This window comes from Streptomyces sp. NPDC054796 (assembly GCF_053611545.1).
The window spans coordinates 134,079-230,245 of the sequence record NZ_JBSHAO010000008.1; the positions used below are offsets into that span (position 1 = coordinate 134,079).

75 protein-coding genes and 1 tRNA gene (1 of these 76 only partly in view) are annotated in these 96,167 nt (G+C 72.3%); 49 read left to right on the forward strand and 27 right to left on the reverse strand.

Translation table 11 applies throughout. The features are described from left to right. From ACWGJ2_RS09540 to ACWGJ2_RS09555, 4 genes are all read right to left on the reverse strand, one after another. Positions 1-695 carry the 5' portion of an NAD(P)H-dependent flavin oxidoreductase gene (locus tag ACWGJ2_RS09540; RefSeq protein ID WP_453345433.1) on the reverse strand. The gene continues 481 nt to the left of window position 1, outside the view, so 695 of the gene's 1,176 nt are visible here — the first part of the coding sequence; the start codon lies at positions 693-695; the stop codon falls past the left edge of the window. Then, the gene (locus ACWGJ2_RS09545) at positions 692-1,462 is read right to left on the reverse strand and encodes a CoA-transferase subunit beta (protein ID WP_453345512.1); all 771 of its coding nucleotides are present in this window, start codon (positions 1,460-1,462) and stop codon (positions 692-694) included. The genes ACWGJ2_RS09540 and ACWGJ2_RS09545 overlap by 4 nt, the downstream gene beginning before the upstream one ends. 89 nt (positions 1,463-1,551) lie before the next feature. Beyond that, positions 1,552-2,508, reverse strand: coding sequence for a CoA transferase subunit A (locus ACWGJ2_RS09550; RefSeq protein ID WP_453345434.1), 957 nt, complete (start codon positions 2,506-2,508; stop codon positions 1,552-1,554). A 4-nt stretch (positions 2,509-2,512) separates the two neighbouring features. After that, a complete protein-coding gene (locus ACWGJ2_RS09555) occupies positions 2,513-3,313 on the reverse strand; it encodes an enoyl-CoA hydratase family protein (protein ID WP_453345435.1) in 801 nt (266 codons plus the stop codon). 108 nt (positions 3,314-3,421) lie between these two features. Here ACWGJ2_RS09555 and ACWGJ2_RS09560 point away from each other — a divergent pair, with 108 nt between their 5' ends. The 3 genes from ACWGJ2_RS09560 (at position 3,422) to ACWGJ2_RS09570 (ending at position 5,968) form a co-directional block, all read left to right on the forward strand. After that, the gene (locus ACWGJ2_RS09560) at positions 3,422-4,234 is read left to right on the forward strand and encodes an SDR family oxidoreductase (protein ID WP_453345436.1); all 813 of its coding nucleotides are present in this window, start codon (positions 3,422-3,424) and stop codon (positions 4,232-4,234) included. Between the two features lie 27 nt (positions 4,235-4,261). Next, positions 4,262-5,212, forward strand: coding sequence for an SDR family oxidoreductase (locus ACWGJ2_RS09565; protein ID WP_453345437.1), 951 nt, complete (start codon positions 4,262-4,264; stop codon positions 5,210-5,212). A 204-nt stretch (positions 5,213-5,416) separates the two neighbouring features. Further along, positions 5,417-5,968 (forward strand): Uma2 family endonuclease, encoded by a 552-nt coding sequence (locus ACWGJ2_RS09570; RefSeq protein WP_453345513.1) that lies wholly within the window; start codon positions 5,417-5,419, stop codon positions 5,966-5,968. A 36-nt stretch (positions 5,969-6,004) separates the two neighbouring features. Here ACWGJ2_RS09570 and ACWGJ2_RS09575 read toward each other — a convergent pair whose 3' ends face one another. The 3 genes from ACWGJ2_RS09575 to ACWGJ2_RS09585 all read right to left on the reverse strand — a co-directional run bounded on the left by ACWGJ2_RS09575 (position 6,005) and on the right by ACWGJ2_RS09585 (position 8,760). After that, positions 6,005-7,180: an acetyl-CoA C-acetyltransferase gene (locus ACWGJ2_RS09575; RefSeq protein ID WP_453345438.1), complete on the reverse strand. Its 1,176-nt coding sequence runs from the start codon at positions 7,178-7,180 to the stop codon at positions 6,005-6,007. A gap of 57 nt (positions 7,181-7,237) precedes the next feature. Further along, positions 7,238-7,861, reverse strand: coding sequence for a TetR/AcrR family transcriptional regulator (locus tag ACWGJ2_RS09580; protein WP_453345439.1), 624 nt, complete (start codon positions 7,859-7,861; stop codon positions 7,238-7,240). 77 nt (positions 7,862-7,938) lie between these two features. Further along, positions 7,939-8,760, reverse strand: a complete 822-nt coding sequence (locus tag ACWGJ2_RS09585) for an SDR family oxidoreductase (protein ID WP_453345440.1) — start codon at positions 8,758-8,760, stop codon at positions 7,939-7,941. A gap of 137 nt (positions 8,761-8,897) precedes the next feature. Here ACWGJ2_RS09585 and ACWGJ2_RS09590 point away from each other — a divergent pair, with 137 nt between their 5' ends. Next, entirely contained in the window at positions 8,898-10,133 is a 1,236-nt protein-coding gene (locus ACWGJ2_RS09590) for an acyl-CoA dehydrogenase family protein (protein ID WP_453345441.1), read from the forward strand. Between the two features lie 6 nt (positions 10,134-10,139). Further along, positions 10,140-11,228, forward strand: coding sequence for an acyl-CoA dehydrogenase family protein (locus ACWGJ2_RS09595; protein ID WP_453345442.1), 1,089 nt, complete (start codon positions 10,140-10,142; stop codon positions 11,226-11,228). Positions 11,229-12,471: 1,243 nt separating this feature from the next. Here ACWGJ2_RS09595 and ACWGJ2_RS09600 read toward each other — a convergent pair. From ACWGJ2_RS09600 to ACWGJ2_RS09610, 3 genes are all read right to left on the reverse strand, one after another. Continuing rightward, the gene (locus tag ACWGJ2_RS09600; protein WP_453345443.1) at positions 12,472-13,524 is read right to left on the reverse strand and encodes a PadR family transcriptional regulator; all 1,053 of its coding nucleotides are present in this window, start codon (positions 13,522-13,524) and stop codon (positions 12,472-12,474) included. Position 13,525: 1 nt separating this feature from the next. Next, entirely contained in the window at positions 13,526-14,446 is a 921-nt protein-coding gene (locus ACWGJ2_RS09605; RefSeq protein WP_453345444.1) for a DUF4097 family beta strand repeat-containing protein, read from the reverse strand. Between the two features lie 106 nt (positions 14,447-14,552). Further along, positions 14,553-14,738, reverse strand: a complete 186-nt coding sequence (locus tag ACWGJ2_RS09610; protein ID WP_453345445.1) for a DUF6104 family protein — start codon at positions 14,736-14,738, stop codon at positions 14,553-14,555. A gap of 228 nt (positions 14,739-14,966) precedes the next feature. On the opposite strand from ACWGJ2_RS09610, the gene ACWGJ2_RS09615 reads away from it, so the two are divergent. From ACWGJ2_RS09615 to fxsT (ACWGJ2_RS09660), 10 genes are all read left to right on the forward strand, one after another. After that, positions 14,967-15,425 carry a CU044_2847 family protein gene (locus ACWGJ2_RS09615; RefSeq protein WP_453345446.1) on the forward strand — a complete coding sequence of 153 codons (459 nt, stop codon included), beginning with the start codon at positions 14,967-14,969 and terminating at the stop codon, positions 15,423-15,425. Next, positions 15,422-17,479: a VMAP-C domain-containing protein gene (locus tag ACWGJ2_RS09620; protein ID WP_453345447.1), complete on the forward strand. Its 2,058-nt coding sequence runs from the start codon at positions 15,422-15,424 to the stop codon at positions 17,477-17,479. The genes ACWGJ2_RS09615 and ACWGJ2_RS09620 overlap by 4 nt, the downstream gene beginning before the upstream one ends. A gap of 148 nt (positions 17,480-17,627) precedes the next feature. Then, positions 17,628-18,740 carry an AAA family ATPase gene (locus ACWGJ2_RS09625; protein WP_453345448.1) on the forward strand — a complete coding sequence of 371 codons (1,113 nt, stop codon included), beginning with the start codon at positions 17,628-17,630 and terminating at the stop codon, positions 18,738-18,740. A gap of 30 nt (positions 18,741-18,770) precedes the next feature. Next, a complete protein-coding gene (fxsT, locus tag ACWGJ2_RS09630) occupies positions 18,771-23,702 on the forward strand; it encodes an FxSxx-COOH system tetratricopeptide repeat protein (protein ID WP_453345449.1) in 4,932 nt (1,643 codons plus the stop codon). A gap of 252 nt (positions 23,703-23,954) precedes the next feature. Continuing rightward, positions 23,955-26,108: a VMAP-C domain-containing protein gene (locus tag ACWGJ2_RS09635; protein ID WP_453345450.1), complete on the forward strand. Its 2,154-nt coding sequence runs from the start codon at positions 23,955-23,957 to the stop codon at positions 26,106-26,108. Positions 26,109-26,147: 39 nt separating this feature from the next. Further along, positions 26,148-27,182, forward strand: a complete 1,035-nt coding sequence (locus tag ACWGJ2_RS09640; RefSeq protein ID WP_453345451.1) for an AAA family ATPase — start codon at positions 26,148-26,150, stop codon at positions 27,180-27,182. 6 nt (positions 27,183-27,188) lie between these two features. After that, positions 27,189-30,386, forward strand: a complete 3,198-nt coding sequence (locus tag ACWGJ2_RS09645; protein ID WP_453345452.1) for an SAV_2336 N-terminal domain-related protein — start codon at positions 27,189-27,191, stop codon at positions 30,384-30,386. A gap of 146 nt (positions 30,387-30,532) precedes the next feature. After that, positions 30,533-30,745: a hypothetical protein gene (locus ACWGJ2_RS09650; protein WP_453345453.1), complete on the forward strand. Its 213-nt coding sequence runs from the start codon at positions 30,533-30,535 to the stop codon at positions 30,743-30,745. A 300-nt stretch (positions 30,746-31,045) separates the two neighbouring features. Next, the gene (locus ACWGJ2_RS09655; RefSeq protein ID WP_453345454.1) at positions 31,046-32,434 is read left to right on the forward strand and encodes an aKG-HExxH-type peptide beta-hydroxylase; all 1,389 of its coding nucleotides are present in this window, start codon (positions 31,046-31,048) and stop codon (positions 32,432-32,434) included. Positions 32,435-32,502: 68 nt separating this feature from the next. Further along, positions 32,503-35,520, forward strand: a complete 3,018-nt coding sequence (gene fxsT, locus ACWGJ2_RS09660) for an FxSxx-COOH system tetratricopeptide repeat protein (RefSeq protein WP_453345455.1) — start codon at positions 32,503-32,505, stop codon at positions 35,518-35,520. 176 nt (positions 35,521-35,696) lie between these two features. On the opposite strand, the gene ACWGJ2_RS09665 is transcribed toward fxsT (ACWGJ2_RS09660), so the two are convergent. The 4 genes from ACWGJ2_RS09665 to ACWGJ2_RS09680 form a co-directional block, all read right to left on the reverse strand. Continuing rightward, positions 35,697-39,551: a multifunctional oxoglutarate decarboxylase/oxoglutarate dehydrogenase thiamine pyrophosphate-binding subunit/dihydrolipoyllysine-residue succinyltransferase subunit gene (locus tag ACWGJ2_RS09665; RefSeq protein WP_453345456.1), complete on the reverse strand. Its 3,855-nt coding sequence runs from the start codon at positions 39,549-39,551 to the stop codon at positions 35,697-35,699. Between the two features lie 283 nt (positions 39,552-39,834). After that, entirely contained in the window at positions 39,835-41,031 is a 1,197-nt protein-coding gene (locus ACWGJ2_RS09670; RefSeq protein ID WP_453345457.1) for an ATP-binding protein, read from the reverse strand. A 26-nt stretch (positions 41,032-41,057) separates the two neighbouring features. Then, the gene (locus tag ACWGJ2_RS09675; RefSeq protein WP_453345458.1) at positions 41,058-41,837 is read right to left on the reverse strand and encodes a response regulator transcription factor; all 780 of its coding nucleotides are present in this window, start codon (positions 41,835-41,837) and stop codon (positions 41,058-41,060) included. Between the two features lie 89 nt (positions 41,838-41,926). Then, positions 41,927-42,637, reverse strand: coding sequence for a spermidine synthase (locus ACWGJ2_RS09680; protein ID WP_453345459.1), 711 nt, complete (start codon positions 42,635-42,637; stop codon positions 41,927-41,929). 233 nt (positions 42,638-42,870) lie between these two features. Between ACWGJ2_RS09680 and lon the strand changes: the two genes are divergently transcribed. Continuing rightward, positions 42,871-45,282 carry an endopeptidase La gene (gene lon, locus ACWGJ2_RS09685; RefSeq protein WP_453345460.1) on the forward strand — a complete coding sequence of 804 codons (2,412 nt, stop codon included), beginning with the start codon at positions 42,871-42,873 and terminating at the stop codon, positions 45,280-45,282. 156 nt (positions 45,283-45,438) lie between these two features. On the opposite strand, the gene ACWGJ2_RS09690 is transcribed toward lon, so the two are convergent. Then, positions 45,439-46,287, reverse strand: a complete 849-nt coding sequence (locus ACWGJ2_RS09690; protein ID WP_453345461.1) for a lysozyme — start codon at positions 46,285-46,287, stop codon at positions 45,439-45,441. A gap of 260 nt (positions 46,288-46,547) precedes the next feature. On the opposite strand from ACWGJ2_RS09690, the gene ACWGJ2_RS09695 reads away from it, so the two are divergent. Then, positions 46,548-47,051 (forward strand): MarR family winged helix-turn-helix transcriptional regulator, encoded by a 504-nt coding sequence (locus ACWGJ2_RS09695; RefSeq protein WP_453345514.1) that lies wholly within the window; start codon positions 46,548-46,550, stop codon positions 47,049-47,051. A 76-nt stretch (positions 47,052-47,127) separates the two neighbouring features. Here the strand turns inward: ACWGJ2_RS09695 and ACWGJ2_RS09700 are convergent, their stop codons facing one another. After that, complete coding sequence (locus ACWGJ2_RS09700; protein ID WP_453345462.1) at positions 47,128-47,967, reverse strand: protein phosphatase 2C domain-containing protein; 840 nt, start codon at positions 47,965-47,967, stop codon at positions 47,128-47,130. Positions 47,968-48,379: 412 nt separating this feature from the next. Here ACWGJ2_RS09700 and ACWGJ2_RS09705 point away from each other — a divergent pair, with 412 nt between their 5' ends. The 5 genes from ACWGJ2_RS09705 (at position 48,380) to ACWGJ2_RS09725 (ending at position 54,213) form a co-directional block, all read left to right on the forward strand. Then, the gene (locus ACWGJ2_RS09705; protein WP_453345463.1) at positions 48,380-51,268 is read left to right on the forward strand and encodes a nitrate- and nitrite sensing domain-containing protein; all 2,889 of its coding nucleotides are present in this window, start codon (positions 48,380-48,382) and stop codon (positions 51,266-51,268) included. After that, positions 51,265-51,858 (forward strand): roadblock/LC7 domain-containing protein, encoded by a 594-nt coding sequence (locus ACWGJ2_RS09710; RefSeq protein WP_453345464.1) that lies wholly within the window; start codon positions 51,265-51,267, stop codon positions 51,856-51,858. The genes ACWGJ2_RS09705 and ACWGJ2_RS09710 overlap by 4 nt, the downstream gene beginning before the upstream one ends. Beyond that, positions 51,855-52,280, forward strand: a complete 426-nt coding sequence (locus ACWGJ2_RS09715) for a DUF742 domain-containing protein (RefSeq protein WP_453345465.1) — start codon at positions 51,855-51,857, stop codon at positions 52,278-52,280. Before ACWGJ2_RS09710 ends, ACWGJ2_RS09715 begins: the two co-directional genes overlap by 4 nt. Before the next feature lie 19 nt (positions 52,281-52,299). Further along, positions 52,300-52,893: a GTP-binding protein gene (locus tag ACWGJ2_RS09720; protein WP_453345466.1), complete on the forward strand. Its 594-nt coding sequence runs from the start codon at positions 52,300-52,302 to the stop codon at positions 52,891-52,893. A gap of 63 nt (positions 52,894-52,956) precedes the next feature. Beyond that, positions 52,957-54,213: a styrene monooxygenase/indole monooxygenase family protein gene (locus tag ACWGJ2_RS09725; protein WP_453345467.1), complete on the forward strand. Its 1,257-nt coding sequence runs from the start codon at positions 52,957-52,959 to the stop codon at positions 54,211-54,213. A 101-nt stretch (positions 54,214-54,314) separates the two neighbouring features. Here ACWGJ2_RS09725 and ACWGJ2_RS09730 read toward each other — a convergent pair whose 3' ends face one another. The 7 genes from ACWGJ2_RS09730 to ACWGJ2_RS09760 form a co-directional block, all read right to left on the reverse strand. Beyond that, positions 54,315-55,460 carry a C40 family peptidase gene (locus ACWGJ2_RS09730; RefSeq protein WP_453345468.1) on the reverse strand — a complete coding sequence of 382 codons (1,146 nt, stop codon included), beginning with the start codon at positions 55,458-55,460 and terminating at the stop codon, positions 54,315-54,317. Positions 55,461-55,731: 271 nt separating this feature from the next. Then, positions 55,732-56,622 carry a protein kinase domain-containing protein gene (locus ACWGJ2_RS09735; protein WP_453345469.1) on the reverse strand — a complete coding sequence of 297 codons (891 nt, stop codon included), beginning with the start codon at positions 56,620-56,622 and terminating at the stop codon, positions 55,732-55,734. Between the two features lie 35 nt (positions 56,623-56,657). Next, on the reverse strand, positions 56,658-57,860 hold the full coding sequence (locus tag ACWGJ2_RS09740; RefSeq protein WP_453345470.1) for a chitinase: 1,203 nt from the start codon (positions 57,858-57,860) through the stop codon (positions 56,658-56,660). 200 nt (positions 57,861-58,060) lie between these two features. Beyond that, positions 58,061-58,360 (reverse strand): hypothetical protein, encoded by a 300-nt coding sequence (locus ACWGJ2_RS09745; protein WP_453345471.1) that lies wholly within the window; start codon positions 58,358-58,360, stop codon positions 58,061-58,063. A 14-nt stretch (positions 58,361-58,374) separates the two neighbouring features. Next, positions 58,375-58,851 (reverse strand): redox-sensitive transcriptional activator SoxR, encoded by a 477-nt coding sequence (gene soxR, locus ACWGJ2_RS09750; RefSeq protein ID WP_453345472.1) that lies wholly within the window; start codon positions 58,849-58,851, stop codon positions 58,375-58,377. Positions 58,852-58,899: 48 nt separating this feature from the next. Continuing rightward, the gene (locus ACWGJ2_RS09755) at positions 58,900-59,652 is read right to left on the reverse strand and encodes a TetR/AcrR family transcriptional regulator (RefSeq protein ID WP_453345473.1); all 753 of its coding nucleotides are present in this window, start codon (positions 59,650-59,652) and stop codon (positions 58,900-58,902) included. A 153-nt stretch (positions 59,653-59,805) separates the two neighbouring features. Next, positions 59,806-60,771 (reverse strand): AurF N-oxygenase family protein, encoded by a 966-nt coding sequence (locus ACWGJ2_RS09760; RefSeq protein WP_453345474.1) that lies wholly within the window; start codon positions 60,769-60,771, stop codon positions 59,806-59,808. Positions 60,772-60,949: 178 nt separating this feature from the next. Between ACWGJ2_RS09760 and ACWGJ2_RS09765 the strand changes: the two genes are divergently transcribed. Next, entirely contained in the window at positions 60,950-62,062 is a 1,113-nt protein-coding gene (locus ACWGJ2_RS09765; protein ID WP_453345475.1) for a ferritin-like domain-containing protein, read from the forward strand. A 34-nt stretch (positions 62,063-62,096) separates the two neighbouring features. Here the strand turns inward: ACWGJ2_RS09765 and ACWGJ2_RS09770 are convergent, their stop codons facing one another. Continuing rightward, positions 62,097-63,293: a Gfo/Idh/MocA family protein gene (locus ACWGJ2_RS09770; protein ID WP_453345476.1), complete on the reverse strand. Its 1,197-nt coding sequence runs from the start codon at positions 63,291-63,293 to the stop codon at positions 62,097-62,099. A 226-nt stretch (positions 63,294-63,519) separates the two neighbouring features. On the opposite strand from ACWGJ2_RS09770, the gene ACWGJ2_RS09775 reads away from it, so the two are divergent. Next, positions 63,520-63,735, forward strand: a complete 216-nt coding sequence (locus ACWGJ2_RS09775; protein WP_453345477.1) for a hypothetical protein — start codon at positions 63,520-63,522, stop codon at positions 63,733-63,735. Positions 63,736-63,887: 152 nt separating this feature from the next. Further along, positions 63,888-64,415, forward strand: a complete 528-nt coding sequence (locus ACWGJ2_RS09780) for a cupin domain-containing protein (RefSeq protein WP_453345478.1) — start codon at positions 63,888-63,890, stop codon at positions 64,413-64,415. 46 nt (positions 64,416-64,461) lie between these two features. Here ACWGJ2_RS09780 and ACWGJ2_RS09785 read toward each other — a convergent pair whose 3' ends face one another. Then, entirely contained in the window at positions 64,462-67,392 is a 2,931-nt protein-coding gene (locus ACWGJ2_RS09785) for a tetratricopeptide repeat protein (protein WP_453345479.1), read from the reverse strand. 760 nt (positions 67,393-68,152) lie between these two features. Between ACWGJ2_RS09785 and ACWGJ2_RS09790 the strand changes: the two genes are divergently transcribed. After that, a complete protein-coding gene (locus ACWGJ2_RS09790) occupies positions 68,153-68,731 on the forward strand; it encodes a transglycosylase SLT domain-containing protein (RefSeq protein WP_453345480.1) in 579 nt (192 codons plus the stop codon). Positions 68,732-68,795: 64 nt separating this feature from the next. After that, positions 68,796-69,968, forward strand: coding sequence for an LCP family protein (locus tag ACWGJ2_RS09795; protein WP_453345481.1), 1,173 nt, complete (start codon positions 68,796-68,798; stop codon positions 69,966-69,968). A 45-nt stretch (positions 69,969-70,013) separates the two neighbouring features. On the opposite strand, the gene ACWGJ2_RS09800 is transcribed toward ACWGJ2_RS09795, so the two are convergent. Beyond that, positions 70,014-71,465, reverse strand: a complete 1,452-nt coding sequence (locus tag ACWGJ2_RS09800) for a CBS domain-containing protein (RefSeq protein ID WP_453345482.1) — start codon at positions 71,463-71,465, stop codon at positions 70,014-70,016. Between the two features lie 256 nt (positions 71,466-71,721). Beyond that, a tRNA-Arg gene (locus tag ACWGJ2_RS09805) sits at positions 71,722-71,793 on the reverse strand. Between the two features lie 246 nt (positions 71,794-72,039). On the opposite strand from ACWGJ2_RS09805, the gene ACWGJ2_RS09810 reads away from it, so the two are divergent. The 22 genes from ACWGJ2_RS09810 (at position 72,040) to atpD (ending at position 96,043) form a co-directional block, all read left to right on the forward strand. After that, positions 72,040-72,540 (forward strand): response regulator, encoded by a 501-nt coding sequence (locus ACWGJ2_RS09810; RefSeq protein ID WP_453345515.1) that lies wholly within the window; start codon positions 72,040-72,042, stop codon positions 72,538-72,540. An 89-nt stretch (positions 72,541-72,629) separates the two neighbouring features. After that, entirely contained in the window at positions 72,630-73,529 is a 900-nt protein-coding gene (locus ACWGJ2_RS09815) for a DALR anticodon-binding domain-containing protein (RefSeq protein ID WP_453345483.1), read from the forward strand. Between the two features lie 17 nt (positions 73,530-73,546). Next, positions 73,547-74,965 carry a diaminopimelate decarboxylase gene (gene lysA, locus ACWGJ2_RS09820; RefSeq protein ID WP_453345484.1) on the forward strand — a complete coding sequence of 473 codons (1,419 nt, stop codon included), beginning with the start codon at positions 73,547-73,549 and terminating at the stop codon, positions 74,963-74,965. Between the two features lie 93 nt (positions 74,966-75,058). Continuing rightward, positions 75,059-76,351: a homoserine dehydrogenase gene (locus ACWGJ2_RS09825; protein ID WP_453345485.1), complete on the forward strand. Its 1,293-nt coding sequence runs from the start codon at positions 75,059-75,061 to the stop codon at positions 76,349-76,351. Between the two features lie 16 nt (positions 76,352-76,367). Next, complete coding sequence (gene thrC / locus ACWGJ2_RS09830) at positions 76,368-77,516, forward strand: threonine synthase (protein WP_453345486.1); 1,149 nt, start codon at positions 76,368-76,370, stop codon at positions 77,514-77,516. A 372-nt stretch (positions 77,517-77,888) separates the two neighbouring features. Then, positions 77,889-78,884 carry a homoserine kinase gene (thrB, locus tag ACWGJ2_RS09835; protein ID WP_453345487.1) on the forward strand — a complete coding sequence of 332 codons (996 nt, stop codon included), beginning with the start codon at positions 77,889-77,891 and terminating at the stop codon, positions 78,882-78,884. Positions 78,885-79,291: 407 nt separating this feature from the next. Beyond that, a complete protein-coding gene (gene rho, locus ACWGJ2_RS09840; RefSeq protein ID WP_453345488.1) occupies positions 79,292-81,334 on the forward strand; it encodes a transcription termination factor Rho in 2,043 nt (680 codons plus the stop codon). Between the two features lie 475 nt (positions 81,335-81,809). Further along, the gene (locus ACWGJ2_RS09845) at positions 81,810-82,937 is read left to right on the forward strand and encodes an LCP family protein (protein WP_453345489.1); all 1,128 of its coding nucleotides are present in this window, start codon (positions 81,810-81,812) and stop codon (positions 82,935-82,937) included. 249 nt (positions 82,938-83,186) lie between these two features. Beyond that, positions 83,187-83,414: a 50S ribosomal protein L31 gene (rpmE, locus tag ACWGJ2_RS09850; protein WP_453345490.1), complete on the forward strand. Its 228-nt coding sequence runs from the start codon at positions 83,187-83,189 to the stop codon at positions 83,412-83,414. A gap of 137 nt (positions 83,415-83,551) precedes the next feature. After that, entirely contained in the window at positions 83,552-84,631 is a 1,080-nt protein-coding gene (gene prfA, locus ACWGJ2_RS09855) for a peptide chain release factor 1 (RefSeq protein WP_453345491.1), read from the forward strand. A 28-nt stretch (positions 84,632-84,659) separates the two neighbouring features. Continuing rightward, positions 84,660-85,505, forward strand: a complete 846-nt coding sequence (prmC, locus tag ACWGJ2_RS09860) for a peptide chain release factor N(5)-glutamine methyltransferase (RefSeq protein WP_453345492.1) — start codon at positions 84,660-84,662, stop codon at positions 85,503-85,505. A gap of 149 nt (positions 85,506-85,654) precedes the next feature. Next, positions 85,655-86,302: an L-threonylcarbamoyladenylate synthase gene (locus ACWGJ2_RS09865; protein ID WP_453345493.1), complete on the forward strand. Its 648-nt coding sequence runs from the start codon at positions 85,655-85,657 to the stop codon at positions 86,300-86,302. After that, the gene (locus ACWGJ2_RS09870) at positions 86,299-86,955 is read left to right on the forward strand and encodes an arsenate reductase/protein-tyrosine-phosphatase family protein (RefSeq protein WP_453345494.1); all 657 of its coding nucleotides are present in this window, start codon (positions 86,299-86,301) and stop codon (positions 86,953-86,955) included. Before ACWGJ2_RS09865 ends, ACWGJ2_RS09870 begins: the two co-directional genes overlap by 4 nt. Positions 86,956-87,051: 96 nt before the next feature. After that, positions 87,052-88,467, forward strand: coding sequence for an MraY family glycosyltransferase (locus tag ACWGJ2_RS09875; protein ID WP_453345495.1), 1,416 nt, complete (start codon positions 87,052-87,054; stop codon positions 88,465-88,467). A 236-nt stretch (positions 88,468-88,703) separates the two neighbouring features. Continuing rightward, entirely contained in the window at positions 88,704-89,156 is a 453-nt protein-coding gene (locus ACWGJ2_RS09880; RefSeq protein ID WP_453345496.1) for a hypothetical protein, read from the forward strand. Between the two features lie 228 nt (positions 89,157-89,384). Then, positions 89,385-90,212, forward strand: coding sequence for a F0F1 ATP synthase subunit A (atpB, locus tag ACWGJ2_RS09885; RefSeq protein ID WP_453345497.1), 828 nt, complete (start codon positions 89,385-89,387; stop codon positions 90,210-90,212). Positions 90,213-90,295: 83 nt separating this feature from the next. Next, positions 90,296-90,547 (forward strand): ATP synthase F0 subunit C, encoded by a 252-nt coding sequence (gene atpE / locus ACWGJ2_RS09890; RefSeq protein WP_453345498.1) that lies wholly within the window; start codon positions 90,296-90,298, stop codon positions 90,545-90,547. Between the two features lie 42 nt (positions 90,548-90,589). Next, complete coding sequence (locus tag ACWGJ2_RS09895) at positions 90,590-91,144, forward strand: F0F1 ATP synthase subunit B (RefSeq protein ID WP_453345499.1); 555 nt, start codon at positions 90,590-90,592, stop codon at positions 91,142-91,144. Further along, a complete protein-coding gene (locus tag ACWGJ2_RS09900) occupies positions 91,141-91,956 on the forward strand; it encodes a F0F1 ATP synthase subunit delta (RefSeq protein WP_453345500.1) in 816 nt (271 codons plus the stop codon). The genes ACWGJ2_RS09895 and ACWGJ2_RS09900 overlap by 4 nt, the downstream gene beginning before the upstream one ends. Before the next feature lie 111 nt (positions 91,957-92,067). Next, positions 92,068-93,639, forward strand: a complete 1,572-nt coding sequence (atpA, locus tag ACWGJ2_RS09905; protein WP_453345501.1) for a F0F1 ATP synthase subunit alpha — start codon at positions 92,068-92,070, stop codon at positions 93,637-93,639. A 3-nt stretch (positions 93,640-93,642) separates the two neighbouring features. Then, entirely contained in the window at positions 93,643-94,584 is a 942-nt protein-coding gene (locus tag ACWGJ2_RS09910; RefSeq protein ID WP_453345502.1) for a F0F1 ATP synthase subunit gamma, read from the forward strand. Positions 94,585-94,588: 4 nt separating this feature from the next. Then, a complete protein-coding gene (gene atpD / locus ACWGJ2_RS09915; RefSeq protein WP_453345503.1) occupies positions 94,589-96,043 on the forward strand; it encodes a F0F1 ATP synthase subunit beta in 1,455 nt (484 codons plus the stop codon). Positions 96,044-96,167 lie beyond the last annotated feature (124 nt).

Genomic DNA, 96,167 nt, shown 5'->3' on the forward strand with positions numbered 1-96,167 from the left:
TAGCGCCGCTTGACGGCGTCGGGCACCGTCGACTCCGCCGTCAGCAGGAAGCGGGTGCCCATGGCCGTGCCGGCCGCGCCGTAGGAGAGCGCCGCGGCGAGTCCGCGCCCGTCGAAGAAGCCGCCCGCGCCGATGACGGGTATGCCGACGGCGTCCACGACCTGGGGGAGCAGCACGGTCGTGGCGACCTGCCCGGTGTGGCCGCCGCCCTCGCCGCCCTGCACCAGCACGGCGTCCGCGCCCCACGACTCGACCTTGCGCGCGTGCCGCACCGCGCCGACGGACGGGATGACCACGACACCGGCCTCCTTGAGCCGGGCGATCAGCTCGGGCGAGGGCGCGAGCGCGAAGGAGGCGACGCGTACGCCCTCGTCGATGAGCAGCCGTACGCGGTCTGCGGCGTCCGAGGCGTCGGCGCGCAGGTTGACGCCGAAGGACGCCCCGTCCGTGCGCGCGCGTACCTCCGTGATCGCGTCGCGGAGCTGGGGGAGCGTCATGGTGGCGGAGGCGAGGATGCCGAGGGCGCCCGCGTCGGCCGTCGCCGAGACGAGCCGGGGGCCCGCGACCCAGCCCATGCCGGTCTGGACGAGGGGGTGGCGCACGCCGGTCAGTTCGGTGAGCGGCGTACGGAGCGGGCCCGCGCCCGGCGTGGGCGGTGACGGAGGCGTGGGCGGTGACGGGGGCGGGGGCGTCATGGGGAGACCTCGCGCTCGCGTGCGGCGTGCGGGTCGATCACCTCGCGGATCAGGCGCAGCTCCTCGGGCGTGGGGTCACGGGTGTACGGCACCTCGCCCGCCCGCGGACCGCCGGAGCCGGGTTCGGGGAGGGCGAGGCCGAAGCCCGTGCGCTCCCGTACCTCCTCCACCGTCACCCCCGGGTGGACGCTCACCAGCCGCATCCGGTGGTCCGGCGTCGCGAAGTCGAGCACGGCCAGGTCCGTGACCACCCGGCGCAGCTCGTGAAAGCGGGTGGCGGAGGGACCCGCCTCGGCCGCGCGGTCGTAGCCGACCCCGCTGACGACGTCCACGCGCGGGACGAGGACGCGGGGGGAGTGGCGCGGTATCCAGTACGAGACCGGGTTGTTGAGGGTGTTGACCGGGGCGCCGCGTGCGCCGAGGAGCTGGCGCCTGGGGCGGTGCGGGTCGCCGATGGCGGAGATGTTCTGGTTGCCGTACTGGTCGAGCTGGCTCGCGCCCATCATCACGTGCCGCTTCCCGCCCGCGGTGAGCGTGAGGTGCTTGCGGTACGGCAGCCAGCCCTCGACGGTGTCCGGGGCCGAGTCCGGGCCGTGGTCCTGGGCCGTCGAGTCCGGGCCCTCGCGGGTCAATAGGGCCTCGCCGTCCGTCAGCAGCAGCTCAGGCGCGAACGTACGGCGGGCCAGCCGCGCCGCGATGCGGGGGACGGTGCCCATGGGGGCCGCCAGGATCTCGCCGTCGCCGCGCCACGCCTCGGCGCAGGCGATGACGCAGTGCTCGGCGCGGGTGACCCCGGGGACAGCGCTGTCCGGGGCCGACGTGTGCGGGTCCGACGTGTGCGGTGTCGCGGTCCTCTTCACTTGCGCTCCCCCTGGTGTGCGGTCTCGTGTGCGGCGCGGCCTTGCTCCGCCGCGAAGGCGTCGACCGCGTGCCGGTACTCCGTCTCGTCGCCCGAGAGGAAGCGCTCCGTGAACTCCCGCCACGCCTCCGGGTCCGCCGCCGCCTTCGCGTAGGCGCGCTGGAACGCCTCGTCGCGGCCGTAGTCGGGCGCGCACCCCGTGAAGTGGGCGCCGCCGGGTGCCCGTACGACCCCGGACACGTTCTGGCGCTGGAGCAGCAGCGTCTGGGGCGGGCCTTCGAGGCGGTCCGTGATCTCCTCGCAGGAGACGTAGGTGTGGGTGGCCGCCTCCGAGTACAGGTCGTCGAAGTACGGGTCAGGGCCCAGGTACTGGCCGTTCCCGCGCGGGTCGGCGCGGTTGACGTGCACCAGGGCCACGTCCATCGTCAGCGCGGGCGCCGCCAGCAGCTCCTCGCCGTCCTCGTACGGCGAGGTGACGGTGCGCAGCCGGGGGCTCCGGCGCAGCAGGTCGGCGCCGAGGCCCGCGCGTACGGGCAGGAAGGGCAGCCGCTGCGCCGCGGCCGTCAGCCCCGACAGGAACATCGCCTCGTCCCACTCCTCGAAGTCGAGGGCGCCCGACTCGCGCGCCGCTCGGAAGTGGGGTTCGAGGGGCACCGAGTCGAGGGTGACGAACGGTGCGACGAGCCTGCGCAGCCGTCCGGCGGCGGCCAGCAGCCCGACGTCGGGGCCGCCGCAGCTCACCAGCGTGAGGTCCTTCGCGCCGCCGCGCAGCAGGGCCCGTACCAGCGCCATCGGCTTGCGGCGCGAGCCCCAGCCGCCGATGCCGACGGTCATGCCGGACTCGACGCGGGCCGCGACCTCGTCGGCGGTGAGGACCTTGTCGGCAGGGCGGCCGGGGCGGCTGCCGGAACCGTCCGCTCCGGTGCCTGTGTGCGTGTGGTGGCCGGTGGTCATCGCGTCACTTCCCCTCGTGGGAGTGGGAGTTTCGGGACTCGCGGGACTCGCGGGGCTCGCGGGAGACGAAGGCGTCGCGGTGCGCGTCGGAGACGCCTTCGAGGTTGGCCTCGAAGGTGAAGCCCTGCTCGAAGCGGTAGCTGCGGCGCACGTCCACGGGGTCGATGCCGTTGAGGGCCTCCTTCGCGAGGCGCAGGAGATAGCCGTCCTTGGCGGCGATCGCGTCCGCCAGCTCCAGCGCCGCCGCCAGCAGCCGCTCCCGGTCGGGCGCGACGGCCCACACCGAGCCGTACCGCTCCAGCTCGCGCGCCCCGACGGTGCGCCCCGTGTAGTACAGCGCCCGCATCAGATGGCCGGGGACGAGCCGCGACAGATGCGTCGCCGCGCCGAGCGCACCCCGGTCCAGCTCGGGCAGCCCGAAGGTGGCGTCCTCGGTGGCGACGACGGCGTCCGCGTTGCCCACCAGGCCGATGCCGCCGCCCAGGCAGTGCCCGTGCACGGCGGCGATGACGGGCACCGCGCACTCGTAGACGGCGGCGAACGCCTCGTAGCAGCCGCGGTTGGCGCCGATGAGCGCCGCGTGGCCCCGCGTGCGCTGCATCTCCTTGATGTCGACGCCCGCGTTGAAGCCCCGCCCGGTGGCGGTGAGGACGACGGCGCGGTGGCGCGCGTCGCGGCCCGCGGCGCGCAGCGCGTCGGCCAGCTCGTACCAGCCGCTGACGGGCAGCGCGTTGACGGGTGGGAAGTCGACGGTGACGACGGCGACCCCGTCGTGCCCTTCCGGGCGGGAGGTGGAGACACCCATGGCTGGATCAGCTACCTTTCCACCTAACGTTTGTTTGGCGGACCATAGCAGCGGCCCCCTCACCGGGGAAGCGGACAGCTCGGCGGACGGCGGGAAGGGAGCCGGAGGATGACGGTCGCGCTCGTCACGGGCGGCACACGAGGGGTCGGCGCGGGCATCGCGCGGGCGCTCCTGCGCTCCGGCGCGGATGTCGTGGTGTGCGGACGCAGGGCGCCGGACAGCGCGGTCAGCGTGCGGGCCGGGCAGGATTCCGGCGACGGGGAGGGTTCCAGTTCCGGCGACGCCGAGGGCGTCCGCAGCGCGCGCTACCTCCCCCTCGACGTACGCGATCCCGCCGCCGCCGAGGAACTGTGCGCCCGTATCGCCCGCGAGCACGGATCGCTCGACGTCCTCGTCAACAACGCGGGCGGCACGCCCTTCCGCTACGCCGCCGAGGGAGCGGCGGCCCAGCACGCGCGGGTCATCGAGCTGAACCTCCTCGCGCCGCTCCACCTCTCCCGCGCCGCGCACGCCGTGATGCGCGCCCAGGAGGGCGGCGGCTCGATCGTGATGGTGGGCAGCGTCAGCGGCACCCGCCCCTCACCGGGCACGGCGGCCTACGGAGCGGCCAAGGCGGGCCTCGACAACCTCGCGCGTTCGCTGGCCGTGGAGTGGGCCGGTGACGGCGTACGGGTCAACACCCTCGTCCTCGGCATGGTCCGCACCGAGCTGACGCATCTGCACTACGGGGACGAGGACGGCGTCGACGCGGTCGCGCGCACCGTGCCGCTGGGGCGGCTCGCTGACCCGGAGGAGGTCGGCGACGCCTGCGTCTTCCTGTCCTCGCCCAGCGCCCGCTACATCACCGGCGCGTCCCTCGCCGTGCACGGGGGAGGGGAGCGGCCCGCGTTCCTCGACGCCGCGAACGTCAACAGGCCCTGACCGCGCGACCGATGCGAAGGAGAGCCCATGTCCGCCACACCGTCAGAATCCCCCGTCCCCGGCGGCCCCCGTATCGCCGAGGGACGGGTCGTCGTCGTCACCGGGGCTGGCCGCGGGCTCGGCAGGGCGCACGCGCTGGCCTTCGCGCGCGCGGGCGCCCGCGTCGTCGTCAACGACCTCGGCGTCGGCCTCGACGGCTCGGCCGAAGCGGACGACGCCCCCGCAGCCCTGGTCGCCGAGGAGATATGCGCGCTGGGCGGCGAGGCGGCCGTCTCGACGGACGACATCGCCACGAGCGAGGGCGCCGCACACCTCGTCCGCACGGCCCTCGACCGCTTCGGGCGCCTGGACACCCTCGTCAACAACGCGGGATTCCTGCGCGACCGCATGCTCGTCAACCTTGACGAGGACGACTGGGACGCGGTCATCCGCGTCCATCTCAAGGGGCACTTCCTGCCGATGAAGCACGCGGCGGCCCACTGGCGTGCGGAGGCGAAGGCGGGCCGCGTCCCCGAGGCACGCGTCGTCAACACCAGCTCGGGCGCCGGGCTCGCGGGCAGCGTGGGGCAGGGCAACTACAGCGCGGCCAAGGCGGGCATCGCGGCGCTCACGCTGGTCGCGGCGGAGGAGTTCGCGCCGTACGGGGTGCAGGTCAACGCGCTCGCCCCGGCCGCCAGGACCCGGATGACCGAGCGCACCTTCGCCGAGGGCATGGCGGCCCCCGACGACGGCTTCGACGCCATGGACCCGTCGAACGTCTCGCCCCTCGTCGTCTACCTCGGCTCCGCCGCCTCGCACGGCATCACGGGCCGCGTCTTCGAGGCCGAGGCGGGCCGGGTCACCCTCATGGACGGCTGGCGCCGCGCGGCCCAGGCGGACAAGGGCGCCCGCTGGGACCCGGCGGAACTGGACACGGCGGTACGCGGCCTCGTCGCGAAGTCGCCGGAGCCCGAGCGGGTGTACGGGGCGCGGGGGTGACGCGGGGTGCGCGTCGCCGTGGGCTGCTAGCACGGGCGGCGGGGCGCTGAGCTGCGGAAAGGTTTCCTGACACACGTTCGAGGGAGTCGTACGCCGATACGACCGCACCCGCCCCGCTAGCCTGGAAGCGTCGCTCCGTGACGAAGGAGGTCCACCGTGGCACTGTCAGCCCCCGAGTGTGGCGAGCGTGAGTCCGACGCGGTCATCGACGGCAGCAAGGTGCCGTCGGTGGAGGACGCCTTCGAAGCGTTTGACGCGGCAGCACCGGATGGGTGGCGCGTGGAACTGGTCGAAGGGGAGATTCACGTGGTGCCACCCGCCAATGGCGAGCATGAAGAAATCGTTTCCGAGGTCACGGGGCAGGTGCGTGACCATCACAAGGAGTTCGGCCGGTACACGGGGCTCGGGCTGCTCATCCCCGGCGCTTCTCCGACCGGCAAGATCATCCCAGATCTGGTCGTCGCCCCCAAGGGCTGTTTCAGCGACGCGCAGGAGTTCCACGATCCGTCGCCGGTGCTGCTCGTGGGTGAGGTGACGTCCCGCTCCACGGGGGACATCGACCGTGGGCCCAAGTTGCGCGGGTACGCGCGCGCCGGTATCCCCGTCTATCTCCTGATCGACCGCGAGGCCGACGAGGTGGTCGTGCACAGTGAGCCGAAGGGTGAGGAGTACACGCGGCGGGTCCAGGCGAAGTTCTCCAAGAAGATCGCGCTTCCCGAGCCCCTCGGCTTCGAGCTGGACACCGCCGAGTTCTGAGCCCCGGCCAGGAGCGAGGGGCGAGGGGCGAGGGCGCTACAGCCGCTCGATGATGGTGACGTTCGCCTGGCCGCCGCCCTCGCACATGGTCTGGAGGCCGTAACGGCCGCCGGTGCGCTCCAGTTCGTGCAGCAGCGTCGTCAGCAGCTTCGTCCCCGTGGCGCCCAGGGGATGCCCGAGCGCGATGGCGCCGCCGTTCACATTGACCTTGTCCGGGTCGCAGCCCGTCTCGTGGAGCCAGGCCAGCACGACGGAAGCGAACGCCTCGTTGATCTCGACCAGATCGATGTCGTCCATCGTCATCCCGGCCTTCCTCAGCGCGTGCGCGGTCGCCGGGATCGGCGCCGAGAGCATCCGCAGCGGATCCTCGCCGCGCACGGACAGCTGGTGGACGCGGGCACGCGGGGTGAGCCCGTGGACGCGGACGGCCTCCTCGGAGGCCAGCAGCACGGCCGAGGCCGCGTCGGATATCTGCGATGACACGGCCGCGGTCAGCCGCCCGCCCTCGACCAGGGTGCTGAGCCCCGCCATCTTCTCCGCGCTCGTGTCACGGCGCGGCCCCTCGTCCGTCGCGTGGTCCCCGTAGGGCACCGTCTCCCGCGCGAAACGTCCCCCGTCGATCGCCTCCACGGCGCGGCGGTGCGAGCGCAGCGCCCACCGCTCCATGTCCTCGCGCGAGATGTCCCACTGCCGCGCGATCATCTCCGCGCCGTTGAACTGGTCGACGGGCGCGTCCCCGTAGCGGGCCCGCCAGCCCCGTGAGCCGTGGAACGGGCCCTCCGTGAGGCCCAGGGGTACGGCCGCCTCGCGCGAGGCGTAGGCGATCGGGACCTGCGACATGTTCTGCACGCCGCCCGCGACCACCAGCTCGGCCGTGCCCGACAGGACCGCCTGCGCGGCGAAGTGCACCGCCTGCTGCGACGAACCGCACTGCCGGTCCACGGTGACCCCGGGGACGGACTCGGGCAGCCCGGCCGCCAGCCAGCTCGTCCGCGCGATGTCGCCCGCCTGCGGGCCCACCGTGTCCAGGCAGCCGAAGACGACGTCCTCGACGGCCTCCGGATCGGCGCCCGAGCGTTCCATCAGCGTGCCGAGCACATGCGCGCCCAAGTCCGCCGGGTGGACGCCCGACAGGGCGCCGCCCCGCTTGCCGACGGGGGTGCGCACCGCCTCGACCACGTACGCCTCGCCTGCTCCGCCGCCGCGCGCCATCGCGCTCACACTCCTCGGGTCTCGGGTCAGTGGGTGCCCATGTGGATGCTGCGCTGTTCAGGTGCCTTCGCCGGTGTCGGCGGCGATGCCGTCGAGCACCATCGACGTGTACTGCGCGGCGATCTGCGCCGCGCTCTTGCGCCCGCCGGGCCGGTACCAGACCGCGGCGACCCAGACGGTGTCCCGCACGAAGCGGTACGCGAGCGGAACGTCGAGGTCGGCGCGGAAGCCGCCCTCCTCGACGCCGCGCTCCAGCGTCCGCGTCCACAGCTTCTGGAAGCGCTGCTGCGAGTCGGAGAGATACGCGAACCGCGGCAGCGCCGACAGCCGCCGCGCCTCCTTCTGGTAGAGCGCGACGGCCGGGCGGTGCCTGTCCATCTGACGGAAGGACTCCGCGACAAGTCCCTCGAACGTGGCACGCGGCGCGAGCCCGGCGTCCTCGACGCGTTCGTAGCCCTCCCACAGCTCGGTGAGGAAGGAGCTGAGGATCTCGTCCGCCATCGACTCCTTGGAGTCGAAGTGGTAGTAGAGGCTCCCGGCGAGCATCCCGGCGCGGTCCGCGATGGTGCGGACGGTGGTCGCGTCGTAGCCCTGCTCGGCGAACACCTCGGCGGCCGTGGCCAGCAGTTCGGAGCGCCGGGGGCGGGCGGCGTTCGCGGCGGGAGTCTTCTTCGTCGGCATGGGTCCATTGTCCTCGGGGTGTCCTCGGGGGCAGCGCGGTACCTGGCGGGCCCGCCCAGCACGGCGCGGCGCGTGCGTCAGGCCCGCTGGCTGCTGACCGCCACGGTCTCGCCCGTCATGTACGAGGCGTAGTCGCCCGCGAGGAAGACGATCACGTTGGCCACCTCCCACGGCTCCGCGTACCTCCCGAACGCCTCCTTGGCGGTCAGCTCCGCCAGCAGCTCCGGGGTGGTCACCTTCACCAGATGCGGGTGCATGGCCAGGCTGGGGGAGACGGCGTTGACGCGGACGCCGTACTCGGCGGCCTCCGCCGCGGCGCAGCGCGTCAGCGCCATCACGCCCGCTTTCGCTGCGGCGTAGTGCGCCTGCCCGCGCTGCGCGCGCCAGCCCACGACCGAGGCGTTGTTGACGATCACGCCCCGCCGCGGCCCCGGCTGTTCCCGCATGACGCGCAGGGCGGCGCGGGTGCAGCGGAACGTGCCGTTCAGGGTGACGTCCAGGACCCTGCTCCACTGGTCGTCGGTCATGTCGACGAGGTCGGCAGTGCCGCCGAGCCCGGCGTTGTTGACGAGGACGTCGAGCCGCCCGTAGCGCCGCACGCACAGGTCCAGCAGCGCCGTCACCTCCTCCTCACGGGTGACGTCGCAGCGCAGCGCGCTGACGCGCCCGTCGCCGAACTCCCCGGCCAGCGACTCCTCGGTCTCGCGCAGTCGCCGCTCGTGGGTGTCGCCGACGACGACCGCCTCGGCGCCCTCCTCCAGGACGCGCCGCGCCGTGGCCCCGCCGATGCCGCTGCCCGCCGCCGCGGTGACGACGACGGTGCGGCCTGTGAGCAGGCCGTGCGCCGGTACGTAGGAGGGGGCCCGCGCGCCGCTCCGGGGCTCCGGGGTGTCCGTCATGTGTGCCGCTCCCCTCGCTTCGCGCGTCGGGCGTCGCGCGTCGGGCGTGCGTCTCTGGACGTCGGCCTCTCGACGGGCCGCTGGCGGCCACGTTAATCTACCAAACACTTGTTAGGGAAGGAGGCGAGCACCCCGTCATGGATCTCGACTTCACCGAGGCCGAGGACGCCTTCAGGGCCGAGGCCCGCGCCTGGCTGGCGGCGCACGTGCCCCGTACGCCCCTGCACTCGCTGGAGACCGAGGAGGGCTTCGCAGCGCACCGGGAGTGGGAGCGGGAGCTGCACGAGGGCGGCTGGTCGGTGGTCGGCTGGCCCCGCGCGTACGGCGGCAGGGACGCGTCGCTCACCGAATGGCTGATCTTCGAGGAGGAGTACTACGCGGCGGGCGCGCCGGGCCGCGTCAGCCAGAACGGCATCAGCCTGCTGGCCCCCACCCTCTTCGCGCACGGCACGCCGGGCCAGCTGGCCCGTCTGCTGCCGCCCATGGCCTCGGGCGAGACGGTCTGGGCGCAGGCGTGGTCGGAGCCGGAGGCCGGTTCCGACCTGGCGTCGCTGCGCTCCACAGCCGAACGCACCACGGGCGGCTGGCTGCTGAGCGGCCAGAAGACGTGGTCCTCGCGCGCCGCGTTCGCCGACCGCGCCTTCGGCCTCTTCCGCACGGACCCCGAGCAGTCCCGCCACCGCGGCCTGACCTATCTGATGTTCCCGCTCTCCGCGCCCGGCGTCACCGTACGCCCCATCGGCCGCCTCGACGGGCGGCCCGCCTTCGCCGAGCTGTTCCTCGACCAGGTCTTCGTGCCCGACGAGGACGTCATCGGCGAAGCAGGGCAGGGCTGGCGCGCCGCGATGTCCACGGCGGGCAACGAGCGCGGGGTGACGCTGCGCTCGCCCGGCCGGTTCACGGCGTCGGCCTCGCGCCTGGCCGCGCTCTGGCACCGCGCCGGCGACCCGCGCGACACCGCGACGCGCGACCGCGTGGCCGACGCCTGGATACGGGCCCGTGCCTACCAGCTCGCGGGGTACGCGGCGGTGTCGCGCCCGGAGGCGGGAGCGGAGGCGGCGGCGCGCGCGGGCGCGGCGGCCTCCATGAACAAGGTCTTCTGGTCCGAGCTGGACATCGCCCTGCACGAGACCGCGCTCGACCTCCTGGGTCCGGAGGGGGAGTTCGCGGCGGAGGAGCCGGGGCGCGGGCCGCAGGGCGGGCCGGAGGGCGACGGCGCGTGGACGGACGACTGGACGCGGACGGACGACTGGACGCGCGGCTGGATGGACGGCTGGGTGTTCGCGCTCGCCGGTCCCGTCTACGCCGGTACGAACGAGATCCAGCGCGACATCATCGCCGAGCGCCTGCTCGGCCTGCCGAAGGGGCGCTGAGCGGCCATGGACTTCCACCCCGACGAGGACCACCGCGCCTACGTGTCGACGCTGCGCCGCCTCCTCGCGGACGCCGCACCGCTGAAGGCGGCCCGCGCCTGGGCGGCGGGCGACCCGGAACCGGGCCGCCGCCTCTGGCGCTCCCTGGCCGACACGGGCCTCGTGGCCCTCGCAGTCCCCGCCGCCCGCGAGGGCCTGGGCCACCGCCCGCCCGAACTCGCCTCCGCCTTCTTCGAACTGGGCCGCGCGGGCGTTCCGGGCCCCGTCGTGGAGACGGTCGCCGTGGCCGCCGCGCTGGGTGCCGCCGGCGACGCGGGGGACGGCGCCCTGGCCGCCGCGCCCTGGCTGGGGCCCGCCATGGCCGGGGACGCGCTGCTCACGGTCGCCGACCCGGCGGGCCCGTACGCACTCGACGCACACCTCGCCGATGCGGCGTTCGTCCTGGAACGGGCACCCGGCGACGACGAGGGGGGCACCGGGCCGGTGTTCGCGGGTGCGCCCCACGTCCTGCGCCTCGCGGCACCCGAGGGCGCACCCCGCGACTCCATCGACCCGGTACGCCGCCTGACGCGCTGCGTCCCCGCCCCCGGCGGCACCGTGGCCGCCGACACCGTACGGCTCCGCTCCCTCGCGACCCTGCTGACCGCAGCGCAGGCGCTGGGCGCGGGGCGCGCGCTGCTGGACGGCAGCGTGGAGCACGCCGCGCGCCGCACGCAGTTCGGGCGCCCCATCGGGTCCTTCCAGGCGGTCAAGCACATGCTGGCCACGGTCGCCGTGGAGCTGGAGTTCGCCGGGCCGCTGCTGTACGGGGCCGCCGTCGCCCTCGCCCGCGGCGACACGGGGTCCCCGGACCTGCCCGCAGCCAAGGCGGCCTGCTCCGACGCGGCGTACGGCGCGGCCCGTACGGCGCTCCAGGTCCACGGGGCCCTCGGCTACACCGACGAGTACGACCTGACGCTCCACCTCCGCAAGGCCCGCGCCCTGCGCGGCGCGTGGGGCACACCGGCCGCTTGCCGCGCGGCGGTCCTGGGCGGGGGCGGAGGTGGGGGTGGGGGTGGGGGTGGGGGCGCGGGCACAGCCCGTGAGCCGCTGTAGCGGTCAGCCCGTTGGGGTGCGGGTCCCCTTCGCGGGGTGCGGAAGGGAACGGGGGGGTTGCCGGTTCGTCGGGGGTGTTGCGCGGGACGGTTGGCCGGTGTGGTGGGTGCCGTAGGGTCCCGCGCTGATTTTTGCGCCGTGGCACGGGGCGCTGCGCTGGGCTGGGCGCCGTGTTCGGGTGCGGGCCGGTGGCTACGGCGCGGCGTATGGACCGGTACGACGCGGCTGGCGCCGCGTGGTTCTTGGCTTGTGCCGGTGGCCGTGTGGGGTTGCTGTGTGGTGGGGGTCGGTGCCGCGGTGGGGTGTCTCCTCGGCGTGAAGGTCTCGTTTACGGCTTTCCGCCGGTGACTTTCTCGACCTGCGGGGACACCCCACCACGTCCCCTCCCGCTCGGTGGCCAACTCTCGGCCGGTGGCCCCTCCCGTTGTTCCCATGCTGTGGACGACATCCTCGCCAGCACCGTGCGCCCGACTCCGGCTCCGCGCCGGAGGGGCTCCGCCCCTGCCACGGTGCCCCACTGTTGCGGGCCCGCCCCCGTGCCGCACCCGCTGGGCTCAGCCCAGCTACCCCTGTTGTGGGCAAGCGTCCCGCTCGGCGAGGGGGCACCTCCCAGCGGTAGCTGGGGGAGGGTGGGCACAACCCGTGCCACCGGCCCGCAGCACGCGTACGAAACCCCAGGGGGCAATCGGGTAGGCGCCCCCTGCACCGGGGGTGTTGCGCGGGACGGGTTGCCCCGTGGAGTGGGGACCGCAGGTCCCGCGCCGGGGGTGGGCATTGGCGCACCCGGAGTGGAGGTGGGCCACCGGCGGGACGGGGACGCGGTGGGGTGTCCCCGCAGGTCGAGACGAACGACGGCGGAAAGTCGAAAACGAAAGCTTCACGCCGAGGAGACACCCCACCGCGGCACCGGACACCCCCCACCCACGCACCCCACACGGCCACCGTCGGGCACCAAGAATCACGCGGCGCCAGCCGCGTACTACCGGTCCATAGGCCGCGCCGTAGCCACCGGCCCGCACCCGGAAACGGCGCCCAGCCCAGCGCAGGGGGCCCCGCCCAGGCGTGCCACGGCGCAAAAATCAGCGCGGGACCCTACAGCGCGCACCACACCGGCCAACCGTCCCGCGCAACACCCCCGTGAAGGGCCTACCCCCCGTTTCCTTCCGCCCCCCGCGAAGGGGACCCGTCCCGCGCAACACCCCCGTGAAGGGGCAATCCTGCGCGCCACGGGGCGGAGGTCGAGTTAGGGGGTCCCGTCACCTGGACCGGGGCCGTCGCTGCCCTCCGAATCGCGAAGCAGCACGCCGATGTGCGCCGCAGCCGTGGACAGATGGCGCCGTGCCTCACGCAGTTGCTCCGGTGTGACGCCGTGGTCGCGGGCCGCGTCGCGGACCTCGTCGCGGAAGCGGTCGAGGAGGCGTTCGAGCGTGCGGGACGGGCTCTCGCCGGACGCGTCGTCCTCCTCGGCCCAGGTGTCGTGCCCCTGCCACCCCTCGGCGGGACCCGCGCCCTCCGCCCCCGGCGCCGGATCCGGCTTGATGTACGGCGGCCAGGCCGTCGAGTACCCGGTGATACGGCCCAGGTTGCCCATCTCGCGCGCGAGCTGGGACATGCCCTCGCGCACCGCGCCGGGCCAGTCCCCCGCGCGGGCCCGCGACTGCACTTGGTCCTGCACCTGGCGGGCGATGCGACGGACCTCCTCCGCCGCCTCCGCGCGCGCCTCGGCCTCCTTGGCCTGACGCTGGGCCTGCTGCGTCTCGCGCTTGGCCTTGCGCGCCTGCTCCTTCCACTCCTCCTTGGCGCGCCGCATCTCCTCCTTCGCCTGTCGCCAGCCCTCCTTGTCGCCCCAGCCCTCCCAGGGCGCTCCCGCGCCGCCCGCGCCTGCACCCATACCCGCGCCCCCGGAAGCGCGGGCGTGCCGCGCCTGCTCGCGCATCTCGCGGCGCAGATCGCGGGCCGAACCGCTGACGTCCTCGCGGATGTCGGCGGCGAGTGCGGCCAGCGACTCGCGGATCTCGACCTCCAGCTCGGCCAGTTCCCCCTGCCGGTCGGCGAGTTCGGCGCGGCCCGCGTCGGTGATCGAGTAAACCTTTCTGCCGCCCTCGGTGGTGTGGTTCACCAGGCCCTCGGCCTCCAGTTTCGCCAGCCGGGGATAGACGGTTCCGGCGGAGGGCGCGTACAGCCCCTGGAAGCGCTCCTCCAGGAGACGGATCACCTCGTAACCGTGCCGGGGTGCCTCGTCGAGCAGCTTGAGGAGGTAGAGGCGGAGCCTGCCGTGGGCGAAGACGGGGGCCATGTCACACGTCCTTGGTGAGGGTGGGGGAGACGTCGTCGGCGGGGCCGGGACCGGGACCGGAGCCGGTTCCAGGGTCGGTTTCGGGATCCGCCTGGGCGGGGCGGCGGAGGAGGGCGATGGAGCCGGAGATGGTGGTGGCCTTGAGCCTGCCGCTGCCGTCGCCGAGGACGCCGGTCACCCGCTTGGCGCCCCACTGGCCGTCGACCCGCAGCTCGTCGAAGGCGTTGGAGAGGACGCCGCTGGTGGTGTTGGCCTCCACCGTGGCGTCGACGGGGCGCCGGGGCAGCCGCAGGGCCACGTCCCCGGAGACCGTGGTGAGCCTGATGTCCGTGGGCTCGTCCGGCCGCCCCGGCTCGGGCGCGAGGTCGAGGACCATGTCACCGCTGACGGAGTCGGCGTTGAGCGAGGTCCCGCCGCCGTCGATGACGGTGAGGTCCCCGGAGACGGAGTTGAAGCGGAGCGTGCCGCTGAGCGACTGCGCCTCGACGTTGCCCGAGACGGTGTCGGCGCGCACCGGACCCGACAGACCGACCAGGGTGGTCTCGCCCGATACTCCTCGCACGTCCGTGTTCCCTTCCATTCCCGAGACGACGGCGCAGGCCCCCACGGCGCCGACGCTCAGCCGCGCGCCCGCGGGCACGGAGACGGAGATGACGGCCCGGCGGTGCCAGCCCTTGCGGTCCAGCCACTTGAGGAAGCCCTTCCACGGCAGATCCTCGTACGCGACGCTCAGCGTGCCGCCCGTCCGCTCGACCACCAGCGGCGGCCCCTTCACCTCCGCGATCTCGATCCGGGCGCCTGGCCCGGTGGTGCCGACGACGTTCACGGTGCCGTTCACGACCCGTACGTGCAGCTCGTCGACGGGCGCGTCGAAATCGAGGGTCTGCGGCGTGGAGATCTGCCACGAGCGATCGGCGGGCACGACGGCCTCCCCCTGAGTAGGCATGGACACACGACGACATATCGCGTCTCTCACTCGACACGATATGTCGCGTTGCCCGCCTCGGCAAGGGGCGCCGCCGAGCCTTCTACTCCTCGTCCTCGTCCTCGTCGTCCAGCCGTGCCAGCCATGTCGCGAGGCGCTCGACCGGGACCTCGAAGTCCGGGTTCAGATCGACGAAGGTCCGCAGTTGCTCGGCCAGCCACTCGAAGGTGACCTCCTGCTCGCCGCGCCGCTTCTCCAGCTCCTCGATGCCGCGGTCGGTGAAGTACACGGGTGCTCCTGGAATGCCCGGGGATGGTTCCGCTCCAGGGTATGCGGGGCGGGGGCACCCGTTCCGCTCCGTCCCCCGGCGGGGGTCGCGGCCCCCGCTCGAAGGGGTCGATCACTGTCACCCCGCGCAGTAGCCTGGACGCCCGTCAACGCGGCCAGGGAACGGCCCCGTTGGCGTGAACGGGGCCGGACGCACAGGCGCGGGGCGCACAGGGAGACGGGGGACGCGATGGATCGCGAGATCAAGGAGATCCTGCTGCCGGACGGCACGACGGTGCTCGCCCGCGTCAGCGTGCTCGAACCCGACGAGATCCCGCCGAGCGCCGACGAGGACGAGTTCGCGTACGACGACGTCGGCGCCCTGGACACTCTCACCTCGCGCATCGACGCGCTCAACGACGTCATCACGGGCGTCGGCTCCGCCGTGCTCGACGCGGCACGCGCCGCGTCCCCGGACGAGGTCACCGCGACCTTCGGCGTCGAGCTGGTGGCCAAGCCGGGCAAGGCCGTCGCGATGCTGGCCGACGGCGAGGCGAAGGCGTCGGTCTCGGTCACCCTCACCTGGCGCCCGGGCCGCGACGGCCGTCGCGACGACGACGGCCGCGACAGCCGTGGCAACGACGACGGCCGCGGCAACGACGACGGTCGCGGCGACGGTGACCGCCGCGGCGCCGGTTCGGCGGGATGACCGGCGCCCGACTGGAGGCGCTGGCCCGCAGGGCGACCGTGCGGATCGGCCCCGAGGACGCGGACGGCACGCTGTGGGGCAGCGGCTTCTTCGTCGCCCCCGGCTGGGTGCTGACCTGCCTCCACGTGGTGCGCGAACGGCTCGGCCCGGACGGCGGCCTCCCCTTCGCCGTGCACGGCGCGGGCGGGCTGAGGGTGGGCGCCCGGCTCGGGTACCGCCTGCCCGCCTCCCAGGACGAGGACCAGGACCTCGCGCTCGTACGGCTGCTGGACGACGTGCCCCACCCCTGTGTCTGGCTGACCGACCGTGGCGACAAGCCCGCCCGCGTCGCCGCCTACGGCTGGCGCGTCCCCAAGGAGAGCCAGCCGCCCCAGGAGTGGAGCGGCAACTGCGCGATCACCGGCTCCGACGGCCCGTACGGCATGATGCTCGGCCCCGAGACCGAGATCCCGCACGGGGCCTCAGGCGGCCCGGTGGTCGACCGCGACCACGGCTCCGTCGTCGGTGTCGTCAAGGCCCGGCGGCGCGGCAGGGACGGCGGCCTGGCCATCGCGACGACGGCGCTGCGCGGCTTCGAGACGGCCGAGGCCGTGGGCGGCGAGAACGGGCTGGGCCCCGCCCCGTACGAGCGGCTGATCCGCGCGCACGACGAGTGGCACGACGGCTGCGGCGGCCCCATGGCCTGGACCCCCGTGCAGCCGGAGCACGGCCGCTGGCGTCCGTCGGACCGTGCGCGGGCGCTCGCCCTGCTCGCCGCGCTGCCCCGGCCCGGCGATCCCGCCACCGTGGGCGACGTGCTGCGGACCGTGCTCGGCGAGGAGCAGCCGTGGCTCGGCGTCGCGCCGCGCACCTGGCGGGACGGGCACGGGCGGCTCTACGAGAGCGACGAGACCGGCGACGAGATGTCCTTCCTCCACTACCTGCTGCTCGCGGCCCGCACCTGCCGCGCCGAGGAACCGGAGGAGGCGGCGGGGCCGGTGGAGCGGCTGGAGTGCTGGGCCCGCGACCGCGCGGCGGAACTGGTGCCGCACCACCGGGCGCTACTGGAGAACGTGCTCGCCCGGCCGGGGGTACGGGGGGTACGGGGAGCGCGCGAGGAGCCGGGGGCGCCGGTGCCGGACCCGGGCCCGTACGCGGTCCCGGCCGGTGGCCCGTCGCGGCGCGGTCGTGGCGGTGCGGCCCTCGAAGCGGCCACCGTGTCCGAGCGCGCTGCCGGGCCCGGCGACGAGGGGCCGGTCGTCGCGGTGGAGCTGGAACCGGCCCACTACCCCGGAGGCGGACGCTTCTACTGGCGCGTCTGGGTGTGGACCGAAGGGCCGGAGAGCGTGCGCTCCTGGGCGGAGGGCGAATCGGGTGAGGGCACGCCACTCCACGAGCTGCCGTACCGGCTGAGCGAGCCGCTGCGCACCGCGTTCGGGCGCCTGGACACCGGCCGTCGGCGCGCCCGCCTCGAAGTCGTCCTCCCCGTGGAGCACTTCGACATCGACGTCCACCTCTGGCGCGCCCAACTGGTCGTGCGCAGTATGCGACCGCACCCGGCCGAGCGTCCCTTCGGCGTCCACCGGCAGGTCGTCCTCCGCGATCTCGCCAGGCGTGGCGCCGCGCCCGGCGGAACGCCCGACGCGGCGTGGGAGGCCCGCTGGGAGGCGGTGACGGAGCGGTGTCCGCAGGCGCTGCCCGTCCGCGCCGAGGGCGATGTCGCCTTCGGCGCGGCCGAGGCCGACGCGGTGCCCGTACTGTGCCGTCCGGCCTCGGAGAGCGTCGTCCCGCTCAGGGAGGCGATCAGGGCCGGGCACGGCCTCGCGCTGTGGAACCGCACGGCGCGGCACACGTACGGCTGCGACGGCGAGTGCGAACGGCTCCACGAGGCCACAGCGAAGCTCCTGCGGCAGTCGGGCGGGGCCGGGGCGCTGCCCGAGGAACTGCGCGTGCTGCGGGAGCGGGTCAACGGAGAGGACGCGGACGCCTACTGGGCCGAGCATCTGGCGCTGCTCTTCGACGATCCGGGCCGCCCCGTGCCGGGGCCCCCGGCGACCGTCGTGGACTGTCCATGACCGGGGCAGCCCCGTCGGCCACGACGCACACCGGCCGCCTTGAGGGCCACCGCCCCGATGGCCACCGGCCCGGGACGACCGACTGACGGCCGACACGACCGACTGACGTTCGACGCGACCGATCGACGAGACGACAGAGGAGGGCGCCGTGACCACGGCCGACCCCGACTGGCTGCTCTACCGGGGCACCGGCGAGCCGCACGACGGCATCGACGCGCTGCCGCCCCCGCCGCCCTGGCGCGATTTCGACGGCGGCCCGCCGCTCGGCGACGTACCGCCCCTGGGCACCGAGTCCCTCCGCCGCCTCGGCACCAGAGGCACGTACGGCGCACGGGGCCCCGGCGGACTGGCCTGGCGCCCCCAGGAGCTGGAGCTGATCAACGCCGCGCTCTACCTCCGGCGGCCCCTGCTGGTCACCGGCGACCCCGGCTCGGGCAAGTCGACGCTGGCCCACGCCGTCGCCCACGAACTAGGGCTGGGCCGGGTGCTGCGCTGGCCCATCGTCAGCCGGACCACGCTGCGCGACGGGCTCTACACGTACGACGCCATCGCCCGGCTCCAGGACATGCAACTGGCCCGGCGGGCGGGGCCGCTCGGCGAGCCGGGCGAGCCGGGGGAGCCGGGTGAGCCGTCCGGTACGGCGGAACCGCAGGCCGGGGACATCGGCCGCTATCTGCGGCTGGGACCGCTCGGCACCGCGCTGCTGCCGTACGAGCGCCCGCGCGTCCTCCTCGTCGACGAGCTGGACAAGAGCGACATCGACCTCCCCAACGACCTGCTGAACGCGCTGGAGGAGGGCGAGTTCGCCGTCCCCGAGCTGGAGCGGGTGTCCGGGGCGCGGGAGACGGTCGAGGTGCTCACCGACGACGGCCGCCGGGCACCGCTCGTGGAGGGCAGGGTGCGCTGCCGCGCCTTCCCCTTCGTGGTGATGACCAGCAACGGCGAGCGCGACTTCCCGCCCCCGCTGCTGCGCCGCTGCCTCCACCTGGACCTGCCTTCGCCGCGCAACGACCCGCACGGCGCCGACCGCCTCGGCACCATGGTGCGCGCCCACTTCGGGGACGAGGACCCCGAGCGCAACGACGCGCTCATCCGGCACTTCCTCCAGAGCAGCCCCGGCTCCCTGCGCGCCGCTGACCAGTTGCTGAACGCGATCTACCTGACCCAGCACGCGGGTCTCGACAGCGCCGCCGACCGGGACCGGCTGGCCGAGCTGCTGATGCGGCCACTGGACCAGACCGAGCCGGGCCCGCACGGATGACGGGCCCGCACGGATGAGGGGTCCGCGCCGATGACGTCCCCGCCCCTGCCCCCGTCCCCGGACCGGTCTTCGGCGCCGTCCGACCCGCTCATGGAGCTGGTCGGACGGCTGCGCGACGCGGGCGGCGACCCCACGCCCCGCGAGCTGGCCGAGTCGCTGTGGCTGGCGCGCTGGGTGGGTACGGGGGGCGGCGGCGCGGGCGGCGAGGACCCGGACCGAGGCGGGCACGTACCGGCGGGGCCGCCGCCCGACCCGCCCAGCGCCTTGCCCGAACCCCCGCCGCCGGGCACCGGGACGCCCCTTCCCGAGCGGCTGCCGCTGCACCCCGCGCACCACCCCGGCGCCGGACAGGGCGTCCCGGCCGGGGGGCGGGCGCCCTTCCCGGTGCGGGCCCCCGGGGCCACCGCGCTCCCCGACCCCCTGCCGATGCAGCGTGCGCTGCGCCCGCTGCGCCGCTACCGCCCGCCCGTCCACATGGCGCTCCAGCAGCTCGACGAGCAGGCCACGGCGGAGCGCGCGGCACTGAGCGGGCTGCTGCTGCCCGTGCTCCAGGACAGCGGACGCCGCGAGGCGCGGCTGCAACTGCTGATGGACGTCTCCACCTCGACGGCCGTGTGGACGGCGACCCTCGCCGACCTGCGGAGACTCTGCGAGGGGACCGGCGTCTTCCGCGAAGTGCTGGTGCACTACGTGCACATGGACGACAGCGGCGCGGCCACCGTGAGCCGCGACTGGGACCCCGGCCGACGGCCGCGCGCCCCGGAGCTGCTGCGCGACCCCACGGGGCGGCAGCTCACCCTCGTGCTCAGCGACTGCGCGGGGCCCCTGTGGCGTACGGGCCGGATGCAGCGGCTGCTGCACCGCTGGTCCAGGACCTCGCCCGTCGCCATCGTCCAGCCGCTTCCGCAGCGCATGTGGGGGCGCACCCACCTGCCCGCCTCGGCAGGACTGCTGCGGCGGCGCGAAGGACTGGGCGGCAGGCTGGAGTTCCGGCAGTCGGACGGGGGCGTCGGCGCGGGCCCAGGCGGGGCGCACGGTCCGGGAACGGGAATGCGGGTCCCGGTACCCGTACTCGCCCCCACCCCGGCCGCGCTGGAGACCTGGGCGCGGCTGATGTCGGGCACCACCGGGGTCTCCCTGCCCGCCGCAGCGGGCTGGGTACGCTCCGACCACCCCTCGGCCGGGCCGCGTCCCGCACCGGGCGAGGCGGACCCCGGCCGGCTCGTGCGCACCTTCCGGCAGACGGCCTCCAGGCCCGCGCTCGAACTGGCCGTCGCACTCTCGGCCGTGCCGCTGACCCTTCCGGTGATGCGCATGGTCCAGCGCGCGACCCAGCCGCGCAGCGGTCCCTCGGTCCTGGCCGAGGTGGTGCTGAGCGGACTGCTGCGCCGGGGGGAGTCCGAAGGCTGGTACGAGTTCGCTCCCGGCGTGCGCGAGGCACTGCTCCGGGTGCTGCCCAAGGGGGACGCGCTGATGGTGCTGCGCCTCTGCTCCGCCTACGTGGAACAGCACTTCGGCCGTGGCACACGCAACTTCCCCGCGCTCGCCCTCGCCCGGCTCGCGGAAGGCGAGGGCGCGCCGGAGCTGTCCGGGGGCGCCGAGAACGACGCGTTCCCCGCGCTGCCCGAGCCCTTCGCGGAGATCCCGGCCCAGGTCGTACGCCGCTACGCGCCCCGCGCCCCGCTCGCACCCGCTCCGCTGGAGGTGCCGACGGGGTTCGTCGGCGGGCTGGAGATCGACTTCGACGCTGAATCCCAGGCCCAGACCGAGGCCCAGACCGAGGCCGAGTTCGAGGCCGTCGCCGCCGCAGAGCCGCGTCCCGGCCTCGTGGAGCGGGCGAGGCGGAGACTGCTCGGCCGGGCACCGCGCCGCGAGCCGGAGCCCGCACCGGAGCCCGCACCTGAGCCGGAACCGGAGCTGGAACCGGAGCCCGCACCTGAATCGGAGCCCGCACCTGCGCCGGAGCCCGCACCTGAGTCGGAACCGGGGCCGGGGCCGAGCTGGTCAACGTTCTTCGTCGTGCACGTGGTCGTGGCCTTTCCTGGTTACCACCAGTCCTGGGCCGCCTGGATCGCCCACACACTGGAGCGCCACGGTCACCAAGTGACCCTCCAACGCTGGGACCCGCCCAGGGAAGTGCCGCTGGAGGACGCGCTCGGTGACCTCCTGCTGGCCACGGGACGGGTGCTGCTCGTCCTCAGCGACCGGTTCTTCCAGCTCGGCCCGCGACGCGAGGACGAGTGGAACCACGTGCTGCGTGGCCTCGTCGCCCCGCACGCCGACCGCTTCGCCGCCGTCAGCGTCACCGACCGCCCCCTCCCCGCCGCGGCCGCGGTCCTCCTGCCGGTGAGCCTCTGGGGCGTCGGAAAGGAGGAAGCGGAACGCAGGCTGCTGGCCCGGCTCGACCTGGAGGCGACCGCTGGGGAACACCCGCGGGAGCTTGTCGTCGCGCGCTATCCGAACGACCCGCCCGCCGTATGGGGCGAGGTTCCGCGCCGCAACACCCGCTTCACCGGGCGCGACGAGCTGCTCAACCGTGTGCACCACACCCTGATGGACGCCGAGCCGGGAGCTTCCGTCTGCGCCCTCGTCGGGATGGCCGGTATCGGCAAGACGCAGGTGGCCGTCGAGTACGCGCACCGCTACGGCTCCGACTACGACGTCGTCTGGTGGATCGACGCCGGCCGGCGCGGCACCCTGCGCGAACACCTCGCGGAACTGGCGGTGGCGCTGGACCTGGACACGGGCCCCGAGATCGGCGAGCGCGTCCGCGCGGTACGGGAAGCGCTGCGCACGGGCGAGCCCTACCGGCGCTGGCTGCTCGTACTCGACGGCTGGGAGGAACCGGAGGACGCGGACGGGCTGCTGCCGCAGGGCGGGCCCGGACAGGTGCTGATCACCTCACGCAACCGCGCGTGGCGGACCTCGGCCGATGTCGTCGAGGTGCCCGCCTTCGACCGTGCCGACTCCACCGGCTACCTGCTGCGCCGGGCCCCGCACCTGAGCGCCGACGAAGCGGAGGAGGTCGCCGCCGAGCTGGAGGATCTGCCCCTCGCCCTGACTCAGGCCGCCGCGATACTGGCCGAGTCCCGCATGGAGGCCGCCGAGTACCTGCGCAGGCTGCGCGACGGCACGTCGGACCCGGAGGGCAGCGAGCCCACACTCGCGGCATGGTCGCTGTTGCTCAACCGGCTACGGGACAGCGAGCCCGCCTCCCACGAACTCCTCCGGCTGTGTGCCGCGTTCGCGCCGGGCCGCATCCCCATCGGCCTCGTGCGCGCGCTCCCGGCCGCCGAACTGCCGGAGAACCTGCGCTGGATCACTGATCCGGCCCACTGGGAGGGCGCGGTGGACACCCTCGTCACCTACTCCATACTCACCATGGAGCGCCCCGGCGGCTTCCCCGGCAGGCCGGACGCGCAGCAGGAGACCGTCCGCATGCACCACGTGGTGCACAGCATGATCGGACGGCTGACCGGCGACGAGGACGGCGCGGCCTACCGTGCCGTCGTGCTTCGCGCGCTCACGGAAGCCGATCCGGGCGAGCCCGAGGACACCCGGCAGTGGCCCCTCTACGCCGCGCTCCTGCCCCATCTCGGCCCCTCCGGGGCGATAAGCGGCACCGACACCCGCGTACGCGACCTGATCCTGAACTGTCTGCGCTACTGCGCCTCCAGCGGCGCGTTCCAGGAGGGGGCTGAGCTGGCCGCGCGGGTGCGCCAGGAGTGGGCGGCGGCCACGGCCCCGGACGACGGGCCGATGCTCGACCTGACCGTCGCGCAAGGTGACCTCCTGCGCGCCCTGGGCCGCTTCCGCGAGGCGTACGACCTCGACGTCGCCGCACTTGAACAGCCGAGGGCAGTCGGGACCGGCCACCTCGTGCGGCTGACCCTGACTAGCCGCTACCTCACCGACCTGAACCTTCGCGGAAGATACGCGCAGGCCCACGCGGAGCAGACCGCACTTGTGGAAGAGACGCTCCGTAGGCTCGACCCCGAGCACCCGTTCGCGATGGAGGCCCGGCACGGGCTCGGCAGCGGCCTGCGTCTGCTGGGCCGCTATGGGGAGGCGTACCGGAGCGACATGGAGACCCTTCACGCCCGGCAGGAGACTCTCGGCTCACACCACCCCGCCACCCTGGAATCCGCCCACGCCTGCGCACGGGACCAGCTCCTCATGGGCTTCCCCCACGAGGCGGAGGAGCGCCAGCAGATCGCCCTGCGGCTGCACGAGAGCGCGCTAGGGCCTGAGCACCCGATGACCCTGTCCGCGCGGCACACGCTCCTCCGGTGCCGCCGCCACTCCGGATCGGGGGCCGCCCACTCCGGGGGCCTCGGCCCGCGACTGGCCCCCCTGCTCGCCGAGCACCAGGGCCGCTACGGCCCCCGCGCCGTAACGACACTGGCCGTGATGACCGACTACGGCAACCACCTGCGCGAGCGCGGCGATCTAGCCCTGGCCCGCGATCTGGTCACCGAGGCGGAGAACGGCTACCGCGAACTGCTGGGCACAGCGCACCCGGTCGCCACCGGCATGCTGACGAACCTGGGCCTGACCCTCCGGGCCGAGGGCGACGAGGGCGGGGCGCTGAACATGTTCGAGCAGGCCCTCGTGGGGCTGCGGACACTGCTCGGCGACGACCACCCGTGGACACTGGGCTGCGCCCTGAACGCGGCGGCAGGGCGCAACTTCACCGGGCGTCTGGAGGAGGCGTGCGAGCTGTCCAGGGACACGCTGCGGCGCTCCCGTCAGATGCTCGGCCCCGACCACCCGCTGACCCTCTCCTGCGGGATCGCCCTCGCCGCCGACCTGCGGGCCCTGGGGGAGGAGGAAGAGGCGGCCGGGACCGAGGAGAACACCCTCCGGCTCCTGACCCACTCCCTCGGCGCCGGACACCCCCATACCGTCGCAGCGCGCCAACGGGAGCGCCCGTACTGGAACTTCGAGCCCTTCCTCCAGTGACCCCGCCAAGGCCACGGCCAAGGCCACAGCTCTGTCACCGCAGCCCCCGCCCCCTCCCGTCTGTCGGAGCAGGGGACTAGCCTTCACCCCCACACGCCTCACTCGGGGGAGGACCGGGGGGAACGGGGGTCGCATGGTGGGTCGCATGGTCACACTCCGCTCAGTACGCCGAGCCCGCGCACGGGCCGGGGCACGGTCGTATCCGTCCCGTGATCCACAGGCCGCCGTGCCGCCGTGCGCCTCGCGTGTCACGTGAGCGCCCTCGAAGAGCTCGTCCGGCGCGGTGTCGTGCGCATCGGCAGGGCCGGTGACGGGTATGACGGACGAAGCGCCGCGTTCTGGGGCAGCGGTTTCTTCGTCGCCCCCGAATGGGTGCTGACGTGCGCGCATGTCGTGGCCAAGGGGGCGGGTGCCGTGTGGAGGGGCGAGCGCGTCATCGGTGTCACCACGGCGGACGGCGTGACCCACACCGGCGAGCTGGCCTTCGGCCTGCCCGCACCGGCCGACCCCGAGGGCCCGCCGGCGCACTGGCCGCTGCCCGATGTCGCGCTCATCCGCGTCCCCGGCGCCACGGACCCCGACTGCCTGTGGCTCAGCGACCGCTCCTCCCTCACCCCCGCCGAGATCGGCCTCTACGGCTGGACGTCCGCACCCGGCGGCGGGCAGGTCTATCTCGGCGGCACCGGCATGGCCAGCGGCGGCAGCGGCGGCCCCCTCGTGCTGCGCGGCGGCTTCCTGCCGCCCGGCTGCTCGGGCGGCCCCGTCGTGGACCTCGCGCGCGGCGCGGTCATCGGCCTCAGCAAGGGGCAGGCCAAGGCGCAGGGCGGCTCCGGGCTCGCCGTCCCCGCCACCTCGCTGAGGGCACTGTGCGACGAGGGCCCGCGCGCCGCGCGCCTCTGGCACGAGGTGCTGCGCGCCCACGACCGGCACCATCTGCGCCGCTATCTCGCCCTCGGTGCGAGCTGGCCCCGTACACAGGTACAGGCCCCCGCCGAGCTGCGCCCCTACGGATTCACGCCCGACCGCCGCACGCAGCTCTACGGGCTGCTGGGCGCCCTCGCGCCGCCCGGCAGCGCGGGCCAGGTGCTGGAGATGGTCAACGACGTGCGGCGCCTCGTGCTCCAGGCCTCCTACGCGATGGACACCCACGCCCCGCGCGGCTGGCGCGAGGGCGCCGGGCTGCTCTACGCGCCGCACGACGGCCAGTCGGCGGGGAACGGCGGTCCCGAGGGCACCTCGGACCTGGAGCTGGAGGCCGTCGTCCTGTACGCGGCGAAGGTCTGCGCGGCGCTCTCGACCACCCCCGGCACCTCGGGCGCGGGCTCCGCGCCCCACAACCCGGGCCTCCCCGGCGCCCCCGGAGCCACCGCGCTCGCGGCCCTCGTGGAGCCCGAGCCCCTCGAAGGCACACCGGAGGCCGCGCACGCCGCGCACAGGGCCCTGCGCGACTGGGTCCTGGGGACCGCCGTCACGCTCCAGAACGAGGTCGTACGCGCCCAGGTCCCCGGCATCCTCGACGGAGCCCGCGCCGCACGCGCGGCCCACGCGGACGTCCTCATCGAGATCGACCCGGACGTCTACGGAACCCACGCCTGGCGCGTCAAGCTCCTCCAGGAGGACGGCCAGATCACCCCCGTACGCCACAACGAGACCGGCGTCCCCCGCGAGGAACTGGAGCGCGACATCCGCGCCGCGCTGGCCACAGCGCTGGACGAGGGGGACGTCGGCGAGCACCTGGCCGCCGTGGACTTCATGGTGCCGCGCGGGCTGTTCGACGAGCCCCTGGACGAGTGGCGGGCGCGCCCGCCCGACCCCGGCGAGCCCTTCAACCCGCACACCCTGCCCCTGGGCCGCCGCCGCCTCGTCGTCCTGCGCGACGGGCTGCGCTGGCGCCAGGGCCTCACCCCGGAGTGGCGCTCCCGCTGGCACGGCGCCGCCGAAGGGCCCCTGGAGGCCGTGCCGCTGCGCGGCGAGGTGCTGCGCGACGGACACGAGGCGGCCCTCCCCGAGAGCGACAGCGCGGTCTACGGCCGCCTGTCAGCCGTGCCGCCGGGCGCCGTGCCCGTCCACTGCTCCCGTACGTCAGGGGGCCGCGGCGCCGGGGCCATGACCGCGGCGCTCACCGCGGGACACGCCGTGGCGCTGTGGCGGCGCTGCGACGAGACGCACACCGACTGCGCCGAGTTCCACGACAGGGCCGCGGCGCTCCTCGCCGAGGCGGGCACGGCGCACCGGCTCCCCGAACGCATCAGGACCCTGCGCAACCTCAACGCCGATCCCGCCGTACCCGACCCCGATTCGGCCTGGGCACGGGACATCGTCCTCATCTACGATCCGCCGCATGGGCCACCGCTCCCCGACGGACCGCTGCGCGCGCCGCGGCTGCGCCCTGGACGGCCGTCATGACACCTAAGATGCCGGTCCAACAGCCATGAGGAGTCCACAGTGAGCGATTGGCGCATCTACCGGGGAGCGGGCCTCCCGCACGACGGCGTGCGGCGGTTACCCGACCCGCCCCCCTGGCGGGACTTCACCCTCCCGTCGGGCGACGAGACGAGCGGGCCCGGCGCCGAGGACGGCGAAGGCGGCGACGCGGCCAGGCGCCTGGGCGTGCGCAGAGCGCTGGTCGAGAACCTGCACCCGCGCCCCGAGGAAGTCGAGGCCGTCAACGCGGCCCTGTACCTCCGCCGCCCCCTCCTGGTCACCGGAAACCCCGGAACGGGCAAGTCCACGCTGGCCCACGCCGTCGCCTACGAGCTGGGGCTCGGCCGGGTGCTGCGCTGGCCCATCGTCAGCCGCACCACCCTCCAGGACGGCCTCTACCACTACGACGCCATCGGCAGGCTTCAGGACGTCCAGCTCGACCGCGCCATCGAGGGGGAGCGCGTCGAACGGCCCCCCGTCGGCTCGTACATCCGGCTGGGCCCCCTGGGCACCGCACTGCTGCCCGCGGAGGAGGACGGGCTGCCCCGTGTCCTCCTCGTGGACGAGCTGGACAAGAGCGACATCGACCTCCCCAACGACCTCCTGAACGTCCTGGAGGAGGGCGAGTTCACCATCAGGGAGCTGGAGCGCAGCGCCGACCGCGAGCCGGTCACCGAGGTGCTCACGGACGACGGCAGGAAGGTCCCCGTCACCGGCGGCAGGGTGCGCTGCACGACGTTCCCCTTCATCGTCCTCACCTCCAACGGGGAGCGCGACTTCCCGGCGGCCCTGCTGCGCCGCTGCATCCAACTGGAGCTGAAGCCGCCCGGCGAGAAGCAGCTCGCCGCGATGGTCACAGCGCATCTGGGCGAGGAGGCGCTGGCGGAGGGCGAGGAGTTCGTGGAGCGGTTCCTCCAGCGTGAACCGGGCCAGGTGATAGCGACCGACCAACTGCTCAACGCCCTGTTCCTGACGCAGCGCGCTCCCGGGGCCGAGCGGGTCACCCGCAACCGCCTCGCCGAGATGCTGCTGCGTCCGCTGGACCGCCCGAGGTGATGGCCTATGTCGACGCCGCCTGACAGGCGGCTCACAGGCCGGCTCGCCGAGCTGATCACCCGGCTGCGGGAAGCGGGCTGGGACCCGACGGCCGAGGAGGTCGCCGAGGCGATCTGGCTCGCCCGCTGGACCGGCGAGGCCCCCGAGGAGGCCGAGCCGGTGCTCGCGGAGCTTCCGTACACCACGGGCGAGCCGCGCCGACAGGGCAGCCGGGAGCAGGCGCCCTCGCATGCCGCCGCGCGCGGGGACCGCACGCTCACGCAGGACGAACGCGCCTCCCCCGTCTCGCTGTACGCGCCCGGCAGGCACGGCGGCGGGCCCCCGCGCGCCTTCCCCGTCCGGGCACCGGCCGCGGGGACGCTCTCGGGCCTGCTCGGGCTCCAGCGCGCCCTGCGCCCCCTCCTCGGCTACCGCCCGCCGCTCCCGCCCGTGCCGGGCCCGCTCGACGAGGACGCGACGGCGGACCTGAGCGCGCGCGGCGCCTCCGTGCACCCCGTCTTCGGCCCCGTGGTGCGGCGCGAGGCCGAGGTGCTGCTGCTGATGGACGCCTCGCCCACCACGTCCGTGTGGCAGCTCACCTTCGACTCACTGCGCCAGACCTGCGAGCAGCTCGGCGCCTTCCGCGACGTACAGGCGCTGTACCTGCACCGCGCCGCCGACGGCACCCCGCTCATCGGCACCGGACCCGAGCGCGGCACGGCGCGGCTGCGCCCCGCCGACAGGTACCGCGACACCACGGGCCGCCGCCTCACCCTCCTCGTCAGCGACTGCGTGGGCCCGCTCTGGCAGGACGGCGCGGCCCAGCGGCTGCTGCACCGCTGGTCGGGCTGCTCCCCGCTGGCCGTCGTCCAGCCGCTGCCGCCCCGGCTGTGGCCGCGCACCGCGCTCCCGGCCGAACCCGGCCTCCTGGTGCGCGACGGCGGCGACGGCGGCAAGGTCACCTTCGAGCCCGACGGCTACGGCCCGCCGCCCGCGCACGACGCGCTGCCCGTGCCCGTGCTGCTGCCCACCGCGGCGGCGCTCGGCAACTGGGCGAAGCTGCTGGGCGGCAGCGGACGGCGCACCGTGCGCGGCGCGGCCGCCTGGGTGCGTCCCCGCCACCGCGCCATGCCGCCCCCGCCGGACGCCTCGGGCGCCCCCGGGGACCCGCGCGAGCTGCTGGGCGCCTTCCGCGCCAGCGCGTCGCCAGGCGCCCTCCATCTGGCCGTCCACCTCGCGGCGGTGCCCCTGGTGCTGCCCGTCATCCAGCTCGTCCAGGAGGCGATGCTGCCCGACACGGGGCCCATGGAACTGGCCGAGGTGCTGCTCAGCGGGCTGCTGGAGCGGCTGCCCGACATTGAGGGAGCTGCCGGGCCGCGCTACGCGTTCGTCCCGGGCGTGCAGGAACTCCTCCTCCAGTCCCTGGACCAGGGCGCTGCCGTGCTGGTGCTCAAGTACCTCTCGGAGTACGTGGCCCGGCACTTCGGCCGGGGCACCCGCAACTTCCCCGCGCTCGCCGTGGCCCGCCTCTCGGGCCGCGCGGGCGACCCGCTGCCGCCGGTCGCCGGAGCCGCGGCCGGGCGCGAGCCAGGACGGGCCGCCGACGGTACCGAGGACGAACTGTTCGCGGAGATCCCGGCCCGCGTCGTGCGCTGGTACCGGCCGGAGCGGGCCGCGCCCGGCGGCCTGGCCGAGGCGGAGCGGCTGCTGCGCCAGTGGTGGTCACAGGGCGACCCCCAACTGCTCCACCAGGCACGCGCGTACGCGGAGGCGGCGCTGGCCGCCGCCGAGAGCGGCGCTGCGGGCGGCGCCCGCGACACCCCGGACGACGACGGCTCTGCGGGCCCCGTGGACCCCGTACGGGCCAGGCTCGTCCTCGGGCAGGTGCTGCACGCCCTCGCCGAGACCGGGGAGGCGCGCCGCAGCCCAGGGAGCGCCAGGGGGCTCCTCCACGACGCGGCGGCCCTGCTCGGCGGGGGCGGCGGGGAGAGCGGGGACGGCGCGGACAGCGTGGCGAGCCGGTTCGAACTGGCCGCCGTCCAGCACGACCTGTGGGAGGCCGAGCGCGACCCCGCCCACCTCCTCGAAGCGGAACGCACCCTGCGCGCGATGGGCGGCTCCACCGCGTGGGCCGCCACTTCGGGCCCCGGCGATCCGAACACTGTCCAGGACAGCCTGCCGCTGCCCGCCGAGACCGAGCGGACCAGACGGCTGCGCCTGGGCCGCGTCCTGCTCGCCCTCGCCCGCTCCGGCACGGGCAACGGCCACCGCGCCGACGAGGCGGCGGCCGAACTCCGCGCGGCGGCCGGGCTGCTGGCCGCCACGGGCGCCGACGAACGCGAGCGCTGCGCCGCGCTCCTGGACCTGACGGACGCGCTGCGGCTGACCGGCACAGGAACCGACGAGGTGCTGGCCATCCTCGACGACGCCGAGGCGGCGGCAGGGGAGAGCGTGCCGCTGCGGCTCCAGTGCGTACGGGAGCGGGCACGCGTGCACCGCGAGGCCCGCGCCTGGCGGGAGGCGGACGAGGCGTACGCGCGGGCCGAGTCCCTCACCGAGCGCGACAGCGTGCGGCGCTGCGCCCTGCTCACCGAGTGGGGCGAGATGCTGCTGACGGAGGCCGCCGACGCGGCACGCGCCGAGGGCGTGCTGCGCGAGGCGCTGACCGGCGCCCCGGCGAGCGGCCCGCTCCTGGCCCGTATCCAGCTCCTGCTGGGCGATGTCCTGGTGGACAAGTTCGACCGCGAGGGCTTCCTGCCGGACCTCTACGAAGGCTGCCATCTGCTGGAGCAGGCCGCGCGCAAGGCGGAGGACCCCGGGCCGCGAGCGCGTGCCTGGCTGCGGCTCGGCCTCGCCCGGCGCCACTTCCCGCCGGTCGATCCCCAGCACGGGCGCGCCGAGGAGGCGTTCAACCGGGCGCTGTCCGAGGCACGCTCTGCGGACGGGCCCGAGGACGAGCCGGGGCCCACGTCCGCGCCCGAGGCCGGTTCCGGTTCCGTTTCCTGGGAGGACGGGACCGGCGCCGCCGGGCCCGACCCGTACGTCACCGCCAGGGCCCGCTTCGGACGCGGCGCCCTCCACGAGACCAGGGGCCGCCCCGGCGCTGCCCTCGCCGACTACCGCGCGGCCAGAGCCGAGTGGCGCCGCCTGCGCGGGCTCGGGCTCGGCCTCCCCGAGGACGAGGTGCGCGCCACGGACGCGCGCATCGCAGCCCTGGGAGGATGACGGGACGGCACAGGGGCACAGGCGGCGCGTCGGCCGAATCACCGAGGCTCGGCGGCCGAACGGGTTTCCGTATCCAGGGCGTCGGGAAGGAAACTTCATCCGCGGTGACAAGCCTCCGGCGCGGGGCGTCAGGGAGGAGAAAGAGCGTGGTGCAGCAGAGCGACACCGCGACCGCCGAGCGGGTCCGGGAGACCGCCGGGGTACCCGCGCTGCCCGATCTCACAGGCGTTGACCTGCGCACCCTGCGTGCCATGGACGACCCGGTCCTCACCGAGGCGGTCGCCCACGTGCTCCGTCGCCCGGCGCAGCTCGCCGAGATCTGGTGCGACGGGAGCGACGGCACGTTCCACGGCGGCTGACGGGGGCGACTAGGGGGTGTCGTCAATGTAGCGTCGTCCGGCCGCCAGGCCGGGGGCCGCGGCGTCTGGCGCGTGCGGTCGCAAGGCGGAGGGAGGAAAGCGCAGCGGGCTGCGCTGACGACTGACAACGTCGCGTGCGTGCGTGCCAGGCGTCGCGGCCCAGACGGGACATTGAGGACACCTCCTAGGGGCGTCTGACAGCCTCCAGGGGCGGTATTCGGCCACATCTGTGGCTTGGGAGGGGGAGCGGTGCGTACTGCTGCGAACACGTTTGCCGTGGACTCCGGGACCCTGGCGCGCATGTCCCGCACCCGGCCGGGCCCCGACGACCTCGCGCTGCTGCACGCGGGGCTGCACAGCCACCGACTGGTGCTGCTGAAGTCGCTGCTCGACCGCGCCGGGCGCGCCGGGCTCGGCGACTGCGCGCGCGAACGGCTCGCGCAGCACTGGGAACTGCTGGAACGCGCCGAGAGCCGTCGCCCCGCCGAGGTCAGGGAGGCGCTGGCCTACCCCGCCGTCGGCGACTGGCTGGCGCACGCGTTGAACACCGATGTCGCGGACCCGACGCACGGGACGCCAGTGCCCCAGGGGGAGGCCGGTCCTTACGGGAACACCGTGACGCCCGCGCCTCTTGAGGCACCCGCGTCCCCCGGAGCCCCGGACACCCCCGCCTCCGCCTCCGCCGCGTCCCGCGAGCCCTTCGAACAGGCCCTCCTCCGCTTCGGGGCCGTCGCCGTAGCCGTCGCCCTCCACGCCCGTACCGGATTCCGGATCACCCTGCCCACCGACGAAGGACGCCTCGTCCTCCCCGGTATCGGCACGTACGAGGCCCACGCGCCGCGCGTACGCCTCGTCGCCGGGCCGCGCAGCCTGCGCCTCACCCCCGAGGGCCGCCGCAGCGGGCTGCTGCTGACGCGCCCGTACAGCAGGGCGGCGGGCGTCGGCTGGCGCGGCCTCAGCACCCTGCCGGGCAGCAGGGCCAGGCTGGACGACTCAGGCCCTTACCGCCTCAGGGGCCGAGGCGGCCCCGTGCCGCGCGGCGGAGCCCGCGCACGAGGCGGTGAGGGCGCGCGCGGCACCCCGGCCGGGCCCTGGCTGACGCGCTGGTGCTCCGCGCTGGCCCTGCTGGAGTCGGCCGACCCGGCGCGGGCCGCCGAAGTCGCCTCGCTGACCCGCGCGCTGGTGCCGCTGGACCCGTCGCCAGGCGGGGTCTCCAGCGCCACCCTGCGCGCCGCGCCCTGGGCTGTGCTCACCGGACTGCCGGACAGCGCCCCGGACATGGCCGAGGTGCTCGTCCACGAACTCCAGCACAGCAAACTCGCCGTCCTCGGGGACCTCGCACCGCTCCACCACGCCGGTGAGGAGGCGGTGTACCGCGTCGCCTGGCGCCTCGACCCGCGGCCCTTCAGCGGCGTGCTCCAGGGCACCTACGCCCATCTCGCGCTCGCCGACCTGTGGGACAGGATCGCCGAGCGCCCCGGCGCGACCCCCGCGGCCCGCGCCGCCGCCCGGAGCCGCCGCGAGGAGTACCGCGAGCAGGTGGCCGAAGCGCTGCCGATCCTCCTGGAGTCCGGCCAACTGACGTGCACGGGCCGTGAGTTCGCGATAGGGATGGAGCGTCATCTGCTGAGCCTGGGGCAGCGCGGCGTACCACTTCGCCGCCGTCAACGGTATGTCACACATGGGTGACTTTCGGTAATATCGCCAACGCGTCATCACCGGATGCCGCGGGGGTACACAACGAGGGAGACGCGCGCATGGTCGCTCAGCGGCGGCAGGGCGAGGGCGGTGCACGGGAGCAGGGGCCGGCGGCACATGTCGTGGTGGCCTTTCCCGGCTATCACCGGCCCTGGGCCACCTGGATCGCCCACACACTGGAGCGCCACGGTCACCGGGTGACGCTCCAGCGCTGGGACCCGTCCAGGGAACAGCGGCTGGAGGACGCGCTCGGCGATCTCCAGCTCGCCACGGGACGGGTGCTGCTCGTCCTCAGCGACTGGTTCTTCCAGCTCGGCCCCCGCCGTGAGGGCGAGTGGAACGACGTGCTGCGCGGCTACGTCGCGAACAACGCCGAGCGGTTCGCCGCCGTCAACCTCACCAACCGCTCCCTGCTGCCCGCCACCGCCGTCCTGGAACCGGTCGATCTGTGGGGCGTCGGCGAGGCCGAGGCCGAGCGCAGGCTGCTGACCAGGCTCGATCTGCCCATGGCGGCCTCCAGGCAGGTCCCTGACGGCGCGGGCTCCCGCTATCCGAACGACCCGCCCGCCGTATGGGGCGAGGTCCCGCGCCGCAACCCCCGCTTCACCGGGCGCGACGAACTGCTCAACCGCATGCAGCAGACCCTCATGGACGCGGCCCGCGGCGCCTCGGCGTGCACCCTCGTCGGGATGTCGGGCATCGGCAAGACCCAGCTCGCCGCCGAGTACGCGCACCGCTTCAGCTCCGACTACGACGTGGTCTGGTGGGTCAACTCGGACCAGCGCGGCACCCAGCGCGAGCGCTTCGGCGAACTGGCACCCCAGCTCGGCCTCCGCTCCGGCTCCGAGCCTGGCGAGCGCATCCGCGTGGTGCGCGAGGCACTGCGCAGGGGCGAGCCCTACGGGCGCTGGCTCGTCATCTTCGACGGCTGGGAGGACGTCGAGGAGGCCACCAAGGTGCTGCCGAGGGGCGGCTCGGGACATGTGCTGATCACCTCCCGCAACCGCGCCTGGGGCTCTTCGACGGATGTGGTCGAGGTGCCAAGCTTTGACCGGGCCGAGTCCACGGGGTATCTGATGCGCCGCGCCCCGCACCTGAGCGCCCAGGACGCGGACGAGGTCGCCGTCGAGTTCCAGGACGTGCCGCTCCAGCTCGCCCACGCCGCCGCCTGGCTGGGCGAGTCCCACATGGACGCCGCCGAGTATCTGCGCAAGGTGCGCGAGGGCGAGATCGTCCCCCTCGACGAGGAGTCGGGGACCGAAGGCTATCCGCAGCCGACGCTCGCCTCCTGGTCGATGATGCTCAACAAGCTGCGCCAGTCCGAGCCCCGCACGGTGGAACTCCTCCTGCTGTGCACGTCCTTCGCGCCGGGCCGCATCCCCATCGGGCTCGCCCGCGGGCTCTCGGCCACGGAGCTGCCCGAGAATCTGCGCTGGATCACCTCCGACCTGCCCGACTGGGCGCGTGCGCTGGACTCCCTCGTCAACTACTCCGTGGTCACCAGGGAGGCCCGCAGCGGCTCCGTCGGCGAACCGGGCCCGCAGCAGGAGTCCGTCCACATGCACCGCCTGGTGCACAGCATCGTCGGCCAGCTCACCGGGCGCGAGGACAGGAGCGTCTACCGCCGCGTCGTGCGCAGGCTGCTCGCCGAGGCCGACCCCGGCGACCCGATGGACAGCAGGCAGTGGCCCCGCTACGCCGAACTCATGCCCCACCTGGGCCCGTCCGGTGCGCTGAGCAGCACCGACGGGCGCGTGCAGTCCCTCGTGCTGCACTGCCTGCGCTACTGCTTCTCCAGCGGCGAGTTCCGGGCCGGGGCCGAACTGGCCGAGCAGGTGCGCGACAGCTGGTCGCGCATCATGGAACCGCAGGCACAGCCCATGCTCGACCTCGCGGCCCAGCAGGGCTCCATCCTCCGCTCCAGCGGGCGCTTCCGCGAGGCGTACGAACTGGACCGCTCCGTCCTGGAACGGCTGCGCGCCTCCAGCGACGGGCGCGACATCGCCCTGATGCTCGCCACCAACTGCCTCGCCTCCGACCAGCGCTATCTGGGGCAGTACGCGGAGGCGCTCCAGGTGCAGCGCGAGGTCGTCACCACGGCGCACCGGCTGCTCGGCCCCGAGGAGTGGACCACCCTCAACGCGCAGCACAACCTGGGCGTGGGGCTGCGCCTCCTCGGCCGCTACAGCGAGGCGTACGAGATCGACCTCGACACCCTCCGCAGGCGCGAGGAGGTCCTGCGCGCCCGCCACTCGGCCACCCTCAACTCCGGCACGGCCTGCGCCCGCGACCTCCGCCTCATGGGCCGCTACCAGGAGGCGCTGGCCCGCCAGGAGCTGGGCATGCGGCTGCACGTCCAGGTGCTGGGCGAACAGCACCCGCAGACGCTCTGGGCCCGCCACAACCTCGCCCTGTGCCTGCGCCGCGCCGCCAGCACCCCGCAGGACATCGGCGGCATGCTGGCCGCCCTGCTGGAGCAGCACGAGCAGGCGCACGGCCGCGGCCACTTCACCACGCTGGCCCTGCTGACCGACTTCGGCAACTACCTGCGGGAGCACGGCGATCTCTCCCAGGCCCGCGATCTGATCACCGAGGCGGAGAACGGCTACCGCGCACTGCTCGGCCAGGCCCACCCGGTGCCCACGGGCATGCAGTCCAACACGGGCCTCGTCCTCCAGGCCGAGGGCGACAGGGACGGGGCGCTGAACATGTTCGAGCAGGCCCTCGTGGGCCTGCGCACCCTCCTCGGGGACGACCACCCGTGGACGCTGGGCTGCGCCCTGAACACGGCGGGCGGGCGCAACTTCACCGGGCGTCTGGAGGAGGCGTGCGAGCTGTCCAGGGACACGCTGCGGCGCTCCCGTCAGATGCTCGGCTCCGACCACCCGCTGACGCTCTCCTGCGAGATCGCCCTCGCCGGTGACCTGCGGGCGCTGCGCGAGCGGGACGAGGCGGGCAAGGTCGAGGAGGACGCGCTCCAGCGCCTGACCCGCTCCCTGGGCGCCCAGCACACCCATACACTCTCGGCCCGCCAGCGGGTGCGGCCCTACTGGGACTTCGAGCCCTACCTGGGCTGACGGCAGGGCGGCGGCCCCTCGCGACGCGACGAAGGGGCCGCGACCCGTACGGCAACCCGTACACGCAACCCGTACACGCAACCCGTACGACAAAGGGCCCGGCCCCGCGCCTCACGCGCGGGACCGGGCCCCTGTCGTGCCCACCAGGTCATGACCGCGGGGTCACGACCACCGGATCAGAGGTCGAAGACCTCCCGGACGAGCTGGGCCTGCTCCTCCTGGTGCCTCTTGCCCGAGCCGACGGCCGGGGAGGACGAGGAGGGCCGCGAGACCCGGCGGAGCCGGTCCGCGTTCGGCACCGGTTCCGAGCCGATGATCAGGTCCAGGTGGTCCACCAGGTTGAGCGCGATGAACGGCCACGCGCCCTGGTTGGCGGGCTCCTCCTGGGCCCAGACGTACTTCTCCGCGTTGGGGAAGCGCGCCATCTCGGCCTGGATCTCGTTGCCGGGCAGCGGGTACAGCCGCTCCAGCCGGATGATCGCCGTGTCCTTGGCGCCGCGCTTCTGCCGCTCGGCGTCCAGGTCGTAGTAGACCTTGCCGGAGCAGAAGACGACCTTGCGGACCTCGGCCGGGTCGCCCTCGCCGGAGGCGATGTGGGTGTCGCCGATGACGGGACGGAAGCCGCCCGTGGTGAACTCCTCCGTCTTCGACGCCGCCGCCTTGAGCCGGAGCATCGACTTCGGGGTGAAGACGACCAGCGGCTTGTGGTGCGGGTTGTGGACCTGCCAGCGCAGCAGGTGGAAGTAGTTCGACGGGAGCGTCGGCATGGCGACCGTCATGCTGTTCTGCGCGCAGAGCTGGAGGAACCGCTCGATCCGGGCCGAGGAGTGGTCCGGGCCCTGGCCCTCGTAGCCGTGCGGAAGCAGCAGCGTCACACCGGACGTCTGGTTCCACTTCTGCTCGGCGGAGCTGATGAACTCGTCCAGCACCGTCTGCGCGCCGTTGACGAAGTCACCGAACTGCGCCTCCCACATGACCAGCGCCTCGGGGCGGGCCAGTGAGTAGCCGTACTCGAAGCCCATCGCCGCGTACTCGCTGAGCAGCGAGTCGTAGACGTTGTAGCGGGCCTGGTCCTCGGAGAGGTAGAGCAGCGGCGTGTAGTCCTGCGCGGTCTTCTGGTCCAGCAGCACGGCGTGCCGCTGGCCGAAGGTGCCCCGGCGCGAGTCCTGGCCCGCCAGGCGGACCGGGGTGCCCTCCATCAGCAGGGAGCCGATGGCGAGGGTCTCGCCCATGCCCCAGTCGATCGTGTCGTCCTCGATCATCGCCGCGCGGCGCTGGAGCTGCGGCAGCAGACGCGGGTGGACGGTCACGTGGTCCGGGATGTTGACCTGCGACTCGGCGATCCGCTTGACGACCTCCTGGCTCACGCTGGTGTCCAGGTGGACGGGGAACTCGGCCTGCGGCTCCGGGACCTCGGGCGAACCCGGCTCCGTCGTCGCGTCGCGGACCTCCGTGAACACCTTCTCCAGCTGGCCCTGGAAGTCCTGGAGCGCCTGCTCGGCCTCCTCCAGGGTGATGTCGCCCCTGCCGATCAGCGACTCGGTGTAGAGCTTGCGCACCGAGCGCTTCTTGTCGACCAGGTTGTACATCAGCGGCTGCGTGAAGTGCGGGTTGTCCGTCTCGTTGTGCCCGCGGCGGCGGTAGCAGATGAGGTCGATGACCACGTCCTTGTTGAACGCCTGGCGGTACTCGAAGGCCAGCCGCGCCACGCGGACCACGGCCTCCGGGTCGTCACCGTTCACATGGAAGATCGGGGCCTCGATCATCCTGGCCACGTCGGTGGAGTACATCGACGAGCGCGCCGACTCGGGCGCCGCCGTGAAGCCGACCTGGTTGTTGATGATGATGTGCACCGTGCCGCCGGTGCGGTAGCCGCGCAGCTGCGACATGTTGAGGGTCTCGGCCACCACGCCCTGGCCCGCGAAGGCCGCGTCGCCGTGGAGCTGGACGGGCAGGACCGTGAAGTCTGTGCCGCCCTTGCCGATGATGTCCTGCTTGGCGCGGGCCACACCCTCGACGACCGGGTCCACGGCCTCCAGGTGGGAGGGGTTGGCGGTGAGCGAGACCTTGATCTGCTCGCCGTCAAGACCGGTGAAGGTGCCCTCGTTGCCCAGGTGGTACTTCACGTCGCCGGAGCCGTGCATCGACCGCGGGTCGAGGTTGCCCTCGAACTCCCGGAAGATCTGCGCGTACGACTTGCCGACGATGTTCGCCAGGACGTTCAGCCTGCCCCGGTGCGCCATGCCGATGACGCACTCGTCCAGCCGGGACTCGGCCGCCGCGTCCAGCACCGCGTCCAGCAGCGGGATGACGGACTCGCCGCCCTCCAGCGAGAAGCGCTTCTGGCCGACGTACTTGGTCTGGAGGAACGTCTCGAACGCCTCGGCCGCGTTCAGCCTGCGCAGGATGCGGAGCTGCTCGTCGCGCTCGGGCTTGTCGTGGGACCGCTCGACGCGGTCCTGGATCCACTTGCGCTCCTTCGGGTCCTGGATGTGCATGTACTCGATGCCGGTGGTCCGGCAGTACGAGTCACGCAGCACGCCCAGGATGTCGCGCAGCTTCATCATCGACTTGCCCGCGAAGCCGCCGACGGCGAACTCGCGCTCCAGGTCCCACAGCGTCAGCCCGTGCTCGTTGATGTCGAGGTCGGGGTGCTTGCGCTGCTTGTACTCCAGGGGGTCCGTGTCGGCCATGATGTGGCCGCGCACCCGGTAGGAGTGGATGAGATCGAAGACCCGGGCGGCCTTGGTGACGTCGTCGTCGTGCGACGCGTCGATGTCCTTCATCCAGCGCACGGGCTCGTACGGGATGCGCAGGGCCTTGAAGATCTCGTCGTAGAAGTCGTTCTCGCCGAGCAGCAGGTTGGCGACCTGGCGCAGGAACTCGCCGGAGGCGGCCCCCTGGATGACGCGGTGGTCGTACGTGCTGGTCAGCGTCATGACCTTCGAGACGCCAAGCCGGTTCAGGGTGTCCTGCGAGGTGCCCTGGAACTCCGCCGGGTACTCCATCGCGCCGACGCCCATGATGACGCTCTGGCCTGGCATCAGACGCGGCACGGAGTGGACGGTGCCGATGCCGCCGGGGTTGGTCAGCGAGACCGTGACCCCGGAGAAGTCGTCCATCGTGAGCTTGTTCTCGCGGGCCCGCCGGACGATGTCCTCGTACGCCTGCCAGAACTCGAAGAAGGTGAGGGTCTCGGCCTTCTTGATGGCGGCGACCACGAGCTGCCGGTCGCCGTTCGGCTTCACCAGGTCGATGGCCAGACCGAGGTTCACGTGGTCCGGCTTGACCAGCGTCGGCTTGCCGTCCTTCTCCGCGAAGGAGTAGTTCATCGACGGCATCGCCTTCAGCGCCTGCACCATGGCGTAGCCGATCAGGTGCGTGAAGGACACCTTGCCGCCACGGGCGCGCTTGAGGTGGTTGTTGATGACGATGCGGTTGTCGAACAGCAGCTTCACCGGAACGGCGCGCACGGACGTGGCCGTGGGCAGCTCCAGGGAGGCGCTCATGTTCTTCGCGACGGCGGCCGAGGGGCCGCGCAACTGCTGGTACTCGGGCCCCGACGGGGCCTCGTCAGCGGCTTCGGAGCCCTTCGCGGGCGCCGCCTTCGCTGCGGGCTTCGGCTGCGCGGGCGCCGCGGCCTTGGCCTTCGGCGCGGCCTGAGCCTGAGCCGGGGCCTGCTGCGCGGGAGCCGCGGGCGCGGCGGGAGCCGCGGACGGCGCGGGAGCACCCGTGCCCGCCTGCTTGCCCGCTCCGTCGGAGGCGCTGGTGGTGGTGCCCGGCGATGCCGGAGCCGAGCCCTGGGCGGCGGGAGTCTCCCCGCCCTCCGGCTCGCTCGCCGAGCCAGAACCTGGCTTGTAGTCGGCGAAGAAGTCCCACCAGGCTCGGTCTACCGAGTTCGGGTCCTGGAGGTACTGCTGGTAGATCTCGTCGACGAGCCACTCGTTTGGTCCGAAAACAGAGGCAGGGTCCTTGCCCTGGCCCTCTTGATCGGTCGAGACGCTCGAGCTGTTGGGGGACTGTGACGACACGGCGGCAACCGCCCTCTTCCGCGTTCCTTAGGTGGTGGACAGCGGAAATAAAGGCTACGCCCCTCTTGCCGTGAGGTGCAGTCCGCATGGCCCTGTCGTCGTGCAAGTCACATCCGAAGCCTGGTTTCGGCCCAGGATTTGGCGGGAAACACACAAGGTTTTGCCCAGCGCCCGGAACCGTGGGCCGGTTCTCCGGCGTCACGGATCTCGCGTCGGCGCTGAGCATCCCGCGTCACGGGCGCTTCCCGCGGTGTCACCACCGCTCCTCGCCTTCGACCTTACGTCAACCGGGTGCCTTTCCCAGCCCCGGGAGGGTGACCTGGATGCGGCAGCCCCGAGGGGATTCGGCCACCCGTATCCACCCGCCGTGGAGATCGACGGCCCAGCGGGCGATGGCGAGGCCGAGCCCCGTGCCCCCGTCGCCCGCGCCCTGCCCGCCCTTGGCGCCCTGCGTACGGCTGAACCGCTCGAAGACCCGGTGCCGCTCCGAGGCCGGGATGCCGGGCCCCTCGTCCAGCACCTCGACCTCCAGGCTCTCCACCCACTCGCCGGGGCGCGCCCTGACCGTGACCCGGCCGTGCGGCGGGCTGTGCTTGACCGCGTTGTCTATGAGGTTGGCGACCACCTGGTGCAGCCGCTCCGCGTCGGCGTGCGCGGTCAGCTCCGGCGGTGACACGTCCAGGTGGAGGTGGACGTCCGTACGGGCGTGCCCGGAGCCCTTGCTCATGTTCGCCTCCTTGAGCACGCCCGCCAGATACGGCCACACCTCGAAGCGGCGCGAGTGCAGCGGTACGACACCGTTGTCGAGCCGCGAGAGGTCGAGCAGGTGCTCGACGAGGCGCCCCAGCCGCTCGGTCTGGCTGAGCGCGGTGCGCATCGTCTCCGGATCGGCCTCCGAGACGCCGTCCACGACGTTCTCCAGGACGGCGCGGAGCGCCGCGATGGGGGTGCGCAGCTCGTGCGAGACGTTGGCGACCAGCTCCTTGCGGTGCTGGTCGACCGACTCCAGGTCGGCGGCCATCCGGTTGAAGGTCTCGGCCAGCTCCCCGAACTCGTCGCGCCGCACCTGCCCCACCCGGCGCGAGTAGTCCCCGTCGGCCATGGCGCGCGCCGCCTCGGTCATCTCGTCGAGCGGCGCCGTCAGCGCCTGCGCCACGAACTGCGTGACCAGCAGCGACGCGATGATCGAGAAGATCGTGATCACCCGCAGCTCGGTCGCCGAGTAGACGGCGAACAGGGCGAGCAGTGTCGTGATCACCACGGAGACGATCACCAGCGCGCCCAGCGCGGCCTTCACCGAGCGGTACGGGTCCAGCGGCTTCAGCCACTCCCACACGCGCGCCCAGACCCGGCGCACCACGGGGCCCCACCGCGGCCCCCACTTCTCCTCCCAGTCGCGTTCGACGCGCGCTCTGACGCGGCGCGCGAAGCGTATGAGGGGGGTCCGCAGGGACCGCGACAGCCCGGCCAGGTCGGTCATGTCCCAGTGCCCCTGTGCCGTCGCCGTCAGGATCCGTCGGTGGCGGACGCCGGGGAGGCCGACGGAGTCTCCAGCGCGTATCCCACGCCGTGCACCGTACGGATGCGCTCGGCCCCGATCTTCCTGCGCAGGGCCTTGATGTGGCTGTCGACCGTGCGCGTGCCGGAGGCGTCCGCCCAGTCCCACACCTCGGCGAGCAGCTGCTCCCGCGAGAGCACCGCGCGCGGCGAGTGCGCCAGGCACACCAGCAGGTCGAACTCCGTCGGTGTCAGATGCACGTCCTCGCCCGTGACCCGGACCCGGCGCTGCGCGTGGTCGATCTCCAGCTCGCCGAGCCGGAGTATCCCGCTGCGCGGCGTGTGCGCGGCGAGGGTGGCCCGCTCGACGCGGCGCAGCAGTACGTGCACCCTGGCCGCCACCTCGCGCATGGAGAACGGTTTGGTCATGTAGTCGTCGGCCCCGACGCCCAGGCCGACCAGCATGTCGGTCTCGTCGTCCCGCGCCGTCAGCATGAGCACCGGCACCGGGCGCTGGGCCTGCACCCTGCGGCAGACCTCCAGCCCGTCGAAGCCCGGCAGCATCACGTCGAGGACGATGAGGTCCGGCTGCCATGCCTCCGCCGTGTCCACGGCGGCGGGCCCGTCGCCCGCCGTCTGCACCTGGAAGCCCTCGGCGCGCAGCCTCATGGCGATCGCGTCCACGATCGTCGGGTCGTCCTCGACGACCAGGATGCGGCGCTGGGCACCAGGGGTGGTTGCGGCGGCTGCCGTGCTGCCTTGTGTCTGAGTTGTGTTCTTCTGGTCCATTCGGCCCCGCCCCTGCGTTGCGCCGCGGTGTGTTGTGGCTTGTTCGTGTGCGTGCTGGCAGCAGCGTAAGGGCCTCGTGTGGGCTGCGGCTACGCCGGTTTGGTTGCGAAGTGGACCACGTCGGGGACGCCTCGGGCGACGCTGATCTCTTCGGTACGGACCCTTGTGAATCCGGCATTCCGCAATGTGTCGTCGAATGTGGGGGAGGGCTGGGCCGACCAGACGGCCAGCACTCCGCCGGGCCGCAGCGCCTCGCTGCACAGCGCGAGCCCGGACGGCGCGTAGAGGGAGCCGTTGTCCTCGGTGACGGTCCAGCCGGGCCCGTTGTCCACGTCCAGGCACACCGCGTCGTAGCGTCCGGCGGCCGCGCGCAGATGGGACAGCAGGTCGTCGTGGGGGGCCACCCCCCGCGGGGGGGGCCCCGCCCCCCCCCGGGCCCCCCCCACGGGGCCGGCCCCCCCGGGCCCCGCGGTCACCCCCCCCCCCCCCGCGACCCCCGGGGCGCGCCCCCCCCCCCGCGCCGCCGCCGCCTCGGCCAGCGAGAAGCCCACGCCCAGGCCGCCGATCAGCAGCGCAGGCGCGTCCGCGCCAGGGGCGAGACGGTCCAGGCGGTCCAGCGCGGCGCGCACGAGCAGGCGCTCGGAGCGGCCGTCGGAGGTGTCCATGAGGAAGCACCCGTTGGCGATGATCTGGAGCAGCTCGCCGTGCCGCCGCAGGACGACCTCCCCGTAGGGGCCTTCGCGACGGTCCAGGACGACGGGTCCTGTGGTGGTGTCGGGGTGAGGGCTCGGGAACGGCATGGGCGCCATCCTCGCAGCGGCGTGCGGGCTCGCGCGGGTGGTTCACGGGCGCCTCCGGGAGGTGGGAAGCCCACGGCGGGGCGCCGTGTTGACCGGGGGCGGTGCGGAGCGGGACGGGGCCCGGGAGCCGGCGGGGCGTTTGCTCACAGCGAACACGCCTCCGGGGCGGGAACATCCGCACCTCCCAGTGCATTGAGTCCACATAGCTCAACTTGCCTGCCGAGGGAGAGATCATGGCTTCGACGTCCGCAACGCTCACCCTGCCGGTGCTGCCCCTCGATGACGAGGTCGTGCTGCCGGGCATGGTCGTGCCCCTGGACCTGTCCGACAGCGACGTACGGGCCGCCGTGGAGGCCGCACAGGCAGCCGCGCCCCGGGGCGAGAAGCCACGGGTGCTGCTCGTCCCGCGCGTCGACGGAAACTACGCGGACACCGGCGTGCTCGGCCGCGTCGAACAGGTCGGCCGCCTCGCCGACGGCGACCCCGGCGCCCTCATCCGCGGCCTGCGCCGCGTCCGCATCGGCTCCGGCACGACGGGGCCCGGCGCAGCGCTCTGGGTCGAGGGCACCGAGGCCGAGGAGGCCGCGCCGGACCCCGTGCCGGGCCAGGTCGCCGAGCTGATGAAGGAGTACAAGGCGCTGGCCACCGACTGGCTCCGCAAGCGCGGCGCCTGGCAGGTCGTGGACCGCGTGCAGCAGATCGAGGACGTGGGCGCGCTGGCCGACAACGCCGGATACTCCCCGTTCCTCACCACGGACCAGAAGATCAAGCTCCTGGAGACCACGGAGCCCGTCGAACGGCTCCGCCTCGCCACCGAGGCGCTCCGCGAACACCTCGCCGAGCAGGACGTGGCCGAGTCCATCGCCAAGGACGTCCAGGAAGGCGTCGACAAGCAGCAGCGCGAGTTCCTGCTGCGCCGCCAGATGGAGGCCGTCCGCAAGGAGCTGGCCGAACTGAACGGCGACCCGGAGGACGAGGGCGAGGACTACCGCGCCCGCGTCGAGGCCGCCGAACTCCCGGACGACGTGCAGAAGGCAGCGCTCAAGGAGGTCGACAAGCTGGAGCGCTCCAGCGACCAGTCCCCCGAGGGAAGCTGGATCCGCACCTGGCTCGACACCGTCCTGGAACTGCCCTGGAACGAGCGCACCGAGGACGCCTACGACATCACCGGCGCCCAGCGCGTCCTGGACGAGGACCACGCGGGGCTCCAGGACGTGAAGGAGCGCATCACCGAGTACCTCGCGGTGCGCAAGAGGCGCGACGAACGCGGGCTCGGCGTCGTCGGCGGACGGCGCGGGGGAGCGGTGCTCGCCCTCGTCGGCCCGCCCGGCGTCGGCAAGACCTCGCTCGGCGAGTCCGTCGCGCGCGCCATGGGACGCAAGTTCGTCCGGGTCGCGCTCGGCGGCGTCCGCGACGAGGCCGAGATCCGCGGCCACCGCCGCACCTACGTGGGCGCACTCCCGGGGCGTATCGTCCGGGCCGTCAAGGAGGCCGGCTCCATGAACCCGGTCGTCCTCCTCGACGAGGTCGACAAGGTCGGCTCCGACTTCCGCGGCGACCCCGCGGCGGCCCTGCTGGAGGTCCTGGACCCCGCCCAGAACCACACCTTCCGCGACCACTACCTGGAGGTCGAGCTGGACCTCTCGGACGTGGTCTTCCTCGCCACGGCCAACGTCCTGGAGGCCATCCCCGAGGCGCTGCTCGACCGCATGGAGGTCGTCCAGCTCGACGGGTACACCGAGGACGAGAAGGTCACCATCGCCCGCGACCACCTGCTGCCCAGGCAACTGGAGCGCGCGGGCCTGGCCGCTGACGAGGTCGGCATCGACGACGAGGCACTGCGCAGGCTCGCGGGCGAGTACACCCGCGAGGCGGGCGTGCGGAACCTGGAGCGCGCCGTCTCCCGCGTCCTGCGCAAGGTGGCGGCCCAGCACGAGCTGGGCGAGCAGGAGCTGCCGCTCACCGTCGGCGCCGACGCGCTGCGCGAGCTGATCGGGCGGCCCCGCCACACGCCCGAGTCCGCGCAGGACCCGGCCGAGCGCCGCACAGCGGTGCCCGGCGTGGCGACGGGTCTCGCGGTCACGGGCGCGGGCGGAGACGTCCTGTTCGTCGAGGCGTCCCTCGCGGACCCGGAGACCGGCGCCTCGGGCCTGACCCTGACGGGGCAGCTCGGCGACGTGATGAAGGAGTCCGCGCACATCGCGCTCTCCTACCTGCGCTCGCGGGGCGCCGAGCTGGAGCTGCCCGTCGGCGATCTGAAGGAGCGCGGCATCCACCTGCACGTCCCGGCGGGCGCCGTCCCCAAGGACGGCCCGAGCGCGGGCGTCACCATGACGACGGCGCTGGCCTCGCTGCTGAGCGGGCGCCAGGTGCGTCCTGACGTGGCGATGACCGGTGAGGTCTCGCTGACGGGGCGGGTGCTGCCCGTCGGCGGCGTCAAGCAGAAGCTGCTGGCGGCGCACCGGGCAGGGGTGACCACGGTCATCATCCCGAAGCGGAACGAGCCCGATCTGGACGACGTCCCCGAGGAGGTGCTGGACGGCCTCGACGTCCACCCCGTCTCGGACGTGCGCCGGGTGCTGGAACTGGCGCTGACCCCGGCGGAGGCGGGCGCGGGGGTCGCGGAGGTGCCGGTGGCGGCGTGACGCGGGCGCGGACGCGGGTGCGGGTGCTGTGCGGGCCCGGTCCGGTCCGCGCCGAAGGACTCCGGCCGTGGTGTGACGGCCGCGGCCGGTGACGACGGGTGGCCCTCCCCTTGGGGAGGGCCACCCGCTTCGTGTGTGGGGGGTCTGGGGCGGCCGTCAGCCGTTCGCCAGTACCTTGAGCCTGTCGTACGCGCCGTTGAAGACGTTGTGGTCGCCCACGATCGGCCCTGACGACGTGTACTGCCAGAAGGTGTAGAAGCCCCATCCCGCAGGCAGCGTGCCGGGCGAGGAGGCGTAGCGGGCGATCCACAGGGGGTTCGTGGAGCCGAAGCTGCTGTTGTTGCCGGTGCACTGCGACCACCAGTTGGTGGTCGTGTAGATGACCGCGTCGCGGCCGGTGCGGGCCTTGTACGTCGTGGTGAAGTCGCGGATCCAGCTCACCATGGCGCTCTGGCTCAGCCCGTAGCAGGTGGCGCCGTACGGGTTGTACTCGATGTCCAGGACACCGGGCAGCGTCTTGCCGTCCTTGCTCCAGCCGCCGCCGTTGGTGGCGAAGTAGTTGGCCTGGCTCGCGCCGCTGGAGTTGTTGGGCAGCGCGAAGTGGTAGGCGCCGCGGATCATGCCGATGTTGTACGAACCGTTGTACTGCTGGGTGAAGTACGGGTTCTTGTAGCTCGTCCCTTCGGTTGCCTTGACGTAGGCCCACTTGACGCCGCTGCTCCACAGCGACGACCAGTTGACGTTCCCCTGGTGGCTGCTGACGTCGACGCCTTCCACCGTCGCGGCCAGGGTCGGCGGCGGGGTGCCGTCGGTGGGGTCGCCCTCGTGCTGCTGCACGCCCGCCCCCATCCACGCCTCGCCCGGCTTGACCGGCGAGTCGTCGTGGGGGGCTGCCGCCGCCGCGCCCGGCAGGGCGAAGAGGAGGGCGATCGCGGCGAGGAGTGCCCCCGCCGCGCTGAGGAAGCCGCGTCTGCGGCGGATGGTGCGGGATCCGATTCTGGGCATCGCTGCCTCCGAAGACCTCTGTGGGGGTGGAGAGATGGGGGCGGTGCGGGTGGTCCGGCATGCCCGTGGTATGGGCATGTCAGGTGAACGTACGCGCGTAGACAAGGGGTGGGAAGGGCGCCCGAGTGGTGCCGTTGGTCTACTCCTGCGAAATACTGGCGGAGCTGCGACGATCCCTGACGCTGGCAGAAACTTTCTTGACGGTAAACGCCGGAGAGGGCGCTGACGTGCACAAGGCCCGGACCCAGGACGACCCCGCGATGAAGCCCGAGGATGGTGTGGACCACTCCGAGGAGCACACCTATGCCTCCGAGTTCCTCGATCTGGAACGCGAGTTGGCGGTCTTCCTGCGCCGCGCCCGCGCCTCCTCCGGCGAGATGGCCCGCGAGGTGCACCCCGAGCTGGAGCCCGCCGCCTACGGGCTGCTCGTGCGCCTGGAGGACGCGGGACCGCAGCGGGCCACGGACCTGGCCGCCTACTTCGGCGTCGGCAAGGCGACGATGAGCCGCCAGTTGCGTGCGCTCGACGTCCTCGGCCTCATCGCCCGCACCCCCGACCCCGCCGACGGCCGGGCCTCGCTGCTCCAGCTCACCCCCGAGGGCAGGGAGCGCTTCACGCGGGTGCGCAACGCGCGCAGGGCCGAGTACGGGCGCAAGCTCGCCGCCTGGGACCCCGCCGAGATCGCGGAGCTGGCCCGGCTGCTGCACCGCCTCAACGGCACGGCCGAGGCCGACCCGGAGCCGACGGACCCCGAGAGCGCGTAACGCGCCCCGCGACGCCCCGTCACATCACCGGGCCGCCCGGCGCACCGGGGCACGCCCCACCCCGCGCAGCTCGACGTCACAGCTCGGCCAGCAGTGCCGTCGCGTCGTCGTGGCGCTTGCCGCGCGGGGCCTTCGCGGCGGTCTCGGCCTCGCGGACCCGGGCCACCAGTGCCGCCGGACCCTCCTTGCGCACGAGCGCGAAGAGCCCCGCCCAGTCGCCGATCCTGAAGGTCTCCACCCAGCGCGTCGCCCCGTCGGTGAGGGCGAGCAGGGCCCGTACGTCGCCGCGCGGGGTGGTGCCCGTGACCGCGCGGGCAGCGACGGAGGGGTCGGCAGCCGCGGTGTGGAAGCCGGTGCCGTCGGGCGCGTTGCGCAGGGCCTCCACCGCGCGTACGTACGCCTCCGAGGCCGTGGCACGCTCGGCCGTGTCAGGGGCCAGCGCCCGCACCCTGTCGCGCAGTGCGCGCACGTGGGCGGGGAGTTCCCCGAGCCGGGGGTCCAGCACGGGGGTGACGGAGCCGTCCGCGCGCTCCAGCAGCAGGGCCGAGTCCGAGAGCACCAGGTGCTCGACCGTGTCCGCGTCCCAGCGCGCGGCGACCACGGTCGCCTGCGGCGTTCTGCTGTGAGAAAGGTCACAGATTGAACTGTGCGCGTCAGCGGTACGGGTGATGGCCTCGGCGAGGCATCCGGCCAGGGGCATATCCCGCTGTGAACCGGACAGTTCGAGCATCGCGCCCCCGAGGCGCGCCGTGAACCAGGGGACGCCGTGCGTGCAGCCGTAGTCCTCGGGCGGCGGGGTCACCCCGTCCAGGACCACCAGTGCGCCGCCGCTTCCCGAGGCGGGCAGGGCGACCGACGCGTAGTCCTCGTTGGGGCGTTGGGGGTCGCCGGGCTCGCTGGTCATCTCGATGCGCATGCGGCCAGTCTGCTGGAACCCGTCGCGAGTGATCGTCCGTACGGGCGTGGAGCGCGCGGACGGCCGCGAGGGGGACGGACCGGCAGGTCAGCGGGTCGCGCGGTGCCGGGGTGCGGCCGGAATACGCTGCTCCGCGAAATTGCGGGCGGGCATCTTGCCAGGCGCTCAGCAGGATTTCCAACCCGGGCTCTCAGCAGGTGCGTTGAGACGCGGGAGCGGAGTTGTTCGCCAACTCCCGATTGATGTTCACTCCTTCGGGTGGCCCGGCAGAGGATCCACACTCACCCCGGATTCGTGCTGAAAGGGTCTGATGCCGTACACGGGGCGGGGCCGATCTCTTGCCACACAAGGTTGGACTGAGCCACCCGGCAGTGCTTGATCCGGGGCAGGCGGGACGAGATTGCGAGCACGGGTGCGGAAGAAGCAACTTCGGAAACCGGTCGAATCCCGGACCACGGGCACCACCACCACCTCCACCACTTCCACGAACTCCACGGCGTCCGCCACTCCCTCGCTGCTCGCCGGGCCGCCGCCTCCCGCGGTGCCCGCGCGCCGCCGGGCGCGCGTACGCAACAGGCTGCTGGTCTCCGTGGCGCTGTGCGCCGTCGCGGTGCTCGCCGCGGGCGCGCCCGCCGTGCTCAGCGCCTCCGACGACGTCCACGACTCGCAGGCGCTGGTCGATCTCGCGGGGCTCAACCAGCAGTCGATCGCGCTCTCCCACTCGCTGGCCGACGAGCGCGACGACATGGTCGAGTACATCGCCGCCGGGCGCACCAGCGAGGGCGGCGCCGGGGTCAGCGAGGCGCAGCGGGCGCGCGTGGACCGTCAGATCTCGGAGGTGCGGGCCTCCGCGCTCGCGCCCTCGGAGCTGAAGCAGCAGTTGCGCGCGCTCCCGAAGACCCGTCAGCAGGCCATAGCCGGACGGGGCAGCGCGCGGGACGCGTACGACGACTACACCGGGACCATCCAGGCGCTGCACGCCGTCTCGCAGAGCGTCGCGCGCGGCCTGCCGGGCCGCGCCGAGAACGCCACCGCCGACTCCCTCCCCGACCTCGCGCGCGCGGTGGAACAGGCGTCGGCCGTACGGGGCCTGCTGCGCGGCGCGCTCGCGGGCACCGGCAGCCAGCGCGCGCTGGCCTCGGAGGCGCAGCGCGCCAACGTGCGCGAGCAGGCCGCGCTCGCCGACTTCGACCAGACGGCGGACACCTCGGCACGCGACACCTTCGACCAGACCGTCACCGGCACGGACGTCACCCTCGCCGAGCGCTATCTGAAGCGGCTCACCGACCGCCCGTACATCGACATCTCCGACCGCGCCATGAACCGCGAGCGGATCGAGACGACGCTCTCCGCGCGCATCGACCGCATGCGCGGCGTCCAGGCGTCCTTCGCCGCGCACGAGGTCAAGCGGCTGGAGAAGCTGCGCGACGACGACGTGACGGCGCTGGAGCTGAGGATCGCCCTCGTCGGGGTCTGTCTGCTGGTCGCCGTCGGCATCAGCGTGCAGGCGGCGCGCTCGATGGCCAGGCCGCTGTCCGTGCTGCGGCGCGGCTCGCAGCGGCTCGCGGGCGACCCGGCGGGCGAGGAGCCGGTGGAGTTCACCGGGAAGGACGACGAGTTCGCCGACGTCGTCCGCGCGCTGAACGAGCTGCGCGCGACCGCCGCCGCGCTCCAGGAGCGGGCCACCGAGGCCGAGGCCGACAACGCCTACCTGATGGGCACCAAGGACGACCTGACCGGCGAGCGGGACCAACTGCGCCGCGAGTACGAGAAGCTCAAGGAGCGCCTCGACGCCATGTCGGGCGCGGTGCACGGCACCTTCGTCAACCTCGCGCTGCGCACCCTGGGCCTGGTCGAGCGTCAGCTCGGGGTCATCGAGGGCCTGGAGGAGAAGGAGACCGACCCGGACCGGCTCGGCACCCTCTTCAAGCTCGACCACCTGGCGACCCGGATGCGGCGGCACAGCGAGAACCTGCTGCTGCTCGCGGGCGCCGAGCACACGGGCAGCCACCACAGCAGCCCGGTGCCGCTGCTGGACGTGCTGCGGGCCGCGATCAGCGAGATAGAGCGCTACGAACGCGTCGAGCTGGGCACCCTCCCGCCGCACGCCCAGCTCTCCGGCTTCGCCGCCGACGACCTCAGCCACCTGCTCGCCGAACTGCTCGACAACGCCACGTCCTTCTCGGCGCCCGAGTCCGAGGTGCGGCTCTCGGGCTGGCTGCTGGAGAACGGCGAGATCATGCTCTCCGTCGAGGACGGGGGCATCGGCGTCGCCGAGGAGCGGCTGGCCGAGCTGAACCTGCGGCTCGTCGACCCCGGTACGCAGGAGCCCCCGGCCCCCGACGAGTCGGCTGAGCCCGGCGGTCTGGGCATGGGCCTGTACGTGGTGGCCAGGCTGGCCGCGCGGCACGGGCTGCGGGTGCAGTTGCGCAGGCACAAGCAGGGTGGCGTCACCGCCGTCGTCGTCGTGCCCCGCGCGCTGCTTCCCGACCGCCCGGCGCCGAGCGCGGCGCCGTCAGGGGCCACGCGGACCACGACGGGCACGGCCACCTCGCTGCCCGGCTCTGTCGCCGAGGCCAACTCCAACGCGCTGCCCAGGCGCCGCCCCGCGCACCGCCGCACGGCGGAGGCGGACGGCACCTCGTCCGCGGACCCGAGCGCTCCGGAGGAGCCGGAAGCGCAGGGGGCGACGGGAGCGACGGGAGCGGCGGAGACCGCCGAGCCGGACGCCGCACCCGCACACGCGCACGCGGCGGCGGACGCGGATGCGGACGCGGGCACAGACGTGGACGCCGACTCCACCGCCCCCGCCGATCCGCTCATCGAGGCCGCCGAGCGCAGCATCCAGCGGGCCCAGGCGGCGGTCGCCCGCCTCGGCGAGGTCAACGAGGAGGGCGTGCCCAGCGCCCGTGAGCACACCCGCGCGCTCGGCGACGCGGCTCCCGCGACGGCCTCCGGCACGGCACCCGGAACGGCCGAAACAGCCCCGGCGGAGGCCGAAGCGGAATCCGTCGGAACCGCTCGTCCCGAGGGCGAGGAGAACGACGCGCAGGGCCCGGCGCGTACCGGCAAGGGCCTGCCCAAGCGCACCCCGCGAAACGTCGCAGCCCAGCCGGGGCCCGCAAGGCCCCGCAAGGGAGGCGCGAACGCGGAGGAGTTGCGGCGCCGTCTGGGAGGTTTCCAGCAGGGGTCGCAGCACGGTCGGCGTGACGCGGAAGCGGAAGCCGACGCTGAGCAGTACGTGAAGGATCAATCGGGGGCGCAGATTGACGGTGGTACTGCCGAGGAGGCACGCAAGTGAACGCGTCCACCACGCGTACGACCAGCAGCATCGAAGCGCGTAATCTGCGCTGGCTGCTGGACAACCTGGTCGACGAGGTGCCGGGCATCCGGTCCGTCGCCGTGGTGTCGTCCGACGGACTGCTCCTGCTGTCCTCCGATCCGGAAGCGGCCGAGCCGTCCGGAGCGGACGGCGGGAACGGCTCCGGCGGCACGGGCACAGGCGCGGCCACGGGAACGGCCACCGGCACCGCGAACGGCCCGGACGGCCCGGACGGCCCGCAAGGCCCCGGCGCGGGCTCAGGCGGAAACGGACCCAAGGGCTCCAGCGCCGATCTCGCGACCATCGTCTCGGGCGTCGGCGCGCTGACGCTCGGCGCCGCCAAGCTGATGGACGGCGGGGACGTCAAGCAGACGATGATCACCATGGACGAGGGCTCCGTCTTCGTCATGGCGGTCAGCGACGGCTCCCTGCTCGGCGTGCACGCCACGTCGGACTGCGACATGAGCGTCATCGCCTACCACATGGCGCTCTTCGTCGGCCGTGCCGGACACGTCCTCACCCCCGAACTCCGCTCAGAACTGCGCAAGTCGATGGAGCTGGATCAGTGACCTCTGCTGCCTCCCCCTACCCCGGTCCCGCGCCCTTGCCGGTGCGGCGCCCCGACTCCGGCAAGGCGAAACGGGTGCGCCCCTACGCGCTCACCGGCGGCCGTACCCGGTTCGGGCACGTGCTGCTCGTCGAGACCTTCGTCGCGGCGATCGAGGCGCCGCCGGAGCGGCCGGAACTGACCTCGGGCGGGCTGCGCGACCGCGTCATGCCCGAGATGCAGGCCATCGTGGAGATCTGCCGCCGGATGCGTTCGGTCGCGGAGATCGCGGCCCTGCTCAAGATGCCGCTGGGCGTGGTGCGGGTACTGCTCAGCGACCTCGCCGACCAAGGACGTATCCGCGTATACGGCACCGGGCACGGGACCGAGCGTCCCGACCGCGCGCTGCTGGAGAGGGTGCTGGGTGGACTTCGCAGGCTCTGAGCCGGGCACGGCGACAGACGTGCTGGACTCACAGGAGGCGCAAGCGTGGCAGGAGAACCTGACCCGCGCGCCCATATCCACCAAGATCGTGGTGGCGGGCGGCTTCGGCGTCGGCAAGACGACCTTCGTCGGGGCGGTCTCGGAGATCGAACCGCTCAAGACCGAGGCGCTGATGACGCAGGCGAGCGAGGAGACGGACGATCTCGCCTCGACGCCTGACAAGATCACGACCACGGTCGCGATGGACTTCGGGCGGATCACGCTCGACCCGGATCTGGTGCTCTATCTCTTCGGTACGCCGGGGCAGCAGCGCTTCTGGTTCATGTGGGACGACCTGGTGCGCGGCGCGATCGGCGCGATCGTGCTGGCGGACACCAGGCGGCTGGAGGACTGCTTCCCCGCGCTCGACTACTTCGAGAGCTGCGGGCTGCCGTACGTCGTCGCCGTCAACCACTTCGAGGGCACGGCCAGCTACGAAGCGGCCGACGTGCGGGAGGCCCTGTCCGTGCCCGAGGAAGCGCCTGTTGTGATCATGGACGCGCGTGACCGGAACACGGTCCAGGAGGCACTGCTCGCACTGGTCGGTCACGCGCTGGACGTGGCGCCCGCCTGACCCGCCTGACCGGACTCACCGGGTGCCGACACTGCACGTACGTACACAGAAGAGAGATCCGCCATGCGGAAGATACTCATCGTCGGAGCCGGCCAGGCCGGACTCCAGCTCGCGCTCGGCCTCCAGTCGCACGGCTACGAGGTCACCGTGATGTCCAACCGCACGGCTGACGAGATACGCGGCGGCCGGGTCATGTCCACGCAGTGCATGTTCCACCAGGCGCTCCAGCACGAGCGCGACGGGCAGCTCAACTTCTGGGAGAGCCAGGCGCCGAAGATCGAGGGCCTCGGCGTCTCCGTCGCCGCGCCCGACACGATCGAGGGCCCCGGCGAGACCCAGCGGGCGGTCAACTGGCTCGGCAAGCTCGACGGCTACGCGCAGTCCGTCGACCAGCGCGTGAAGATGGCGGGCTGGATGGAGACCTTCGCGCAGCGCGGCGGCCAGCTCGTCATCCACGGCGCCGCCGTCTCCGACCTGGACTTCTTCGCCCGCAAGTACGACCTCGTGCTCGTCGCCGCTGGCAAGGGCGAGCTGGTCTCGATGTTCGAGCGGGACGCGGCACGCTCCCCGTACGACGCGCCGCAGCGCGCCCTCGCCGTCTCCTACGTGCACGGCTTGGACCCACGCCCCGAGCACCCCGGTACCGAGGCCGTGCGCTGCAACCTGGTGCCCGGTGTCGGCGAACTGTTCGTGATGCCGTCGCTGACGACCTCGGGCCGCTGCGACATCCTCTTCTGGGAGGGCATACCCGGCGGTCCCCTGGACGCGTTCCAGGGCATCAAGGACCCCGACGAGCACCTCGCCACGACGCTGGAGCTGATGGAGCGCTTCACGCCCTGGGAGTACGCGCGGGCAACGAACGTCGAGCTGACGGACGCGGGCGGCACGCTCGCCGGGCGCTACGCGCCCACCGTCCGCAAGCCCGTGGGGCGGCTGCCCAGCGGGGGCACGGTGCTGGGCGTGGCCGACGTCGTCGTCGCCAACGACCCCATCACGGGCCAGGGCTCCAACTCGGCCTCCAAGTGCGCCGCCTCCTACCTCGCCTCGATCCTGGAGCGCGGGGACGAGCCGTTCGACGAGGAGTGGATGCGGGCGGCGTTCGACCGCTACTGGGCCACCGCGCAGCACGTCACCAAGTGGACGAACGCGATGCTGGCGCCGCCGCCCGAGCACGTGCTGAACCTCATCGGCGCGGCCGGTCAGCTCCAGCCGGTGGCGGACCGTTTCGCCAACGGCTTCAACGACCCCTCCGACTTCGAGGAGTGGTTCTACGAGCCGGAGAAGGCCGACGCCTACCTGGGCCGCCTCACCGCCTCCTGAGCCCGCCGCGCTGAGCCCGCCGCGCTGGCCGTGCGCGCGGGGCCGTCCCGTACGCGGACGGCCCCGGCACAGGCCCCGCTCCGCACAGGGTCCGGCGCCCGTCACACGTTGTTGCCCGTGTCCGCTCCCGCCGAGGCGCCGGCGGGCAGCTCCGGCGGCACGTACCCCGCCATGGGCGCGGCGTCCGCGTCGGGGCGCACGGCGCCGAGGAGCGGGTTGGACGCGAGCGGCGAGACCTTGACGCGGGCGCCGGGGCGCGGGGCCTGCACGACCAAACCGTCGCCCGCGTAGATGCCCACGTGTGTCGCGCCGGGGAAGTAGATGACCAGGTCACCGGGGCGCAGCTCCTTCAGCGGCACCCGGTCGAGCCGCTTCCACTGCTCCTGGCTCGTGCGCGGGATCGCGCGCTCCGCGTGCTGCCACGCCTGGGAGGTGAGCCCGGAGCAGTCGAAGGAGTCGGGCCCCTCCGCGCCCCAGACATAGGGTTTGCCGATCTGCTCGACGGCATAGCGCAGCGCCCGGTCGCCCGCCTCTGAGGGAGCGCGGGCCCCGTCCAGCACACCGGAGGAGAGCAGCTTCCGCTGCGCGTCGGCCGTCTGCCGCGACTCCAGCCCGCGCAGCTCCTCCAGTTGCTCACCGGAGAGCGAGGCGAGCATCTCCTCGACGGCGCCGAGCCGCGCGCGCACGTCGTCGCGCTGGCTCTTCTGGCGCGCGGCGAGCTTCCGCTGCTTCGCCAGTTCCTCGCGCGCCTTCTTGGCGAGCGCGCTGTGCCTGGCCTCGCCGCTGGTCAGCCGGTCGACGGTCGCGGCCTGGTCGCCGGCGGCCCGCTTGAGGTGGTGGCTGTTCTGGAGGGCGTGCTGAGGGTCGCGGGCCAGCAGCAACTGGACGGACGGGGGCAGCCCCGTGCCGCCGCGCCGGTACTGCTGGCGGGCGAGGCGGCCCGCCTGGACGCGTCCGTCGGCAAGCTGCGTGCGGGCCCTGGCCAGGCGGGCGCCGGCTTTCTTTGCCTTGGCGCGCTGCTTCGCCAGCTTCTCCGCTGTGGCGTTGTAGGTCTCCGAGGCGGTCTCGGCCTTCACATAGAGGGTCTGGAGGTCCTTGAGGAGCGTGCTCACCGGCTGGTCTGAGGGCTGTGCGGGCTGCGTGGGCTGTGCGGGGGCCGCCGTCGCGGGCTGGACGGTGAGTGCCCCCAGCACCCCCGCCGTTGCCGCCGCCACGGCGGCCGTGCGGACGGACCGTGCGAAGAACACCGGTACACCTCACCTCGGGTTCGGGCTTCGTCGGGCTTCGGAAGCTGATCGCCGTACGAGGTGATCGTGGCACGGCCGATCATATGATCAGCGCCGCGACTGGGCGGATCAGCGCAGACCCGTCACCCGATGGTCGCGCTTCGGTCACCCGGGCGGCGGCGTCGTCGGCGTGTCCCGAGAACTGTCGCCCCGTCAGATGCGTCGGCGCCTCCGCGAGGCCGTCACCCGCGACCGCCCGGGGGCCCTCACCCGCGGCTCGGCCCGGCGCGGCTCACCTGCCGAACAGGCGCCGTCCCGCGAGGCTCTTGGCCGCGTCTTCCACCTCGTCGATCTCGTGGACGTACGCCTCGGGCAGCCACTCGGCCGCCGGGCGCTCCGCCGTGCCCTCCAGATCGAGGGCGCGGGCCAGGGGGACGGGCAGCGGGCGGGACTCGGGAGTCTTGTGCAGGCAGGCGAGCAGCGCGGGGCACAGCCCGTCGGGCACGCCCGTCAGATCGGGGTCCTCGCGGGCCGAGGGCAGCATGCTCCCGGCGAAGGGCTGGTGTGCGCCCGCCGCGACGACGAGGGTCGAGCCCAGCTCGAAGACGTCGTCGGCGGCGCGGGCGGCGCCGCCCCCGGCGTGGTCGTGGTCGTCGTCGTGGCCGAGATCGGTGCGGCCCAGCCCGAGGCTGTAGTCGACGAGCCGGGGCGCGTCGGCGGCGAGCAGCACGTTGCAGGGACGCGGGTCGCGGTGGGCGACGCGGACGGCGTGCAGATCCGCGAGGCCCTGCGCGAGGGCCGCGCCGAGAGCGCGCACGGCGTGCTCGGGCAGCGGCCCGTACCGCGCGACGGCGGCGGAGAGCGGTGGGCCCGGCACGAACTCCGTCGCCATCCAGGGGTGCTCGCTGTCCAGCTCGCAGCCGAGCGCGGCGGCGACGTACCTGCTGCGCAGGGAGGCCGCCGTCTGCATCTCGTGCCGCAGCCTGGCGCGCAACTGGCGGTCGCGCAGCAGCTCGGGCCGCACGGCGCGCACGGCGGCGAGCTGCTTGCGCTCGCCGCGCCGCGGGGCGCCGCGCCCGAGGTAGACGGTGCCTGTGCTGCCCGTGCCGAGCACCCCGTGCAGCCGGTAGGGACCGAGCTGCCGGGGGTCGGTACCGCCAAGACGGGCAAACCCATGGATCACCCTGTGCAGACTAGGGGCAAGGGGCGCCGAGGTGGTCAGCGCGCGTAATAACTGTCGAAGTTCTTCGCAAACTCCCACCCGCCGAAACGGTCCCAGTTGATCGACCACGTCATAAGTCCGCGCATGTCAGGCCATGTGCCGTGCGGCTTGTACGTACCGCAGTTCGTGCCCTTGTGGAGGCAGTCGAGGGCCTTGTTCACCTCGGCGGGCGGGGTGTGCCCGTTGCCCGCGTAGGTGCTGGCTGGCAGGCCGATGGCGACCTGCGAGGGCTTGAGCGCGGGGAAGACGTTGTTCGCGTTGCCGGCCACGGGGAAGCCCGCCAGCAGCATGTCGGTCATCGCGATGTGGAAGTCGGCCGTGCCCATGGTGTGGTATTGGCCGTCGAGTCCCATGATCGGGCCCGAGTTGTAGTCCTGGACGTGCAGCAGCGTGAGGTCGTCGCGCAGGGCGTGGATGACGGGCAGATAGGCGCCCGCGCGGGGATCCTGGCCGCCCCAGGGGCCCGAGCCGTAGAACTGGTGGCCGAGCTGCACGAAGAACGTCTCGGGGGCCATCGTCAGCGTGAAGTCCTGGCCGTACTTCGCCTTCAGCGACTTGAGCGCGGAGATGAGGTGGACGACGACGGGGGTGGTCGGGTTCTTGAAGTCGGTGTCGCCCTTGTCGAGGGAGAGGCTGTGGCCCTCGAAGTCGATGTCCACTCCGTCGAGCCCGTAGCGGTCGATGATCGCGCCGACGGAGGAGACGAACGTGTCGCGGGCCGCCGCCGTGGTGAGCCGGACCTGCCCGTTCTGGCCGCCGATGGACAGCAGTACCTTCTTGCCCGCCGCCTGCTTCGCCGCGACGGCCGCCTTGAACTCGGCCTCCGTCTCGACGCCTGGGCACTCCGTGGCGGGGCAGAGGGCGAAGCGGATGTCCCCCGAGGTGGCGGAGGTGGGCTCGCCGAAGGCCAGTTGGATGACGTCCCAGTCGTCGGGGACGTCGGCGAGGCGGGTGTAGCCGGAGCCGTTGGCGAAGCTGGTGTGCAGATAGCCGACGAGGGCGTGCTGGGGGAGTGCGGCGGTGTCCGCTCCGGTGCCCGTGGTGGCGGGCGCGGCCTGGGCGCCGCCCGCGAGCAGCGCGACGGCGGCGAGCCCGGCCGCGAGAGACGCGAGCGCGCGTCCGCGGGGACGTGGGACGCGCGCTCGCGAGCCTGGCCGGGGGCGGGTGCGAGTGCGGATGCGGGTGCGGTGGGGGCGCATGGGGTCGCTCCTCGGTCGACGGCGGTACGTGGGGCGTACGGGTCTCGCGTCGAACTGGAGAGGGCGCCGGCCGGAAGTCGTGGTGGTGCCGGGGGAGGCATCCCGGGCGGCGCCCCTTGCGCACGGAGCAAACAGGACTAGACCAGTAATGTCAATGGTCCGGACTAGGAGAGGGGTTGGGGGTGCCCGGCGGCCGGGTGTCAGGCGCTCCCGGGCGACTGCCGACGGCGCCGCCACGGCCACTTCGGGCCGCCGCGCGGGAGCCCTTCCGGGTCGTAGACGTACCGCCAGCCCCGCGGCAGGCCCAGCCGCGGGGTCGTCCCCGCGGGCTCCAGCCGGTAGACGTGCACCGTCCGCGTGCTCTTGCCGCCGCCCTCGCCGTCGACGCCGGGGACCGGTACCTCGTAGGTCTTCGGCGGACGCCCCGTGGCGCCCAGCAGGACCGGCAGTACGCGCCCGTCCAGCGGTCCGCCGACGAACGCGGTCTCCTCGCTGCGCACCGTCGCCGCCCCGCTCAGTCCGCGTCCGGGCCGCTGGGCTGCGCCAGCCTGCGGGCGCCCGGACCCTCGTCGCCGAGCTGGTCGTACGGGTTGGCCAGCACACAGCGGTCCAGCGAGAGGCAGCCGCAGCCGATGCAGTCGCTGAGGTGGTCGCGCAACTGGGTCATCAGCTTGATCCGCTGGTCCAGGTCCTCCCGCCAGCACTCCGAGACGCGCGCCCAGTCCTCGCGGTTGGGCGTACGGCCCTCGGGCAGCACGCTCAGCGCGCCCCGGATCGCCGACAGCGGCATGCCCAGGCGCTGGGAGGCCCGGATGAAGGCGACGCGGCGCAGCGTGTCACGGCTGTAGCGCCGCTGGTTGCCCGAGGTGCGGCGGCTGTGGATCAGGCCCTCGCGCTCGTAGAACCGCAGCGCCGAAGTGGCGACACCGGCACGCTCGGCCAGCTCGCCGACGGTGGCTTCCTTGGCCTTCCAGGACAGGTGTGTGGACATGCGGGTCAGCGTAGCCGACCCTTCAAGTCGCCTTTAAGTCTCTTTTTGTTACGCCTCGTCGTCCGACGGCTGCTCGTCGAGCAGATGCGCCGCGTCGGAGACGACGGGCACCACGCGCCGGATCAGCCCGCCCACCCGGCCCTCCGAGACCTCCAGTTCCAGCGCCCCACGGGTGGCCAGGGCCGCCTCCTCGTCGCGTGCCGCCGTCACCGTCAGCATCGCGACGAAGTGGTCCACGAGCCAGTCCCGCAGCTCCTCGACGGGCGGGCGCTTGCCCTCGTCCAGCCAGATCAGGGAGGCCGCCTCCACGGTGGTGATCCACGTCCGCACGGCCATCCGCAGCCACGGGCGCGGGTGCGGTGTGTCGAGGTGGAGGAGGATCTGCCCGGCCGCCGCGCGCCGCACCTCGTCGACGATCGCGCTCGTACGGGAGGTCTCCACGACGCTGCCGCCCTGGAGCAGCGCCATGAAACCGGCGTCGTGCCCGCTCACGAAGGTGAGGTAGCGGTCGAGGGCCCGGGAGAGCCGCTGGGTGAGCGGTCCTGTCTGGGGTTCGGCGAAGCACAGTTCCAGCTCGTCGGCGGCGCTGCGCAGCGCCGCCTCGTACAACTGCTGCTTGCCGCCGGGGAAGTAGCGGTACACCAGCGGGCGCGAGACTCCGGCCGCCGCTGCCACGTCGTCCAGCGACACCTCCTCGGGCGGGCGGTGCGCGAAGAGGCCGAGCGCGGTGGTGATCAGTTGCGAGCGCCGCTGGTCCACGGTCAGCCTGCGATACGCCGGGGCGGTGCCGCTGCTGCTCATGCCGTGCAGCGTATCCGGTACGTGTTCGAGTGCCCCCGGCGCGGCAGGGCGTTCCCGTACCGGAACGGCTGGAGCCGGGCCGGGGGCGGCGCCGGGTGCTTCGTCGTACCGGAGCCATCCCGTAGGCGGGCGTCCCGTGGGCATCCCGGGTGGCTACTTCGCCAGCAGCCCCGAGCTGACCCAGAGCCTGCGCCCTGGACCGCGCAGCACGCCGATCTCGTCGAGGAAGTCGGTGAGCCGCTTCGCGCCCGACTGCATCACCTCGCGCCGGTGGCCGCTGGCCTTCACCTGGGCCAGTGCCGCGCGCTTGTCCAGTCCCACGTTCGTGTAGACCTCGGGGTTGATGAAGGAGATCGAGAAGACGCGGGCCGCCTCGCCCGAGCTGAGGCGCGTGAACTCGCGCTCCCAGCGGCGGCAGGTGACCATCTGACGGCGCAGCTCCTCGCGCGCGTAGCGCACGTGCCGCGCCTCCTCGACGACGTGGATGCGCGTGACGCCGCGCACCAGCGGCTGTACGCGCTCGTCGGGGAAGGTCAGCCGCTGCATCCAGTCGAGGATCTCCTCGCCCAGCAGCGTGGCGGTGAACGAACCCGGCGTGGTGGAGACGGTCTTGAGCAGCCGCGCGAGGTTGTGCGTGAAGCGCGTGACCGGGTACGCCGGGGCGCCGCCCTTCTCGATGAGCCGCGCGAACATCATGGAGTGGCGGCACTCGTCGGCTATCTCCGTGAGCGCGTAGCGGACATGCTGGCTGGTCAGCGGCTTGTCGTAGATGTGCCGCACGAGCAACTGCATGAGGATGACCTCGAACCAGATGCCCAGGGAGGCGAGCGAGGCCGCCTCGTGCCGGGCCAGGTCCATCCGCTGTTCCTCGGACATCCGCTTCCACATCGGGGTGCCGTAGAGGGAGACCAGCTCCGGCGGCCAGAACCACTTGCCTTCTTCGAAGGCGGCGTCCCAGTCCAGTTCGGTGTCCGGGTCGAAGGAGTGCTTCTTCGAGGAGGCGAGGAGACGCTCGGCGACGTGTTCGCGGTCCTTGAGCGCGCCGAGGGCGTCCCGCAGCGCCTGGTGGTCGGTGGGCCCGGCGGGGCCGGTGGGGGTGAGGTCAGGGGCGGTCGTCATGCGAGGTACCTCTTCATCGGGGTTACCAACGGTCACGTCTGCTGCCTGCCCTTATGAGACTGCGCGTCAGCAAGCCCGTCAATCCCCCGCGCACGACTTGTTGACCCCTTGGTAACGCCCGTGTGAGCCTGCCGACTACCCACCTTTGATGGGGAGTCAGAAAGAGGAGGCGTAGGTCATGTCCACGCACGAGCTCTATGTCAACGACCCCCATGAGCGGCTCTGGCAGGTCCCCGCGTCCGGCGCCGCGCGCTTCAGCTGGGACTACGACGACGGGCGCGACCGTCTCCTCGCCCTCTACCAGAAGGGCAAGGACAAACAGTGGGACGGCCAGAAGCGCATCGACTGGGATCTGGAGGTGGACCCGAAGAACCCGCTGGGCACCCCGGACGAGGCCATCGCGCTGTACGGCACCCCCTACTGGGACAAGATGAGCGAGGCCGAGCGCGGGGACGTGCGGCAGCACTTCGCTTCGTGGCAGTTCAGCCAGTTCCTCCACGGTGAACAGGGCGCCATGGTGTGCGCGGCCCGCATCGTCGAGTCCGTCCCCGACCTGGACGCCAAGTTCTACTCGGCCACCCAGACCATGGACGAGGCCCGGCACGCCGAGATCTACGCGCGCTTCCTGCACGAGAAGATCGGGATGCTCTACCCGATCAACGACAACCTCCAGTCGCTGCTGAGCGACACCCTCCGCGACTCCCGCTGGGACATGCCCTACCTCGGCATGCAGGTCCTCATCGAGGGCCTGGCCCTGGCCGCCTTCGGCATGATCCGCGACACGACGACCAAGCCGCTGCCGCAGCAGATCCTCGCCTACGTCATGCAGGACGAGGCCCGCCACGTCGCCTTCGGCCGCATGGCGCTGCGCGACTACTACAAGCAGCTCTCGGACGCGGAACTGCGCGAACGCGAGGAGTTCGTGATCGAGGGCTGCTATCTGATGCGCGACCGGCTCAAGGGCACCGAGGTGCTGGAGGACTTCGTCGGCATCCCGGCGGCCGAGGCGGACAAGCTGAGCGAGAACTCGGAGTACCTCCAGCTCTTCCGGCAGTTGCTGTTCAGCCGGATCGTGCCGTGCGTCCGCGACATCGGCCTGTGGGGCGAACGGCTCCAGCGCGCCTACGTCGACATGGGCGTCTTCGAGATGGGCGACCAGAACCTGGACCTCCTCATGCGGCAGGACGAGGAGATCGCCGAGAAGCTGGACGCGGAACGGTTCGCGCAGGAGGAGGCGGCACGCACGGCGGAGGTCGCCGAGGCGATCGCGCAGGGCGGCGCCGACGGCTGACGGCGCGTCCCGGGGCCCGAGGCGGGACCGGCGATCACCCCGGCGGGTTCCCGAAGTCGGGGATCCGCAGGCGCTCCCCGTCCCGCAGCGCGGACTCGTGCGCGACGATGCCCGGCAGCGTGTAGCGGGCGGCCACCCACGCGTTCACGGTCGGCAGCCGCCCCGAGGACACGGCGCCGACGAAGTCGTCGGCGAGGAAGTGGTGGCTGCCCTCGTGCCCGTTCGGGGCGTGCGCGAACTCGGCCGGGAGCCGCGACCTGTCGTGCACGGGCGCCGTACCGGAGACGAAGGCGTCCCGCAGCGCCGGGGCCACGTCGCGCAGCGAGGGATCGTCGGGGGAGAGTGAGGGCACGGTCCGCAGGTGCTCCGAGACGTCGAGCACCCCCTTCTTGTCCTGCCAGAGGCTGACCGTGGCCAGTTGCTCCAGGCTCCCCTCCGTACCGAAGAAGCGGAAGCGGGACTCGCGGATGTGCGACGGGTAGCCGACCCTGCGGAACTCGTTGACGCGGAACGAGCCGCCGCCCTCCGCCTCGAAGAGCGCCGTCGCGTTGGAGAAGTCGTTGCCGAACTGGCTGACCTCCTTGTCGAAGACCCCGTCGCCACGGTCGTCCCTGACGCCGATCGCGCTCACGCTCGTGGCGTGCGTCCGCCAGGCGCCGAGGACGCCGCCGAGGGAGTGCGTCGGGTACAGCAGCGGGGGATAGCTCGCGGTGGCCTTCCAGTTCTCGCCGCCGCTGTACTGGTACGCCTCGTAGAAGCCGAGGTCCATGTCGTGCACGTAGTCGCCCTCGGCGTAGAAGAGCCTGCCGAAGGCACCCTCGGCGGCCTTCTCCCGCGCGTAGACGGTGGCCGGGTTGTAGTGGCTGGTCTCGCCCATCATGTACGTCAGCCCGGTCTCCCGTACGGCCTCGATGATCGCGGCGATCTCCTCGCGGCTGACGGCCATGGGGACGGCGGAGTACACGTGCTTGCCCGCGCGCAGCGCCTGGACGGCCAGCGGGCCGTGCGTCCAGCGCTGGGTGAACAGGGCGACGGCGGCCACGTCGGAGTCCAGCATCCGCGCGAAGTCCGGCACCGTACCGGCCAGGTCATGGCGCGCGACGAGCCGCTCGGCGCGCTCGGGCAGCAGATCGGTGACGTGCACGCCGCCCACGCCGGGGTGGAGGCGGAACAGCTTGGCGAACTGGCCCGCGAACTGGCCCGCGCCGACGATACCGAGGGAGAAGGGCATGACGTGCGTCTCCTGTCCTGACGTGTGCGTCCGTACGTGCGTGGGGCGGTGGGTGTGTGCGTGCGTGGGTGTGTGCGTCCGGCTCAACGATCAGGCATGGCGGCGGGCGCGCGACAGAGGGCGTGGGCCCGGGGCGCGAGGTGCGGGGCGTACAGGAGGCGACGACAATGGGGTACACGGAAGCCGTCCGCGCAAGCCGTCCGCGCAAGCCGTCCGAGGAGGCTGGATGAGCACCGAACCCGAACCCGACCCCGGATCCGCACCCGACCCCGATTCCCGGGTCACTCCGGACAAGCTGCTGCACAGCGGGGGCAGCGACGACGTGACGCCCGAGGACCTCGTGCTCGCGGCGGGCCGTGACGTCACCCCGGAGAACCTCCGGTGGGCCCGCAAGAGGCTGGACGAGGAGGGCCGCAGGGCCATCGAGAAGTTGCTGCCCTAGGTCTCGACGGTCCACGGCCGACGGGAGACGAGGGGAACAGGCCCCGGGCGTTGCCCTCGCGCGCGGCACGCACGAAGGTACTCAGGTGCGCACGGGCTCTTACGAGGGCCCGTGCGAGTCATGACCTGACCGCCGCGACCGGGGAGACACCCGTGGAGTCCCGCCTCGACCCTCAGCACGTCATCGACCAGCTCGGCCTCTCGCCGCATCCGGAGGGCGGCTGGTACGCGAGTACCTACACCAGCGGCATCGACGTACGGCTGCCGGAGCGCACCGGCGGCGGCCGTCCCACCGCGACCCTCATCCACTACCTGCTGTCGCCGGGCGAGGAGTCCGCGTGGCACGTCGTCGGCTCCGACGAGATCTGGCTGTGGCACCTGGGCGGCCCGCTCGTCCTGCGCACGGGAGGCGCGGGCCCCGAACCCGACACGGGAACGGCCGGCGGACCCGGTTCCGGAGGCGTCATCGAGACGCCGCTGGGCCCCGACCTCGGCGCGGGACAGCGGCTCCAGGGCTTCGTTCCGGCAGGCACGTGGCAGAGCGCGCGGCCCGCGGGGGACGAGGCGGTGCTGGTGAGCTGCGTGGTGTCGCCCGGCTTCGACTTCGCCGACTTCCGCCTCTACGAGGGCGCGGCGCGCGACCGTACGACGGCTGAACCGGAACCCGATCCGGAGTCGTGACCCGGCCTCCCGGGGACGCCGCGTTACGGGTGCGTCACCAGGTGCGTCAGGCCGTGACCCGCAGCCGGTCCAGCGCGCACCGGGTGGCGCGCGTGTCCGGGTGCTCGGGCCCGAGCACCCGCTCGCGGTGGCCGAGGGTCTCGCGGTAGAGCCGCTCGGCGCCCGCCCCGTCCCCCGAGCCCAGGAGCGCCCCTGCGAGCCCGTGCGCCGCCTCCAGGACGTGCGGGTGCTCGTCGCCCATCTCCTGGCGCAGCGTCTCCAGGGACTCCCTGTACATCTCCTCGGCCTGCCGGTGCTCGCCCCGTAGCGCGAGGATGTCCGCGAGGTGCGTACGGGCACGCTGCACGCGCCGGTGGTCGTCGCCCACGTCGAGGCCCAGCCGCGTCAGCGCGTCCCGGTAGATCCCCTCGCCCTCGCACGGGTCGCCGCCGTGCGCGACGATCCGGCCCAGCAGGAGCAGCGCGGTGAGGGTGCGCTGGTGCTCGGCGCCCAGTACCCGCTTCCGGTCGGCGACCACCGCGCGCTGCGTCCGCTCCGCCTCCGCGAGGTTGCCGCGCCGCCACAGCACGAGGGCCAGGTTGTGCCGGGCTACGAGCGTCTCGTGGTGGTCGGCGCCCAGCACCCTGGTCTCCGTCGCCAGCAGCTCGCGTATGGTGCGCTCGGCCTCCTCGTAGGAGCCCTGCTCGTAGAGCGACCAGCTCACGTTCGCCCTGGTCACGAGCGTGTCCGGGTGCTCGGGCCCGCGCAGCCGCTCCTCGACGGCGAGCATGGCGCGGGTCAGTTTCTCGGCCTCGGCGTGCTTGCCGCGCTGCCACAGCACCATGGCGAGGTTCTTGCGCGCCGTGACGACCTCGTCGTGGTCCGCGCTGAGCGCGTCGGCGTGTGCGAGGGCGTGCCGGATGAGGACCTCGTTCTCCTCGTCCGAGCGCGCCTCGATGAGGGCCTCCACGGTGCGGTTGAGGGCGTGGCAGGCGTGCGCGACGACCCCGGGCTCCCCCGTGGTGAGGCGGTCCATCAGCGCGTGCGCGTGGGGGGTGAGGGTGCGCCACCGGGGCCAGTCGGCCGTGCGGTGCAGATCGAGCCGGTCGGTGGCGGCGGACAGCAGCTCGGCCGCCGCCGCCTGCACGGCCTCCGGCCGGTCCGCCTCGCCCCGCCGCACCCGCGACGCCTCCGCGACGAGCGGGTGGACGAGCACGGACGGCTCGCCGGGGCGCTGCGCGGGCGCGCTGCTGATCAGCCCGAACCTGGCCAGCCCGCTGAGCCCGGCGAACTGCGCGGCCATCGGATCGTCCCCGTCGAGCAGCCCGTGCGCGGCCAGCAGCTCGGGGTCGAGGACGTGGACGGGGAACGGCTGGGTCGGCGCGAAGTACGACAGCAGCCGCAGCAGCGGACGTGCCGACGGCACGCCCTGCTCGGCGAGCTTGTTGAGCGACAGCTCCCACGTCGTCGTGACGCGGCTGCGCGGGTCGTCGGCGCGGTGGCCGCCGACGGCGGCGAGGTCGAGGAGGTGGATGGAGCGCTGGGCCTCCCGCAGATACCCGGCGAGGTCGAGGGCCGCCAGGTCGGAGCCGAGGTAGCTCCCGGCGAGGTGCAGGGCGAGGGGCAGGCCGCCGAGCTGCTGGGAGAGGGTGCGGGCGCGGAGGGTGTCGTGGCCTGTGGTGCGGGGGCCCGGGACCGGGCCTGGGCCTGGGCCGGGGCCCGGGGGTGGTCCCGGGAGGGAGGGGCCGGAGACGACGGCGGGGCCGGTGCCGGGGGCTGCGACGGTGCTGGGGGTACCGGCGGCGCCAGGGGGGCCGGTCGCACCAGGAGCCCCGTCCGCCTCATCGGCCCCGGCGGCACGGGAAGCCGCATCCGTCTCGTCGGCCCCGGTTGTCCCACCCGCCCCGGTGCCGTCCGGAAGGGGCTCCGTGCGCATCCGGTCCAGCAGGATCAGCGCGCCCACACCGGGCTCGACGGTGCCCACCCGGCGCAGCCGCGCGTGGTTGCCCCACACGGCGCCGTCGACGATGCGGCTCGTCACCAGCACGGTGCCGGAACGGCTGGGCCTGATCCAGCCCGTACCGCCCGCGAGGTCACCGGCCGGGGCCAGTGTCGCGGGGTCGTCGGCGTTGTCGAAGACCAGCAGCCAGCGGTGCGGACAGGCGTCCAGAAGGCGCCAGACGAGATCGATACCGGCCGCCGACGACGTACGCGCCCGCGTCAACTCCGTCTCGCTGGCGCCGAGTTCGGCCGCGAGCGTGAGCATGCCGCCGCCCAGGCTGGAGACATCGGCCGCCGACACCCACCACACCGGGTGCCCACGGGTGCGCGCGTACTCGGCGACCTTGAGTGCGACGGTGCTCTTGCCGATGCCGCCCATGCCCGCGAGGACGTCGACGACCGCGGCGCCCTCGTGCCCCGCCCCGTCCCCGTCGCGCAGGCGCGCGTACAGCTCGCCGAGCAACTGCGCGCGGCCGTGGACGCGGGGGAGTTGGCCGAGCGGGGGTGCGAGGACGGCGGAGGTGGGCGGGGGAGTGGGTGCTGGTGCTGGTGCTGGTGCTGGTGCGACGGGGGCGTCGGCCGTGCCAGCCGTGCCAGGAGTGCTGGACGTGCCGCTCGGCGCGAAGGACCCCCGCGGACGCCGTAGGGGCGGGGCGCCGTTCCCCCTCCGCGCCCTTGGCGGCACCGGGGGCGTCCCCTTGGCGGCGTCGTACGCGTCACGGCAACGCTGGCGGATCGCGGCGGCGTTGGGGAACGGACGCCCCTGCTGCGCCGCGATCTTGATGACGGCCTCGACGACCGGCGCCGCGCCCTCGTGCCAGGAACGGGGGAGGCTCGCGCCCTTCATCCACTGGCCGATCGCGGTACGGCCGATGCCGGAGACCGACTCGATCATGCGCAGGGGCAGCCCGGGATCCGGCGCGGCGGCCTGGGCACAGGCACTGCGGAGTTCGACGGCGAACGGATTGTCGCGCTCGCCGTGGTCGGCTGCGGGCAACGTTCCCCCCTGACAAGCAGACACGGACGCCTTGGAAGGCGGACAGCCTAGGCCGTTGACCTGCGAAGACACGAACTCACTGTCCGGGACCGTCCGTAAGACCTTCCCGGATCGTAACCCCTTCGGGCACTGTCTACCCGTACCCGCCCACGAGAACGGGCGGGGACGAACAGCACAAGCAAGACAGCGGGTAATGAGCAAGGCAGTTCGCATCGCCACGGCGGCCACAACCGCCACGATGCCAGCCCTCGCCTCGGCCGCCCGCCACCACTGACCGACCGCACCGCCGGTGCGGGTCCTCCCACCCCATGGGGAGGCCCGTTCACCGATGCCAGCTGGTTCTGGCTGTTGGAGCCGCACGGGGGCGACCTCCACCAGCCAGAACCAGCTTTTTGCGTTCCCGGCCCCTCCCACGGCCCGGTGACCCAGCCCACTCGCCGCCCTCTTCCGGGACCCCTCACCTGTGAGCCCGCCCATAGGGCCCACGTCATATCGGAAGACCGGTAGTAGCCCCGTGCGGAAGCCGCGGCCCACCCATGAGGGCCTGCCGGGCAAAACGGGCGAAGACCCTACGTAATCGGGTAGTACGTCACATTCTTGCCACCCCTCCGAGGCGCCGCTAACCATGGCTGACGTACCGGGGAGCACCACGCCGGATCGAGCGACCACCGCTCGGCTCGCACCGTTCCGGCACCCGGCGAGGAACCGACCTCCGCGCCGCGCTCCCCTCACGTCCCCCTTCTCGGAGAGGTACTTCCGCATGTCCTTCCGCACCATCGCCCTCGCCGCCACCGCGACCACCACCGACGCCGCCACCACGGCCGCCCCGGCCAGGAACGCCCGCATCCGCAGGTTCTCCGTCGCCGGTCTGGTGACCACGGGCGCGGCGGCCGTCGCCCTCACGCTGGCCCCGTCCCCCGCCCACGCGCAGGACCAGGGCACGATGAGCGCGTCCGCGGCCACCACCTCCGCCGCGAGCGTCTCCGCGCAGGCCGCCTCGGTGGGCAAGGGCTCCTCCTCCGGCAACCTCGACGGCTGGATCCACGAGGCGCTGGACATCATGAAGGCGAAGGGCATCCCCGGCAGCTACGAGGGCCTGCACCGCAACATCATGCGCGAGTCCGGCGGCGACCCGAACGCCCAGAACGGCTGGGACGTCAACGCCCAGGCGGGCACGCCCTCCAAGGGCCTGCTCCAGGTCATCCAGCCGACGTTCGACGCGTACCACGTGGACGGCACGGCCAACAGCCTGACCGACCCCGTCGCGAACATCACCGCCGCCGCCAACTACGCCGCCGACAAGTACGGCTCCATCGACAACGTCGACTCGGCGTACTGAGCCGTAGCCCCACCGAGCGCTCGGTGAGCGAGAACCGCGAACAGCGAAGAACAGGCAGCAGCTCATGTCGCACGAAAGCGGGAACGAGGCGCGGACCCCCGCGCCGGGCAGCCCCGCGCCGCCCGACCCCGGGGCCCCCGGGTACGGGCCCCCGGCCTACGGGCCGCCCTCCTACGGAGGACCGGCGAAGGCGCGCCGCGGCAGGCGGCGGGGCCTGAAGATCACCGCCTGGGCCGTACTCGGAGTGCTGCTGCTCGGCGGCGGAGGGCTCGCCTACTTCTGGTCCCACCTGAACGGGAACCTCAAGGGCGTCGACGTCGACGCCAAGCTCGGCCACGACCGGCCCAGCGGGCAGAAGGACGGTTCGATGAACATCCTGCTGCTCGGCTCCGACTCCCGCGCGGGCGCGAACAGCCAGTACGGGGAGGACCAGGGCGGCGCCCGCGCCGACACCGCGATGGTCCTGCACGTCGACAAGTCCCACAAGAAGGCCAGCGTCGTCAGCATCCCGCGCGACACCGAGGTCCAGCGGCCCCGGTGCGCCGACCCCCAGGGCGGCACCGTGCGGGGCGAACAGCAGGCGATGTTCAACGAGTCCTACCAGGTGGGCGGCCCCGCCTGCACCATGAAGACCGTCGAGAAGATGTCCGGCCTGCGCATGGATCACTACCTCCAGGTCGACTTCACGGGCTTCAAGAAGCTCATCGACGAGCTGGGCGGCGTGGACATCACCACGGACAAGACCATCAAGGACGACGCCAGCCAACTGTCCCTCACCTCGGGCACGCACAAGCTCAAGGGCGAGCAGGCGCTCCAGCTCGTCCGTACACGCCACGGCGTCGGCGACGGCAGCGACCTGGGCCGTATCCAGCTCCAGCAGGCGTTCATCAAGGCGCTGATCCACCAGGTCGACTCGATCGGCCTGTTCGGCAACCCGGCGAAGACCTACGACCTGGCCGACACCGCCACCCGTACCGTCAGCGCCGACTCCGACCTGGCCTCCACGGACAAGCTCCTGGGCCTGGCCAAGGACCTCAAGGGCATCAAGCCCTCCCACATGAACATGACCACCCTCCCGGTCACCTACGACCCCCAGAACCAGGAACGCGTCCTCCCCCTGAAGCACGCTTCCCACAAGGTGTGGACGGCCCTGCGCCACGACGACCCGATCCCGAAGTCGGCAACGAAGAACTCGGTCGGCGACCACGCGGACACGGGCGTCACGGCGGGCGGCTGACGCCGGAGTCCTATGCCCCGTCCCGCATCGGACGGGGCGCCGGTCTCAGCTCGGCTGACGCAAAGACCGCAGAAGGTCGAGCAGTCCCCTGAGCGGCCTGAGCTGTTGCTCCGTCACCGGGTCCGGGCTGAAATGCATGAGCTGATTGCGGAAGACACGGCACTGGTCGAGCGCCACGAGGAAGAGTTCCTTGTCGATGTTCCACCCAAGGGCTCCCCAGTTCTTCTCGTCCCGCAGGACGTGTTTGTAATCCCCCATCGAGAGGTCCGCCGCGGAGCCGACGCGCGAGCCCATTCTGGCCCGCTTTCGGATGTCTTCCAGGGGAATTCGCGCGTCGAGAGCCCGTCGTAGATGCTGTTCGATCTCTTCAACCAGTACGAAGGGACGTACTCGCGTCTCGAACTCGCCCGTGAGATCGGCAGCGGTGACAATGCCGCACACCTTGTGCGCGTCATCACGTACGAAGACATATCCCGTCTGCTGAATTTCGACGATCCAGTCCAGCAGGTCGTCCGACCGGTTGGCCTCCCGGACGGGAACCGTGGCCGCTGACAAACCCGCTCCGGCGTCGACGAGGTGAGCACGGCTGATGGACTCCCAGCTCACCGCGCCGAGAAGACGGCCGTCGCCGTCCAGGACGGGGAGTTGGCTGTACCCCTTGAGCGTCATCAGCGTCACGGCCGTACGAAGGTCGTCCCCGGCCCGCACGCTTTCGGGGACGGCATTCGCCGACTCCACATTGCTCACGAGATAAGCGATCTCGTCGGATTCCACCGGCTCCACGACCGACTCCTCCGGAGAGGCTTTCTGTTCGTCCTCCACCACGCTCGCGACGGGCACCAGGCTCACCATGCTGTCAAGGCTTCCCTCGGTGAAGTGAGGGACTGTGGCGAGCCCTTGCTCGGTGAGAGCTTCTTGAACGCGCGAGATGACGGCGGCCTCGCGGCGCTGCTCGTCCCAGACTTTGAGGAGGTCGCGGACAGAGATCGTCAGAGGTGACGCCTTGTCCGCACTCCGAGCCGCTTCGAAGAGTTTTTCCGGTTCATCGAGACCGGCGGTGAGCGGATCGGCATCGGGCCGCCCAGGGTCCGTACCGCCCGAGGCGACTTTCGCGATGCGCTCCGCCGCGCCGAACCTTCGCAGCTCGAATACGGTGAGCAGAGAGCCCATGCTGTCCTGGATATCCAGCTGGAACCGGTCGCGCTCGGTGTTCTTCACCGTCCAGGTGACGTGGCGGATGTGCGGAAAGCCCTCATTGATGTCCGGCCGGTATTCGTAGCCGCTCGCGATCGTGCCGATCGCGATCCGCGCGTGAGGCAGTGGCACCACCACGAGGTCACCCACGGCGATGTCGTTGTAGAAGCGGTTGAGCTGACCGGTCCAGTTGGCGCGGGTGAACGTGCTGTGTGTGGGATAGGCGGTGGCTACGGCGTTCTTGATGTTCGTGCGGGTGCCGAGTTCACCAAGATCGCCGATCTCTTTCCAGCCGAGGAGCACGACCCCTCGGGCCAGCGCTGTCTCCGCCTGTCGCCCTTCCCGGCCGGCCCTGACTCCCCACGCGCGCATGCTCTCCCCTGACGTCCGCGTTGTCGCTTCGGTGCCTGGGCAGCACACCATGCCCGCTGGGCGCTGTGCCATGACTTACGCGGAGAACACCACCATTTGGTGCCGGACACATCCGTCCGCGCACACGACAACGCCCCGCGTGCCAGGACATCCCTGGTGGCGGGGCGTTTCGGTACCTTGCGTGAGGTACCCCCGGCAGGATTCGAACCTGCGCACACGGCTCCGGAGGCCGTTGCTCTATCCCCTGAGCTACGGGGGCTCGTCGGCGCTCTTGAGCGGCGACAGGTAGAACAGTACCAGCTCGGGAGTGGTGCACCGGAAACGGGTTTCGGGGCCTCTCCGGTGCCGCCCAGGGCTCTCGGGCTTCTCACCCTCGCGATGCACCTGCTCGCCACACGCGTCCCATCAGCCCCTCGTTCTCCATGCCCGTCACTGGCAGGGGTGGAAATGGACAAAAGCCGGACGGGGCCGGAGGGGCGGGCCTAGGCTTTGCGGTGTGCCAGGTATGTCCGGCCGGGTCCTTGTGGTTGATGACAGCAAGGTCATCCGGCAACTGATCAGGGTCAATCTCGAGCTTGAGGGCTTCGAGGTCGTGACCGCCGCCGATGGTGTCGAGTGCTTGGACATCGTGCAGCGGGTCCGGCCCGATGTCATCACGCTGGACGCCGTGATGCCCAGGCTCGACGGGATGCGGACCGTCGGCCGGCTGCGTTCCGATCCACGCACCTGCCACATCCCCGTGGCCCTCATCACCGCCTGCACCCAGTTCGAGGGGCAGGAGACGGCCGCGATCGACGCCTTCCTGGCGAAGCCCTTCGAGCCCGCCGAGCTGGTGCGGCTCGTCCGACGGCTCTCGCACGGTGTCGGCAACGGCGCCGGTAGCGGAGCCGTGTGTGACGTGCGTGAGGGGCACGACGGTGAGGTCCGGGCCGCGGGCCTCCCGCACGAGCCGCCGACGGCCGAGTCGGCGGAGGCGGCGGAGCCGACCGCACGGCCCGTGCGGTGATCTCCGTCAGGTGACCTCGGGGGGGCCATGACGTCCACGGTGCGAAACCTGTTCGCTTACCCCCGCCCCCTCTCCCATACGCTTGTTCCGTGACCCCCGCCCAGCTCTCGCGCACCGTGCTGCACACGTTGCGCTGTGCGATCGAGGAGGGCGAGCTGTCCCTGGACCCGGCCCGCCTTCCCGGCCGGGTCGTCGTCGAGTCGCCGCCCAGGCGTGGTGACGGGGACTACGCCGTCAGCGTCGCCTTCCCGCTCGCCCGCGCCGCGGGGCGCCCGCCGCGCGAGGTCGCCGAGCTGCTGCGGAAGCGGCTCGTCGACGAGTCGGGCACGCCGGGTGCGCCGGGGATCGGCGGCGTCGAGATCGCGGGCGGCGGCTATCTCAACGTCACGCTCGACGCGGAGGGCCGCACCGCCCTCGTCGCAGATCTCGTCCGCCGGGACCTCCCCTCCGCCCCCTCCGGGCCCGCCGGGCAGGTCACCGACGATCCCGCCGTCGACATCGCGCGCTGGGCCGCCGTCACCGGTGACGAGCCCGCGGCCCTGGCCGTACGGACGCGGGACAGCTCCCTCTTCCGCGTGCAGTACGCGCACTCCCGCACCCACGCGCTGCTCCGCGAAGCCCGGCGCCTCGGCATCGAGCCCGCCTACGGCGCACCCCAGCACCCGGACCCGCCCCACCCCACAGAGCGCACCCTGCTCGCGCTGCTGGCCGACCACGACCGCGTCGCGCACGACGCCCCCCGCGAAGCACCCGCCCTCCGCGAAGCATCCGCCCCCCGCGAAGCGGCCCTCGCCCTCGCCCTCGTCCGTCACCTGGACGCCGTCGCGCGCGCCTTCGGCGACTTCCACGACGCCTGCCCGCCGTTGCCCCACGGCGAGCAGAAACCCGGGGCCGTCCACCGCACCCGGCTGGCGCTCGCCGAAGCCACCGGAGCGGTGCTGGCCGACGGCCTGTCCCAGCTCGGCGTGACCGCACCCGCTCACCTGTAGAAGGACCCGAGACCACCATGAGCCGATCCGCACATCCCGCAGGGCCGCGTCACGGCGACGTCCTCACCGAGGGGCACTACTCCGCGCCGCCCACCGACCTCAACTCGCTCGACCCGCGCGTGTGGGCGAGCACCGTCACACGTACGCCGGAGGGCACCGTCACCGTCGGCGGCATGAGCGTCGCCGCGCTCGCCGAGGAGTTCGGGACCCCCGCTTACGTCCTGGACGAGGACGACTTCCGCGCCCGCTGCCGCGCCTGGCGCGAGGCGTTCGGTCCCGGCGCGGACGTGTTCTACGCCGGGAAGGCGTTCCTGTGCCGCGCCGTCGTGCGCTGGCTGACCGAGGAGGGGCTGAACCTCGATGTCTGCTCCGGCGGCGAGCTGGCCACCGCGCTCGCCGCTGGCATGCCGCCCGAGCGCATCGCGCTGCACGGCAACAACAAGTCGACGGAGGAGATCGAGCGCGCGGTCGAGGCGGGCGTCGGGCGGATCGTGCTCGACTCCTTCCAGGAGATCGTGCGCGTCGCGCACATCGCCGACCGGCTCGGCAAGCGCCAGCCGGTGCAGATCCGCGTCACCGTGGGCGTCGAGGCGCACACGCACGAGTTCATCGCGACGGCGCACGAGGACCAGAAGTTCGGGCTCGCGCTGGCAGGGGGCACCTCCCAGCCGGAGGCTGGGGGAGGGCAGGCCGCCGAGGCCGTGCGCCGCGTGCTGAAGCTGGACAGCCTGGAGCTGATCGGCATCCACTCGCACATCGGCTCGCAGATCTTCGACATGGCGGGCTTCGAGGTCTCGGCCCGCCGCGTCGTCGGGCTGCTCACCGAGATCCGCGACGAGCACGGCGTCGAGCTGCCCGAGATCGACCTCGGCGGCGGCCTCGGCATCGCCTACACCCCCGAGGACGACCCGCGCGAGCCGCACGAGATCGCGAAGGCCCTCGGCGACATCGTCACCCGTGAGTGTGAGAGCGCCGGTCTTGCGGTGCCGCGGCTGTCCGTGGAGCCGGGACGCGCGATCGTCGGGCCGACGGCCTTCACGCTGTACGAGGTGGGTACGGTCAAGGAGCTGGAGGGGCTGCGTACGTACGTGAGCGTGGACGGCGGCATGTCGGACAACATCCGTACCGCGCTCTACGACGCCGAGTACACGGTCTCGCTGGTCTCGCGGGCCTCGTCGGCCGCCCCGATGCTCTCGCGTGTGGTCGGCAAGCACTGCGAGAGCGGTGACATCGTCGTGCGGGACGCGTTCCTGCCCGCCGACCTGGCGCCCGGCGACCTGCTGGCCGTGCCCGCCACGGGCGCGTACTGCCGCTCGATGGCGAGCAACTACAACCACGCGCTGCGTCCGCCGGTCGTGGCGGTGCGGGACGGAGAGGCCCGCGTGATCGTCCGGCGCGAGACGGAGGAGGATCTCCTGCGTCTCGATGTCGGCTAGCGAGATATACGTCCCACATACTGGAACGAACGTGGTTTCTCCCGACCAGTACGTGAGACTGAGAACACCGGAATTGACGAGAAGCGAGGTCGAATGATGCGTACGCGTCCGCTGAAGGTGGCGCTGCTGGGCTGTGGGGTAGTCGGCTCAGAGGTGGCACGCATCATGACGACGCACGCGGACGACCTCGCCGCGCGCATCGGCGCCCCGGTCGAGCTGGCCGGGGTCGCCGTGCGCCGCCCGGACCGCGTGCGCGAGGGCATCGACCCGGCCCTGGTCACCACCGACGCGCAGGCCCTCGCGAAACGCGCGGACATCGACGTCGTCATCGAGGTCATCGGCGGCATCGAACCGGCCCGCACCCTCATCACCACCGCCTTCGAGAACGGCGCCAGCGTCGTGACCGCGAACAAGGCGCTGCTGGCCGAGGACGGCTCCACGCTCCACGAGGCCGCCGAGAAGCACGGCGCCGACCTCTTCTACGAGGCCGCCGTCGCCGCCGCCATCCCGCTGGTGCGCCCCCTGCGCGAGTCCCTCGCGGGCGACAAGGTCAACCGTGTCCTCGGGATCGTCAACGGCACGACCAACTTCATCCTCGACCGCATGGACACCAACGGCGCGGGCTACGGCGAAGCGCTCGACGAGGCCACGGCGCTCGGCTACGCGGAGGCGGACCCCACCGCCGACGTGGAGGGCTTCGACGCCGCGGCGAAGGCCGCGATCCTCGCGGGGATCTCCTTCCACACCCGGGTGCGCCTCGACGACGTCCACCGCGAGGGCCTGACCGAGGTCACGGCAGCCGACATCGCCTCGGCCCGGCGCATGGGCTGCACCGTGAAGCTCCTGGCCATCTGCGAGCGCGCCGCCGACGGCCGCTCGGTCACCGCGCGCGTGCACCCGGCGATGATCCCGCTCAGTCACCCGCTGGCGAACGTGCGCGAGGCGTACAACGCGGTCTTCGTCGAGTCGGACGCCGCAGGGCAGCTCATGTTCTACGGCCCTGGCGCGGGCGGCGCGCCCACCGCGTCAGCCGTGCTCGGCGATCTCGTCGCGGCCTGCCGCAACAAGCTCAACGGAGCCAGGGGACCGGGCGAGTCCGCCTACGCCCAGCTCCCCGTATCGCCCATGGGCGATGTCGTCACGCGCTATCACATCAGCCTCGACGTCGCCGACAAGCCGGGCGTCCTCGCCCAGGTCGCCACTGTCTTCGCGGAGCACGGGGTCTCCATCGACACCGTCCGCCAGCAGGGCAAGGACGGCGACGCCTGGCTGGTCGTCGTCACCCACCGCGCCGCCGACGCCGCCTTGAGCGCGACCGTCGAGGCGTTGCGCAAACTGGACACCGTACGCGGCGTCGCGAGCATCATGCGGGTCGAAGGGGAGTAAGGAAACTGTGACCGTCATGTCTGCCATGTCCTCACCCAGCTCATCGGAGCCGTCGGGGTCCGCCGGGGCGCCGGCCCAGGGCGCCGGTCCCTCGGGGGCGGGACGCACGAGCCGCCAGTGGCGCGGCATCATCGAGGAGTACCGCGACCGGCTCCCGGTCGGGCCCGACACCCGGCCCGTGAGCCTCCGCGAGGGCGGGACACCGCTCGTCCCGGCGCAAATGCTCTCCGAACTCACCGGCTGCGATGTCCACTTGAAGGTCGAGGGTGCCAATCCGACCGGCTCCTTCAAGGACCGTGGCATGACCATGGCGATCACACATGCGAAGGAGGAGGGCGCCCAGGCCGTCATCTGCGCGTCCACGGGCAACACCTCGGCCTCCGCCGCCGCCTACGCCGTACGGGCCGGGATGGTCTGCGCCGTGCTGGTGCCGCAGGGCAAGATCGCCCTGGGCAAGATGGGCCAGGCCCTCGTCCACGGCTCGAAGATCCTCCAGGTCGAGGGCAACTTCGACGACTGCCTCAACCTCGCGCGCGGGCTGTCCGAGAAGTACCCCGTCGCACTCGTGAACTCGGTGAACCCCTCCCGTATCGAGGGCCAGAAGACCGCAGCGTTCGAGGTCGTGGACATGCTCGGGGACGCGCCCGACATCCATGTGCTCCCCGTGGGCAACGCGGGCAACATCACCGCGTACTGGAAGGGCTACCGCGAGTACGCGGAGAACGGCCCCGCCTCCCGCACCCCGCGCATGTGGGGCTTCCAGGCGTCGGGCTCCGCGCCGATCGTGCGCGGCGAGCCGGTCCTGGACCCGAGCACCATCGCCACCGCGATCCGCATCGGCAACCCCGCCTCCTGGACCCTCGCGGAGCAGGCGCGCGACGAGTCGGGCGGCTTCATCGACGCGGTCACGGACCGTCAGATCCTGCGCGCCTACAAGCTGTTGGCCTCCCAGGAGGGCGTCTTCGTCGAGCCCGCCTCGGCCGCCTCCGTCGCCGGTCTGATCCAGGCGTCCGAGCAGGGCAAGGTCGACCCGGGCCAGCGCATCGTCTGCACGGTCACCGGCAACGGCCTCAAGGACCCGGACTGGGCCGTCGCGGGCGCCCCGCAGCCCATCGTCGTCCCGGTGAACGCGGACGCCGCGGCGGAGCGCCTCGGCCTCGCCTGATCCGCTCCTGATCCTCGCCCGATCTCCCCGGCCCGCGCGGGTCCCGTACGCCGGACCCGCGCACGGGGCCCGCGCACGAACCCGCGCACGGGCCCGGACCGCACGGTCCGGGCCCCGGCTCCACCCCAGGTGGGGCCCCCGCGGCGGCGGGACCGACCGCCACGGTCCACACTGGGAGCGCAGGGGGGCCACGACACGCATCGTGCGCCTCCTGTGCGCCCTATGTCGTCAGTGAACCTTCCTTCGATAGGCTGGCTTTCACCCCGACCCCACGTACGTACGAAAGTCCGTCGGGTCATCGACCGGTCCGGCGTGCTGCCGCGGTCCGAGGGGGAGTTGCCGCAAAAACAAACCAAGGAGAGTCATCGCAAGATGGCCGGTCCCGCGTTCCGCGCCGCCGCCGTCAGGGTGCGCGTTCCCGCCACCAGCGCCAATCTCGGCCCCGGATTCGACACCCTGGGCCTGGCTCTGGGTCTCTACGACGACGTCGTCGTCCGCGTCGCCGACTCCGGCCTGCACATCGACATCGCGGGCGAGGGCGCGGAGACCCTGCCCCGAGACGAGGGCCATCTGCTCGTACGGTCCCTCCGCACCGCCTTCGACCTGCTCGGCGGCCAGCCGCGCGGCCTGGAGGTCGTCTGCGCCAACCGCATCCCCCACGGCCGCGGGCTCGGCTCCTCCTCCGCCGCGATCTGCGCGGGCATCATGGCCGCCCGCGCCGTGACCACGGGCGGGGAGGCCAGGCTGGACGACACGGCGATGCTGGAGCTGGCCACCGAGATCGAGGGGCACCCGGACAACGTGGCCGCCTGCCTGCTGGGCGGCTTCACGCTGGCCTGGACGGACGCGGGCGCGGCCCGCGCGATCAGGATGGACCCCTCGGATTCCATCGTTCCGGTGGTCTTCGTCCCCGCCAGGCCGCTGCTGACGGAGACCGCGCGGGGACTGCTGCCGCGCACCGTCCCGCACGTCGACGCGGCCTTCAACGCGGGCCGTGCGGCCCTGCTCGTCGAGGCGCTGACCAGGCGTCCCGAGCTGCTGCTCGCCGCGACGGAGGACCGGCTGCACCAGGAGTACCGCGCCCCGGCCATGGCCGAGAGCGTGGAGCTGGTCAACCGTCTGCGCTCGGAAGGCGTCCCTGCGGTCATCTCGGGCGCCGGGCCGACGGTGCTCGCGCTGCCCGAGGCCGGGGGAGCGGCCGAGAAGGTGGCCCGGCTCGCCGGGGCCGAGTGGGCGGCGAACCGGCTGGCACTCGACACCGCGGGAGCCTGCGTACTGCCGCTCGGTTCCGGGGGCGGAACGGGCCCGGCCGGTGGCCCCGGAGGCACCGGGCCTGGCCTGGAAACCACGGGCGGCACATCCCAGTGACACTCGATTGCGGGTCTTGGAGAGGGGGAATGTTTGTTGGATCCGGTAGTGTTAACCTCAAGTCTGCACTTGCAGCCTCGTGGGCCGGACACGAAAGTCTGTGAAGGCCCGTAGGGTGCGGTGCTTGCGTGATCCCCTGGGCCGAGCCCCAGCAGGACCACCTCTTCTCCCCGGAGCCTCCCGCACTGCTTCGCTGCGGCCAGGCAGGTACCGAGCCCGCTCCGGAGTCGGAGTGAAGGACATACACGTCATCGCTTCACGCCGAACCATGAACTGATCTCCCCGCCCGCAATTCCAGGCGGGACCACCGTCCCGGCAGGTCCGCGCAAGAAGAGGACCCATAGCCGGACAGCACAACCGGTCGCCGAGCCAGACAGGCCGACGTCCGCTCCAGGGAAGGACCCTTCGTGAGCGACACCACCGATCTGATGGGCGTGAACGCCGACGCCGCGGGCACTTCCGCCGGCGATGCCGCAGCGCCTGCTACGGACGCTCCTGCCGCGCCTGCCTCCGGTGCCGCGCCGAAGCGTCGGCGCTCCGGCACCGGGCTCGAGGGCATGGTCCTGGCCGAGCTCCAGCAGGTTGCCTCCAGCCTCGGGATCAAGGGCACCGCGCGGATGCGCAAGAGCCAGTTGATCGAGGTCATCAAGGAGAAGCAGGCGGGCGGGGGTTCGGCCAAGCCCGCCGACGCCGAGTCCGCCGAGGGCAAGGACGCCAAGAGCACCAAGGGCGGCAAGGCCGCCGCCACCGACGCGGGCACGGCCGAGAAGCCGAAGCGCCGCGCGACGTCCAAGGCGCGCACGGGTGACACCGGGGACGACGCCCAGCAGCAGATCGAGATCCCGGGACAGCCCAGCGACGAGCAGGCGTCCTCCGGCGAGCGCCGCGGCCGCCGCGCCAAGGGCGACGGCGGGGGCAGTGGCGGGGGCAACGGCAAGGCCGAGGCCGCCGCCGACACCGCGGAGGGCAGGACCGAGGGCAAGGGCGGCGAGGCCCGTCAGGACGCCAAGGGCGGTGAAGGCAAGGCCGACGCCAAGGGGGGCGAAGGCAAGCAGCAGCAGGACCGCCAGCCCAAGCGCGACCGCCAGCGTGACCGTGACCGCGACCGCAACCGCAACAAGAACAACGACGGTGGCGGCAGCGGCGGTGGCGGCGGCCAGCAGAACCAGGGCGGCGGCGGTGGCGGCGGGAACAACCGCCGCGACGACGACGACTTCGACGGTGGCCGCCGTGGCCGCCGCGGGCGTTACCGCGACAGGCGGGGCCGTCGCGGTGGCCGCGAGGAGTTCGAGCCGCAGGTCGCCGAGGACGACGTCCTGATCCCCGTCGCGGGCATCCTGGACATCCTCGACAACTACGCCTTCGTGCGGACCTCCGGCTACCTCCCGGGCCCGAACGACGTCTACGTCTCCCTGGCACAGGTCCGCAAGAACGGCCTGCGCAAGGGTGACCACGTCACCGGCGCCGTGCGGCAGCCCCGCGAGGGCGAGCGGCGCGAGAAGTTCAACGCGCTGGTCCGCCTCGACTCGGTCAACGGCATGGCGCCCGACAACGGCAAGGGCCGCCCCGAGTTCACCAAGCTGACGCCGCTCTACCCGCAGGAGCGGCTGCGTCTGGAGACCGACCCCGGTCAGCTCACGACGCGGATCATCGACCTGGTCACGCCCATCGGCAAGGGGCAGCGCGGTCTGATCGTGGCCCCGCCGAAGACCGGTAAGACCATGATCATGCAGGCGATCGCCAACGCGATCACGCACAACAGCCCCGAGTGCCACCTGATGGTCGTCCTCGTCGACGAGCGTCCGGAAGAGGTCACCGACATGCAGCGGTCGGTGAAGGGCGAGGTCATCTCCTCGACCTTCGACCGCCCCGCCGAGGACCACACCACGGTCGCCGAGCTGGCCATCGAGCGGGCGAAGCGGCTGGTGGAGCTGGGGCACGACGTCGTGGTCCTGCTGGACTCCATCACTCGTCTGGGCCGCGCGTACAACCTGGCGGCCCCGGCCTCCGGGCGCATCCTGTCCGGTGGTGTCGACTCGACGGCGCTCTACCCGCCGAAGAAGTTCTTCGGCGCGGCGCGCAACATCGAGGACGGCGGCTCCCTGACGATCGTCGCCACGGCCATGGTCGAGACCGGTTCCCGCATGGACGAGGTGATCTTCGAGGAGTTCAAGGGCACCGGCAACATGGAGCTGAAGCTGGAGCGCAAGCTCTCCGACAAGCGGATCTTCCCGGCGGTGGACGTGGACGCGTCCAGCACCCGTAAGGAAGAGATCCTCATGGGGAGCGACGAGCTCCAGATCGTCTGGAAGCTCCGCCGCGTGCTGCACGCCCTGGACCAGCAGCAGGCCATCGAGCTGCTGCTGGACAAGATGAAGCAGACGAAGTCGAACGCGGAGTTCCTGCTCCAGATCCAGAAGACGACGCCGACGCCGGGCAACGGCGACTGACGGCGACGTCGACGGACGGAGTCCGGCGCAGCGTTCCGAAGCTTGGGAGGCCCCCTGGGGCCGAGCAATGCGAGGGGCGCGGTGGGAAGAGGGGCTCCAGAAGACGACGCCGACGCCGGGCAACGGCGACTGACGCCGACGTCGACGGACCAGGTGCCCGTCGCGTGACGGGGTTCACCTGGACGGACAGTGACGAGGGCCGTTCCACCACGCTTGGTGGGGCGGCCCTCGCCGTGTGTCAAGGGGGCCTGAGAGCTTGACCACAGAAAGTAGCCCGAGGCAACCCAGCCGGAGCCGCCGCCCGACGCCGCGTCGTCGCAGGTAGAGGCGAGGAAACGCCCCAGTACCCCTCACGCGGCACACCCGCCCCGGTCCGCGCAGGCCGCTCACACGTTGTGCAACCCTTCCGCGGGACGTCACGTCCCAGCAGGAAAGAGCCACGACGGCAGTACCGGCAGAACAGAGGGAAGTGAAGATGGCTGACGACAGCACGGACGGGGTGTCGGCGGCCTCACGTCGGGCCGGGGGCATACGTGCCACCGGCCGCCGCCGGAAGCCGCGTACGCGGCGTCAGCGAGCGGTCCAGGTGACCGCGTGGACGGCGGCGGCAGCGGTCGTCCTGGGCGGCTCCAGCCTCGGCTTCGTCTACTTCAAGCTCAACGGCAACATCTCCGGCGTCGACATCAACGCCGCGCTCGGCACGGACAGGCCGGTCGACGTGCCGAACGGATCGATGGACATACTCGTCCTCGGCTCCGACTCCCGCTCGGGCGACAACGCCGAGTACGGGGCCGACCAGGGCGGCCAGCGCTCCGACACCGCGATGATCGTGCACGTCAACGAGAAGCACGACGCGGCGAGCGTCGTCTCGATACCGCGCGACACCATCGTCCAGCGCCCCGCCTGCGAGAAGGACGACGACAGCGGACAGCAGGCGCCCGCGCAGAAGGCGATGTTCAACAGCGCCTACGAGGTCGGCGGCCCGGCCTGCGCCGTGAAGACGGTGGAGTCGCTGTCCGGCGTGCGGATGGACCACTACGTAGAGGTCGACTTCTCCGGCTTCAAGAAGCTGATCGACACCCTCGGCGGCGTCGAGATCACCACCACGAAGAAGATCAAGGACAAGGACAGCCGCCTCGACCTGCCCGCCGGCACCCACCGGCTCGACGGGGAGCAGTCGCTCGGCCTCGTCCGTACGCGCCACGGCGTCGGCGACGGCAGCGACCTGGGCCGCATCCAGCTCCAGCAGGCGTTCATCAAGGCGCTGATGGACCAGGTCAACAGCATCGGGCTGTTCAGCAACCCGAAGCGGCTCTACGACCTCGCGGACACGGCCACCGCCTCCGTGACGACCGACTCCGAGCTGGACTCCGTCAACGAGCTGTCGGGCATGGCCCAGATGCTCAAGGGCGTCAAGTCCGACGACATCCAGATGACGACGCTGCCGGTCGAGTACGACCCGGCCGACCCCAACCGCGTCATACCGCTGGAGGACAAGACCGAGCAGGTCTGGGCGGCGCTGCGGAAGGACCGGAGCATCCCGAAGTCCGCGACCAAGGACTCCGCCGGTGACCAGACCGACATAGGAGGCGTGGTCAAGTAGGCCACCGTCCCCGGCCCACTGCCCGTACGCGCCCCGGCGCACTCTCCGTACGGCCGAGCGCACCGTCCGTGACCTCGCGCGCACCGGCGCACGCTCCGGGCCGCGCGGGGCGCGGGCGTGGGAATAACGGGGGCCCGCCCCCGGTTTTGGGGGGTGCGGCCAGTAGTGGCAAACTGGTTCGTCGGCCCCGGTTCACGGCGGACAATCCGTTCCTCCGACCCGGCGCCCTCCCGAAACCTAGGAGACACCTTGAAGCGCGACATCCACCCGGAGTACGTCGAGACCCAGGTGAGCTGCACCTGCGGTAACGAGTTCACCACCCGTAGCACCGTGAGCGGCGGCGTCATCCGCGCCGACATGTGCTCCGCGTGCCACCCCTTCTACACCGGCAAGCAGAAGATCCTCGACACCGGTGGCCGTGTGGCCCGCTTCGAGGCCCGCTTCGGCAAGAGCGGCACCGGGTCCGCCAACAAGTAGCGGCTCAGGAGCGCCGGTCCTCGGCCCGCCCCGTGCAGGGCGGCCCGGACCGGCGCTCTTTTTGCTGCGGGCCGCCCAGTGCCCGCTGTCGCTCCTTCCGGCAGGCGCCCACTTCTTCCACGTAAGGGACTATTGCGATGTTCGAGGCGGTCGAGGAACTCATCGGCGAGCACGCCGACCTTGAGAGCAAGCTCGCCGACCCCGCGATCCACGCCGACCAGGCGGGCGCCCGCAGGCTCAACAAGCGGTACGCCGAGCTGACCCCGATCATCACCGCCTACCGCTCCTGGAAGCAGACCGGCGAGGACATCGAAACGGCCCGCGAACTGTCCGCGGAGGAACCCGAGTTCGCCGCCGAGGTCAAGGAGCTGGAGGCCCGGCGCGAGGAGCTGACGGAGAAGCTGCGGCTGCTGCTCGTGCCCCGCGACCCCAGCGACGACAAGGACGTCATCCTGGAGATCAAGGCGGGTGAGGGCGGCGACGAGTCGGCCCTGTTCGCTGGTGATCTGCTGCGGATGTATCTGCGGTACGCGGAGCGCGTCGGCTGGAAGACCGAGCTGATCCAGGCCAACGAGTCCGACCTCGGCGGCTACAAGGACGTGCAGGTCGCGGTCAAGACCAAGGGCGGCGGCGGGGCGACCGAGCCGGGCCAGGGCGTATGGGCCCGGCTGAAGTACGAGGGCGGGGTGCACCGCGTGCAGCGGGTGCCCGCGACGGAGTCGCAGGGCCGCATCCACACCTCGGCCGCCGGTGTCCTGGTGCTGCCGGAGGCCGAGGACGTCGACGTCGAGATCAACGCGAACGACCTGCGCATCGACGTCTACCGCTCCTCCGGGCCCGGCGGGCAGTCGGTGAACACCACCGACTCGGCTGTCCGCATCACCCACGAGCCCACGGGCATCGTCGTCTCCTGCCAGAACGAGAAGAGCCAGCTCCAGAACAAGGAGCAGGCCATGCGCATCCTGCGCGCCCGGCTGCTGGCCGCGGCGCAGGAGGAGGCCGAGAAGGAGGCGTCGGACGCCCGGCGCAGCCAGGTCCGTACCGTGGACAGGTCGGAGCGGGTGCGCACGTACAACTTCCCGGAGAACCGGATCTCCGACCACCGTGTCGGCTTCAAGGCGTACAACCTGGACCAGGTGCTCGACGGCGAGCTGGACCCGGTCATCCAGGCGTGCGTCGACGCCGACTCCGCGGCCAAGCTGGCCGCGGCCCAGTAAGCCCAGTAAGCGCTCGTAGGAGAGGCCCGTGAACGTGCTGCTTGCCGAGGTGGCCCAGGCCACCCAGCGGTTGGCCGACGCCGGCGTGCCCTCGCCGCGCTTCGACGCCGAGGAACTGGCGTCCTTCGTGCACGGCGTCAAGCGGGGCGAGCTGCACCGCGTCCCCGACGCCGACTTCGACGCGCGCTACTGGGAGGCCGTCGCGCGGCGCGAGGCGCGCGAGCCGTTGCAGCACATCACGGGGCGGGCCTTCTTCCGCTACCTCGAACTCCAGGTGGGCCCCGGTGTCTTCGTGCCCCGCCCGGAGACCGAGTCCGTGGTCGGCTGGGCGATAGACGCCGTACGCGCCATGGACGTGGCCGAGCCGCTCATCGTCGACCTGTGCACGGGCTCGGGCGCCATCGCGCTCGCCCTCGCGCAGGAGGTCCCGCGCTCCCGCGTGCACGCGGTCGAGCTGGACGACGGCGCCTATGGCTGGGCCCGCAAGAACGTCGAGGGCTCCCGCGTCACCCTCCACCACGGCGACGCGCTCAGCGCCCTGCCGGAACTCGACGGACAGGTCGATCTCGTCGTCTCCAACCCGCCCTACATCCCGCTCACGGAGTGGGAGTATGTGGCCCCGGAGGCCCGCGACCACGACCCGCAGCTCGCCCTCTTCTCCGGCGAGGACGGCCTCGACACCATCCGCGGCCTGGAGCGCACGGCGCACCGCCTGCTGCGCCCCGGCGGTGTCGTGGTCATCGAGCACGCGGACACCCAGGGCGGACAGGTGCCTTGGATCTTCACGGAGGACCGCGGCTGGGCGGATGCCGCCGACCACCCCGACCTCAACAACCGGCCCCGTTTTGCCACAGCCCGCAGGGAGGTGCCGTAAGTGACTCCGCCGGTCCGTGCCTAGCACGGGATGGCTTCCCTCCCGGCCGCAGAGCCGGGACGCGGTCAAGCCCTGACCGCTGCCCGAAGACAGAACGCCATCGTATGAGGAAACGCGGAGCACCCGCAGCCAGTTCAAGGAGGATTCCGATGGCACGGCGTTACGACTGCACCGACGCGACCGACCGCAAGACCGGCCTGCGGGAGGCCGCTTCCGCCGTGCGCCGCGGCGAACTCGTCGTGCTGCCCACGGACACCGTCTACGGCGTGGGCGCCGACGCCTTCAGTCCCGATGCCGTCGGCGATCTGCTGGAGGCCAAGGGCCGCGGGCGCGGCATGCCCTCACCGGTGCTCGTCGGCTCCCCGAACACGCTGCACGGGCTCGTGACGGACTTCTCGGAGATGGCCTGGGAGCTCGTGGACGCCTTCTGGCCGGGCGCGCTGACGCTCGTCGCGCGGCACCAGCCGTCCCTGACCTGGGACCTGGGCGAGACGCGCGGCACGGTGGCCGTGCGGATGCCGCTGCACCCCGTTGCCATCGAACTGCTCAAGGAGTTCGGCCCGATGGCCGTCTCCTCGGCCAACCTCACGGGCTACCCCGCGCCGCAGGACTGCGACGCCGCGCAGAACATGCTGGGCGACGCGATCGCCGTCTACCTCGACGGCGGGCCGACCCCGGACACGGTGCCGTCGTCCATCGTCGACGTCACGGGGAAGGTCCCGGTCCTCCTGCGCGCGGGCGCGCTCAGCGCGGAGGAGCTGCGGAAGGTCGTGCCCGACCTCGAGGTGGGCAATTGACGACCCCGCCCGAAGGGCGTGGCATACCGGGACCGGTCGCGGAACCGGACGTTTTCCGAATCCTCCACGTCTCCACCGGCAACGTGTGCCGCTCGCCCATCACCGAGCGGCTGACCCGTCATGCCCTGGCCGACCGGCTGGGCGACGACCGCAGCGGCGGCATCGTCGTCGAGAGCGCGGGCACCTGGGGCCATGAGGGCGCGCCCATGGAGGACCACGCCGCCGAGGTGCTGCTGGAGCACGGCGCCGACCCCGTGGGCTTCCGGGGCCGCGAGCTGCTGGACGACCACGTCATCCGCGCCGACCTCGTGCTGACCGCGACGCGCGATCACCGCGCGCAGGTCATCTCAATGGGGCACTCGGCGGGGCTGCGGACGTTCACGCTGAAGGAGTTCACCCGGCTGGTGCGCGCCATAGACGCCGCCACGCTCCCCGCGCCGCGCAGCGCGGCGGGCGTCGTGGAGCGGGCCAGGGCACTGGTGCAGGCCGCGGCGGCGCTGCGCGGCTGGCTGCTGGCCCCGAGCCCGGAGGCCGACGAGATCTACGACCCGTACGGGGCGCCGATCCCGTACTTCCGCAGCGTGGGCGACGAGATCGACAGCGCGCTCGACCCGGTCGTCACGGCCCTGACCGGGGTCCCGGCGCGCACCTAGGGGCGTACGCAGAACCGTCGGGCACCAGCGGGTGTCTTAGGGTGTGGGCCTGCTGAGTTTTCCCGAGACCTGCCAGCGAGACCCCATGGGGAGCCCGTGCGTGAATATCTGCTGACGCTGTGCGTCACTGCCGCGGTCACCTACCTGCTGACCGGACCGGTGCGGAAGTTCGCCATCGCCGCCGGTGCGATGCCGCAGATCCGCGCGCGTGACGTGCACCGCGAGCCGACCCCGCGGCTGGGCGGCATCGCGATGTTCGGCGGGCTGTGCGCGGGGCTCGTCGTGGCCTCGCAACTGACCAACATCGGCGAGCTGTTCACTCTTTCCGACGAACCTCGGGCGCTGCTCTCGGGAGCGGGCCTGATCTGGCTGCTGGGCGTCCTGGACGACAAGTGGGGCGTCGACGCGCTGGTCAAGCTCGGCGGGCAGATGATCGCCGCCGGTGTCATGGTGCTCCAGGGGCTGACGATCCTGTGGGTCCCGGTGCCCGGTGTGGGCAACGTGGCGCTGACGCCGCTCCAGGGGACGCTGCTGACGGTGGCGCTCGTCGTGATCACCATCAACGCTGTGAACTTCGTGGACGGCCTGGACGGGCTGGCCTCCGGCATGGTCTGCATCGCCTCCGTGGCGTTCTTCATGTACGCGTACCGCCTCTGGTACGGCTACGGCATCGAGGCGGCGGCGCCCGCCACCCTCTTCGCCGCCGTGCTGATGGGCATGTGCCTGGGCTTCCTGCCGCACAACATGCATCCGGCGCGGATCTTCATGGGCGACTCGGGCTCGATGCTGATCGGGCTCGTGCTGGCGGCCGGCGCGGTGTCCATCACGGGGCAGGTCGATCCCGACGTCATGGTCGAGCACGCCGGTTCGGTGCGCTCCGCCGTCCACTCGATGGTGCCCGTCTACATGCCGCTGCTGCTGCCGCTGACGATCATCGCGGTGCCGGTGGCCGACCTGGTGCTCGCGATCGTCCGCCGTACCTGGAACGGGCAGTCGCCGTTCGCCGCCGACCGTGGGCATCTGCACCACCGGCTGCTGGAGATCGGGCACTCGCACAGCCGCGCCGTGCTGATCATGTACTTCTGGTCGGCGCTCATCGCGTTCGGCGCCGTGGCCTTCTCGGTGAAGTCCTCCAGCCTCGCGATCGTGCTGGCCATCGTGCTGCTGTGCGCCGTCGGGCTGGTCGTGCTGCTGCTGCCGCGCTTCACGCCGCGCGTGCCCAGGTGGGCGGAGGCGATCGTTCCGCCTCGGTACCGGCGCAGTGGGCATGTGCCGGACGGCGGGGAGCCCGCGCTCGACGGCGCCGACTCCGCGACGGGGGACGGGCGTTCGGAGGATGCGGGCGAGGACGGCCCGGGCGACCGCGAAAAGGCCCCGGAATCCGCGAAGTCGGAGGCCACGGGGGCGTCGGAGGGGGACCGGGAGCCCGCGCTGGCGGGGCTCAGCGGCGCCACGGCCATCGGTGAGCGGCAGCGTTTCGCACTGCGCCGCAACATCGACAAGCGCTCATAACAGACAAAGTGCGTCACGTCAGCCGGATGAGCGCACCCCCACTCGTTTGTGTGACAGGTAGCACACGATGTAGGTAAAGACCTCATCAAATAGTTTGTGATACCGTTCACGAAACCCGGTGAACACCCGGAGAACCCCAGTGCGATGGCTCTCCGGCGGGACTTCGCTCTCGTGCGCCGGGGATACGCTCGTCTCCGACGACAGACGCACGCCCCCGAAACCCCGGAGCAACTCCCATGCAGTCGAACGACGCCCGCATGCTTATGCAGTGCGCCGTCCCGACCGCCCTCGCCGGTGCCGTCGCCGCAGTGGTGAGTGGCGTGGTCGCGGGCGGCGAAGGTGCCATCGGAGCGGTGGTCGGCGCCGTCATCGTGATCCTCTTCATGGGGATCGGAGTCTTCGCTCTCCAGCGCACAGCCAGGTCTCTCCCGCACCTCTTTCAGGCGATGGGCCTGCTCCTCTACACGACGCAGATCCTCGCCTTCCTCGTCGTGCTCCTCGTCCTGCGGGACAGCACGCTCTTCAACGGCAAGGCGCTCGCTTTCACCCTGCTGGCCAGCACCCTCGTGTGGGTCGCCGCACAGGCCAGGGCCACCATGAAGTCGAAGATCCTGTACGTGGAGCCCGAACCTTCCGCGGGCGGTGCGAAGGGCGAGAAGAAGGCCGCCGCCACCGGGGCCGGTTCGTGACACCCAGAACGCGTAGGGCCGGGATAAAGGCGCGTTCGAGCAACTGCTATGGTCCGGTTCCAACTGCGGCGCAGCAGGCGTGTGCTTCGGGCGACGCGCGTTCCACGGGACGGAACACGCTTCCCCGCTCAGCCGCCCTTCGCCGCCCCCACATTCGTACGACCAGTCCAGTGCCGCTCCGTGGCCCCGTGCCGCGCCGACACATTGAGGTAGCCGTATCCATGCGCCATGCAGAAGGAGCCCGCGGTGAGTGCTGACCAGATGCTCGCCTTCGAGGCCGATTGCCACATCTTCAGCGGTTGCGGCTTCCCCGCCCCGGGGCTCCACTCGTTCATGTTCAAGCCGATGGCGACCGTCGGCGGCATCGAGTTCAACAAGACGATGCTGCTGGCGCTCGTGGGCACGGTGGTGATCGTCTGGTTCTTCTGGGCCGCGTTCGCCAAGCCGAAGCTGGTGCCTGGCAAGGTCCAGATGATCGGCGAGGCCGGTTACGACTTCGTCCGCCGCGGGATCGTCTACGAGGCGCTGGGCAAGCGCGAGGGCGAGAAGTACGTCCCGCTCATGGTCTCGCTGTTCTTCTTCGTCTGGATCATGAACCTCTGGGCGGTCGTTCCGCTCGCCCAGTTCCCCGTCACCTCGATCATCTCGTACCCGGCGGCCCTCGCGCTGATCGTGTACGTGCTGTGGATCAGCCTGACGTTCAAGAAGCACGGTTTCGTCGGCGGCTGGAAGAACCTCTCCGGCTACGACAAGTCGCTCGGCCCGGTGCTCCCGCTGATCATGGTGCTGGAGCTCTTCCAGAACCTGATCGTGCGGCCCTTCACGCACGCGGTGCGGCTCTTCGCCAACATGTTCGCCGGACACACGCTGCTGCTGCTGTTCACGCTCGCGAGCTGGTACCTGCTCAACGGCCTCGGCATCGTCTACGCCAGCGTCTCCTTCGTCATGACGGTCGTCATGGTGGCGTTCGAGCTGTTCATCCAGGCGATCCAGGCGTACGTCTTCGTCCTGCTGGCCACCAACTACGTCCAGGGCGCGCTCGCAGAGCACCACTGATCGCGACCGTCGTCTCTCCACACCCGACCAGTCGTCCGGTGGCCAACCCCCACCGGTCCGTGAACGAGAAGGAAGTAACGAGCATGTCTGCTGCTCTCCAGAACCTCGCCGCCGTCAACATCCAGGGCAACCTCGCCGCCATCGGCTACGGCCTGGCCGCCATCGGCCCCGGCATCGGCGTCGGCATCGTCTTCGGTAACGGCACCCAGGCTCTCGCCCGTCAGCCCGAGGCCGCCGGCCTCATCCGCCAGAACCAGATCCTCGGCTTCGCCCTCTGTGAGGCGCTCGCCCTCATCGGCCTGGTCATGGGCTTCGTCTACCCCAGCGGTGCCTGATCCAGCGGAACCGACTGACCTTTTCCGACGAAAGGCACTGATGTGATCGCCCTGGTACAGATGGCGGCCGAGGAGGAGCAGAATCCTCTCGTCCCGCCGATCCCAGAGCTCGTCATCGGCCTGCTCGCCTTCGCCATCGTCTTCTTCTTCCTCTGGAAGAAGCTCCTCCCGAACATCAACAGGGTTCTGGACGAGCGCCGTGAAGCCATCGAGGGCGGCATCGAGAAGGCCGAAGAGGCTCAGCAGGAAGCGGCCGAGGTACTCAAGCAGTACAAGGACCAGCTCGCCGAGGCCCGGCACGAGGCCGCGCGGCTGCGCGCCGAGGCCCAGGAGCAGGGCGCCGCGCTCATCGCCGAGATGCGCGCGGAAGGCCAGCGGCAGCGTGAGGAGATCATCGCCGCCGGTCACGCCCAGATCGAGGCCGACCGCAAGCAGGCGGCGCAGGCCCTGCGCCAGGACGTGGGCAAGCTCGCCACCGACCTGGCCGGCAAGCTGGTCGGCGAGTCCCTCGAGGACCACGCCCGCCAGAGCCGCACGATCGACCGTTTCCTCGACGAACTCGAAGAGGGAAGCACGAAGGCCGAGGCCACACGATGAACGGCGCGAGCCGCGAGGCACTGGCCACAGCACGCGAGAGCCTGACGGCGCTGACCGACAACACCTCGGTCGACGCCGCCCGGCTCGCCGACGAGCTGTCCGCCGTTACCGCGCTGCTCGACCGCGAGGTGTCGCTGCGCCGGGTCCTGACCGACCCGTCGCGCGCCGGTGAGGCGAAGGCCGAGCTGGCCGGGCGCGTCCTCGGCGGTCAGGTCGGCGGCGAGGCCGTCGACCTGGTCTCCGGACTGGTGCGGCTGCGCTGGTCGTCCCCGCGCGACCTGGTCGACGCCGTCGAGGAGCTGGCGGACTCCGCCGACCTCGTCGCGGCCGAACGCGACGGCTCGCTGGACGACGTCGAGGACGAGCTGTTCCGGTTCTCCCGGACCGTCTCCGCGTCCCCCGAGCTGCGCTCGGCACTGTCGAGCAACAAGGCGCGGCCGGCCGCCAAGACGCAGCTTCTGCACACGCTGCTGGGCGGCCGGGCCAAGCCGGTCACGGAGCGTCTGGTGACGCGCCTTGTGAGCCAGGCACGTGGACGTAGCCTGGAGGGAGGGCTCGAAGCCCTCTCCAAGCTCGCAGCGGAGCGTCGCAGCCGCTCGGTCGCGATCGTGACCTCGGCGGTTCCGCTCAGCGACCAGCAGAAGCAGCGCCTCGGCGCTGTGCTGGCCAGGATGTACGGGCGTCAGGTGCACCTGAACCTGGACGTGGACCCCACGGTCCTCGGCGGGATCACGGTGCGCATCGGGGACGACGTCATCAACGGCTCGGTCGCGGACCGGCTCGACGACGCGCAGCGCCGCATGGCCGGCTGAAGCACACCAACTCAACAGCATCACGTAGCGGCCCGAGTTGGGCCGACACCACCCACTGGGGGGCGCCCCCAGAGACACTTTCGGGCCCAACAAGGAGAGCAGGGAACCCAGATGGCGGAGCTCACGATCCGGCCGGATGAGATCCGGGACGCGCTGGAGAACTTTGTCCAGTCGTACGAGCCGGACGCGGCCTCGCGCGAAGAGGTCGGGACGGTCAGCGTTGCCGGCGACGGCATCGCGAAGGTCGAGGGCCTCCCCTCGGCCATGGCGAACGAGCTGCTGAAGTTCGAGGACGGCACCCTCGGCCTCGCCCTCAACCTTGAGGAGCGCGAGATCGGTGCCGTCGTCCTCGGCGAGTTCAGCGGCATCGAAGAGGGCCAGCAGGTGCACCGCACCGGTGAGGTCCTGTCGGCTCCGGTGGGCGAGGGCTACCTCGGCCGCGTCGTGGACCCGCTGGGCAACCCGGTGGACGGCCTCGGTGACATCGAGGCCGAGGGCCGCCGCGCCCTCGAACTCCAGGCGCCGACGGTCATGGACCGCAAGTCCGTGCACGAGCCGATGGAGACGGGCTACAAGGCCGTCGACACCATGACGCCCATCGGCCGCGGCCAGCGTCAGCTCATCATCGGCGACCGCCAGACCGGCAAGACGGCCCTGGCCGTCGACACGATCATCAACCAGCGCGACAACTGGCGCTCGGGCGACCCGGAGAAGCAGGTCCGCTGCATCTACGTCGCCGTCGGCCAGAAGGGCTCCACCATCGCGTCCGTGCGCGGCGCGCTGGAGGAGGCCGGTGCGCTGGAGTACACGACGATCGTCGCGGCGCCCGCGTCCGACCCGGCGGGCTTCAAGTACATCGCGCCGTACACCGGCAGCGCGATCGGGCAGCACTGGATGTACCAGGGCAAGCACGTCCTGATCGTCTTCGACGACCTGTCCAAGCAGGCCGACGCCTACCGCGCTGTGTCCCTGCTGCTGCGCCGCCCGCCGGGCCGTGAGGCCTACCCGGGTGACGTCTTCTACCTGCACTCCCGGCTGCTGGAGCGCTGCGCGAAGCTCTCCGACGACATGGGCAAGGGCTCGATGACGGGTCTGCCGATCGTCGAGACCAAGGCGAACGACGTGTCGGCGTTCATTCCGACCAACGTCATCTCCATCACCGACGGCCAGTGCTTCCTGGAGTCCGACCTGTTCAACGCGGGCCAGCGCCCGGCGCTGAACGTCGGTATCTCGGTCTCCCGTGTCGGTGGTTCGGCCCAGCACAAGGCCATCCGCCAGATCACAGGGTCGCTCCGTGTGGACCTCGCCCAGTTCCGCGAGCTGGAGGCGTTCGCCGCCTTCGGTTCCGACCTGGACGACGCCTCCAAGAAGGCGCTGGAGCGCGGCAAGCGGATGACCGAGCTGCTGAAGCAGTCGCAGTACGCCCCGTTCGCCACCGAGGACCAGGTCGTCTCCATCTGGTCGGGCACCAAGGGCAAGATGGACGACGTGCCGGTCGAGGACATCCGGCGCTTCGAGCGCGAGCTGCTCGACTACATGCACCGCGAGAACAAGGGCCTGATGACCAGCATCGTCGAGGGCGGCAAGATGTCCGACGACACGGTCCAGACCCTGAGCGACGCGGTCGACAAGTTCAAGAAGCAGTTCGAGACCTCGGACGGCAAGCTCCTGGGCGAGGACTGATCCATGGGCGCCCAGATGAGGGTCTACAAGAGGCGGATCAAGTCCGTCTCTGCGACCAAGAAGATCACCAGGGCGATGGAGATGATCGCTGCCTCGCGCATCGTCAAGGCGCAGCGCAGGGTGGCGGCCTCCGAGCCGTACGCGACGGAGCTGACCCGCGCGGTGACCGCCGTCGCCCAGGGCTCCAAGACGGACCACCCCCTGACCACGGAGGCGGAGCAGCCCACCCGTGCCGCGGTGCTGCTCATCACGAGCGACCGCGGGCTCGCGGGCGGCTACAACTCCAACGCCATCAAGGCGGCCGAGCAGCTCAGTGAGCGGCTGGCCGGCGAGGGCAAGGCCGTCGTCAACTACGTCGTCGGCGCCAGGGGTGTCGCGTACTACGGCTTCCGTGACCGCGCCGTCGAGCAGTCCTGGACGGGCTTCACGGACAGCCCGACCTACGCCGACGCCAAGGCCGTCGCCGAGCCGCTGATCGACGCGATCACGGCCGACACGGCGGACGAGGGCGGCGTGGACGAGCTGCACGTCGTCTACACCGAGTTCGTCTCGATGATGACGCAGACGCCGGTCGCGAACCGGCTGCTGCCGCTCACCCTCGAGAAGGGCGCGGAGGAGTCGGCCGAGGGCGTCGAGGGTGCCCCCAAGAAGGGCCCCGAGATCCGCCCGCTGTTCGACTTCGAGCCGTCGGCCGAGGACGTCCTCGACGCCCTGCTGCCCCGGTACGTCGAGAGCCGCATCTACAACGCGCTGCTTCAGTCGGCGGCTTCCAAGCACGCCGCCACGCGCCGTGCGATGAAGTCGGCGACCGACAACGCCGAAGAGCTCATCAAGTCGCTCACGCGACTCGCCAACGCGGCCCGCCAGGCCGAAATCACCCAGGAAATCAGCGAGATCGTCGGTGGCGCCAGTGCGCTGGCTGACGCTTCTTCGGGGAGTGACTGACATAATGACTACCTCTGTTGAGACGGCCCCCCGGGAGGTCGCAGCGGCGGGCCGCGTCGCGCGGGTCATCGGCCCGGTCGTCGACGTGGAGTTCCCCGTCGACGCGATGCCGGAGATCTACAACGCGCTGACGGTCGAGATCGCGGACCCGGCCGAGGAGGGCAAGCGCAAGACCCTGACGCTGGAGGTCGCGCAGCACCTCGGCGAGGGTGTCGTGCGCGCCATCGCGATGGAGCCCACCGACGGCCTGGTCCGTCAGGCCGCGGTCACCGACACCGGCGACGGCATCACGGTGCCCGTCGGCGACGTGACCAAGGGCCGGGTGTTCAACACCCTGGGCCGCATCCTGAACGAGCCCGAGGCCGAGTCCGAGGTCACCGAGCGCTGGCCGATCCACCGCAAGGCCCCGGCCTTCGACCAGCTCGAGTCCAAGACCGAGATGTTCGAGACCGGGCTGAAGGTCGTCGACCTGCTGACCCCGTACGTCAAGGGCGGCAAGATCGGTCTGTTCGGCGGCGCGGGCGTCGGCAAGACCGTCCTCATCCAGGAAATGATCATGCGTGTGGCGAAGCTGCACGAGGGCGTTTCCGTCTTCGCGGGTGTGGGCGAGCGTACGCGTGAGGGCAACGACCTCATCGAGGAGATGGCCGAGTCCGGCGTCCTCCCGCAGACCGCGCTGGTCTTCGGCCAGATGGACGAGCCCCCGGGCACCCGTCTCCGGGTCGCGCTGGCCGGTCTGACCATGGCGGAGTACTTCCGCGATGTGCAGAACCAGGACGTGCTGTTCTTCATCGACAACATCTTCCGGTTCACCCAGGCCGGTTCCGAGGTCTCCACGCTGCTCGGCCGGATGCCCTCCGCCGTGGGCTACCAGCCGAACCTCGCGGACGAGATGGGTGTGCTCCAGGAGCGCATCACCTCGACCCGTGGTCACTCGATCACCTCGATGCAGGCGATCTACGTGCCCGCTGACGACCTCACCGACCCGGCCCCGGCGAACGTGTTCGCGCACCTCGACGCGACCACCACGCTGTCCCGGCCGATCTCCGAGAAGGGCATCTACCCGGCGGTCGACCCGCTGGACTCGACGTCCCGCATCCTGGACCCGCGCTACATCTCGCAGGACCACTACGACTGCGCCTCGCGCGTCAAGACGATCCTTCAGAAGTACAAGGACCTCCAGGACATCATCTCCATCCTGGGCATCGACGAGCTGAGCGAAGAGGACAAGCTCACCGTCAGCCGCGCCCGCCGGATCGAGCGCTTCCTGTCGCAGAACACCCACGCCGCCAAGCAGTTCACGGGCCTGGACGGATCGGACGTTCCGCTGGACGAGTCCATCGCCGCGTTCAACGCGATCGCCGACGGTGACTTCGACCACTACCCGGAGCAGGCGTTCTTCATGTGCGGTGGCCTGGACGACCTCAAGGCCAAGGCCAAGGAGCTCGGCGTCTCCTGACGCGTGCTCGTCGCGGGGGCGGGGGCACGGGGCCGCCCCCCCCCCCCCCCCCCACAGCGAACCAAACACACGACACAGGAGCCCGGGAAAGAAATAAAAAAAGAACCAGCCAACCACCAAAGAA

Coding starts and splice junctions, on each gene's coding strand:
- ACWGJ2_RS09550 (WP_453345434.1), bottom strand. CDS start 2,508: ATGACCACCGGCCACCACACGCACACAGGCACCGGAGCGGACGGTTCC.
- ACWGJ2_RS09555 (WP_453345435.1), bottom strand. CDS start 3,313: ATGGGTGTCTCCACCTCCCGCCCGGAAGGGCACGACGGGGTCGCCGTC.
- ACWGJ2_RS09560 (WP_453345436.1), top strand. CDS start 3,422: ATGACGGTCGCGCTCGTCACGGGCGGCACACGAGGGGTCGGCGCGGGC.
- ACWGJ2_RS09565 (WP_453345437.1), top strand. CDS start 4,262: ATGTCCGCCACACCGTCAGAATCCCCCGTCCCCGGCGGCCCCCGTATC.
- ACWGJ2_RS09575 (WP_453345438.1), bottom strand. CDS start 7,180: ATGGCGCGCGGCGGCGGAGCAGGCGAGGCGTACGTGGTCGAGGCGGTG.
- ACWGJ2_RS09580 (WP_453345439.1), bottom strand. CDS start 7,861: ATGCCGACGAAGAAGACTCCCGCCGCGAACGCCGCCCGCCCCCGGCGC.
- ACWGJ2_RS09585 (WP_453345440.1), bottom strand. CDS start 8,760: ATGACGGACACCCCGGAGCCCCGGAGCGGCGCGCGGGCCCCCTCCTAC.
- ACWGJ2_RS09590 (WP_453345441.1), top strand. CDS start 8,898: ATGGATCTCGACTTCACCGAGGCCGAGGACGCCTTCAGGGCCGAGGCC.
- ACWGJ2_RS09595 (WP_453345442.1), top strand. CDS start 10,140: ATGGACTTCCACCCCGACGAGGACCACCGCGCCTACGTGTCGACGCTG.
- ACWGJ2_RS09600 (WP_453345443.1), bottom strand. CDS start 13,524: ATGGCCCCCGTCTTCGCCCACGGCAGGCTCCGCCTCTACCTCCTCAAG.
- ACWGJ2_RS09615 (WP_453345446.1), top strand. CDS start 14,967: ATGGATCGCGAGATCAAGGAGATCCTGCTGCCGGACGGCACGACGGTG.
- ACWGJ2_RS09620 (WP_453345447.1), top strand. CDS start 15,422: ATGACCGGCGCCCGACTGGAGGCGCTGGCCCGCAGGGCGACCGTGCGG.
- fxsT (WP_453345449.1), top strand. CDS start 18,771: ATGACGTCCCCGCCCCTGCCCCCGTCCCCGGACCGGTCTTCGGCGCCG.
- ACWGJ2_RS09645 (WP_453345452.1), top strand. CDS start 27,189: ATGTCGACGCCGCCTGACAGGCGGCTCACAGGCCGGCTCGCCGAGCTG.
- ACWGJ2_RS09655 (WP_453345454.1), top strand. CDS start 31,046: ATGTCCCGCACCCGGCCGGGCCCCGACGACCTCGCGCTGCTGCACGCG.
- fxsT (WP_453345455.1), top strand. CDS start 32,503: ATGGTCGCTCAGCGGCGGCAGGGCGAGGGCGGTGCACGGGAGCAGGGG.
- ACWGJ2_RS09670 (WP_453345457.1), bottom strand. CDS start 41,031: ATGACCGACCTGGCCGGGCTGTCGCGGTCCCTGCGGACCCCCCTCATA.
- ACWGJ2_RS09675 (WP_453345458.1), bottom strand. CDS start 41,837: ATGGACCAGAAGAACACAACTCAGACACAAGGCAGCACGGCAGCCGCC.
- ACWGJ2_RS09680 (WP_453345459.1), bottom strand. CDS start 42,637: ATGCCGTTCCCGAGCCCTCACCCCGACACCACCACAGGACCCGTCGTC.
- lon (WP_453345460.1), top strand. CDS start 42,871: ATGGCTTCGACGTCCGCAACGCTCACCCTGCCGGTGCTGCCCCTCGAT.
- ACWGJ2_RS09690 (WP_453345461.1), bottom strand. CDS start 46,287: ATGCCCAGAATCGGATCCCGCACCATCCGCCGCAGACGCGGCTTCCTC.
- ACWGJ2_RS09695 (WP_453345514.1), top strand. CDS start 46,548: ATGAAGCCCGAGGATGGTGTGGACCACTCCGAGGAGCACACCTATGCC.
- ACWGJ2_RS09700 (WP_453345462.1), bottom strand. CDS start 47,967: ATGCGCATCGAGATGACCAGCGAGCCCGGCGACCCCCAACGCCCCAAC.
- ACWGJ2_RS09725 (WP_453345467.1), top strand. CDS start 52,957: ATGCGGAAGATACTCATCGTCGGAGCCGGCCAGGCCGGACTCCAGCTC.
- ACWGJ2_RS09740 (WP_453345470.1), bottom strand. CDS start 57,860: ATGCGCCCCCACCGCACCCGCATCCGCACTCGCACCCGCCCCCGGCCA.
- soxR (WP_453345472.1), bottom strand. CDS start 58,851: ATGTCCACACACCTGTCCTGGAAGGCCAAGGAAGCCACCGTCGGCGAG.
- ACWGJ2_RS09755 (WP_453345473.1), bottom strand. CDS start 59,652: ATGAGCAGCAGCGGCACCGCCCCGGCGTATCGCAGGCTGACCGTGGAC.
- ACWGJ2_RS09760 (WP_453345474.1), bottom strand. CDS start 60,771: ATGACGACCGCCCCTGACCTCACCCCCACCGGCCCCGCCGGGCCCACC.
- ACWGJ2_RS09765 (WP_453345475.1), top strand. CDS start 60,950: ATGTCCACGCACGAGCTCTATGTCAACGACCCCCATGAGCGGCTCTGG.
- ACWGJ2_RS09770 (WP_453345476.1), bottom strand. CDS start 63,293: ATGCCCTTCTCCCTCGGTATCGTCGGCGCGGGCCAGTTCGCGGGCCAG.
- ACWGJ2_RS09775 (WP_453345477.1), top strand. CDS start 63,520: ATGAGCACCGAACCCGAACCCGACCCCGGATCCGCACCCGACCCCGAT.
- ACWGJ2_RS09790 (WP_453345480.1), top strand. CDS start 68,153: ATGTCCTTCCGCACCATCGCCCTCGCCGCCACCGCGACCACCACCGAC.
- ACWGJ2_RS09795 (WP_453345481.1), top strand. CDS start 68,796: ATGTCGCACGAAAGCGGGAACGAGGCGCGGACCCCCGCGCCGGGCAGC.
- ACWGJ2_RS09810 (WP_453345515.1), top strand. CDS start 72,040: ATGTCCGGCCGGGTCCTTGTGGTTGATGACAGCAAGGTCATCCGGCAA.
- lysA (WP_453345484.1), top strand. CDS start 73,547: ATGAGCCGATCCGCACATCCCGCAGGGCCGCGTCACGGCGACGTCCTC.
- ACWGJ2_RS09825 (WP_453345485.1), top strand. CDS start 75,059: ATGATGCGTACGCGTCCGCTGAAGGTGGCGCTGCTGGGCTGTGGGGTA.
- thrC (WP_453345486.1), top strand. CDS start 76,368: ATGTCTGCCATGTCCTCACCCAGCTCATCGGAGCCGTCGGGGTCCGCC.
- thrB (WP_453345487.1), top strand. CDS start 77,889: ATGGCCGGTCCCGCGTTCCGCGCCGCCGCCGTCAGGGTGCGCGTTCCC.
- ACWGJ2_RS09845 (WP_453345489.1), top strand. CDS start 81,810: ATGGCTGACGACAGCACGGACGGGGTGTCGGCGGCCTCACGTCGGGCC.
- prfA (WP_453345491.1), top strand. CDS start 83,552: ATGTTCGAGGCGGTCGAGGAACTCATCGGCGAGCACGCCGACCTTGAG.
- ACWGJ2_RS09865 (WP_453345493.1), top strand. CDS start 85,655: ATGGCACGGCGTTACGACTGCACCGACGCGACCGACCGCAAGACCGGC.
- ACWGJ2_RS09880 (WP_453345496.1), top strand. CDS start 88,704: ATGCAGTCGAACGACGCCCGCATGCTTATGCAGTGCGCCGTCCCGACC.
- atpB (WP_453345497.1), top strand. CDS start 89,385: ATGCAGAAGGAGCCCGCGGTGAGTGCTGACCAGATGCTCGCCTTCGAG.
- atpE (WP_453345498.1), top strand. CDS start 90,296: ATGTCTGCTGCTCTCCAGAACCTCGCCGCCGTCAACATCCAGGGCAAC.
- ACWGJ2_RS09900 (WP_453345500.1), top strand. CDS start 91,141: ATGAACGGCGCGAGCCGCGAGGCACTGGCCACAGCACGCGAGAGCCTG.
- atpA (WP_453345501.1), top strand. CDS start 92,068: ATGGCGGAGCTCACGATCCGGCCGGATGAGATCCGGGACGCGCTGGAG.
- ACWGJ2_RS09910 (WP_453345502.1), top strand. CDS start 93,643: ATGGGCGCCCAGATGAGGGTCTACAAGAGGCGGATCAAGTCCGTCTCT.
- atpD (WP_453345503.1), top strand. CDS start 94,589: ATGACTACCTCTGTTGAGACGGCCCCCCGGGAGGTCGCAGCGGCGGGC.